96 protein-coding genes and 3 tRNA genes (2 of these 99 running past the window's edge) are annotated in these 114,305 nt (G+C 69.4%); 44 read left to right on the top strand and 55 right to left on the bottom strand.

The genetic code is table 11. The features are described from left to right. On the bottom strand, positions 1-117 hold the 5' portion of the coding sequence (locus A3862_RS03100) for an AAA family ATPase (protein WP_043760428.1). It extends 1,038 nt beyond the left edge of the window; only the first 117 of its 1,155 coding nucleotides appear in the window; it begins with the start codon at positions 115-117; the stop codon falls past the left edge of the window. A gap of 16 nt (positions 118-133) precedes the next feature. Then, on the bottom strand, positions 134-1,126 hold the full coding sequence (locus tag A3862_RS03095) for a polyphosphate kinase 2 family protein (RefSeq protein ID WP_043760430.1): 993 nt from the start codon (positions 1,124-1,126) through the stop codon (positions 134-136). Between the two features lie 96 nt (positions 1,127-1,222). Here A3862_RS03095 and A3862_RS03090 point away from each other — a divergent pair, with 96 nt between their 5' ends. From A3862_RS03090 to A3862_RS03080, 3 genes are all read left to right on the top strand, one after another. Further along, a complete protein-coding gene (locus A3862_RS03090; RefSeq protein WP_043353469.1) occupies positions 1,223-1,810 on the top strand; it encodes a histidine phosphatase family protein in 588 nt (195 codons plus the stop codon). A gap of 111 nt (positions 1,811-1,921) precedes the next feature. Further along, positions 1,922-5,989 (top strand): Pls/PosA family non-ribosomal peptide synthetase, encoded by a 4,068-nt coding sequence (locus A3862_RS03085; RefSeq protein WP_111473193.1) that lies wholly within the window; start codon positions 1,922-1,924, stop codon positions 5,987-5,989. Between the two features lie 184 nt (positions 5,990-6,173). Next, positions 6,174-7,328 (top strand): GGDEF domain-containing protein, encoded by a 1,155-nt coding sequence (locus A3862_RS03080; protein WP_043353473.1) that lies wholly within the window; start codon positions 6,174-6,176, stop codon positions 7,326-7,328. 16 nt (positions 7,329-7,344) lie between these two features. On the opposite strand, the gene A3862_RS03075 is transcribed toward A3862_RS03080, so the two are convergent. After that, a complete protein-coding gene (locus A3862_RS03075; RefSeq protein ID WP_111473192.1) occupies positions 7,345-8,820 on the bottom strand; it encodes a methyl-accepting chemotaxis protein in 1,476 nt (491 codons plus the stop codon). A gap of 380 nt (positions 8,821-9,200) precedes the next feature. On the opposite strand from A3862_RS03075, the gene A3862_RS03070 reads away from it, so the two are divergent. Continuing rightward, the gene (locus tag A3862_RS03070; RefSeq protein ID WP_043353476.1) at positions 9,201-9,407 is read left to right on the top strand and encodes a SlyX family protein; all 207 of its coding nucleotides are present in this window, start codon (positions 9,201-9,203) and stop codon (positions 9,405-9,407) included. A 44-nt stretch (positions 9,408-9,451) separates the two neighbouring features. On the opposite strand, the gene A3862_RS03065 is transcribed toward A3862_RS03070, so the two are convergent. Beyond that, positions 9,452-10,885, bottom strand: a complete 1,434-nt coding sequence (locus A3862_RS03065; protein WP_043760438.1) for an NAD-dependent succinate-semialdehyde dehydrogenase — start codon at positions 10,883-10,885, stop codon at positions 9,452-9,454. 101 nt (positions 10,886-10,986) lie between these two features. Further along, the gene (locus A3862_RS03060) at positions 10,987-11,772 is read right to left on the bottom strand and encodes a class II glutamine amidotransferase (protein WP_043353480.1); all 786 of its coding nucleotides are present in this window, start codon (positions 11,770-11,772) and stop codon (positions 10,987-10,989) included. Positions 11,773-12,093: 321 nt separating this feature from the next. Here A3862_RS03060 and A3862_RS03055 point away from each other — a divergent pair, with 321 nt between their 5' ends. After that, positions 12,094-12,486: a response regulator gene (locus A3862_RS03055; RefSeq protein WP_043760440.1), complete on the top strand. Its 393-nt coding sequence runs from the start codon at positions 12,094-12,096 to the stop codon at positions 12,484-12,486. Between the two features lie 245 nt (positions 12,487-12,731). On the opposite strand, the gene rpsU is transcribed toward A3862_RS03055, so the two are convergent. Beyond that, positions 12,732-13,067, bottom strand: coding sequence for a 30S ribosomal protein S21 (gene rpsU / locus A3862_RS03050; RefSeq protein ID WP_043381746.1), 336 nt, complete (start codon positions 13,065-13,067; stop codon positions 12,732-12,734). A 222-nt stretch (positions 13,068-13,289) separates the two neighbouring features. Here rpsU and A3862_RS03045 point away from each other — a divergent pair, with 222 nt between their 5' ends. Then, on the top strand, positions 13,290-14,336 hold the full coding sequence (locus A3862_RS03045; RefSeq protein ID WP_111473191.1) for a threonine aldolase family protein: 1,047 nt from the start codon (positions 13,290-13,292) through the stop codon (positions 14,334-14,336). 259 nt (positions 14,337-14,595) lie between these two features. Here the strand turns inward: A3862_RS03045 and A3862_RS03040 are convergent, their stop codons facing one another. Further along, positions 14,596-15,783: a DUF1501 domain-containing protein gene (locus A3862_RS03040; RefSeq protein WP_111473190.1), complete on the bottom strand. Its 1,188-nt coding sequence runs from the start codon at positions 15,781-15,783 to the stop codon at positions 14,596-14,598. Beyond that, complete coding sequence (locus tag A3862_RS03035; RefSeq protein ID WP_111473189.1) at positions 15,780-17,309, bottom strand: DUF1800 domain-containing protein; 1,530 nt, start codon at positions 17,307-17,309, stop codon at positions 15,780-15,782. Before A3862_RS03035 ends, A3862_RS03040 begins: the two co-directional genes overlap by 4 nt. Before the next feature lie 185 nt (positions 17,310-17,494). On the opposite strand from A3862_RS03035, the gene A3862_RS03030 reads away from it, so the two are divergent. Then, positions 17,495-19,108, top strand: coding sequence for a peptide chain release factor 3 (locus A3862_RS03030; protein ID WP_043381739.1), 1,614 nt, complete (start codon positions 17,495-17,497; stop codon positions 19,106-19,108). Between the two features lie 132 nt (positions 19,109-19,240). Here A3862_RS03030 and A3862_RS03025 read toward each other — a convergent pair whose 3' ends face one another. Both A3862_RS03025 and A3862_RS03020 read right to left on the bottom strand, forming a co-directional pair. Further along, positions 19,241-19,699 carry a response regulator gene (locus tag A3862_RS03025; RefSeq protein WP_043352244.1) on the bottom strand — a complete coding sequence of 153 codons (459 nt, stop codon included), beginning with the start codon at positions 19,697-19,699 and terminating at the stop codon, positions 19,241-19,243. 9 nt (positions 19,700-19,708) lie between these two features. Next, entirely contained in the window at positions 19,709-20,176 is a 468-nt protein-coding gene (locus A3862_RS03020) for a BLUF domain-containing protein (protein ID WP_111473188.1), read from the bottom strand. Positions 20,177-20,474: 298 nt separating this feature from the next. Here A3862_RS03020 and A3862_RS03015 point away from each other — a divergent pair, with 298 nt between their 5' ends. The 5 genes from A3862_RS03015 (at position 20,475) to A3862_RS02995 (ending at position 25,975) form a co-directional block, all read left to right on the top strand. Further along, the gene (locus A3862_RS03015) at positions 20,475-21,737 is read left to right on the top strand and encodes a flagellar hook protein FlgE (protein ID WP_043352240.1); all 1,263 of its coding nucleotides are present in this window, start codon (positions 20,475-20,477) and stop codon (positions 21,735-21,737) included. Positions 21,738-21,771: 34 nt separating this feature from the next. Continuing rightward, positions 21,772-23,628 (top strand): flagellar hook-associated protein FlgK, encoded by a 1,857-nt coding sequence (gene flgK, locus A3862_RS03010; RefSeq protein WP_043760449.1) that lies wholly within the window; start codon positions 21,772-21,774, stop codon positions 23,626-23,628. 2 nt (positions 23,629-23,630) lie between these two features. Continuing rightward, on the top strand, positions 23,631-25,226 hold the full coding sequence (locus A3862_RS03005; RefSeq protein WP_111473187.1) for a flagellin: 1,596 nt from the start codon (positions 23,631-23,633) through the stop codon (positions 25,224-25,226). Between the two features lie 151 nt (positions 25,227-25,377). Continuing rightward, positions 25,378-25,638, top strand: a complete 261-nt coding sequence (locus A3862_RS03000; RefSeq protein WP_043352235.1) for a hypothetical protein — start codon at positions 25,378-25,380, stop codon at positions 25,636-25,638. Between the two features lies 1 nt (position 25,639). Next, the gene (locus A3862_RS02995; protein WP_043760453.1) at positions 25,640-25,975 is read left to right on the top strand and encodes a hypothetical protein; all 336 of its coding nucleotides are present in this window, start codon (positions 25,640-25,642) and stop codon (positions 25,973-25,975) included. A gap of 8 nt (positions 25,976-25,983) precedes the next feature. On the opposite strand, the gene A3862_RS02990 is transcribed toward A3862_RS02995, so the two are convergent. Genes A3862_RS02990 through A3862_RS02980 form a run of 3 tightly spaced genes read right to left on the bottom strand, consistent with a single transcriptional unit; the run spans position 25,984 to position 27,962 of the window. Next, positions 25,984-26,457, bottom strand: a complete 474-nt coding sequence (locus A3862_RS02990) for a hypothetical protein (protein WP_043352231.1) — start codon at positions 26,455-26,457, stop codon at positions 25,984-25,986. Beyond that, complete coding sequence (locus A3862_RS02985; protein WP_043352229.1) at positions 26,444-26,800, bottom strand: rod-binding protein; 357 nt, start codon at positions 26,798-26,800, stop codon at positions 26,444-26,446. The genes A3862_RS02990 and A3862_RS02985 overlap by 14 nt, the downstream gene beginning before the upstream one ends. 25 nt (positions 26,801-26,825) lie before the next feature. Next, entirely contained in the window at positions 26,826-27,962 is a 1,137-nt protein-coding gene (locus tag A3862_RS02980) for a flagellar basal body P-ring protein FlgI (protein WP_043352227.1), read from the bottom strand. Positions 27,963-28,204: 242 nt separating this feature from the next. On the opposite strand from A3862_RS02980, the gene A3862_RS02975 reads away from it, so the two are divergent. Further along, positions 28,205-28,633, top strand: a complete 429-nt coding sequence (locus A3862_RS02975; RefSeq protein ID WP_043760456.1) for a flagellar assembly protein FliX — start codon at positions 28,205-28,207, stop codon at positions 28,631-28,633. A gap of 117 nt (positions 28,634-28,750) precedes the next feature. Here the strand turns inward: A3862_RS02975 and A3862_RS02970 are convergent, their stop codons facing one another. Next, a complete protein-coding gene (locus A3862_RS02970; RefSeq protein ID WP_043381719.1) occupies positions 28,751-30,247 on the bottom strand; it encodes an ATP-binding protein in 1,497 nt (498 codons plus the stop codon). A 155-nt stretch (positions 30,248-30,402) separates the two neighbouring features. Here A3862_RS02970 and A3862_RS02965 point away from each other — a divergent pair, with 155 nt between their 5' ends. The 4 genes from A3862_RS02965 to dksA all read left to right on the top strand — a co-directional run bounded on the left by A3862_RS02965 (position 30,403) and on the right by dksA (position 34,873). Continuing rightward, positions 30,403-31,650: an Hsp70 family protein gene (locus A3862_RS02965; RefSeq protein WP_043381716.1), complete on the top strand. Its 1,248-nt coding sequence runs from the start codon at positions 30,403-30,405 to the stop codon at positions 31,648-31,650. Positions 31,651-31,887: 237 nt separating this feature from the next. Further along, positions 31,888-33,261, top strand: coding sequence for an MBOAT family O-acyltransferase (locus tag A3862_RS02960; RefSeq protein ID WP_053608863.1), 1,374 nt, complete (start codon positions 31,888-31,890; stop codon positions 33,259-33,261). A 2-nt stretch (positions 33,262-33,263) separates the two neighbouring features. After that, positions 33,264-34,271, top strand: a complete 1,008-nt coding sequence (locus A3862_RS02955; protein WP_111473186.1) for a hypothetical protein — start codon at positions 33,264-33,266, stop codon at positions 34,269-34,271. A 182-nt stretch (positions 34,272-34,453) separates the two neighbouring features. Then, entirely contained in the window at positions 34,454-34,873 is a 420-nt protein-coding gene (gene dksA, locus A3862_RS02950) for an RNA polymerase-binding protein DksA (protein ID WP_012322444.1), read from the top strand. A gap of 48 nt (positions 34,874-34,921) precedes the next feature. On the opposite strand, the gene A3862_RS02945 is transcribed toward dksA, so the two are convergent. The 3 genes from A3862_RS02945 to A3862_RS02935 are packed head-to-tail and all read right to left on the bottom strand — an operon-like array spanning position 34,922 to position 37,894. Further along, complete coding sequence (locus A3862_RS02945) at positions 34,922-36,613, bottom strand: TadE/TadG family type IV pilus assembly protein (protein WP_236961715.1); 1,692 nt, start codon at positions 36,611-36,613, stop codon at positions 34,922-34,924. Further along, a complete protein-coding gene (locus A3862_RS02940; protein WP_043760461.1) occupies positions 36,603-37,268 on the bottom strand; it encodes a TadE/TadG family type IV pilus assembly protein in 666 nt (221 codons plus the stop codon). Before A3862_RS02940 ends, A3862_RS02945 begins: the two co-directional genes overlap by 11 nt. Next, the gene (locus A3862_RS02935; RefSeq protein ID WP_078947025.1) at positions 37,247-37,894 is read right to left on the bottom strand and encodes a TadE/TadG family type IV pilus assembly protein; all 648 of its coding nucleotides are present in this window, start codon (positions 37,892-37,894) and stop codon (positions 37,247-37,249) included. Before A3862_RS02935 ends, A3862_RS02940 begins: the two co-directional genes overlap by 22 nt. Positions 37,895-38,315: 421 nt before the next feature. Here A3862_RS02935 and A3862_RS31930 point away from each other — a divergent pair, with 421 nt between their 5' ends. Together A3862_RS31930 and A3862_RS02925 are read left to right on the top strand one after the other, a co-directional pair. After that, the gene (locus A3862_RS31930; protein ID WP_236953027.1) at positions 38,316-38,507 is read left to right on the top strand and encodes a hypothetical protein; all 192 of its coding nucleotides are present in this window, start codon (positions 38,316-38,318) and stop codon (positions 38,505-38,507) included. Continuing rightward, positions 38,504-38,974 carry a hypothetical protein gene (locus A3862_RS02925; RefSeq protein WP_043760465.1) on the top strand — a complete coding sequence of 157 codons (471 nt, stop codon included), beginning with the start codon at positions 38,504-38,506 and terminating at the stop codon, positions 38,972-38,974. The genes A3862_RS31930 and A3862_RS02925 overlap by 4 nt, the downstream gene beginning before the upstream one ends. Before the next feature lie 14 nt (positions 38,975-38,988). On the opposite strand, the gene A3862_RS02920 is transcribed toward A3862_RS02925, so the two are convergent. Beyond that, a complete protein-coding gene (locus tag A3862_RS02920) occupies positions 38,989-40,266 on the bottom strand; it encodes an NAD(P)/FAD-dependent oxidoreductase (protein WP_043760467.1) in 1,278 nt (425 codons plus the stop codon). 148 nt (positions 40,267-40,414) lie between these two features. Here A3862_RS02920 and A3862_RS02915 point away from each other — a divergent pair, with 148 nt between their 5' ends. Further along, positions 40,415-41,755, top strand: coding sequence for a glutamate--tRNA ligase (locus tag A3862_RS02915; protein ID WP_043760469.1), 1,341 nt, complete (start codon positions 40,415-40,417; stop codon positions 41,753-41,755). Position 41,756: 1 nt separating this feature from the next. Here the strand turns inward: A3862_RS02915 and A3862_RS02910 are convergent, their stop codons facing one another. From A3862_RS02910 to A3862_RS02895, 4 genes are all read right to left on the bottom strand, one after another. Beyond that, a complete protein-coding gene (locus tag A3862_RS02910) occupies positions 41,757-43,043 on the bottom strand; it encodes a hemolysin family protein (RefSeq protein ID WP_043760471.1) in 1,287 nt (428 codons plus the stop codon). Positions 43,044-43,131: 88 nt separating this feature from the next. Then, on the bottom strand, positions 43,132-43,908 hold the full coding sequence (locus A3862_RS02905) for a class I SAM-dependent methyltransferase (protein WP_043760473.1): 777 nt from the start codon (positions 43,906-43,908) through the stop codon (positions 43,132-43,134). A 211-nt stretch (positions 43,909-44,119) separates the two neighbouring features. Next, the gene (locus tag A3862_RS02900) at positions 44,120-46,237 is read right to left on the bottom strand and encodes an OmpA family protein (protein WP_043760475.1); all 2,118 of its coding nucleotides are present in this window, start codon (positions 46,235-46,237) and stop codon (positions 44,120-44,122) included. A 78-nt stretch (positions 46,238-46,315) separates the two neighbouring features. Beyond that, positions 46,316-47,368 (bottom strand): DUF2865 domain-containing protein, encoded by a 1,053-nt coding sequence (locus tag A3862_RS02895; protein ID WP_043350524.1) that lies wholly within the window; start codon positions 47,366-47,368, stop codon positions 46,316-46,318. Between the two features lie 159 nt (positions 47,369-47,527). On the opposite strand from A3862_RS02895, the gene A3862_RS02890 reads away from it, so the two are divergent. Next, positions 47,528-48,040: a CreA family protein gene (locus tag A3862_RS02890; RefSeq protein WP_043350523.1), complete on the top strand. Its 513-nt coding sequence runs from the start codon at positions 47,528-47,530 to the stop codon at positions 48,038-48,040. A gap of 37 nt (positions 48,041-48,077) precedes the next feature. Here the strand turns inward: A3862_RS02890 and A3862_RS02885 are convergent, their stop codons facing one another. Beyond that, the gene (locus tag A3862_RS02885; RefSeq protein WP_043760477.1) at positions 48,078-48,425 is read right to left on the bottom strand and encodes a hypothetical protein; all 348 of its coding nucleotides are present in this window, start codon (positions 48,423-48,425) and stop codon (positions 48,078-48,080) included. 310 nt (positions 48,426-48,735) lie between these two features. On the opposite strand from A3862_RS02885, the gene cysS reads away from it, so the two are divergent. Beyond that, the gene (cysS, locus tag A3862_RS02880) at positions 48,736-50,133 is read left to right on the top strand and encodes a cysteine--tRNA ligase (protein WP_043381819.1); all 1,398 of its coding nucleotides are present in this window, start codon (positions 48,736-48,738) and stop codon (positions 50,131-50,133) included. A 119-nt stretch (positions 50,134-50,252) separates the two neighbouring features. After that, the gene (locus A3862_RS02875) at positions 50,253-51,020 is read left to right on the top strand and encodes a trypsin-like serine protease (protein ID WP_051044778.1); all 768 of its coding nucleotides are present in this window, start codon (positions 50,253-50,255) and stop codon (positions 51,018-51,020) included. Between the two features lie 177 nt (positions 51,021-51,197). Here A3862_RS02875 and ctrA read toward each other — a convergent pair whose 3' ends face one another. Continuing rightward, positions 51,198-51,899: a response regulator transcription factor CtrA gene (gene ctrA / locus A3862_RS02870; protein WP_010683835.1), complete on the bottom strand. Its 702-nt coding sequence runs from the start codon at positions 51,897-51,899 to the stop codon at positions 51,198-51,200. 419 nt (positions 51,900-52,318) lie between these two features. On the opposite strand from ctrA, the gene fliI reads away from it, so the two are divergent. From fliI to A3862_RS02855, 3 genes are all read left to right on the top strand, one after another. Then, entirely contained in the window at positions 52,319-53,671 is a 1,353-nt protein-coding gene (gene fliI, locus A3862_RS02865; RefSeq protein ID WP_043381683.1) for a flagellar protein export ATPase FliI, read from the top strand. Between the two features lie 150 nt (positions 53,672-53,821). Further along, positions 53,822-54,229, top strand: a complete 408-nt coding sequence (fliJ, locus tag A3862_RS02860; protein WP_012322462.1) for a flagellar export protein FliJ — start codon at positions 53,822-53,824, stop codon at positions 54,227-54,229. Positions 54,230-54,372: 143 nt separating this feature from the next. Continuing rightward, positions 54,373-55,446 (top strand): lysylphosphatidylglycerol synthase domain-containing protein, encoded by a 1,074-nt coding sequence (locus tag A3862_RS02855; RefSeq protein WP_043350518.1) that lies wholly within the window; start codon positions 54,373-54,375, stop codon positions 55,444-55,446. Between the two features lie 232 nt (positions 55,447-55,678). Here A3862_RS02855 and flhA read toward each other — a convergent pair whose 3' ends face one another. After that, positions 55,679-57,826 (bottom strand): flagellar biosynthesis protein FlhA, encoded by a 2,148-nt coding sequence (flhA, locus tag A3862_RS02850; RefSeq protein WP_043350527.1) that lies wholly within the window; start codon positions 57,824-57,826, stop codon positions 55,679-55,681. A gap of 214 nt (positions 57,827-58,040) precedes the next feature. Here flhA and A3862_RS02845 point away from each other — a divergent pair, with 214 nt between their 5' ends. After that, entirely contained in the window at positions 58,041-58,622 is a 582-nt protein-coding gene (locus A3862_RS02845; protein ID WP_043381681.1) for a hypothetical protein, read from the top strand. Positions 58,623-58,670: 48 nt separating this feature from the next. On the opposite strand, the gene A3862_RS02840 is transcribed toward A3862_RS02845, so the two are convergent. Beyond that, positions 58,671-59,912, bottom strand: coding sequence for a capsule biosynthesis protein (locus A3862_RS02840; RefSeq protein ID WP_043353709.1), 1,242 nt, complete (start codon positions 59,910-59,912; stop codon positions 58,671-58,673). Between the two features lie 907 nt (positions 59,913-60,819). On the opposite strand from A3862_RS02840, the gene A3862_RS02835 reads away from it, so the two are divergent. The 3 genes from A3862_RS02835 (at position 60,820) to A3862_RS02825 (ending at position 63,855) form a co-directional block, all read left to right on the top strand. Next, a complete protein-coding gene (locus A3862_RS02835) occupies positions 60,820-61,287 on the top strand; it encodes a PAS domain-containing protein (RefSeq protein ID WP_403090579.1) in 468 nt (155 codons plus the stop codon). 55 nt (positions 61,288-61,342) lie between these two features. Beyond that, a complete protein-coding gene (gene frc / locus A3862_RS02830; RefSeq protein WP_043353710.1) occupies positions 61,343-62,593 on the top strand; it encodes a formyl-CoA transferase in 1,251 nt (416 codons plus the stop codon). An 83-nt stretch (positions 62,594-62,676) separates the two neighbouring features. Further along, positions 62,677-63,855, top strand: coding sequence for an HPP family protein (locus A3862_RS02825; RefSeq protein ID WP_043760480.1), 1,179 nt, complete (start codon positions 62,677-62,679; stop codon positions 63,853-63,855). 3 nt (positions 63,856-63,858) lie between these two features. Here A3862_RS02825 and A3862_RS02820 read toward each other — a convergent pair whose 3' ends face one another. The 7 genes from A3862_RS02820 to A3862_RS02790 form a co-directional block, all read right to left on the bottom strand. Then, complete coding sequence (locus A3862_RS02820) at positions 63,859-64,554, bottom strand: alpha/beta hydrolase (protein WP_043760482.1); 696 nt, start codon at positions 64,552-64,554, stop codon at positions 63,859-63,861. 310 nt (positions 64,555-64,864) lie between these two features. After that, positions 64,865-66,610, bottom strand: coding sequence for an oxalyl-CoA decarboxylase (gene oxc, locus A3862_RS02815; RefSeq protein WP_052083780.1), 1,746 nt, complete (start codon positions 66,608-66,610; stop codon positions 64,865-64,867). Positions 66,611-66,756: 146 nt separating this feature from the next. Continuing rightward, positions 66,757-68,043, bottom strand: a complete 1,287-nt coding sequence (gene oxlT / locus A3862_RS02810) for an oxalate/formate MFS antiporter (RefSeq protein ID WP_043760484.1) — start codon at positions 68,041-68,043, stop codon at positions 66,757-66,759. A gap of 134 nt (positions 68,044-68,177) precedes the next feature. Further along, the gene (locus tag A3862_RS02805) at positions 68,178-69,986 is read right to left on the bottom strand and encodes a hypothetical protein (protein WP_043760486.1); all 1,809 of its coding nucleotides are present in this window, start codon (positions 69,984-69,986) and stop codon (positions 68,178-68,180) included. Positions 69,987-70,229: 243 nt separating this feature from the next. Continuing rightward, on the bottom strand, positions 70,230-71,249 hold the full coding sequence (locus tag A3862_RS02800; protein WP_442919058.1) for a branched-chain amino acid aminotransferase: 1,020 nt from the start codon (positions 71,247-71,249) through the stop codon (positions 70,230-70,232). Positions 71,250-71,409: 160 nt separating this feature from the next. After that, entirely contained in the window at positions 71,410-73,170 is a 1,761-nt protein-coding gene (locus A3862_RS02795) for an ABC transporter ATP-binding protein (RefSeq protein ID WP_043760487.1), read from the bottom strand. Between the two features lie 93 nt (positions 73,171-73,263). Continuing rightward, on the bottom strand, positions 73,264-73,785 hold the full coding sequence (locus A3862_RS02790) for a Spy/CpxP family protein refolding chaperone (RefSeq protein ID WP_043761753.1): 522 nt from the start codon (positions 73,783-73,785) through the stop codon (positions 73,264-73,266). Positions 73,786-73,949: 164 nt separating this feature from the next. Between A3862_RS02790 and A3862_RS02785 the strand changes: the two genes are divergently transcribed. From A3862_RS02785 to A3862_RS31925, 4 genes are all read left to right on the top strand, one after another. Next, a complete protein-coding gene (locus A3862_RS02785) occupies positions 73,950-74,888 on the top strand; it encodes a metal ABC transporter solute-binding protein, Zn/Mn family (RefSeq protein WP_100794057.1) in 939 nt (312 codons plus the stop codon). A 326-nt stretch (positions 74,889-75,214) separates the two neighbouring features. Next, the gene (locus A3862_RS02780; RefSeq protein ID WP_043353729.1) at positions 75,215-76,963 is read left to right on the top strand and encodes a heparinase II/III family protein; all 1,749 of its coding nucleotides are present in this window, start codon (positions 75,215-75,217) and stop codon (positions 76,961-76,963) included. A 72-nt stretch (positions 76,964-77,035) separates the two neighbouring features. Beyond that, positions 77,036-78,634 (top strand): bifunctional phosphoribosylaminoimidazolecarboxamide formyltransferase/IMP cyclohydrolase, encoded by a 1,599-nt coding sequence (gene purH / locus A3862_RS02775; RefSeq protein WP_043760491.1) that lies wholly within the window; start codon positions 77,036-77,038, stop codon positions 78,632-78,634. Positions 78,635-78,841: 207 nt separating this feature from the next. Further along, on the top strand, positions 78,842-79,267 hold the full coding sequence (locus A3862_RS31925) for a hypothetical protein (protein WP_236961707.1): 426 nt from the start codon (positions 78,842-78,844) through the stop codon (positions 79,265-79,267). Positions 79,268-79,928: 661 nt separating this feature from the next. On the opposite strand, the gene A3862_RS02765 is transcribed toward A3862_RS31925, so the two are convergent. The 5 genes from A3862_RS02765 to A3862_RS02745 all read right to left on the bottom strand — a co-directional run bounded on the left by A3862_RS02765 (position 79,929) and on the right by A3862_RS02745 (position 88,801). Beyond that, positions 79,929-81,563, bottom strand: a complete 1,635-nt coding sequence (locus tag A3862_RS02765; RefSeq protein WP_052083781.1) for an MFS transporter — start codon at positions 81,561-81,563, stop codon at positions 79,929-79,931. 292 nt (positions 81,564-81,855) lie between these two features. After that, on the bottom strand, positions 81,856-83,538 hold the full coding sequence (locus tag A3862_RS02760) for a cation acetate symporter (RefSeq protein ID WP_043353743.1): 1,683 nt from the start codon (positions 83,536-83,538) through the stop codon (positions 81,856-81,858). Then, entirely contained in the window at positions 83,535-83,906 is a 372-nt protein-coding gene (locus A3862_RS02755; RefSeq protein ID WP_043353744.1) for a DUF485 domain-containing protein, read from the bottom strand. Before A3862_RS02755 ends, A3862_RS02760 begins: the two co-directional genes overlap by 4 nt. A gap of 136 nt (positions 83,907-84,042) precedes the next feature. Then, positions 84,043-85,989, bottom strand: coding sequence for an acetate--CoA ligase (gene acs, locus A3862_RS02750; protein WP_043760494.1), 1,947 nt, complete (start codon positions 85,987-85,989; stop codon positions 84,043-84,045). A 301-nt stretch (positions 85,990-86,290) separates the two neighbouring features. Continuing rightward, positions 86,291-88,801 carry a PAS domain-containing protein gene (locus tag A3862_RS02745; RefSeq protein WP_236961706.1) on the bottom strand — a complete coding sequence of 837 codons (2,511 nt, stop codon included), beginning with the start codon at positions 88,799-88,801 and terminating at the stop codon, positions 86,291-86,293. Positions 88,802-89,070: 269 nt separating this feature from the next. Between A3862_RS02745 and A3862_RS02740 the strand changes: the two genes are divergently transcribed. Together A3862_RS02740 and A3862_RS02735 are read left to right on the top strand one after the other, a co-directional pair. Continuing rightward, positions 89,071-89,559, top strand: coding sequence for a phasin (locus A3862_RS02740; RefSeq protein ID WP_043353754.1), 489 nt, complete (start codon positions 89,071-89,073; stop codon positions 89,557-89,559). A 131-nt stretch (positions 89,560-89,690) separates the two neighbouring features. Then, a complete protein-coding gene (locus A3862_RS02735) occupies positions 89,691-90,026 on the top strand; it encodes a hypothetical protein (protein ID WP_051044905.1) in 336 nt (111 codons plus the stop codon). An 83-nt stretch (positions 90,027-90,109) separates the two neighbouring features. Here A3862_RS02735 and A3862_RS02730 read toward each other — a convergent pair whose 3' ends face one another. From A3862_RS02730 to A3862_RS02710, 5 genes are all read right to left on the bottom strand, one after another. After that, positions 90,110-90,757, bottom strand: coding sequence for a L,D-transpeptidase (locus tag A3862_RS02730; protein WP_043760497.1), 648 nt, complete (start codon positions 90,755-90,757; stop codon positions 90,110-90,112). Between the two features lie 153 nt (positions 90,758-90,910). Further along, the gene (locus tag A3862_RS02725) at positions 90,911-91,729 is read right to left on the bottom strand and encodes a transglutaminase-like domain-containing protein (RefSeq protein WP_043760498.1); all 819 of its coding nucleotides are present in this window, start codon (positions 91,727-91,729) and stop codon (positions 90,911-90,913) included. A 77-nt stretch (positions 91,730-91,806) separates the two neighbouring features. Next, complete coding sequence (locus A3862_RS02720) at positions 91,807-92,736, bottom strand: transglutaminase family protein (protein ID WP_053608907.1); 930 nt, start codon at positions 92,734-92,736, stop codon at positions 91,807-91,809. 225 nt (positions 92,737-92,961) lie between these two features. Further along, positions 92,962-93,501, bottom strand: coding sequence for a response regulator (locus tag A3862_RS02715; RefSeq protein WP_043353767.1), 540 nt, complete (start codon positions 93,499-93,501; stop codon positions 92,962-92,964). Positions 93,502-93,677: 176 nt separating this feature from the next. Continuing rightward, entirely contained in the window at positions 93,678-94,844 is a 1,167-nt protein-coding gene (locus tag A3862_RS02710; RefSeq protein WP_043381650.1) for a transglycosylase SLT domain-containing protein, read from the bottom strand. A 229-nt stretch (positions 94,845-95,073) separates the two neighbouring features. Here A3862_RS02710 and alaS point away from each other — a divergent pair, with 229 nt between their 5' ends. Then, complete coding sequence (gene alaS, locus A3862_RS02705) at positions 95,074-97,752, top strand: alanine--tRNA ligase (protein WP_111473184.1); 2,679 nt, start codon at positions 95,074-95,076, stop codon at positions 97,750-97,752. Positions 97,753-98,184: 432 nt separating this feature from the next. On the opposite strand, the gene A3862_RS02695 is transcribed toward alaS, so the two are convergent. The 5 genes from A3862_RS02695 to mdeB all read right to left on the bottom strand — a co-directional run bounded on the left by A3862_RS02695 (position 98,185) and on the right by mdeB (position 105,584). Beyond that, positions 98,185-98,595 (bottom strand): DUF2147 domain-containing protein, encoded by a 411-nt coding sequence (locus A3862_RS02695; RefSeq protein WP_043353773.1) that lies wholly within the window; start codon positions 98,593-98,595, stop codon positions 98,185-98,187. A 36-nt stretch (positions 98,596-98,631) separates the two neighbouring features. After that, entirely contained in the window at positions 98,632-99,219 is a 588-nt protein-coding gene (locus tag A3862_RS02690; RefSeq protein ID WP_043381805.1) for a hypothetical protein, read from the bottom strand. A 338-nt stretch (positions 99,220-99,557) separates the two neighbouring features. Beyond that, a complete protein-coding gene (gene lpdA / locus A3862_RS02685; RefSeq protein WP_111474293.1) occupies positions 99,558-101,267 on the bottom strand; it encodes a dihydrolipoyl dehydrogenase in 1,710 nt (569 codons plus the stop codon). A gap of 11 nt (positions 101,268-101,278) precedes the next feature. Beyond that, a complete protein-coding gene (locus A3862_RS02680; protein WP_111473183.1) occupies positions 101,279-102,655 on the bottom strand; it encodes a 2-oxo acid dehydrogenase subunit E2 in 1,377 nt (458 codons plus the stop codon). 241 nt (positions 102,656-102,896) lie between these two features. Then, complete coding sequence (mdeB, locus tag A3862_RS02675; protein ID WP_043760510.1) at positions 102,897-105,584, bottom strand: alpha-ketoglutarate dehydrogenase; 2,688 nt, start codon at positions 105,582-105,584, stop codon at positions 102,897-102,899. Between the two features lie 207 nt (positions 105,585-105,791). Here mdeB and A3862_RS02670 point away from each other — a divergent pair, with 207 nt between their 5' ends. After that, the gene (locus A3862_RS02670) at positions 105,792-106,280 is read left to right on the top strand and encodes an Lrp/AsnC family transcriptional regulator (protein ID WP_043354596.1); all 489 of its coding nucleotides are present in this window, start codon (positions 105,792-105,794) and stop codon (positions 106,278-106,280) included. Positions 106,281-106,399: 119 nt separating this feature from the next. Here A3862_RS02670 and A3862_RS02665 read toward each other — a convergent pair. The 3 genes from A3862_RS02665 to A3862_RS02655 form a co-directional block, all read right to left on the bottom strand. Next, positions 106,400-106,475, bottom strand: a tRNA-Ala gene (locus A3862_RS02665). A gap of 55 nt (positions 106,476-106,530) precedes the next feature. Next, a tRNA-Ala gene (locus A3862_RS02660) sits at positions 106,531-106,606 on the bottom strand. A 152-nt stretch (positions 106,607-106,758) separates the two neighbouring features. Continuing rightward, positions 106,759-107,145 carry a TIGR02300 family protein gene (locus A3862_RS02655; protein ID WP_075381438.1) on the bottom strand — a complete coding sequence of 129 codons (387 nt, stop codon included), beginning with the start codon at positions 107,143-107,145 and terminating at the stop codon, positions 106,759-106,761. Positions 107,146-107,436: 291 nt separating this feature from the next. Between A3862_RS02655 and aroA the strand changes: the two genes are divergently transcribed. The 4 genes from aroA (at position 107,437) to A3862_RS02635 (ending at position 110,078) form a co-directional block, all read left to right on the top strand. Beyond that, a complete protein-coding gene (gene aroA / locus A3862_RS02650; protein ID WP_043381639.1) occupies positions 107,437-108,786 on the top strand; it encodes a 3-phosphoshikimate 1-carboxyvinyltransferase in 1,350 nt (449 codons plus the stop codon). A 5-nt stretch (positions 108,787-108,791) separates the two neighbouring features. Then, positions 108,792-109,430, top strand: coding sequence for a (d)CMP kinase (cmk, locus tag A3862_RS02645; protein ID WP_052083944.1), 639 nt, complete (start codon positions 108,792-108,794; stop codon positions 109,428-109,430). Positions 109,431-109,535: 105 nt separating this feature from the next. Further along, a tRNA-Lys gene (locus tag A3862_RS02640) sits at positions 109,536-109,611 on the top strand. Positions 109,612-109,796: 185 nt separating this feature from the next. After that, positions 109,797-110,078, top strand: coding sequence for a hypothetical protein (locus A3862_RS02635; RefSeq protein WP_043350305.1), 282 nt, complete (start codon positions 109,797-109,799; stop codon positions 110,076-110,078). Between the two features lie 174 nt (positions 110,079-110,252). Here the strand turns inward: A3862_RS02635 and A3862_RS02630 are convergent, their stop codons facing one another. Then, complete coding sequence (locus tag A3862_RS02630; protein WP_236961702.1) at positions 110,253-111,191, bottom strand: alginate O-acetyltransferase AlgX-related protein; 939 nt, start codon at positions 111,189-111,191, stop codon at positions 110,253-110,255. A gap of 318 nt (positions 111,192-111,509) precedes the next feature. Here A3862_RS02630 and A3862_RS02625 point away from each other — a divergent pair, with 318 nt between their 5' ends. Beyond that, positions 111,510-111,689, top strand: coding sequence for a hypothetical protein (locus A3862_RS02625; protein WP_043350277.1), 180 nt, complete (start codon positions 111,510-111,512; stop codon positions 111,687-111,689). Between the two features lie 18 nt (positions 111,690-111,707). On the opposite strand, the gene A3862_RS02620 is transcribed toward A3862_RS02625, so the two are convergent. Beyond that, the gene (locus A3862_RS02620; RefSeq protein ID WP_043350274.1) at positions 111,708-111,998 is read right to left on the bottom strand and encodes a PilZ domain-containing protein; all 291 of its coding nucleotides are present in this window, start codon (positions 111,996-111,998) and stop codon (positions 111,708-111,710) included. A gap of 448 nt (positions 111,999-112,446) precedes the next feature. On the opposite strand from A3862_RS02620, the gene A3862_RS02615 reads away from it, so the two are divergent. Then, positions 112,447-113,475 carry a hypothetical protein gene (locus A3862_RS02615; protein ID WP_043350271.1) on the top strand — a complete coding sequence of 343 codons (1,029 nt, stop codon included), beginning with the start codon at positions 112,447-112,449 and terminating at the stop codon, positions 113,473-113,475. Between the two features lie 18 nt (positions 113,476-113,493). Here the strand turns inward: A3862_RS02615 and A3862_RS02610 are convergent, their stop codons facing one another. Together A3862_RS02610 and A3862_RS02605 are read right to left on the bottom strand one after the other, a co-directional pair. Then, positions 113,494-113,835: a hypothetical protein gene (locus tag A3862_RS02610; protein WP_043350294.1), complete on the bottom strand. Its 342-nt coding sequence runs from the start codon at positions 113,833-113,835 to the stop codon at positions 113,494-113,496. A gap of 70 nt (positions 113,836-113,905) precedes the next feature. Next, positions 113,906-114,305, bottom strand: partial view of a formyltransferase family protein gene (locus A3862_RS02605; protein WP_043760517.1) — the 3' portion only. Its footprint extends 464 nt past the window's final position; the window shows 400 of its 864 coding nt (coding positions 465-864); the start codon falls outside the window, past its right edge; the stop codon is at positions 113,906-113,908.

Below are 114,305 nucleotides of genomic sequence, written 5' to 3'. Positions count from 1 at the left end.
CAGGTTGGTCTTGCCCGTGCCGTTGCCCCCGACGAAGACCGACAGCCGATCGACCGGGAAGCTGATCCGCCGCAGCGAGCGGTAGCCCGAGACCGCGATTTCCCGAACCACCAGCATCTCGGGCCTCCCCCCGTCAGTCGGGCACCGTGAGATCCGCGATGCCCTTCGAGGCCTCCGGGAATCGCGGATCCATGGCCTCCAGTGTATCGGCCACGGTCCGGGCAATCACGTAGTTGCGGAACCACTTGTGGTTGGCCGGCACCACCAGCCAGGGCGCATGGGGCGTCGAGCAGCGGCCGAGGGCGTCCGCGAAGGCCTGCTGGTAGGCGTCCCAGGACTTCCGCTCGACCAGATCGGCGGGATCGAATTTCCAGCGCTTCTCCGGATCGGCGATCCGGGCCTCCAGGCGCTTCTTCTGCTCGGCCCGGGAGATGTGCAGGAAGAACTTGATCACGGTTGTGCCGGACTCGGTGAGCAGGCGCTCGAAGTCGTTGATGCGGCCGTAGCGGCTCTGCCAGACCGCATCCGGCACGAGGCCCTTCACCCGCACCACCAGCACGTCCTCGTAGTGGCTGCGGTTGAACACCCCGATCATGCCGCGTCCCGGCACGCGGGCGTGGTAGCGCCACAAGAAGTCGTGATCGAGTTCCTCGCTTGAGGGCACCTTGAACGAGGCCACGGTGCAGCCCTGGGGGTTCACGCCCTGCAGGACCGAGCGGATCGTCCCGTCCTTGCCGCCGGTATCGATCGCCTGGAACACCAGCAGCAGGCTGCGGGCGCGTTCGGCATAGAGGCGCTCCTGGAGGGCGACGATGCGCGCCCGCTCCCCGGCCAGGGCCTCCTTCGCCCAGGCCTTATCCAGGCCGCCATCGGCGTCGGCCTCCACCGCGGAGAGGTCGAAGGCCGCGCCCGGCTCCACCGTGACGATGCCCGGGGCGGCGAGGATGGGGATCTGGCGGTGGCCGTCCAGGGCGGCCGGGATTGTCCCGGCGATCGTGTCCGCGGAACCCGCCCAGCGGGCCGTCGACGGGCGGGGCGGCCGGGGCGATCCATGCAGGTCTGCCTCACCTGTCATGTCATCGGGACGTTTGTGGCCGCGATGATGCTTGCCGTGCTTCTTGGACATGGGGCAGGACCTGTATCCGGATATTGCCGACCGACGGCGAGAACGGCCGGCGATCCAGGCCGTTCCGGATTCCTGCGCAGGACGGGGTTGAGACGGTTGGGTACGATCTACTTCATCCGGCACGGCCAGACCGCCTGGAACGCCGAGGGACGCCTCCAGGGCGGGCGCGACACGGACCTCAACGCCCAGGGCGAGGCGCAGGCGGCGGCCGTCGCGGAACGCCTCGCCGCGGCGGCGGGGGCGACGCTGGCGGAGGCCGATTTCGTCGCGAGCCCGCTCAAGCGCACCCGGCGCACCATGGAGATCCTCCGGACGGCCCTCGGCCTGCCGCCGGCGGCGTACCGGACCGATCCGCGCCTGCGCGAGATCGGTTTCGGCAGCTGGGAGGGCTCCACCTGGGCGGAGATCCGCCGCCGCGACCCGGCGGGGGCGGCCGGCCGCGACCGGGACCGCTGGCATTACCGTCCGCCCGGCCTCGGCGCCGAGAGCTACGCCGCCCTGGTCGAGCGCGTCGGCCCGATGATCGCGGCCCTGGAGCGGGATACGGTGGTCGTCGCCCATGGCGGCGTGGCACGGGCGGCCCTCGTCGCCCTCGGTCATCTCGACATCTACGCCGCGCCCCGCCTCGGAATCCGGCAGGGCGAGGTCCTGATCCTCGAGCCCGGTGGCTGGCGCTGGGCTTGATCCCGTGCGCCTGCGCAGTGCAAGGCCGCCTCGATAACGGCATGATCGGCAGGCTATAGGGCGGCGGCCAGGACAGGCGCCGGCTCGAGCGGCCGGCTAGCGGAGCAGCGGATGAGCGACGTCGCCGAAAAGACCCGGCCCGGCCCGGTGGCCGGGGAGCGCGACCGTCCCGGGGACGCGGCGATCCTGCGCGGCGACCACCGGCCCGACCTGATCCGCGACGAGGTCCTGGCCGAGATCTTCCTGCACGCCGCCGAGACCCGGCCCGACCATCCCTGCCTCGTCGACGGCGCCCGCGTGGCGGCCGGCGGCGTCCACCCGCACCTGACCTACGCGGAGGTCGCCGCCCGGGCCGGCCGGATCGCCGCCGGCCTCGCCCATCGCGGCATCGGCCCCGGCGACGTCGTCGGCCTGTGGATGGCCCGCGGCCCGGACCTCCTCGTGGCGCAGATCGGCATCACGATGTCGGGGGCGGCGTGGCTGCCCTTCGACGCCGAGGCGCCGGCCGATCGGGTCGGCGTGTGCCTCACCGATGCGAGCGCGAAGGCGCTGCTGGTCTCGCCGGCGCTGGCGGCCGCGGCGCCCGACGGGACGCCCGCCCTGACGCCCGCCGATCTCGACGCGGGGACGCCCGCCGATGCGCCCGAGCCGGACCCGCGCGCCGCCGGACTGACGCCCGAGCATCCCGCCTACCTGATCTACACCTCGGGCTCGACCGGCGTGCCCAAGGGCATCGTCATCAGCCACGCCAACATCTGCCACTTCCTCCGGTCGGGGAACGCCCTCTACGGCATGCGCGCCGACGACGTGGTGTTCCAGGGGGCCTCGGTGGCCTTCGATCTCTCGATGGAGGAGATCTGGGTCCCGTACCTCGTGGGCGCGACCCTGTTCGTGGCGAGCCCCGCCATGATGGGCGACCTGGAATCGCTGCCGGGCATCCTGGAGGCGGAGGGGATTACGGTGCTCGACACCGTGCCGACGCTGCTGGCGATGATCTCCGGCGACCTGCCGCGGGTCCGCCTCGTCCTGCTCGGCGGCGAGGCGCTGCCCGAGCCGCTGATCGCCCGCTGGGCGACGGGCGGGCGCCAGCTGTTCAACACCTACGGGCCCACGGAGGCCACCGTGGTGGCGACCGCCGCCGAGATGCGGCCCGGCGAGCCGGTGACCATCGGCGGCCCGATCCCGAACTATTCCGTCTATGTCGCCGGCGAGGACCTCGCCCTGCTCGGCCGCGACCAGCAGGGCGAGCTGCTGATCGGCGGCCCCGGCGTGGCGCGGGGCTACCTCGCCCGTCCGGAGCTGACGGCGGAGAAGTTCATCGCCAACCCCTTCGCGTCCGACGGGACCGATCCGGTGCTCTACCGCTCGGGCGACGCGGTCTCCCTCGATGCCGAGGGCCGGATCGTGTTCCACGGCCGGATCGACGATCAGGTGAAGATCCGCGGCTTCCGCGTGGAGCTGGGCGAGATCGAGTCCCGGATCCGGGCGGTGCCCGACATCAACCAGGCCGCCGTCGTGCTCCGGCAGGACGACGGCGTCGACCGCCTCGTCGCCTTCCTGATCCCGGAGCGCGGCCGCGCCATCGACGCCGCGGCCCTGCGCCGGACGCTTGCCGGGCAGATGCCGCCCTACATGGTGCCCGGCCATTTCGAGGTGGCCGAGTCGCTCCCGCGCCTGACCTCCGGCAAGGTCGATCGCAAGGCGCTGAAGATTGCCCCGCTGACGGTGGTGGCCGCCGACGGCGAGCAGGAGCCCCCCGCCAACGAGACCGAGGCAGCCCTCGTCGCGGCTGCCAAGCAGGTCTTCGGCAACCAGCCGATCGCCCTCGAGGGCGATTTCTTCGCCGATCTCGGCGGGCATTCCCTGCTCGCCGCCCGCTTCGTCTCGGCGGTGCGCGAGAACCCGCCGCTCGCCGGCATCACCCTGCCGGACGTCTATGCCCTGCGCACGATGCGGGCCATGGCGGACGCGCTGATCGCCCGCACGGGCGGGATGGGCGCCGGGGCCGCGACCCGTGACCTGAGCTTCGAACCGCCGCCGCTGCTGCGCCGGGCGCTGTGCGGCCTCGCGCAACTCGTCGCGCTGCCCTTCGTCATCGCCCTGGCCACTGCGCAATGGCTCGGCATGTTCGTGACCTACCTGCTGCTCACCGGCGGCGGTCTCAGCTTCTTCGCCGAACTCGGGGTGCTGCTCCTCGTCTACGTGGCGATCAACGGCGTGACCGCAGTGGCCGCGGTGGCCGGCAAGTGGCTGATCCTCGGCCGGACCAAGCCGGGCCGCTATCCGCTCTGGGGCGCCTATTATTACCGCTGGTGGCTCGCGCAGCGGCTGGCCCCGCTGGTCCATGTGAAGTGGCTCCAAGGTTCGCCGGCCATCGCCATCTACCTGCGTCTGATGGGCGCCCGGATCGGGCGTGACACCCTGATCTCCGACATCGAGATCGGCGCGCCCGACCTCCTGACCATCGGAGACGGCGCATCGCTCGGCGGTCGTCTTGTCATCGCCAACGCCGAGATCGTCGGCAACGAGCTTGTCATCGGCCGGGTCGAGATCGGCGCGGATGCGGCGGTGGGAACCTCCTGCGTCATCAGCCACGACACGGTGATCGGGCCGCTGGCGGAGATCGCCGACCTGACCACGATCCCCGTGGGCTCGCGGGTCGGGGCGGCCGAGCGCTGGGACGGTTCACCCGGCCGCAAGGTCGGGATGGCGGACCCCTCGGACCTGCCCGTGCCCGCCGAGGCCTCCTTCGCGCGCCGCAGCGCCTTCATGGCGGCCTATGTCGTCCTGCTCGGCGCGATCCCCGCGGTCGGCCTGCTGCCGATCTTCCCGGCCTTCTTCATCTTCGACCAGATCTCGGATTCGTTCTCCGACATCACCGACGTCGACTACCACTGGTACCTGCCGATCCTCACCTGGCCCACGGCCATGCTGATGACTGCCGGCACGGTGCTGCTGATCGCCGGCATCCGCTGGATCGTGCTGCCGCGGACGCGCTCGGGCACCTACTCGGTCCATTCCCTGTTCTACCTGCGGAAATGGTCGCTGGCGCTCGCCGTCGAGGTGACCCTGGAGACGCTCTCGTCGCTGTTCGCGACCGTCTACATGCGGGCCTGGTACCGGCTGATGGGCGCCAATATGGGCCACGGCGCCGAGATCTCGACCAACCTCGCGGGCCGCTACGATCTCGCCGAGGTCGGCGCGAAGAACTTCGTCGCCGACGAGGTGGTGTACGGCGAGGAGGAGATCCGGCGCGGCTGGATGCACCTGGAGCCGACCCGCACCGGGGCGCGGGTCTTCGTCGGCAACGATGCCGTGGTGCCGCCGGGCGCCGTCATCCCCGACGACGTGCTCATCGGCATCAAGTCGAAGCCGCCCGAGAATGCCGCCATGAGTCCCGGCGAGACGTGGTTCGGCTCCCCGCCGATCCGGCTGCCGGCCCGCCAGAAGGTCGATCTCGGCTCGACCGCCCAGACCTACGAGCCCGGCGCCTGGCCGAAGATCCGGCGCGGCGTGTTCGAGGCCTTCGCGACCTCGTTCTCGCCGATGCTCTACATCACCCTCGCGATCACGGTGATCGACTGGTACTTCTACCCGGCCATCCTGGAGCAGGACTGGTGGGGGTTGGCCTTCAGCTTCGTCGCGGCGAGCGTCGCCATCGCGCTGATCCAGTCGTCCGCCGTCATCGCGATGAAATGGCTGCTGATGGGCGTCTACAAGCCCGGCATGCAGCCGATGTGGTCGTGGTGGGCGATGCGCACCGAGGCGATCGCCGTGGCCTATTGGGGACTCGCCGGCAAGGTGCTGCTCGAGCATCTCCAGGGCACGCCCTTCCTGCCCTGGGTGCTGCGGCTGTTCGGGGTGAAGGTCGGCAAGGGGGTGTGCATGCTCACCACCGACATCACCGAGTTCGACTGCGTCACCATCGGCGACTACGCCACCATCAACCGGGTCTCGGCGCTGCAGACGCACCTGTACGAGGACCGGATCATGAAGATCGGCCGCGTCGTCGTCGGCCGGGGCGTCTCGGTGGGCGCGTTCTCGACCGTGCTGTACGATACGAAGGTCGGCGATTTCGCCCGCCTGCGTCCGCTCACCATCGTCATGAAGGGCGAGTCGATCCCCGCCAACACCGAGTGGGAGGGGGCGCCCCCGGTGCCGGTGATCCACCGCGCCTGACCGTGGCCCCGGTCAACGGATCTTGGCGGTGTACTAGCTCGTCTACGAGCGAGTGATGCCGCCAAGCTAACTTATTGTAATGTCTAGCCTGCGATATTAGTATAGATTGAGATGCCGAGCCGTTCCCCCAGCAATGCCGGGATGGGACGGCGCCATCGTTCGAGCCGAGGATCGACAGTCGTCCGTGCAACTCGATCCCGCGACTCTGCTGGTCGTCAGCGCGGCGACGACCTTTCTGGTCGGCGTGTTGTTCATGGCCTCATGGCGGCAGGCTCCCGGATCCCGGACGCTCGCCCTCTGGGGCATGGCGCACCTCGTCGGGGCGGCCGGGTCGGCCGGCCTCGCGTTGCGCAATCAGATCCCCGACCTGATCTCGGTGGGCTTGGCCAACGCGGTGGTGCTGGCTGCCTACGGCCTCATCTGGAGCGGAGTCCGTACCTTCGAGCATCGCGAGCCACGGACGGGCGTCGCGATGGCGGGTGCCCTCGGATGGTGCGTCCTGTGTCTGATCCCGGCCTTCTATGCCGCGATCGAGGCCCGCATCCTCTACGCCTCGGCCGTGGCGGCCCTCTATTGCGGCGCTGCGACCGCGGAGATCTGGCGCGGTCGCGCCGAGCAACTCGCCTCCCGGATCGCGGCCGCGACCATTCTCGGCCTGCACAGCGCCTTCTACGTCCTGCGGATCCCCGCGACCGTCATGGCGCCGCCGCAGCCGGGCCTGAGCCCGCTCGCCTCTCCCTGGGTGGCGATCCTGTGCTTCGTCACTCTGATGTTCTCCATCGCCTCGGCCTTCACCTTCATGGCGCTGGTCAAGGAGCGGGCCGAGCGCGAGCAGCGAATCGCCGCCTCCACGGACGCCCTCACCGGGGTGCGCAACCGCCGGTCCTTCACCAGGGCCGCCGAGCGGGCGATGGCCGAGTATCCCGACGTCGCCCTGCTGCTGTTCGACCTCGACCGGTTCAAGGCGGTGAACGACCGTTACGGTCATGGGGTCGGCGATGCGGTCCTGATGGGCTTCTGCGCCATGGCGACGTCGCTCTTGCCCAAGGAGGCGCTGCTGGGCCGCCTGGGCGGCGAGGAATTCGCCTGTCTGCTGCCGGACGTCTCGCCCGCCGAGGCCCTGGGTCGGGCCGAGGAACTGCGCCGGACCTTCGCGCAGCTTCACGTCCCCGAATTGCCGGGCCTCAGCGTCAGCGTCAGCATCGGGATCGCGCAGGCCCGGCCCGGGGTCGCGTTCGATGCGCTGATGCAGCGGGCCGATGCGGCGCTCTACGCCGCCAAGGAGGGTGGGCGCGACCGGGTCGCCGTGGCGGAATCGGTCGCGGTCCGCGCCGCCTGACGCGCGGCCGGGTCGCTCACGCCAGGGCGCGGGCCGCCTCGGAGACCTTCCGCACCGACGTGTCGACGACGGCCGCCGAGGCGGCGATCTCCGCCATGGCGGCGTGAACGGCCGCGACGCTCTGCGCGGCGGCCTGCATGTTCTCGGTCATGTCGCGGGTCACCGTCGCCTGTTCGGTCACGGCTGACGACATGCTCAGCGAGAGCGCACTCAGCTGTTCGATCGTCCCGCCGATCCCGTCGATCGCCGCGACCGCCCGCGCGGTCTCGGCCTGCACGGCGGCGATCTGGGTGCCGATCTCTCCGGTCGCCTTTGCGGTCTGCCCGGCGAGGGCCTTCACCTCGGCGGCCACCACGGCGAAGCCCCTGCCGGCCGCCCCGGCCCGGGCCGCCTCGATGGTGGCATTCAGCGCCAGCAGATTCGTCTGGTCGGCGATGGAACGGATCAGGCTCACCGCCGCTCCGATCCGGTCGGCGGCGCCGGTGAGGCCCACGACGATCGCAGCCGCCTCCTCGGCGCGGGAGACGACTAGGTCGACGGACGATTTCGCCTGCAGCGCGTGACGGCTCAATTCCTCGATGGAAGCGGCGAATTCCTCCGAACCGGCCGCGACCGCTTCGACATTCTGGGTGGTCTGGCTCGACGCTTCCGCTGTGTCGTCGGCCTGCCGGACGACCCGGCTCATGGACTCGCGGATCGCCGCGATATCGGCATCGATGGCGCGCTGGCTCTCGGCCCGGCGCTGCCGATCCTCGACCTGCCGGGTCACGTCGGTGGCGAACTTGGCCACCGCGCAGGGCTTGCCGTCGGTGTCGAGGATCGGGTTGTAGGCACCGAAGATCCAGACCGTGCGGCCGCCCTTTCCGATCCGCCGGAACTCGCCGGCCTGATACTCGCCGTTGCCGAGGGCGGTCCAGAACGCGGCATAATCCGCGCTCGCCGCCTCGGCCGGCGGCAGGAACATCCGGTGATGCCGCCCGCGGATTTCCTCAAGGGTGTAGCCCAGGGTGGCCAGGAAGTTCGCGTTGGCGTCCACGATCGTGCCGTCGAGGGCAAAGCTGATCGTCGCCTGCGAGCGGTCGAGGGCCGCGATCTGGCCGGCGTAGAGCGCGTTGCGGGCGCGCTCCGCGGTGATGTCAGTGGCGAGCTTGACCACCTTGATCGGCTTGCCGCGTCGATCGAGGATCGGATTGTAAGACCCCTGGATCCAGACAATCCGGCCGGACTTGGTCAGGCGGGGGAAGGCGCGGGTCTCGTGCCGGCCGGCGCGCAGCCCGTCCCAGAAGGCGGCATAGTCCGAACCCGACCGCTCGGATTCCGGCACGAACAGGCTGTGATGCCGGCCCCGAACCTCTTCGAGGGTGTAATCGACGAGCGCGAGGAAGATCGCGTTGGCATCGGTGACCATGCCGTCGAGATCGAATTCCACGCGGGCCATCGTCCGATCGATGGCCGCGAGCAGGGCGTTGTCGCGAGAACCAAATATCGCCATTTGAAAACGTCCCTGTCTGTTTTTATTTATGAATTATATTGATCTCACAGCGATTCATTTGATCGCAGGCGCGCCGTCTCATTTGTGTTAAAGCCTAGCTTAGAGTATTGCAAATCTGTTTCACATTGGTCAATCGGCTTGTCGGCGCCTTAAAGATGGCGGACCATTTGGTAATTTTATTTGTTTCGGTCGTTATTCATGTGTATTCGGATCGAGAAATGCCGCAAATGGCTCATTCGATCGGATTTCGGGCCATCGTGCGCTGAGGTACTCAGCCGGATGGCGCGGCTCGCGGTCTGCGCTAGGACGGGGCGAACGTCGACGGGCCGATCCAAGTCGGTCGAGGCGACTGTCGGCACGGCACTGACTGGAGGTCGGACATGGACGAAGACACCCGGATCGATCGCCTGGAGATCCGTTTGACCGAGCAGGACGCGACGATCGAGGATCTGAACCGCACCGTGACCGAGCAATGGCGCGTCATCGACCGGTTGGTGCGGCAACTGGACATGCTGCGGGAGCAGGTCGAGGAGGCGGCCGCCCGGGCGGCGCCGCGGGGGCTGGAGCCGCCGCCGCCCCATTACTGACAGAGGGAGCCGGCGCGCCGGGGTGCGACGCGCCGGCCCGCGCGTCAGAAGTTCGCCTGCGTGACGAACTTGGTGACCAGGTAGGCGTCGAGCGCCTCCGGGCCGCCCTCGCTGCCGTAGCCCGAATCCTTGACGCCGCCGAACGGCGTCTCCGGCAAGGCGAGGCCGTGGTGGTTGATCGAGATCATGCCGCTCTCGACCGCGTTCGACACCCGCGCCGCCCGCTCGGCGGAGCGGGTATAGGCGTAGGCCGCGAGCCCGTAGGGCAGACGGTTGGCCTCGGCGAGCGCCTCGCCGTCGTCGGAGAACCGGTTGATCATCGCCAGGGGCCCGAAGGGCTCCTCGTTCATGATCCGGGCGGTCAGCGGCACCTCGGTAAACACCGTCGGCTCGAAGAAGTTACCCTGGTTGCCGATGCGCTTGCCGCCGGCGCGCAGCGTCGCGCCGCTCGACTCGGCGTCCGCCGCCAGCGCCGTGACGGCGTCGAGGCGCCGTCCGTGGACCAGCGGTCCCATCTTGGTCTCGGGATCGAGCCCGTCGCCGACCTTCACCGACTTGGCGAAATTGGTGAAGCCCTCGACGAAGCGGTCGAAGACCGAATCGTGCACGAGGAAGCGGGTCGGCGAGACGCACACCTGGCCGGCGTTGCGGAACTTCGAGGGGGCCAGGACGGCGACCGCCTTCTCCACGTCGGCGTCGCCGAACACGATCGCGGGGGCGTGGCCGCCGAGCTCCATCGTGGCCCGCTTCATGTGCGCGCCGGCGAGCGCCGCGAGCTTCTTGCCGACCACGGTCGAGCCGGTGAACGAGATCTTCCGGATCACCGGATGCGGGATCAGGTAGGCCGAAATGGTCTCCGGGTCGCCGTAGACCAGCGAGAGCGCGTCCCCCGGGATGCCGGCATCCAGGAAGGCGCGAACCAGGGCGGCGCAGCTCGCCGGCGTGTCCTCGGGACCTTTGAGGATCACCGTGCAGCCGGTGCAGAGCGCCGCCGAGATCTTGCGGACCGCCTGGTTGATCGGGAAGTTCCAGGGGGTGAAGCAGGCCACCGGGCCGACCGGCTCGCGCACCGCCACCTGCAGCACGCCGTCGGCGCGGGCCGGGATGACGCGGCCGTAGGCGCGCTTACCCTCCTCGGCGAACCAATCGATGATGTCGGCCGCCGCCAGGGTCTCGACCCGCGACTCGGCGAGCGGCTTGCCCTGCTCCAGGGTCATGGTCCGGGCGATCTCGTCGACCCGCGCGCGCAGGAGGTCGGCGGCTTTCCGCATCACCTTGGCGCGCTCGAAGGGCGCGACGCTGCGCCAGGCCGGGAAAGCGCGGGACGCGGCCGCCAGGGCCTCGTCGAGATCCGCCGTGGTGGCGACGGCGCACAGGCCGATCGTCTCACCCGAAGCCGGGTTCAGGACTCCCAGGGTCTCCCGGTCGGCACCCGCGCGCCAGCGCCCGGCGATGTGAAGCTCGGTATCCGGATACATCGGTCGATTCCCGCTCGGCCGCACCATCGGCCGCAGGCGGACTGTGCCGATGTGGCGCGCCCGGGCAATCCCCGCGGCGGCATAGCTGGAACCGTCTGTATTCAGGCGGCGGCGCGGGCGGGCTCCGGTGCCTGGACAAGGGTCGCGGTCCCGTGGCGGGCGCGGAGGGTCGCGCCTTTCGGGACCACCTGCCATCCCTCGCGACAGCCATCGATCGGCTCCGACACCACCACGATGCCCCCCGGCCCCTCGCGGAAATACAGGCTCGGCGGCCGGCCATCGCAGGCCCAGCGGTAGGCGGTGAGCGTCTCGCCATCCGTAAGCAGCGCGGTGAAGCGCAGCGGCTCGCTGACGCTGGCGGCTTCCATCAGCTCGCGCACGGTCTTGAGCGTCCGCGCCATCGCGCCGACGGGATCCTCCTCGAGGCCGTTGGCGAGTGCCAGCAGGAAAATCGCCTCCGAATCCGTGCTGCCCCGACGGTGGTCGTAATAGGTATCCGGGATCAGCGCTTCGAGCCGCCGCTTGATCCGGTGGTAGCCGCCGATCTGACCGTTATGCATGAACAGATGCCGGCCGTAGACGAACGGGTGGCAATTCGCCCGGGCCGTGGCGGTCCCGGTCGACGCACGCACATGCGCGAAGAACGTGCGTGCCCGCACCTGTCCACACAGGTTCACCAGATTTTCGTCCGACCAGGCCGGGGAAATGTCGCGATAGACCCCCGGCTCGGGCCGCTCGGCGTACCAGCCGATGCCGAAGCCGTCGCCGTTGGTTTCGGTCTTCCCCTCGTCGGCGTGCAGGGACTGATGCACCAGCGAGTGGGTCGGCGCGCAGACGAGGTCGGAGAGGAAAACCGGCTCACCGCTATAGGCGAGGAAACGGCACATGACGGACGATGATCCTTCAGCTCAGGTCCACGTACGATCCCGCGCAACGCCCCTCGGAGGGTGGAGACGTTCCGCCGCAGGACGTTAACAGTCGGTCCACTCCGGTGAACAGTTTCTTAACCGGTCGGAAACTGCGCCATTTTCGTGCGTTCCGCATGAAATCGGTGCCGCTTGATCGCAGGGCAGGCATTCGCCGGCGCGGCGACGCGACTCTTGTGAGCCGTCTCATGAAGGGTCAGCATGGCCAAATCGGGGAATCAGAACGCCGCCCAGGAGGCGGTCGCCCGAAGCGGGGCAAGGCACCAACAGCAGGAGACTTTTATGGATTGCGCAGTGCCCGACGGATCCGCCCCCGTGGCTCTCGTCGTGGAGGACGATGCGGCCGTGCGCGATCTCGCCACCGCGGTGCTTGAAGAAACCGACCTCGGAGTCATTGCCTGCGAAAGCGCGGAGGCGGCCCTGTCCGTGCTGGAGCGCTCCGACGTGACGGTGGCGTTGCTCTTCGCCGACGTGCGGTTGCCCGGTGCGATGGACGGGGTGACCCTGGCCCAGGCGGTCAAGCGGCGCTGGCCGGACGTGCGCGTGGTCGTGACCTCCGGCGTGGGCCGGGATGCGCGGCTCCCCGACCAGGCGGTCTACATGCAGAAGCCGTGGCGGGCCCTCGACGTGCTGGTCCAGGCCGAGCACGCGACGATGGCCGCCAAGGCTGCCTGAGCCCGGCGCGCTGACGCGATCCCTTCACGTCTTCGCGCGTTCAGCGACGCGACCAGGGCTGCGTGACGTCTCCTGACGTGGCGCAGCCCCGGTTCTCGTGGCGCATGCAAGGATGGCGGCATCGCCGGAACGTGCCCGTCCGACGTCTTCGCTGGCCCGCTGTCTCGCCCGGCTGCTGCGCGCCGCAAAGAAAAAGCCCGGCCGCTCGCGCGGGCCGGGCTCTTTCACAACCGATGTGACGTCGCTCAGGCGGCGGGAGCCGGGCTGACCGGGGTCTGACCCGAGGCGTTGCCGCCCTGAGCCGGCGCAGCGGACGGCGACGGGAAGCCGGGACGACGGCTGCCGGCGGGGAAACGGGGCTTCGGCTTCGGCGCGGCGATCAGGCCCTCGCGGATAGCGGTCTTGCGAGCCTGCTTGCGGGCGCGGCGCACGGCCTCCGCCTTCTCACGGGCCTTGCGCACGGACGGCTTCTCATAAGCCTTGCGCTGCTTCATCTCGCGGAAGATGCCCTCGCGCTGCATCTTCTTCTTGAGGACGCGGAGCGCTTGATCGACGTTGTTGTCGCGAACGAGTACCTGCAACGGACTTGATCCTCTGGACCTGAAGTTCTGGGTTCACGCGGCCCGCCGCCGATCTGGAAACCGGCAACGTCCCTCGCCCGGGATGAACCCGAGGGGGACGGGAACGTCGGTTTCCGAATCGGCGTGGAGCTCACGCCTTGACGGGGCTATTACACCAAGCGCGCACCAGTTCCAACCTGCCCGCGCGATCCATCTGCGTCTGCGTCGTGCTAGGTTGCGCGGATGAGACACGACGACTCGCAGCAATTCGCCAGCGACAACTATTCCGGCATCTGCCCGGAAGCCTGGGGAGCCATGGAGGCGGCCAATCGCGGCCACGCCCCGGCCTATGGCGAGGATGCCTGGACGGCCAAGGCGGCGGACGCGTTCCGGGACCTGTTCGAGACCGAATGCGAGGTGTTCTTCGCCTTCAACGGCACCGCCGCCAACGCCTTGGCCCTGGCCGCGCTGTGCCAATCCTACCACAGCGTGATCTGCGCCGATTCGGCCCATGTGGAGACCGACGAGTGCGGCGCGCCGGAATTCTTCTCCAACGGCTCCAAGCTGCTCACCGTCCGGACCGAGGGCGGCAAGCTCACGCCGGAGGCGATCCGCGGGCTCGCCCAGAACCGCAGCGACATCCACTTTCCGCGGCCTCGGGTGGTGACGATCACGCAGCCCACCGAGACGGGACAGGTCTACAGCCTCGCCGAGCTGCGGGCGCTGTCGGCGACCGGCCGCGAACTGGGGCTCGCCCTGCACATGGATGGGTCTCGCTTCGCCAATGCCTGCGCGAGTCTGGGCTGCAGCCCGGCCGACATGACGTGGCGGTCGGGTGTCGACGTCCTGTGCTTCGGCGGGACCAAGAACGGCATGCATGCCGGCGAGGCGGTGGTGTTCTTCGACCGCAAGCTCGCCGAGGATTTCGGCTACCGGTGCAAGCAGGCCGGCCAGCTCGCGTCGAAGATGCGCTTCCTCGCCGCCCCCTGGGTCGGCATGCTGGAGAGCGGCGCGTGGCTGAGGAATGCGGCCCACGGCAATGCCTGCGCCCGGCACTTCGCCGACTCCGTCGCCGGGCTGCCGGGGGTGCGGGCGCTGTTTCCCGTGGAGGCGAACGCCGTCTTCCTGACGATGCCGGCCTCCACCATGGAGGGCCTGCGCGCCCAGGGCTGGCGGTTCTACACCTTCATCGGCGGCGGGGCGCGCTTCATGTTCGCCTGGGATGCCCGCCCCGAGCGGGTGGACGAGCTGGTCCGGGACCTGCGCACGCTGGCCGCCGCGGCGGCCTGACGGGGTGGACATGGGAGTGCGGAGCCGCCCCACCGACGGTGTTTCGCACGCTGGTGTCGGGTTTTCCTGAGGAGCATCAAGACGCTGGCGCGGCCCGCGCACGGTCGTCCTCGCGAGCGCAGCGAAGCAACCCCGTCTCGCGCGACGCCTGCCGATGTCGTGCAGCCCTGGGTCGCTTCGCTGCGCTCGCGATGACGGCGGCCCCGAATACCCAGTCTCAAGTGGGCCGGGTGCGACGCCTCAGTCTTCTGCTTGCCCCCTACAGCAGCGCGAGATCCGCCGGCTCCGCGCTCGGGAAGATCCGGCGCAAACTCGCCTGATCGAGCCCGTAGAGGCGCCGGAACAGCCCGCCGAGCAGCCCCCGGTAATCGGTGAGCACCGGATAGTCCCGGTTCTGGAACAGGTGCGCCTCGTCGGCGCGCACCTGCGGTCCGGCGATTCGCCCACCCCGGACGCCGCCGCCCAGGATCCAGTAGACGCTGCCATGGCCATGGTCGGTGCCGCGGCTGCCGTTCTCCCGGAAGGTGCGCCCGAACTCCGACAGCACGACCACCACCGTGTCGGACCAGCCGGGCCCGATCTCCTCGACGAAGCCGGACAGGCCCCGCCCCAGCTCGCCGAGCCGGTCGGCGAGGTAGCCGGTGCCGGCACCCTGGTTCACGTGCGTGTCCCAGCCGCCGACATCCACGAAGCCGAGATTGAAGTTCTCGCGCATCAGGCGGCCGATCCGCCGCGCCGACAGCTCGAAGCCCTTGGGCGAGACCGCTCCGCGGTCGGCCTGACCGGCATGGTCGGAAATCGTCTGGTAGACCGCGTCGCGCACCCGGAACCCCTCGGTCACGGCGGCGGCCAGCTTGGTGTCGCTGTACATGGCGGCGATGAGGCGCGCCTGCCGGTCGTCGATGCCGGGCTTGCCGACGCCGTTGATGGCGATGTTGGGCACCGTCTCGCCGCCCCGGAAGATCAGCGGCATCTGATCCGTGAAGGCGATCGGCCGGACCCGGGTCAGCTCCGCGGCCAGCCGGGCCATGAAGCCGGAATTGTAGTCGCGGCCGGACCCGACCGTCTGGCCCATCTCGATCGTGTCCTGGGTCTCGAAATGGCTCCGGGTCATGTCGTCGGTGCCGGCGAAGGGCACGAAGGCGGCCTGACCCTTGGCGTAGAGCGGCAGGAGCGTCTCGCGCAACGCCGGGTGCAGGCTCCAGTCGGCGTCGAGCGCCAGGGCGGCCTTCGGGTCGGCGGCGTCCGACTTGGCGATCGCGAGGTTCGGCCGCGACCGGTAGTAGAAGTCGCTGCCGGTGGGGATCACCACGTTGGCGGCATCGTAGGCGCCGCGCAGGAACACCACGAGGAGGCGCGCATCGGTCTTGGGGGCCGCCCAGACGCGGCCGGCCACCGTGGACAGGCCGAAAGCCGCGGCGGCGCGGATCAGGTCGCGACGGTTCATCGCATGAACTCCGGCGAGGCGAGGTAGAGGGTGTTCCAGTCCTGCGGCGACACCGCCTGGGCGAGCGCCGCCCGCGTCGCCGCCGACAGGGTGCCGGACAGCGTCGAGAAGTAGAGCCCGTTGGCGAGCACCGGGAAGGCCGGCTCCTCGGCCTGATCGGGCAGCGTCGGCTTGAACAGGCCGGCCGAGCCCGACCCGATCTGCCGGGCGATCTCGAACCGCGTCGCGAGCTGCCCGGGGCCGCTCCAGGCGGCGGCGTCGAGGGGGTAGCCGTCCGGCGTCGACCGGTTGAACAGGCCCTCGCCGAGGCGGTTCAGCCAGCCGAGCACCGGGCCGGCGTTGCGGATCACCCTTGTGTCGTAGGCCATGCGCAGGGCGGAGAAGACGTAGCGCACCGGGTCCTTGAAGGCGCCGCCGCGCTCGGCCGTGAAGGCCGGCTCGCGCACCAGCGCCTCCATCACCGCGGCGATGTCGCCGTCGCTGCGAGTGAAGACGGCGGCGAGCCGCGCCACCAGGGCGTCGTCGGGCAGCTGCCCGAGGAAGTAGGTGGCGAGCGCCCGGGAGACGTTGGTGGCGGTGGCGGGATGGCGGGCGATCAGATCCACCGCCTCCTCGATCTCCGGCCAGCCGCGTCCCTGGATGCGGGTCCCGAGGAAGACCTTGTCGCCGTAATCGTGCCGGTTGGGGTTGAACGCGAACAGGCCGTCCCGGCGGAAATCGGCGGCATGCTCGGGGCGAAGCTTCGGGGTCTCGGGCTTCATGTTGATGCCGACCCCGCTCAGGATCCGGGCCAGCGCCTCGACATCGCCCTGCGTGTAGCCGGAGCCGACACCCATCGTGTGCAGCTCCATGATCTCGCGGGCGTAGTTCTCGTTCGGCCGGCCGGCCGCGTTGGCGTCGTTGTCGAGGTAGCGCAGCATCGCCGGGTGGCGCAGGCTCGCCATCAGCAGGTCGCGGAAGCGCCCGAGCACGTGCGGGCGGATCGCGGTGTCGAGGTAGTCGCCCACCGCGGCGCGCAGGGTGGACTTGCCCTTATGCACGTTGAACCGGTTGAACCAGAACCACGTCAGCCGCTCGCGCAGCTGATCGGGGCTGTAGAGCGCCCGCAGCACCCAGACGGAGGCGGCGTTCCGCGCGGCCATGTTCAGCGCGGCCTGGAAGGCCTGCTGGGCGGCCTTCTTGGCGTCGGGGTCCTGGATGTCCTTGAACGCCTTGGCCTGCGCATCCAGCGCCTGGGCCCGTTCGAACAGGCTGCCCGGCGGGGTCAGCGCGTCGACCTGCGCCTGGGCGGCGGGCGGCAGGCGCGATTCGGCCGGCGGATGGAGCTGGGCCTGCAGCCACCGTGCCCGCCCCTCCGCGGTGAGCTGCGCGAAGGCAGACGGGGTGGCGCCCCAGGTCAGGGCATCGAGGAAGGCAACATTGGCCGCGGCGGCCTGCGGCGACGCGTCGGCCGCACGGGGCCCCGGGCCCGCCCAGGCCACCAACAGACCAGCAACCAGACAACAGCGTGTTGCGGCGCGCGACATCGCAGCCTCGCGGTGCGTGGATCGGTCGGGGCAGCGTGGTGTCGTGTCCCTGTACCGTGCCTGAAAGGCAGCCCCATCCTGCCGGCGTCTTTGCCAATATCGGGGCTTGCCGCTACACGATCCCGAGACCGCGCGAATGCCGCGCCGCGCACCACCACGTTCCGCCGATCCAGAGCGTTCGCTCCATGCTGATGCAGACCAAGACCGAGGCGAGGCCGGCCGATCCGGTGTCGCGGCGGCGCACCTTCGCGATCATCTCCCACCCGGACGCGGGCAAGACCACGCTCACCGAGAAGCTGCTCCTGTTCGGGGGCGCGATCCAGCTCGCCGGCGAGGTGAAGGCCAAGCGCAACCGGGTCTCGACCCGGTCCGACTGGATGGGGATCGAGAAGGAGCGCGGCATCTCGGTGGTCACCTCGGTGATGACCTTCGAGTACGGCGATTGCGTCTTCAACCTCCTCGATACGCCCGGCCACGAGGACTTCTCGGAGGACACCTACCGGACGCTCACGGCGGTCGATTCGGCCGTCATGGTGATCGATGCGGCGAAGGGGATCGAGGCGCGCACCCGCAAGCTGTTCGAGGTCTGCCGCCTCCGCGACATCCCGATCGTCACCTTCATCAACAAGCTCGACCGCGAGGCCCGGGACCCGTTCGAGCTGCTCGACGAGATCGAGAAGACGCTGGCGCTGGACGTCGCCCCGGTGACGTGGCCGATCGGCACCGGCCGCAACTTCTCGGGAACTTACGAACTCGGCGGCAACCGCGTGCGCCGGCTCGACGCCGCCGAGGATGCCGGGATGGTGGCGGTGTCCGGCCCGGACGACCCGCTGTTCGACGAGCTGCTCACCGAGGACGGCGCGGCGGACGCGTGGCGCGAGGAGGTGGAGCTGGCCGAGGGCGGCCTGAAGCCCTTCGACCTCGACGCGTTCCGCGAAGGACACCTGACGCCGGTGTTCTTCGGCTCGGCGCTGCGCAATTTCGGCGTGCGCGACCTCATCGACGGTCTCGCCAAGGTGGCCCCGCCGCCCCGCGGCCAGGACGCCGACAAGCGCCTCGTCGAGCCGACCGAGCCGCGGATGACCGGCTTCGTGTTCAAGATCCAGGCGAACATGGACCCGAACCACCGGGACCGGATCGCCTTCATGCGGGTCTGCTCGGGCAAGCTCAACCGGGGCATGAAGGCCCGGCTGGTGCGCACCGGCAAGCCGATCTCGCTCTCGGCGCCGCAATTCTTCTTCGCCCAGGACCGGGCCATCGCCGACGAGGCCTATGCCGGCGACGTGGTCGGCATCCCGAACCACGGTACCCTCCGGATCGGCGACACGCTCACCGAGGGCGAGGACCTCGTGTTCCGCGGCGTGCCGAGCTTCGCCCCCGAGATCCTGCGCCGGATCAAGCTCACCGACGCCATGAAGGCCAAGAAGCTCCGCGAGGCGCTGCAGCAGATGGGCGAGGAAGGCGTCGTCCAGGTCTTCGTGCCGCAGGACGGCAGCCAGGCGATCGTCGGCGTGGTCGGGGCGCTCCAGCTCGACGTGCTCAAGGAACGGCTCCAGGCCGAGTACGGCCTGCCGGTGGATTACGAGACCTCGCGGTTCTCGGTCTGCCGCTGGGTGTCGTCCGACTCGGAGGCGGAACTCGACAAGTTCGTCGATTCGCACGGCTCGGCCATGGCCAAGGACCTCGACGGGGCCCCGGTCTTCATGGCGACCACGGCGTTCTCGCTCCGCTACGAAGAGGAGCGCTACCCGGCGGTGCGCTTCACCGATGTGAAGGACTATCAGAAGCGGGCGGTGTGAGCCGGTCCGGAGCCCCGCTCCGACAGCGGGCGCCGCGCGTCGTCGCGCGCGGCGTAACAATCCAACGGCGCCACGCTCATCGCGGCGGCGCTGCCCGGACCGCTGTGCCGCCCCCGCGACGCCAGGGCCGCGTCAGAACTTGCCGAGCATCGGGAATTCGACGCTCAGACTCGACTCCGAGGCGATCGGCATTTCGCGTTTGCGCGGCTTGCGGTTGAGCACCTGCTTCAGCTTCGACTTCAACACCGCCATGTCGAAGGGCTTGAGGATGAAGGCGTCGGCGCCCGCCTGGTGGGCGAGGTTGATGTCCTCGAAGTCGAAGGACGATTCGGTGAGCATGAAGGGCGTGTTCATCAGCGCGTCGTCGGCCCGGATCTCGCGCAGCAGGCTGAGCCCGTCCATCGGCTCCATGTCGAGGTCGGAGATCACCAGGGCGTAGCGGCGCTGCCGCATCCGCTCCAGGGCCTCCGTCGCGCTTGTGACGCCCTCGACATCCGGGAAGCCGATGCGTGTCATCAGCATCACGATCAGCCGGAGAAGCTTCTCCTGATCGTCGACGATGAGGATCGGGGGCGTATCGCTCTCGGACATCGGCGCGGCTCAGATGAAAAGATGGTCGATGCCCTGCCGGGACATCGCGTCGGATTGGAGCGACAGGCAAAGCCCGTGGATCGCGGATGCCTTCGGCGTGCCGCGCTGGAGCATCGGCAGAAGGTTGGCCTTCGCAAACAGCGTGTCGTTGCCGGCGGTACGCTGCGCGCTCTTGAACGAGTGGACGAACTCGCGCTTGGCGATTTCGCGCCACTCGCTGATCTGGACATCCCGGTGGAGGCTGTCCGCGCTCACCCGGTCGAAGGTCTCGTGCACCGACGAGCGCTCGCCTTCGATCACCTGGCAGGCGAAATTTCCCTCGATGACCAGGAAGCTTGTGATCACCGCAAACTCGTTCTTCTTCTGGGCGGTCCGGCCGATTTCATTGATCTGCTCGGACCTCTTCGCCGGTTCAGACGAGAGGTTCAGGCGTGAGAAGTAGATGATGTGGACGAGGCTCGTCCGTTTCGCCCGCATGATCCCGAGATCCGAAATCCGTATCCGTTCGACGCTTCCGGTCAGGACGCACCGCGCGTGGCCCTGGCCCGGCCGTATCTTCGCGCGTGTGGAATAACACCGCGTAAACGCGGCCCGATCGCGTCTGACCGGGCTTGGACCCCACCCGGCAGGATCTGCCGGGACCGCCGCCGCGCCCGGCGAACCCTGCCGGGTTCGGAACGCCGCGGCTCCGAAATATCAAAGACTTAGCCCTGGCATGCCGGTTGCGGCGCATCGAGCTTGCGGGCCAGAGCGGCGCGTATTGGGATCGTTCGCCATGGATCTTTTTTCCGCCCTGCAGACCTCGGTCTCCGGTCTCCAGGCGCAGTCCTATGCCATCAGCAACATCTCCGGGAACATCGCGAACTCGCAGACGACCGGCTACAAGCGCATCGACACCAGCTTCGTCGATCTGATGGCCGAGACGACGCCGAAACGCGAGGTCGCCGGATCCGTCCTGGCCCAGTCGCAGCTGACGAACACGATTGCCGGCAACGTGGTCTCGTCCAGCGTACCGACCAACATGTCGATCAGCGGCACCGGTTTCTTCACCGTGGTGCAGAAGACCGGTGACGCGAACAATTCGCCAACCTTCAGCGGCGCGAATGTCTACACGCGTCGCGGCGACTTCTCGCAGGACAAGGACGGTTATTTGGTCAACGGCGCGGGTGGGTACCTGACCGGGACCAACCTCGATCCCACGACCGGTCAGGTCACCAGCACGGGCCCCGTCAACATCGGCAACCTGACTCTTCCGGCGCAAGAGACGAAGACGATCACGTATTCGGCCAACCTGCCGGCCACGCCCACGGTGAGCGCCTCGGCTCAGCCACCCAACAGCATCGCCGGTCCATCGATCACGGGCTACACCACGACCGGGGCACCGGTGACGATCAGCATGCGCTGGGTTCAGACGACGACGGCCGGCACCTCGCCCTCGTCGTGGGACTTGTACTACAACAGCAGCACCACCGACACGCCGTCTTGGACGCAGACCGGGCCGGCCTTCACGTTCGACTCAACCGGTAAGCTCACGAGCCCGGCCTCCACCACGCCGGTACCGCTGACCGGCGTGCAGATCGGCGACTATACCTTCTCGTCGCTCAGCCTGGATATCAGCGGCGGGCTGACCCAATACGCGGATGCCAGCGGTGCCGTGACCACCAAGGCGCTGAGCCAGAGCGGCAATAGTGCCGGCACCCTGATGAGCGTCGCCGTGGGTGAGGACGGCAAGATCAACGGCACATTCTCGAACGGTTCGGTGATTCCCGTCGCGACCGTGGGCATCTCGCAATTCGCCGATCCCGACGGGCTGAAGGCCGACGGGAAGGGGAATTATCTGCAGACGGCCGATTCCGGGCCGCCGCTCACCGGTCTCAACGGCAGCACGATCAATGGTGCCAGCATCGAGCAATCCAATACCGACATTGCCAGCGAATTTTCTAAGATGATCGTAACCCAGCAGGCGTACTCTGCGAACACGCGGGTCATGTCGACGGCGCAGACGATGATGTCTGATCTGCTGAACGTGATTCGCTGATTGAGGCCGGGGCTCGCGACGCGGAGGCCGTGATATGTCGCTGAACGCGATTTCGACCGCGACCGCGGGTCTGGCCGCCACGCAGGCGGCCATCAACATCGTCTCGCAGAACGTCGCCAATGCGGGGACTGCGGGCTACGTCAAGCGGACGGTCTCGACGGTCGCCACCGGCACCAACAATTCGGGTGTCGCCGTCGGGACGATCACCCGCAGCTTCGACGCTGCGGCCCTGAACCAGCTCCGGCTGGAGACATCGGGGGCTGCCTACACCAGCACCAAGGCCGGCATTGCCACCCAGCTCGATGCCCTCTACGGGACGCCGGGCAGTTCGACCTCCCTCGACGGTACGCTGAACACCTTCACGCAGTCGCTTCAAGAACTCGCGGCGAATCCGACCTCGGCGGCCGCCCGCACGACGGTGCTGGGCAACGCCTCCTCGCTCGCGAGCCTGATCAACAGTTCCGCCGGCACTGTTCAGAACCTGCGTACCGGCATCGAATCGCAACTGGGCAGCGATACGAGCGCCGCCAGCACGCTGCTGGCCAATATCGCGACCCTGAACGGCAAGATCCAGAACAACACCGACAGCACCACGCTGACCGCCCTTCAGGACCAGCGCGACCAGGCGATCAACAGCCTGTCCAGTTACATGGATGTCCAGACGTCCGATCAGAGGGACGGAACGGTCTCGGTGATGACCCGGTCGGGGGTCACACTGGTGGATCACGGAAACGCGGCGACGCTCAGCTTCGACGGACGCGGGATCCTCGACGCCAATTCCGCCTATTCCACCGATCCGACGCAGCGCACGGTCGGCACCATCACGGCCACGCTGCCGGGCGGCGGCAAGATCGATCTCGGCGCCCCCGGCGTGCTGCGCTCCGGGAGCTTGGCCGCCGGGATCGAACTGCGCGACCAGACCCTGCCGCAGGCGCAACGTCAGCTGGACGACCTCGCGGCCGGCCTGGCCAGCGCGCTCAGCGACAAGACCGTCACCGGCACGTCCAACGGCACGCAGACGTCCATCGACCTGACCGGCATCCAGCCGGGCAACACCCTGACCTTCCCGGTGACGGTGAACGGCACGGTGCGCAACGTCATCCTGGTCGCGTCCAACGATGACGCCACGTCAGTCCCCGCGAGCCAGACCAAGGATTCCACGGCCCTCGTCCAGACGTTCAAGATTCCGAGCAGCGGATCGGACTACGCTGGCGCGATCAACACGGCCCTCGGGAATCTCGGTCTCTCCGCCAAAGTTGCGGCTTCGGGCACCGGCGCCGCTCTGGTGATCGGGCCGGCGGCCGGGAGTTCCGACACGGTGACGTCGGCGACGGCCAACATCACCCCGATGTCGTCGGTCAGTGACCTGACCTCGGGCAACCCGTCGCTCGCCCTGTTCGTCGACGGTACGCCCAACAAGCTCTACACCGGCTCGCTCGACAATGGCTCGCAGCTCACCGGATTCGCCCAGCGCATCACGGTCAATGCCGCCCTGTCCGGAAACACGGCGGCGCTCACCCAGACGAGCGCCACCGATCCCAGCGCCTCCGGGTCACGCGCCCAGAAGCTGTTCGCGGCGCTGACCTCCACCCAGCAGACCTTCTCGTCGTCCAGTGGCATCGGCGGTGTCTCGGCGCCCTACAATGCCACCGTGATCGGCTTCGCGCAGGACATCGTCTCGACCCAGGGGGCGGCCTCCGCGAACGCGTCGGCGATCGACGACACCCAGCAGACGGCGCTCTCCACCGCCCAAAGCCGGTTCTCCGCCGGGGCGGGCGTCAATATCGACCAGGAGATGTCGAATCTGATCGCTTTGCAGACCGCCTACGGCGCCAACGCCCGGGTGCTGACGGCGGCCCGCGACATGCTCAACCAGCTGCTGCAGATCTGATCATGACGACGATCACCCCCTTCGCGGCCGGCTCGTACATCACGAATCGCAACGCCTCGCAGCTCCTGACGCTGAAGAACCAGCTCAACGACCTGTCGAACCAGCTCTCCAGCGGTCAGGTCTCGCAGACCTATGGCGGGCTCGGCTCCGGTCGCTCCACAGCGCTGGCGGCTCAGGCCACTTTGAGCGCCCTCAACGGCTATGCCAGCGGCATCACCGCGGCCCAGACCCGGACCAACCTGGCGGTGACGAGCCTGACACAGGTGGCGAGTATCGGGACGAGCACCGCGTCGACCTTGCAGAACGGCCTGCAGAGCGTGGCGGCGAACTCCGTGTCCGGCCGCGCGACGGCGCTGGCCAACCTCCAGACGGTGCTCGACACGCTCAATCAGTCGGCGGCGGGCAATTACCTGTTCGGCGGGACCAACACCGAGACCCAGCCGGTGCTCGATGCGAACACGATCCTCAACGGATCGACCGACTCGACCGGCCAAACGCTCGACGGCCTCACGGATGTCATCAACGAGCGGGTCAGCGCACAGCTGGGCACCCAGGGGAACGGCCGGCTGACGCAGAGCGCGTCGACGGCGATCCCGATCCAGGTCACGGAGGAATCGAACCCCGGGACGCGCGGCAATTTCGGCTTCACCCTCGGCAGCACCGCGACGGCCACGGGAGCTCTGACCGCCTCTGTCTCGAGCACGGTCCCGGCGACCCTGACCGTCAATCTGACGAGCGCGAGCGCTCAGCCGGCCCCCGGCGACAGCATCAGCTTCTCGCTGGTGACACCCGAGGGGACGTCCACGACCATCACGCTGACCGCAGCGACCAGCGTGGTTGCGGGCTCGAACTCCACCTTCGCGATCGGCGCCAACTCCGCCGAAACGATGAAGAACCTCTCCGACACCCTCACGAAGGCGCTGACGGGCGCGGCGAGCAGCACGCTCGCGGTGAAGGCCACAGCCGACGCGGCGACGCAGTTCTTCAGCGGGTCCGTGAACGGGGGGGCGGGCGGAAACGGCGTGATCCCCCAGCGGGTCGTCTATTCCGGAACCAACCCGGTCGGATATGCAAGCCCCGACCCGAACACGACGGTGCTCTGGTACCAGGGCGAGAACACCTACGACACGTCCAAGACGCCGCCGGAGCCGACCTCTGCGATCGACACCCAGTCGGTCCAGATCAGCGCGACCGGCACCGTCGGCACGGGAGCGCGGGCCAACACGGCCGAGATCCAGAACGTGCTGGCGGGCTTGGCGACCATGGCCTACGCCCTGCCGACCACGAACGATGCCAGCACCTACAACACCTATCAGGCCGTCGCGACCAAGGCCGGCGGATTGCTGGCTTCCGCCAGCCAGACCCCCAGCGTCCAGGACACGGTCACGCAACTGACCATCGCATCGGCGCGCCTCTCGAACGCCAGTACGACCAACAAGGCCACCCAGAACACCGTCCAGAACACCCTGGACGGAATCGAGCAGGCCTCCCCCGAGGAGGTGATCACCAAGCTGCTCGACGTGCAGAACCGGCTCCAGGCCAGCTATCAGGTCACCTCGACGCTCTCCAAGCTGTCACTGGTGAACTACATCAGCTGATCGTTCACGGGGATTGGTCCCCGACCGAGCGCGGCCGGTATCCGAAAGATCCGCGATCGGCCCGAGCGACCATAGTCCTGCCGTTTTCCGGGATTGAACCGCGGCGTGCGGACGCGCCCACGCGCCGTGATTCGATCGAGGAGAGGTCGGCATGTCGCTGCCCGGACCCATCGAACTCGTCCTTCGCCTCGGGATCGCGCCGCGGATCGGCGCGATCGGGATGGTGGAACAGGCCGTCGACGCGTATCTTGCGGGCTATGCCCATCCCGGCGAGCGCGCCATCGCCCTCGACATCCTGTTGCGCGACCTCGCCCGTCTGCGCATCCACGAGCCGGATCTCGATCCGTTCATCGGCGAGGTCGAGCAGTACATCGACCAGCTTCACCGGAATCTCGCGCGCCAGGCCGCCTGAGATGCGCGGCCGGCTCCGCATGCTGGCGGTTATGGCGGCTCTCATCGCGGCGGGCCTGTCTGGCGCCGGGACGGCCGCCGCCCTCGATCTCCGGGACCTGCCCAAGACGCCCGGACCTGTGCCGTGCCCCTCCAAGGGGCCGGGCTTCGTGCGCCTGCCGGGGAGCGGCAGCTGCATCCGCATCTCGGGCCGCGTCACGGCGGGAGCGGATCTGGGCGCGGGGCATGGCGTGGCGGCGGCGCCGGCCGTCGCCGGCCGCCTCGCGATCGACAACCGCGCGGACACGGATCTCGGCGAGGTGCGGACCTACCTTCGGATCGGCACCGGCCGCCGTTGAGGCGCGGCTCAGAGGTTGCGCGAGAGGACCAGCGGTCCGCTGCGCACGCCACGGCCGTACGGGGAGGGGGCCGGAATCTGCCGGCCGTAGCCGGACGGCAGCTGAGCCCGGCCGATCTCCTCCGCCAGGGTCTTGATCAGCCCTTCCGATACGGTCTTGGCGCTGGCGAGCACCGTCTGGTTGGCCTCCACGGCCGCGGTGAAACGGCGATGGGCCGTGCGCAGGGCCTCGACCCCGTCGGGATGGAAGCGCTTCAGCGCGACGGCGTTCGCCTTCGCGACCTCGAGGCCCTGCATGTAGGCGGCGGCCAGCGCGGCCTTCGGCTCGGCCGCGGCGACGCCCTCCTGCAGGCGGCCCTCCCGGACGAAGGCAGCCTCCTCGGCGAGCACGGCCTCCAGGGCGGCCATGTTGCCGAGCACGCCGGCCACCAGGGCCTCGGCGGTGACCCGGTCCGCGACGCGCAGCGGTTCAGCCCTTTGCATTGGTCGCTCCCTCGCTCGCCGCACCCTGCATCTTCATGATCTCACGGAAAATCGAATCGGCGATGCCGACGCCGCCGCTCTTCACGATCTGGGTCGCGTATTCCTTGGTCAGCATCGAGCGGTAGACACCGCCGCCGGTGCCGTTCTCGCCCAACGGTCCCTCGGTGCCGTCCGATTGGGTCAGCCGATCCAGGCTGTTCTCCAAGAACATCGATTCGAACTCGGTGGCGGTCTTCCAAGCCTTGGCCTTGCTGGCCGACTTGATGACCCCGTCGACGGCGCTCCCGGCGACCGAGGTCCCGATGCCGGCGGCATTGGCCGCGAGACTGGCGAGTTGCAGCATGGTTCGACCCTCCAGGTCCGGTTGATCACATCAGCTCGATGTCGGCCTGAAGCGCGCCGGCGGCCTTGATCGCCTGCAGGATCGAGATCAGATCCCGCGGGCCGACACCCAGCGCGTTGAGGCCGTCGACCAGCTCGCGCAGGCTGACACCCTCCTTGACCAGGGCGAGCTTGTTGCCGTCGCCGGTATCGACCTTCACGCCGGTGCGCGGCACCACCACGGTGCGGCCATTGGACAGCGGCGCCGGCTGGCTCACCTGCGGCTGTTCCGTGATGGTGACGGTGAGGTTGCCCTGCGCGATCGCCACCGTGGAGACGCGCACGTCCCGGCCCATGACGATGATGCCGGAGCGCTCGTCGACGACGACCCGGGCGGTCTGGTCCGGCTCGACCTTCAACTGCTCCACCTCGGTGATCAGCCGGATCATGTTGCCGTTGTAGCGGGTCGGGATCTGGATCGTGACGGTTGCCGGGTCGGTGGGCTCGGCGGTGTCGGCGCCCATGAAGTCGTTGATCGCGGCGGCGATCCGCTTCGAGGTCGTGAAGTCGGGATTGCGCAGGGAGAGCCGCAGCGCGCGTGCGTCGTTCAGCTTGAAGGCGATCTCGCGCTCGATATTGGCGCCGTTGGAGATCCTGCCGTTCGTCGGCACGCCCCGGGTGATCTTGGCGGCATCGCCCTCGGCCGAGAATCCCGCGATCGCCACCGATCCCTGCGCCAGGGCGTAGACCTCGCCGTCGGCGCCGAGGAGCGGCGTCACCAGCAGGGTGCCGCCCTGGAGGGACTTGGCGTCGCCCAGAGACGAGACCGTCACGTCGATCCGCGTGCCCTGCGCGGCGAAGGGCGGCAGGCTCGCCGTCACCATCACGGCGGCGAGGTTCTGCGTCCGCATCGTGGCGCCGCGGGTGTTGACGCCGAGGCGCTCCAGCATCGCCTGCAGCGACTGCTTGGTGAACGGGATGTTGTTGAGCGTGTCGCCGGTGCCGTTGAGGCCGACCACGATCCCGTAGCCGACGAGCTGGTTCTGGCGGACGCCCTCGATGGAGGCGAGGTCCTTGACGCGCGACAGGGCCAGCGCCGGCCCGGGCAGGGCGGCGAGCAGCAGGGCGCCCGCGACGACACCGAGCAGAAACCGGAGGGGACAGAACGCGTGACGCGGGCGCATGCCGGATTTTCGACCAAGAACGGACCTGCCGCCATCCTGCCAGGGCCGTGCCAGTCGAGCCGGTGCGGCAAGGCTTTGAAGGAATGGTATTTTTCGCTCCGGGTCCCCGGCGGCGCGTTCCGGCGCACCGGGACCGAACCTGCCGACCCGGCAGCTTCTGCCGCCTCGTTTACCCGCGCTTAACCCTAGGGGCCGAGTTTCGGGTCCTGCGCGGGGGCGCTTGGAGCAACGCGAACCGGATCATGCGTGTCGAGACTCGCCAGCCGATCCAGAGTGCCGGCGGCGTCGCGGCTCCCCGGAAGCCCGAGGGGGGCGCCGGCTTCAGCCTCGGTGCGGCCCCGGCTCCCGGGACGGGGGCCGGTGCGCCGGCAGCCGCCGCGACTTTGGCCGGGCTGGACGCGGTCCTGCTTCTCCAGTCCGAGGCCGATACACCCCAGGAGCGGCGGCGGCGCTCGGCCCAGCGCGGCCACGACCTTCTCGATGGTCTCGACCGACTGAAGGCGGCGCTTCTCGGTGGCCGCGTCGCACCGCAGGAGCTGCGCGCCATCGCCGGCCGGCTGAACGAGCGTGCGGGCCTGTCGGGAGATCCGCGGCTGGACGGCCTGATGGCCGAGATCGAGCTGCGGGCCGCGGTGGAACTCGCCAAGCTGGAGATGGCCCGGGGCGTCTGACCGGGCGTCCGCGACGGTCAGCGTGAGCAGAGGCACACCGGCCGGCGGCACCGCGCGCCGCTTCGCCCCGTCGCGGCGCACGCGATAGCTGTTGCGTCGGACGCGAGCCCGGCCCGGCTAAACCACCCGCCGCTTCGGTCCCGCCGGCAGCATCTGCGGCTCGCCCGGTCCGGTCTCGACGCCGAGATCCGGCACCGCGATGATCGGCGCACCGCGCAAGTCCTTGCGGGTGACGATGGCGCCGCGCTCCTCGAGATAGGCCAGCATCCGCCGCGCCCGGCCGCCCGAACTGGTGCCGTAGGCCTCGGCCAGCATGGTGTCGGTCGGGCAGGGGGCACCCTCGATGGCGGCCCGGGCGACCACCAGGAACAGGCCGGCGAGATCGTCCGGCAGGCTCGCCGCGATCGCCTGGGCCTGCTCCCAGCCGGAATTGTCCGCCACCGCGCCCCCGGCCTCGGCCCGCGCCACGGCGAGTCGCCGCTTGAACTCGGGCAGGCCCATCGTGTCGCCCCGCAGGCGGCGGATGCGGCAGCGGACGGTGAAGTCCTGATAGAGCGTCGCGGGCGTGCAGGCGGCGGCGTCGGCATCCGCCAGCACGGAGGCCAGAACCTCGGCGAGGGCCGCCTCGCGAGCCTCCGGGTCCATGGGCTCCTCTTCCGGCTCCTCGGCGGGCACCGGCGGCCGGTAATTGGCGAGCTGGACGAGCACGTCCGGCGCCGGGGTGGGGCGCGGCTTCGGGCGCGGGGCCAACGGCGCCACGATCTCCTCCGGGCTTGCCGTGAGGATCAGCGCGCGGGCGTCTTCCAGGGCGTCGGGCAGGGGGACGAGGACCGGCGAGGAGCTCCGGCTCACGGTCTGGGTCGGTCCGACCGCGATGGTCAGCGGGCGCCGCGACAGGGCCGGGCCGAGGGCCACGAAATGCCCGCGCGGTAGATCGCGGAACGTCTCGGCCTGCCGGCGCTCCAGGCCGAGCAGGTCGGCGGCGCGGGCCATGTCGATGTCGAGGAAGGTCCGGCCCATCAGGAAGTTCGAGGCCTCGGCCGCGACGTTCTTGGCGAGCTTGGCGAGGCGCTGCGTCGCGATGATGCCGGCGAGGCCGCGCTTGCGGCCGCGGCACATGAGGTTGGTCATCGCGCCGAGCGAGAGGCGCCGGGCCTCATCCGAGACCTCGCCGGCCGCCGCTGGGGCGAAGAGCTGCGCCTCGTCGACAGCCACCAGCATCGGGTACCAATGGTCGCGGTCGGCATCGAACAGGCCGCCCAGGAAGGCCGCAGCGGCCCGCATCTGCCCGTCGGCGTCGAGATTTTCCAACGACAGCACCACCGAGACCCGATGGGTCCGCACCCGGGCAGCGATGCGCTGCAGGGCGACGTCGTCGCCGTCCGCCTCGACCACCACGTGACCGTAGCGGTCGGCGAGGCTGGCGAAATCGCCTTCGGGGTCGATGATCGCCTGCTGCACGAGGCCGGCGCTCTGCTCCAGCAGCCGCCGCAGCAAATGCGATTTGCCGGACCCCGAATTGCCCTGGACCAGAAGCCGCGTGGCGAGCAGTTCGGTGAGGTCGAGGAGCGCGGGGCGCTCGCCGGTCAGGCCGAGATCGATGTCGGAACGCATAAGGCCTCATAGCACGGCCCGACGGATCCGGGTGCGCCGCCGTCGCGCTGTCCACGCTTCCCGCCATACCAGCCGTGCCGCCCCCGGCCTGGACCCGGACGCCGCAGCCCTGTACGGCCACCGGCCTCCCAGAACGAACCCGGATCTACGACACGATGGCGGCCTGCGGCCTCGACTTCGGCACGTCGAACACCACCCTCGGGCATAACGGCCCGGACGGACCGACGCTGCTGCCCCTGGAAGGCGCGCACCGGACGATCCCCAGCGCGATCTTCTTCGAACTCGGCCGGGAGCCCATCATCGGCCGGGCCGCGACGGCGGCCTATGTCGAGGGCCGGTCCGGCCGGATGATGCGCGGCCTGAAATCCGTCCTCGGCACCCCGCTCATGGATGAGGCCACACCGGTCGGCCGCCAGCGGCTGCGCCTGCGCGACGTCATCGCCCGCTATCTCACGGCCGTGAAGGAGCGCGCCGAGGCCGCCTGCGGCCAGAGCCTCGACAGCGTGGTCCATGGCCGCCCGGTCCACTTCGTCGACGGCGATCCGGAGGCGGACCGCCGCGCCGAAGACACGCTGCGGGACATCGCCCGCGACGTCGGCTTCCGGGAGGTCTCGTTCCAGTACGAGCCGATCGCGGCCGCCCTCGACTACGAGCGGCAGGTCCGGTCCGAGGAGATCGCGCTGGTCGCCGATATCGGCGGCGGCACGTCGGATTTCTCGATCGTGCGCCTCGCGCCGGAGCGCCGGGGGCGGCCGGACCGGGCCGGCGACATCCTGGCCAATGACGGCGTGCGGATCGGCGGCACCGATTTCGACCGTCAGCTCAGCCTCGGCACGGTGATGCCGCTCCTCGGCCTCGGAAGCCCGATGCGCCGGGGCGACCTCGCGGTGCCGAACGCCTATTACCACGACCTCGCCACGTGGTCGGCGATCAACCGTCTCTACAATCAGAAGACCCTGCGGGAGATCGACGAGGTGATCCGCGACGGCGCCCGGCCCGACCTGCTCGCGCGGCTGCGCGAGGCGGTGGAGGGGGAGCGCGGACACGCCCTGGCCGGGGCGGTGGAAGGCGCCAAGATCGCGGCCTCCGAGCAGGATGCGACGGTGCTCGATCTCGGCCTTCTGGAGCGCGGCCTCTCCGTGCCGGTGGATCGCGCGACCCTGTCGGCCCAGACCGGTGACCTCGCGCGGGCCGTGGCGGCCCGGATCGCGCGCTGCCTCGCGCAGGCGGAATTGCCGGCCGACCGGGTCGACGCCCTGTTCCTGACCGGCGGGTCCACCGGCCTGCCGCATCTGCGCGCCGCGCTCACGGCCGCGCTGCCCGCCGCCCGGGTGGTGGAGGGGGACACGTTCGGTTCGGTGGGGCTGGGCCTGACCATCGAGGCGGCCCGTCGCGGAGCGTGAGGCCGCACCCGGGTGACGTCGCCCGGCCCTCAGGCACTCGGCGTCGCCCGGATGACCTAGAGGGCCGCATCAACCGGGACGCTTGTACCTGAGACGGGGTCGCTGCGGCGCCGCGCTGCCGAATGGCCGCGATCGCGCGGCTGCGATTGACGGGCCGGCCCCGATCCCCGACAAGGCGGTCCCTTCCGCTCGGAGACAACGGCGGCCCATCCGGGGTCCTCCGCGCCGCCTCGCCCGATGCTGTTCAACTCCTTCGTCTTCCTCCTCGCTTTCCTGCCGGCCGCGCTGATCCTGCACGGGCTGGTGGCGCGCGCCGCGCCCGCGTGGCGGCTGCCGCTCCTCGTCGGCCTGTCCTTCGTGTTCTACGGCTGGTGGGATGTCCGCTTCGTGCCGCTGCTCGCCGGCTCGATCCTGGCGAACTGGTGCGTGGCCCGTCTCTATCGGCACAGGCCCGGCCGATGGCTGATCCCGGTCGCCATCGCCGCCAACCTCGCCCTCCTGGGGGTGTTCAAGTACCTCGATTTCGCAGCCGATCTCGCCAACCTGATCCCCGGCCTGGAGGCGCAGCGGCTCGGCCTCGCCCTGCCGCTCGGCATCTCGTTCTTCACCTTCCACCACATCATGTATCTCGCCGACCTGCGGGCCGGCCGGGCGCCGAGCTTCGGGCTCGTGAAATACGCCCTCTACATCGCCTTCTTCCCGCAGGTACTCGCCGGCCCGCTCGTGCGCTGGAGCGAGATCATGCACCAGTTCGACGAGGCGCCCTACGCGCGGCCCGACGCCGCCGAGCGCTTCGCCCGCGGGCTGATGCTGCTCACGGTGGGGCTGGCCAAGAAGGTGTTCCTCGGCGATCCGCTCGCGGAATACGTGAATCCGGTCTTCCAGGCCGCCGCCGCCGGCAAGGCCGTCACGGTGGTGGAGGCGTGGCAGGCGACGCTGGGCTTCACCTTCCAGATCTATTTCGACTTCTCCGGCTACACCGATATGGCGCTGGGCATCGCGCTGCTGTTCGGCCTCGTCCTGCCCCAGAATTTCGACGTGCCCTACCGCGCCACCTCCCTGCGCGACTTCTGGCGGCGGTGGCACATGACCCTGTCGCGCTTTTTGCGCGACTACCTCTACGTGCCGATGGGCGGGAACCGCCGCGGGCTGCCGCGGCAGGTCGGGGCGCTCGCCGCCACCATGACGCTGGGCGGCCTCTGGCACGGGGCGGGCCTGACCTTCCTCGCCTGGGGGGCGCTCCACGGGATCGGCCTCGGGGCCGGGGTGCTGGCGCGCCGCGCCCGGATCGCGATCCCCGCGCCCCTCGGCTGGGCGCTCACCAGCCTGTTCGTCGTGCTCACCTGGGTGCTGTTCCGGGCGACGAGCTTCGAGGCGGCCCTCGTGATCTTCAAGGGCCTGTTCGGGCTGGCGCCCAGAGGCTCGGGCTTCAAGTGGCGCACCATCGCCATCGCCGCCCTGGTCGCCACGGTCGGGCCCACCGCCTGGACTGCGGTGCACCGCCTGCCGCCGCGGCGGCTCCTCGCCTGCGGCTTCGCGCTGCTGTTCGTGCTCGTCCTGCTGAAGATCGGCGACGATGCGAACTACGAGTTCATCTACTTCCAGTTCTGAGGATGGCGCCCGCTCCCCCCACCACCGATCGGGACTGGCGTGCCTTCGTCCGCATCCTGGCCCTGTCGATGGTCGGCCTGTTCGCGGGCTATCTGGCCCTCGCGGTCGTGGTCGATCCCTACGATACCGGACGCTCGACGCTGCTGTCCCGGGGCGCCGTGCGGCCGCAGGGACCCCGCACCGCCTCGGCCATGCGCGGGCGCGATCCGGCCTATTCAGGCGTGGTGATCGGCAATTCGCATATCCAGCTGATCGAGCCGGCAGCCCTGACGCGGCTCACCGGCATTCCGTTCCTGCAGCTCTCGGTGCCGGCCACCGGTCCCTCCGAGCAGTTCGCCCTGCTCGGCTGGTATCTGAAGCACCATGCGAGTCCCGACGCGATCGTGCTCTCGGCCGACGCATTCTGGTGCGCGGACGACCCCGCCTTTCCGAGCGAGCATGGATTCCCCTACTGGCTCGTGGGCGACTGGCCCGCCTATCTGAGGGGGCTCATCCGCTTCTCGGCGGCGCAGGAGACGGTCAACCGCCTCGGCTGGCTCCTGAATCCGCACCACAAGACCGCCGCGGCCGACGGCTGGTGGGATTACGAGCGCAACTACCTGAGCCAGGGCTTCGGCATCGATCCGGCCAAGAAGGCGGCCCTGGAAAAGCCGGTCGGACCCGAGCCGGAGCCGCATCATGGCGGCCCGTTCCCGATCGCAGCGCGGCTGCGCACCGAGCTGGCCCGTATCCCGGCGGCGACGCCGGTCGTGGTGGTCTTTCCCCCGGTCTACGCGCGGGCCGAGCCGCCGCCCAGCAGCCCTCGGGCGCGGGCCGAGGCCGCCTGCCGGGCCGAAGTGCGCGCGGTGCTCGCGCAGCACGCCCTGAGCACCGTGGTCGACTGGCGCGACGGCCGGTCCGCGGCGGCGGATCCGGACCAGTTCTTCGATCAAACCCATTACAGGCTGCCGCTCGCCCGAAGCCTCACCGCTGAAATCGCCGCCGCGATCGTACGGCTGCGGACCCGATGACAGCGTAAAAGATCTGTACCGTGGCCTGTTTGCCGCACGCGGCGATGCAGTGACAGCCGGTTACAACCCCTGCATCTGTGTGCGTTGTAGCGCTGAGGCACCTCGACTATACGGCACCTCACGTTATCGCCGCACACCGGCCATCCCCTGGTGGGCGGTTTACCATCCAGCGAGGGTGACGCATGGCGAAGGTGCAGCTGGAGGACGGCTACGTCCCGTCCGACGACGAGCCCTTCATGAATGACCGGCAGCGCGAATACTTTCGGCGCAAGCTGCTGAGCTGGAAGAACGACATCCTGCGCGAAGCGCAGGATACGCTGGTGGCGCTCCAGAGCGAGAACGAGAACCATCCCGACCTCGCCGACCGCGCCTCGTCCGAGACGGACCGGGCGATCGAGCTCCGGGCGCGGGACCGGCAGCGGAAGCTCACCGGCAAGATCGACGCGGCTCTCGCCCGGATCGAGGACGGGTCCTACGGCTTCTGCGAGGAGACCGGCGAGCCGATCTCCCTGCGCCGGCTCGACGCGCGGCCGATCGCCACCCTGTCGCTCGAAGCCCAGGAGCGGCACGAGCGCCGCGAGCGGGTCTACCGCGACGACTGAGCGCGGTCCGGCTCAACGCCGGGGCGCCGCTTTTTCCGACCGGGCGGTCTACTGCGTCAGGCGCAGCGCGCCGATGCTCGCCTGGATCGTCTGGAAGGCCTTGATCAGGTCGTCCGACGTGTTGGCGAGGAAGTATTGGTCGGCCGACGAGGCGCAGTTCTTCAACAGGGTCTGACCCGCCGCGTCGATCGGGTCGGACGGAATGCTGAATCCGATCGTGTAGATCGAGATGTTCACCGCCTTGGCGTTGCTGCACGCCTCGGCCGTCAGGGCGTCGAGGGCGGAGCGGGCCGTGTTCGCGTCCGCGATGTTCTGGTATTTCGGCGGCATGCGCGGATTGGGTGTCGTGCCGTTGGCGTTCTTGAAGTAGGCGGCCGCAAAATAGAGCGATCCGGTCGGCGCGTACGGATTGGCGCTCCAGCTGTTGGTGCCGTCCGTCATCAGGATGATGACCTTGTTGATCGTCGACGCGTTCGAGCTGTTCGTGCTCGACGCGTAGGGCTGTCCGTCGGCGAAGACGCTGTTGGGCGAGAGCGTGCGCCAGCCCCACATGAACCCTTCATGGATATTGGTCGATCCCAGCGGCGCCATGTTGCTGATGAGGGTCTTCAGGGTCGATGTGTTGTTGGTCAGCCGTTGAAGCGGTTGAGTCGTGCAGCCGAAATTCGGACCGTTCGGGATGCCGAGGGGAGAGGCGGACACGGCGTCCGTCGGGTTGACGTACTTGCACGCCTGTCCGAGCGCCGTCGTGTAGGAATTGCTGTTCTGGCAGCTGCCGCCGGTGCGGTCGTCGAGGTAGCTGTTGTAGCTGTAGGCCGTCGGATTCTGGCTGCCGACTGGGAAGGGAGCGACCTGCGCACTGGCATCCCCCGGCTCGTCCGGTGCCAGGAGGGGCACGTAGTAGGAATCCTTGTTCGAGGCGGTTGGCGCGCCGTCCTGCACGTTAAGCGGGTACGACAGCGTTTCGAGGCACCCGGCCCAGCCCCAGGCGCGGTTGACGGCCTGCAGTTTGGCGAAGACGTCGAAGCGGCTCTTGAACGGCGCGGGGGGCGACTGGACAATATTGGTCCAGTGGTAGCTCGATATGCCGTTCAGATCGATCCAGGAGGCGTAGCGGTAGGCCGTCGGATCGACCGCCACGGCGCCGGCGAAGGGCACGATCGCGATCTTGGTCGCGCTGGAGAAGGCCGCGCTGGTGTAGACGTAGTCCACGAAGTTCGCCGCAGCCGACTGCACGGCCTTGAGCTTCGACTGGCCGCCGCTCGATTCCGCCATCGAACCGGTATTGTCCAGCACCAGCGCGATCTCGAAGGTCTTCGGAAGCGGGGTGGCGCATTGCGCCACGGCGCCCGGATTGATCCGCTTGGTGCCGGTGAGCGCGCCGAAGAAGGTCGTCGACAGCTTGTGCGTGGTCAGGGTGATCTTGCGGGGGTTGTTGGTGATGGCCAGAGGATCGACCACGAGGTTCGCGGTCCCCATGGCGCCGGTCATGGTCGTCACGGCGAGGGTGTTGAGGTCGGCCTGCGGCGTGGCGAGCGGCGTCTGGCAGAGGAGCAGGGCGGTGGCATCGGTCGCGGCCTGCAGCTTCGTCTCCAGCCGTGTGGCGAACCCGTAATCGATCGCCGCGCCGCCGAGCATCAGCATCGGCACGCTGAGGAACGCGAACAGCAGCGCGACGTTGCCGCCGCGATCGTGGAAGAACCGGGGTCGCCGCGGCTTGGGCGCGCTGTCAGGACGCACGATTAACCACTGTGCCATCGCAATTCGCGTGTTTGGTGTCCGGAAGGACGACCTCGGTGTACGTGTTGGCGCCGTAGGCCTTTCCGCCGCGGGTCGGCCAAGGCGCACTGCTCTTGAATGTGATCGTGCCGCTGACGCCCTTGGCGAGCTTGACCAGGGTGCTGCCGATCATCGGCGCGTAGCTGATGGTGACTTCCGCCTGGACGTAGCGCATCCCCGGCGTCAGGTAGCCGTCCGGGACGGTGAGGTCGGCCGCGGATCCGGGGCTGCGCGCGGTGGCGTTGGCGTTGGCGACGCTGGAGCAGACCAGCGGAACCGGGCTCGGGTTCTTCAGGTCGACGCCCATGGCGCTGACCACGATCGTGACCTTCGACGTATCGAACGGGCGCATCACCGCCGTGGCGGAGGCGATGATGTCGTTCATCAAGGTGGGGCTGATCGGGTTCTGCGTGTCGCCCTGCGCCGTCAGATCCGCCACGGTGCGGGCGAGCTGCGTGAGCTTGCGCCACTCGTCGATGGCGTGCGCCACCTCGGTCATGCCGGCCCAGATCGCGAGCAGGAGCGGCAGGATGACGGCGAACTCGACCATCGCGCCGCCACGCCCGTCGCGCCGCAGCCGCGCTGCCTGGCGGGCTAGGACGGAGACGACGGGCATGGGCTCCCTCCGACGATCTGGTAGGGCTCGGTCCGGAACACCGCGGTGGAGGTCAGAAGGCTCGATCCCGCTGCGGAGCCGCTGGTGAATTGCCGCGTGTTCAGACCCATCAGGTTGAAGAAGGTCGGGAACGGCACCGCCGCGGTGACGATCACGATCGTCCCCGGCGAAGCGCATTTGTAGTTGCTGCCGAAGCTGGTGTTCCACGTACCCGTCGCGGTATCGATCGGCTTGGCAGCGGTGGCATTCGCGAAGCTGCTCGCCGTCGCGACGTCGATCTTGACGTTCTGGCAATTGAAGACCGTGGCGACGGGCGTGCTGGCCGGACCGCACATCCGGGTCTTCAGGGCCGCGAGCAGGATCGCCGGATCGGTCTGACCCGCCGTGTCGAGCTGGAACTGGCCGGTGAAGATCGTCCGGACCGCGTTCTGCAGGGCGCGATCAAAGTTCTGCGTCGCCCAGATCTGGAAGGCGATCTGGATGACCGCGCCGCACAGCGCGAGAAAGGGCAGCGCCACGAGGGCGAATTCCACCGCGGCCGCGCCGCTGGCGTCACGCCCCAGGCTCTTCAGCAGACAACCTGACGTCGCTTTGCTCCGCGCGCTGAAGTGTCTTCGGGCGTTCATGAGCAAGCAGATCAGTCAGACATGGCCATACAAGTCGATGTGAGGCCAAGATTTTGCAAAACTCTTAATTCGATCGGCGAGAGCTGGTTTATCCAGGGACTACTACTTTTGGTTGTATCGATGCGGGCGATCGACGAGGCGCCGTTGACCCGATTGGCTTGCGCACCAAGTTCCCTCTGCGCAAGCCCCACCGGAGACCCGCATGAGAGGCCCACCGACCGCGCTCCTGCTCGGCGCGATGGCGCTCGCGCTCGGCGCCTGTGACGCGCCGAAGCCGGGGCCGGCAGGACCTCCCGGTGCGACGGGTGACCGGGGGCCTCCGGGGCCAGCGGGGCCTGCGGGCCTGAACGGAGCGACCGGGGCACGCGGTCCCACGGGCGAGACGGGTCCGGCCGGGCCGCCCGGTCCGCCGGGGCCGTCGATGAGCAGCCAAGTGCGCCTGGATGTGGCCTGTCGTCGTGACGAGGAATTGATCGGTGCCTATTGCCGGGGCATGGCGGTTTTGCCGTCCGTGACACAGACGGACGGTATATCCACCGTCGGCTGCCTCGACATGACCGCCAAGGCGGCCAAGGATGCCGAGCCCGTCGCGGTCTGCATGAAGAAGCCATGAGATTCGTCGTTCCCGCTCTCCTGGCCGTGCTGGTGTCCGGTACCGCCTGTGCACAGCCCTTCGTCCCGACGGAGCGCGCGGCGATCGACCTCGTGCGTGACCGGCGCACCGCCGGCTTCACCACGGTGGCGCGGACGCTGGCCTATGCCGAGCGCGTGACCGGAGGTGCCTTCCGGTTCGGCGGGTACCGGGTCGATTATCGCCCTGACGTGCCCTTCGCCCGGGTGCGGATCTGCTATCGGCTCGGGATCGACCCGCCGAATTGCGGCCTCGCGTACCGCGTCGCGGTGAATCCCCCCCATGTCGAGCCCGCCGACCGCTACAACGGCTTGGCGCGGGATCTGGAGCATGGCCCGCAGGCGTTCCTCCGGGCTTTGGCCCGGGAGGCCGATCTCCAGCGGCAGCCGGACGTCCTGCGGAAGGTCCAGGCTGCGCTCGAGCCCTACAACCCCTACGACTGGCGCTGAGAGCGGGAGCGCCGTCAGAGCAGGCGTGGCCAGCGCAGAAGCCGCTCCGGCGCGAAGGCGGCCACCGGCACCGCCGGCGTGCGGCCGGTGGCGAGATCGGCGACGATCTCGCCGGTGATCGGCCCGGTGGACAGCCCGATATGGCCGTGGCCGAAGGCGAACAGCAGGCCGGTGTGACGCGGTGCCCGGCCGATGACCGGCATCCCGTCGGGCGTCGATGGGCGGGAGCCGAGCCACGGCGCGTTGTCCAGGGGCCCGCCGAGCCGGAGCGTTCCGGCCGCTTCCCGGGATGCCGCCTCGATCTGGGTATGATCGGGTGCGGCGCGGCGGGCGTTGAGTTCCACGCCGGACAGGACCCGCACCCGGTGGTCGCCCATCGGCGACAGGATGGAGCCGGCCCCCGTGTCGAGGACTGGCCGGGTCAGCGGCGGGCTGTCCGGATGCAGGGCGTAGTGACGATGGTAGCCGCGCTCGGCCGCCACCGCGAAGCGATAGCCGAGGGTCCGGGCGATCGCTCCCGAGGCGGCGCCGGCCGCCAGGACGACCTGGCGGGCCTGCACCGTGCCGCTGTCGTGATCGATGCGCCACCCGCCCGCCTCGGGCGCCAAGCGGGCGACGTGGCTGCGCAGGCGGCGACCGCCGAGAGCGTCGAACAGGGCTTCGCAGGCCTCGATGAGACGGCCGGGCTCGCGCACCGAGCCGGTCTCGGTCAGCAGCATCCCCCGCGCGTAGGGCCGCACCAGGGCCGGCTCGAGGGCGCGCAGGGCCGCCGTATCGAGGATCTCGAAGGCGACGCCGTGGCTCGCCAGGATCTCCCGCTCCAGGGCCGCGGCCGCGAAGGCCGCCTCCGTGCGATAGGCCTTGATCCAGCCGGTCCGCTGGAGCCGGTCGCCGGTCCCCGCCCGGGCGGCCAGCCGCTCATGGGCCGGATAGGCGGCGGTCGTCAGGGGGAGCAGCGCCGCTGCCGCGCGGCGCCACCGGGATGCGCGGGCGGCCGCCAGGAAATGCGCCGTGTAGGGGATGATCCGCGGGAGATGCGCGTAGTGCAGGCGCAGGCCGCAATCGGCGTTGCGCAGGTAGGCCGGGAGCTTGCCCCAAAGGGCGGGGCTCGACATCGGCAGGATCGAGCCGCGGCTGACCACGCCGGCATTGCCGTAGGAGGTCCGGGCTCGGGCCTCGCCGGGATCGCACAGGACCACGTCGAGGCCGCGATCCTTCAGCGCGATGGCGCTGGCGAGGCCGACCATCCCGCCGCCGACCACCACGATGTCGGCCGTCCCGTCCGTCGCCATGCCGCTCATATCCCGCACCGCACCACGCGCGCCCTTCTGACGGGTTTTCCGCCTCCTGGGTAGCGGGACTCCGCAGAGCGGTGCATCGGTCCGGGGCCGTCATGAAGTCCCGCGCACATTCCCGCAGAGATCGGCTACAGAGCGGTCCATGACTCTCGTCCGCTTCGCACCGTCACCGACCGGCTACCTCCATATCGGCAACGCCCGGCCGGCCCTGCTCAACGCCCTGTACGCCCGCCGGACCGGGGGGCGCTTCCTGCTGCGGCTCGACGACACCGACGCGGAGCGCTCCACGGAAGCCTTCGCCGAGGCGATCGCCGAGGATCTCGCGTGGCTCGGCATCGTGCCCGATCTGTTCGCGAAGCAGAGCGCCCGCAAGGCGCAGCATGACGCTGCCGCCGACCGCCTCCGCGCAGCGGGCCGGCTCTATCCCTGCTACGAGACGCCGGAGGAGCTGGAGCGCCGCCGCAAACGCCAGCTCGGACGCGGCCAGCCGCCGATCTACGACCGGGCGGCTTTGCGGCTCACCGCCGAGGAGCGCGCGGCGTTCGAGGCCGAGGGCCGCCGCCCGCATTGGCGCTTCCTTCTGGAGGCGCGGACCGTCACCTGGGACGATCTCGTCCGCGGTCCGGCCCATGTCGACTGCGCGTCCCTGTCGGACCCGGTCCTGATCCGCGCCGATGCCAGCTATCTCTACACGCTGCCGTCGGTGGTGGACGACGCCGATCTCGGCGTCACCCACGTCATCCGCGGCGAGGATCACGTCACCAACACCGGCGTGCAGGTGCAGATCTTCGAGGCCCTGGGCGCTACCGTCCCGGTCTTCGGCCACCACAACCTGCTGACGACCGCCGACGGGGAAGGGCTGTCAAAACGCCTCGGCCACCTGTCGCTGCGGGGCCTGCGCGAGGCCGGCTACGAGCCCGCGGCGGTCCGCTCGCTGGCCGTGCTCACCGGCTCGGCCGAATCCGTGCGGGCTGTCCCGGATCTCGACACCCTCGCGCGTCTCGTCGACCTCGGCGAGATCTCGCGGGCGCCCGCCCGGTTCGATCCGGCGGAACTCGACGGCCTCAACGCCCGACTGATCCACGCCATGCCGTACGCGGAGGCGGCCGCGCGCCTCGCCGATCTCGGGATTCCGGCGGATCGGGCCGAAGCCTTCTGGCTGGCGGTCCGGGCCAATCTCGGCCGTGTCCCCGAGGCGGCCGATTGGTGGCGCGTCGTCGCCGGCCCGGTCGAGCCTGTCCTCACCGAGCCGGCCGTGATCTCGGCCGCTTGCGAGACCCTGCCCCCGGAGCCATACGGCCCGGACACCTGGAAAGCGTGGACGACGGAGATCCGAAGCCGGACCGGCGCGAAGGGGAGGGGCCTGTTCATGCCGCTCCGCCTCGCGCTGACCGGGCTGGAGCACGGCCCGGACCTCGCGGGTCTGCTGCCGCTGATCGGACGGGCACGCGCGGCGCGGCGTCTGTCCGGCGAGACCGCTTGAGCTACGACGCCTCGGTTTCGGCGAGACGGCTCGCGAGCAACTTGTCGACGCGCCGGCCGTCGAGATCCACGACCTCGAACCGCCAGCCGGCGATGTCGCAGGTCTCGCCCGTCTCCGGTAGGTGCTGGAGCACCGCGATGACCAGGCCGGCGACCGTCGCATAGTCGCGCGAGGGCGGGAGACGCAGGCCCAGCCGGTCGGTCAGTTCATCGACCGGCATCGAACCCGCGATCAGCCAGGACCCGTCCGGGCGGGGTACCGCGTCCGGCTCCGTATCCTCCGACAGGAACGCCCCGGCGATGGCATCGAGGATGTCGGCCGGGGTCACGAGCCCGTCGAAATGTCCATACTCGTCGTGCACCAGGGCCATGGGCACCGAGGCCCGGCGCAGCGTATCCAGGGCGTCGAGGGCATCGAGCGTGTCCGGAAGCACCGGGGCCGCGCGGACCTGCGCGCGCAGGTCGAGGGGCTCCCCCCGCGACAAGGGGCCGATCAGGTCGCGCAGCTGAAGCACGCCGATCATCGCGTCGGGGCCGCCATCGGCGACGGGCAGACGGGCATAGGGGCTGGCGAAAATGCGTGCCCGGACGGTCTCCGGATCATCGGCGAGATCGATCCAGGTCACGTCGGTGCGCGGAGTCATGACGCCGCGCACCAGACGGTCGCCGAGGCGCAGGACCCCGGAGATCATCGCCCGCTCGTCGCCCTCGATGACGCCCGCGGTCTCGGCCTCGGCCACGAGACTACGGATCTCCTCCTCGGTCACCGCGCTCGCGCTTTCTGTCTCCTGGCCGATCAGCCGGAACACCGCCCGCGTCGAAGCGTCGAGGAGCCACACGGCCGGCAGAGCCGCGCGCGAGACCACCCGCATGCCGGGCGCCACCATGCAGGCGATCCGTTCGGGGTTGCGCAAGGCGAGGTGCTTGGGGACCAGTTCGCCGATGATCACCGACAGGTAGGTGATCACGCCGATCACCAGGGTGTAGCCCAATGTGTCGGCCCAGCCCTTGCCCAAGCCCAGATCGATCAGAATCAGGGCGAGGCGGTCGCCCAGAGCCGCGCCCGAGACCACGCCGGAGAGGATGCCGATCAGCGTGATGCCGATCTGAACGGTGGACAGAAACCGCCCCGGCTCCTCGGCCAGCGCGAGGGCGGCCTTCGCGCCGGCGCGGCGCTCCTCGGCCAAGGCGCGCAGCCGGCTCTTGCGAGCCGAGACCAGGGCCAGCTCCGACAGCGAGAAGACGCCGTTGAGCGCGATCAGCAGGACGACGACGAGGAGCTCGATCAGACCGGATCATTGAGCCGGGACCCCGCTGGGCGGGGACGGCTTCCTCTGGTGGCGCGGTCCTGCAACATGGGGATGTGTCCGCGACCGTTCAACGGCCAAGCCTCGGGGTCGCCTCGATCAGTGCGGCGTCGAGCAGGAAGCTGCCATCGGCCTCGATGCCGAAATGGGCGGTGATTTCGGCGGGCGCCGTAGCCTGAAGGGCGCGGATCGCCGCGACATGGATCTCCGGCGTGCGCATCCGGGCGATCCAGCTGGCGAAGTCCATGCGCGGCCGGCTCGCCATCACGGCGCCGGGCTCGAACCCGGCCGCTTCCAAAAGGGCGCGCCATTCCGAAACCCGGTAGTCGCGCACGTGCGAGGGGTCGCGCAGCAGCTCCACGGCCTGCAGGTGCGTGTCGAGCAGCGGATCCTCCGGAGCGACGATATCGCTGACGACGAGCAGGCCGTCTGCCCGCAGCACCCGCCGCGCCTCGGCCAGCGCCGCCGGGACGTCGCGCCAGTGGTGGGCGCTGTAGCGGGTCAGCACCGCGTCGAAGATCGCGTCCGGGAAGGGCAGGGTCTCGGCGCCGCCCTGCCGGGTTTCGATCCGGTCGAGACCCCGCCGGGACGCCTCGGCGGAGACCGCTGCCAGCATGTCAGCCGAAAGATCGTAAGCCGTGACGGCGGCGCCGGCGGCGGCGGCCGTGAAGGCGACATGGCCGCCGCCGCAGCCGAGGTCGAGGACCTGGGCACCCGGCCGCGCGCGCAGCAGAACGCCGATCCGGTCGAGGTCGGCGCCCGCCGCGTGCACGGCGCTGGTCACGTAGGCGGAGGCCTGCGCGCCGAACTGGTCGACGACATGTCGGGCGTGGCTGCGCGCGCTCATGGGCGGATCTCCTGGTTCGGATCGCGCGGGGCGGGCGGTGGCACAGCCGCAGGGCGACGATCAGAGGCGACCGTACAGGCTGCCTGGGATCAGCACCACGCCGTTCCATCCGACCGAGTGGTTTCCCATCCACTCCTGCCACCTGCCTCGAGGCAGGGCAGCGCCCCGGACCGTGGAGCGCCGCGCAGGGCAAATCTGCGCGGCGACCGATTCAGCGCGGCGGCTGCGCCGACGGAGGCGGAGGCGCTGCCTGTCCCTGATCCGGACCCTGCTGCAGCAGAGGCGTGATCCGCTGGACCACGACACGGCGGTTCTCCCGGGATGGGCCCTGCGTGTTCACCTTGAGATACTGCTCGCCGTAGCCCTGGGTGGTGAGATTGCCCGGCGGCACCCGGAATTGCTCCGTGAGCACGGTCGCCACCGATTGGGCACGCCGATCCGACAGCGAGAGATTGTCGATGTCGGAGCCGACCGCGTCGGTGAAGCCCTCGATCAGGAAGACCTCCCGCGGATTGGCCTGGATCGCGCGGTTCATGGCCGCGGCGATCACCGACAGCTTGGCCGCCTGATCCGGCGTCACGGTGAACGAGCCGGTATCGAAGGTGATCGTGTTGATGTCGACCGAGCGCAGACGGGCGCGGAGGTCCGGGCTGTAGCGGATCTGATCGAGGGTGTAGCGGCGTTCGACAGGGACAACCGGCGGTGCCGTCAGCGCCTCGTAGACCTCCGCCTCGTCGGCCTGGGCGTAGTCCACGATGTAGCGGTCCCGCGGGATTCGGATATCGGGCGGCGGCAGCGCCACCACGTCCTCGTAGATCGGGCGCAGCGGACCGGAATAGCTGTTGTCGATCAGGACGACCTCCCGGCCGTCGGGGTAGCGGCTGTAGCGGCGCAGCAGCCGGCCGTCATCGTCGGTGACGGTGACGATCTGGCCGCCGCCGGACCACGCGACGTAGCTGTAGAATTCGGCGCCCCGACGCTCGAACCGGTAGCCGCGCGGGTCGAGGTCGCGGAAGCGCTCGTTCTCGTCGTGGCGGATCAGGTAGCTGTCGCGATCCCGCACGATGATGCGGCCCGGCTCCCGATAGTAGGTCCGGCCATCCTCGACGAATTCGCGGCGGTCGCTGCGGACCTGCTCGAAATCGCGCACCGTGTCGTTCTGCCGGAAGCCGCCGGGGACGTAGCCCGGCTGGCCCGGCCGGTTGAAGGCACCGGGGCCGGGATCTACCGGCCGGCCGGGGCCACCCACCGGCGGCTGTCCCGGCGGCACGCCTCCGGGGGGCGGAGCCTGTCCTGGCGCCGCGCCCTGTCCCGGCGGCACGAACGGGCGGCCCGGGACGCCCGGGGCCATGTTGGGCGGGAGCGGTCGTCCCGGCTCGGCGCCGGGCGCGCCGTTCGGCTGGGGCTGCCCGCGCCCTTCGGGTTGGCCTCCCTGAGGCTGGAACGGCCGCCCCGGGACCCCCGGAGCCGTGTTGGGCGAGCCCGGCCGGCCGGGCTCTGCGCCCGGGCCGGTATTCGGCTGCGGACGGTTCTCGGGCTGGGCATCCAGACGCTGGGACGGTCTGCCGGGCCCGTCCGGCGTCGCATTGGGCGCCTGCGGGCGCGCATCGGGGCCGCCTTGACCGGCCGGTCGCTGGCCGGGAGGCCCACGGTCGGGTGTGGCGTCGCGCTGTGCGGGACGGTTCGGGGGCGTCTCCGGGGCCGCGCGATCCCGGTCCGGTGCCTGACGCTGCTGCGGCGGTGCCGGCGGCCGCTCCGGCTTCGGCTGAGGAGCAGGACCCTGGTCCCGATCCGGCGCCTGTTGCCGCTCCGGGCCGGGCCGCCCGGGCGCTGCGCGGTCCTGAGGCCCGCGATCCGGACGATCCGGCTGCTGCTCCCGGCGCTCCTGCTGGCGCTGATCCGGCTGGCGCTGCTCCTGCTGCCGATCCTGGCGCTCCTGCTGCCGCTCCTGTGCCGGAGGGCGCGATGCCGGCGGCTCGGGACGGCGCTCGGGCCCGCGCTCCCGCTGAGGCTGCTCAGCCTGCGGTGCACGCTGGGCCGGCGGTTCCGGTCGCTCGCGCGGCGGCGGTGCGGCGCGCTCCGGCCGGGGCTCCGGTCGGGGCTCGGGGCGCTCACGTCCAGCCGGCGGACCCGGCTGCGGGCCGGGCCGCTCCTGCGGCGGCCGCTCCGGGCGCGGTCCGCCGTGTGGCGGCTCGCCGCCGCGGGGGCCGCGCTCCTCCGGTCCACCTTGTGCGAGGTGGAACCGGCCCGGCTCGGCTCCGGCGGGCTGCATGAGCGTGAGGGCCGGCAGCACCGTGCCGGTGAGGAGGATCAGGCGGAGCAGACGCATCGCGGTCCCATGTCGGTTCAGGCCGACCCGAACCCGGAACGCGGCATTTGGTTCCCCCGCGCGCGGGCGGGGGAGGTCTCAGGGCGTGAGGCGCTTGGGGACAGCGACGACGTCCGGCGCGATGATGCGCACGGCAACGTGATCGGGTTTCGCCGCCGCCGGCTCGGCCTTTCCGGGTTCCTCCGGTGTCAGGCCAGCCTTCGTGTCGACCCCGGCGCGACCGGCCACATCGGCGGCGAGTTCGGCCGCGGTCCGGTCGGCCCGTCCCACCAGGGTGAGGCGCACCTTCGGCCGGGACAGCGCCTCGGCCTGCATCGGCGTGACGAAGATGTCGCCCTTGTGCCGGACCAGCATGCTCTCGGCCTTCACCAGGGACTGGGCCCAGCTCTTGCCCTCCGGCTTGCACGAGCAGTTCGGAACGAATTCTTTGCGAAACTTGAAGGCGTTGGCGAGGCTCGCATAGGCGCGGCTGCCTTTCACCGTGGCGGCGTGCTTCAGGGCATCGTCGCCATACGGCATCGAATAGGCCTGTGCCTCGGTCCCCGGGCACAGGGCCTGGCACATCTCGTCGGCACCGCCGCGTCCCTCGGGCAGGTTCTTCAGGGGGAAGAAACCGCCGTCGCAGGTGCGCACGCAGACCGTCTGCGGGCCGCCCCGGGCATAGGCCTCGCCGGAGCCGGCATAGGTCTCGCGCGGCGGGCAGGTGGAGGCGACGAGCCCCTGGAGCTCACGCTTCCGGGCGCCGCTGTCGTCGATCACGGCGCCGCCATAGGTGGCCTTGAGGGCGCGGATCCGCTGCTCCACCGCCCCGCATTGCGGCGGTCGCGTGTCGAAGAACAAAAACTTGCCGCCCTCGCAGTTGAGGCCGCGGAAATAGGCCTCGAGCCGCCCGATCTCGTCGTTCAGGGCGCGCGTCGTGCTGGCGCCGGTCTGGAGCGAGGCCAGCTCCGCCCGGTACCGCCGGCACTGGGGCGACGGCAGTTGCGGCGCCGGCCGTGCCTCGGTCGGCGGCGGGCTGGGAGCCGCGTCCTGCGCGCGCGCGGCGGTGGCGAGGGGATAGGACAGTCCGAGGGCTATGGCCGCGCTCAGGACGAGGCGGCCGAACGTACGGACGATCGGGCGGTGAGGCATAGGCTGCATCGCGTTGATCGGGTGCGCGGCGATCCGGAGAATCCAGGCCCGCGCGCATCCGCGCTTCGGAACCGAAGCGGAGCCATTCTACGCCCCCTCGCAAGACCGCGACACCCCTCCTACATCCGGCCGGCAAGCGTGAGGGGGAATTGGCCAGTGATGTTGTTTCGGAGTCTCACCTATGTCGGGCTGTTGGCCGTGGGCTTGGCCGCAGCCGGTCCGGCCTCGGCGCAGGAGCCGGATCGCATTTTCGACAAGTCGACGGTCTGGCGGCCGCTGACCCCCAACGACAAGCTCGTGGTCTACGGCGTGGACGATCCGGCAGTCTCGGGGGTAGCCTGCTGGTACACCCAGCCCGAGAAGGGCGGGATCAAGGGCACGCTGGGCCTCGCCGAGGACGTCTCGGACATCTCGCTGGCCTGCCGCCAGACCGGGCCGATCGCCTTCAAGGGCAAGCTCAGCCAGGGTGAAGTCGTGTTCAGCGAGCGTCGGTCGCTGATCTTCAAGTCGATGCAGATCGTCCGCGGCTGCGACGCGAAGCGCAATACGCTGATCTACATGGTCTATTCGGACAAGGTCATCCAGGGCTCGCCGAAGAACTCGACCTCGGCCGTGCCGCTGGCGCCCTGGGGCACCGAACCGGCGCAGAAATGCGCCGACTTCATGAAGTGAGCGGAGCGCCCTGCCGACTGGGCCGGCCGTGGCCGGCTCAGTCCTGGCAGGTGATCCGGATCGGGCGCTCGGACGGCGCCGGGACCGGCTGGCTGATCGCGCCGGTATATTCGTCGGCGGCGGCCACGCCGTAGGAATTGGCGGCCGCGTAGCCCTGCGCCTCGCACCACGCGTTGGCGACGACTTGGCCGCAGGCGCTGCCCGGCGTGGTCAGGCATTCGCCGACGCCGTAGCCATCGCTCGACGGGATCAGGAAGGTCTTCTCGACACGGGCGGGCGCCTTCGCAGGCGTCTCGCCGTCGGTGCCGGCCAGCGCGACATGCGTCAGGCCTGCGCAGGCAAGAACGGTGACGAGGGCGAGGGAACCGGCGGCCGAGCGTCGCATGAATTGTCCTTGGGCACAGGATCTGTGGCGTGAGGATCGTGCCCCGGACGGTCCGACGGCGCGGTTAAGGAAGCCTTACGCGCAGGGCGCGCAGGCCATCTCGAATTCCTCACGCTTTTGGGTTAGCCCCATCGCGCGGGCCGCGCCGTCGCCGCGATGCAACAGGGTGCCGTGGCGGGCCTTCCGGATCCGCCACGTTTCGGCCGTTCTTCGCCGCGCGGGGCCCGCAGGTCGTTGACGGCAGGGCCGGTTTTCCGGCGCCGGCGCGGCGCCGGGATCAGGCCGCGGCGCCGGAATAGGGATGGGTTTCATGGCGCCGATGTTGCGGCTCTACAACACGCTGACCGGCGCCAAGGAAGCCTTTGCGCCGATCGATCCGCAGCATGTCCGCCTCTACGCCTGCGGCCCGACCGTCTACGACGCCGCCCATATCGGCAATGCCCGGCCGATCATCGTCTTCGACCTGCTGTTCCGGCTGCTGCGCCACCTCTACGGGCCGGGGCACGTCACCTACGCGCGCAACGTCACCGACGTGGACGACAAGATCAACGCCCGGGCGGCCGAGCGCGGCATCACCATCCGCGAACTCACCGACGGGACGCTGGCGCAGTTCCACCGGGACGTGCGCGACCTCGGCGTGCTCATGCCGGAGGACGTCAACGTGCCGGGCGAGCGGCCCCGCTTCGTCGAGCCCCGCGCCACCGATCACATCGCCGAGATGGTGACGATGATCGAGGCGCTGGTCCGGGCCGGCCACGCCTACGTGGCGGAGGACCACGTGCTGTTCGACGTCCCGTCGATGCCGGATTACGGCGGCCTGTCGAAACGGCCCCTCGACGAGATGGAGGCGGGCGCCCGGGTCGAGGTCGCCCCCTACAAGCGCTCGCCCCTCGATTTCGTCCTGTGGAAGCCCGCGAAGCCCGGCGAGCCGTCCTGGCCGTCGCCCGCGGGGATCGCGGCGGCGGGGCGGCCGGGCTGGCACATCGAGTGCTCGGCGATGTCGGCCAAGCATCTCGGCCGGACCTTCGACATCCACGCGGGCGGCATCGACCTGATCTTCCCCCACCACGAGAACGAGGTGGCGCAGTCGCGCTGCTGCTTCGGAACGCCGGTCATGGCCAACGTCTGGCTGCACAACGGCTTCCTCCAGGTGGAGGGGGAAAAGATGTCGAAGTCGCTCGGCAACTTCATCACCATCCGCGACGTGCTGAACGACTGGCCGGGCGAGGTCGTGCGCCTCACCATGCTCAAGACCCAGTACCGGCAGCCGATCGACTGGACCTTGCGCGGCCTGGAGGAATCGAGCCGCGTGCTCGACCGCTGGTACAATGCCGCCGGCGATGCGCCCGCCGCGTCCGACGTCCCCGCCGGGGTGGTCGAGGCCCTCTGCGACGACCTTAACACGCCGGCGGCGATCAACGAGCTGCACCGGCTCGCGAGCAGCGCGGAGACGCAGCCCGGCGCGTTGCGCGCCGGTGCGAACCTCCTCGGTTTCCTCGCCAGCACCCGCAGCGACCGCGAGCAGGCGCAGGTTGCGGCGTCCGGCGTGGACGTCGCGGCGGTCGAGGCGCTGATCGCCGAGCGCCGCGCCGCGCGGGCCGCGAAAGACTGGGCCGCCTCCGACCGGGCGCGCGATGCCCTCGCCGCGATGGGCGTCGCCGTGAAGGACAACAAGGACGGCACCACCGCCTGGACGGTGGCGCGCTGATTGCTGAGCCGGCCGCCGACGTCACGGATGTCACGGCGGCCGCGTCCTCGCGCCCGCTTGCGCGATGCGGCGTGCGCGGCATCTGTGGTCCGGGGGCTCGCGCCGGGGAAGAGCAGCACGTGACCATCTTCGCGACCATCGGGGCGCGCTGCGCCGCCGCCGCATCGGCCCTGGCATTCGGATTGGGGCTGTCGGGGCCGGCTTTCGCCATCGACGGCGGGGCGGCCGCGGGGCGGGATGCCCTGGCGCAGGCCACCGTCGCGATCGGCACGATCACCCAGCCCGAGGAGGCGCTGCGCCTGACCCGCTGTAGCGGTGTGCTCATCGCTCCGGATCTCGTGCTGACGGCGGCGCATTGCGTGAACGGCGATCCGCTCGGCGCGCTGGTCGTCTTCTTCCGCGGCAGCGAGCCGGCACGGCCGGTCTACGGGGCGCGGGTCGCCGCCCGCTACAGTCCCGATCCGGGGGAGATGCTGCCGAACGAGGCGTCGGGCGTCAGCCTCTCCGACCTCTCCCTCGATCTCGCGGTGCTCCGCCTGACCGAGCCGGTGCGCGACCGGCGGCCCGTGCCGCTGGCGGCGGATCCCGGACGGGTCCCGAAGAGCCTGCGGATCGCCGGCGCCGGCCTGTCCGGCCGCACCGTCGGACGCCTGCGCACCGCCACGCTGACGCCGATCGCGGCCAGCAATACCGGGCTTACCATCGCCCGGGCCAACGGCGCCCGGGTCTGCTTCGGTGATTCCGGCGGCCCTGTCGTCGCGCAGGATCGTCGCGGCACCTACATCTGGGGCGTGGCCAGTGCGGTAATCAGCCGGGCCGCGCCCTGCGGCGGCTACGTGGTGATCGCGCCGGCCGCACAGGTCTTCTCCGCGACCGGGATGCGGTGAGCGTAGCGTCCATCGCGAGCCGGAAGCTCCGGCCTGCGCCACGCCCGCCACGGTCGCGCGCGGCCCGATGTCCCTGCGCGGCGTCGGCGATGCCGTCGCGGAGGAGCCCCTTCGAAACGCGAAAACCCCGCGCGGCCTAGCCGCACGGGGTTTTTCGGAAGACATGCGCCGGGCGGATCAGACCGCCATGCGCTCCTCGCCGTCCATCGGCTCGCGCAGCACGTAGCCGCGGCCCCAGACGGTCTCGATGTAGTTCTTGCCCTGGCTGGCATTGGCGAGCTTCTTGCGCAGCTTGCAGATGAACACGTCGATGATCTTGAGCTCGGGCTCGTCCATGCCGCCGTAGAGATGGTTGAGGAACATCTCCTTGGTGAGCGTCGTGCCCTTCCGCAGCGAGAGGAGTTCCAGCATCTGGTACTCCTTGCCGGTCAGATGCACCCGGGCGCCGCCGACCTCGACGGTCTTCTGATCGAGGTTCACGATCAGGTCGCCGGTGGTGATGACCGACTGGGCGTGGCCCTTCGAGCGGCGCACGATGGCGTGGATGCGCGCCACGAGCTCGTCCTTGTGGAACGGCTTGGTGAGGTAGTCGTCGGCGCCGAAGCCCAGACCCTTCACCTTGTCCTCGATGCCGGCCATGCCGGAGAGGATCAGGATCGGCGTCTTCACCTTCGCCACGCGCAGCGAGCGCAGCACCTCGTAACCCGACATGTCGGGCAGGTTCAGATCGAGGAGGATGATGTCGTAGTCGTAGAGCTTACCGAGATCGACACCTTCTTCCCCGAGGTCGGTGGTGTAGGTGTTGAAATTCTCGGACTTGAGCATCAGCTCGATGCTCTGCGCGGTCGCGCTGTCGTCCTCGATCAAAAGTACCCGCATCGTCGGTCCCCAGCCCCGCCGGCCGCATCAGCGCGCAGACACGTCCCTATCGTTCGCCCGCCACCGGCCTGTGGACGGGCGCTCCGTCGCTCTTGACGTGGAACGCTATGGATTAATCGTTAACAAAACCTGATTCCTGCCCGCAAGCGTCTCGTTCGAAGTTCCGCGAGCTTGACAGGAGAAACAGCGTTTCCCCGGTCTCGCCCCGACCCCGATTCCGATCCGCCCGCGTCCAGGCCGCTCGCCCCCTTCGGCGTAAGTACTTCCTCCGCAACGATCCGATCCCCGCTGTTGTCCATGGGACACACCGGTACGACTTCGTCGGGCGCGGCCGAAGCCGCCACCCGGATCGAGCCGCTACGAGCCCGTGACCCGCAGTGTTAAGGAGGCCGGTAAACGAAGCGTTGAGAGCCAGGCCGATGACACAGGATCCGGCAAGATCCGTAGCTTCCCTCGCGTCGGCGCAGGCCGCCCTGGAGCGGATCGAGGTGCTGGAGACGTTCGGCCGGGTCGTGGCGATCCGCGGCCTGCTGGTCGAGGTCGCCGGGCCGGTGGCGGCGATGCGGCTCGGGGGACGGGTCGATGTCGAGGGCGCCAACGGCCACGGGCTGGTGCCCTGCGAGGTCATCGGCTTCCAGGGCGACCGGGCGCTCGCCATGCCGTTCGGCTCGCTCGAGGGCGTGCGGCGCGGCTGCCCCGCCTACGTCCGCGACGAATCGGCCGGCGCGATCCGGCCGTCCGACGCATGGCTCGGCCGGGTGATCGACGCCCTCGGGCGGCCGGTCGACGGGCTCGGCCCCCTGGCGCACGGGCCCGACGTCTATCCCCTGCGCGCGGACCCGCCGCCCGCCCACGCCCGCACGCGGGTGGGCGGGCCGCTGGATCTCGGCGTCCGGTGCATCAACACCTTCCTGACGATGTGCGCCGGCCAGCGGATGGGCATCTTCGCCGGGTCCGGCGTCGGCAAGTCGGTGCTGCTGTCGATGCTGGCCCGCTACACCGCCGCCGACGTGGCGGTGATCGGCCTCGTGGGCGAGCGCGGCCGCGAGGTCCAGGAATTTCTTCAGGACGACCTCGGAGCCGCCGGCCTCGCCCGCTCGATCGTGGTGGTGGCGACATCCGACGAGCCGGCGCTGATGCGCCGGAACGCGGCTTACATGACCCTATCGGTGGCCGAGTATTTCCGCGACCGTGGCGCCAAGGTCCTGTGCATGATCGACTCGATCACACGATTCGCCATGGCCCAGCGCGACATCGGCCTTGCCGCCGGCGAGCCGCCGACCGCCAAGGGCTATACGCCGACCGTCTTCTCGGAGCTGCCGCGCCTGCTCGAGCGGGCCGGCCCCGGCGTGGGGCAGGGGACGATCTCGGCCCTGTTCACCGTCCTGGTCGAGGGCGACGACCACAACGAGCCCGTGGCCGACGCGGTGCGCGGCATCCTCGACGGTCACATCGTCATGGAGCGCGCCATCGCGGAGCGCGGGCGCTATCCGGCGATCAACGTGTTGCGCTCGGTCTCGCGGACCATGCCGCGCTCGTGCGATCCGGCCTATCTGCCGGTGGTCCGGCGGGCGCGGCGGGTGCTGTCCACCTATGCCGATATGGAGGAGTTGATCCGCCTCGGCGCCTACCGGGCCGGCTCCTCCCAGGAGGTCGACGAGGCCGTGGCGCTCATGCCGTATCTTGAGGCTTTTCTGGGGCAGGGTAAGGAAGAAGCAACGTCCATCGGCGATGGTTACGCACGGCTCACCGAGATCATCGGCGGGGCCTAGGCACCATGCCTCGGGGCGGCGACGCTTCGGCGAACCACATGGTGCAGGTGGGGGATCCGGGCGAGGCTGCCGTGGGCAGGCTCGCACATGGGCACGGTCCGGGCGTGATCCCGGGCGCGGCCTCAAGCGTTGCGTGGAGTGAGCGTCCTAATGAAATCGCGTGACACGCTGATCCGCCTGCGCCGCTTCCAGGTCGATGAGAAGCGCCGGCGCGTGACCCAGATCGAGATGATGATGGCCGACTTCCAGCGCATGGCGGTGGAGCTCGATCGCGAGGTCGCCGTCGAGGAGGCCCGGGCCGGAATCACCGATGTCGGTCACTTCGCCTACCCGACCTATGCCCGCGCGGCGGCGACGCGCCGGGACAACATGATTCAGTCCGCCCAGGCACTCGAGGGTCAGCTCGCCGAGGCGAAGGCCGAGCTGGGCGAGGCTTTCGAGGAACTGAAGAAGGTCGAGATCCTGAACGACCGCGAGCGGACCGCCGAGCGCGCGGCCGAATCGGCTCGGGACCAAGCCGCCATGGACGGGATCGGCCTGAACCGCGCCCGGGGCTGAGCCCGGCCGACGGACCGATCGGCAGGCTCCCGCGGCACGAAACCGTCACGATCACCTGACAAGGGGGATCGCGGCGGTGACATGCCGCTTGCAGCGCGTCGCGTGCCGGCGCATCAGGGGCTCTCCCCAGGGCGTCGGTGTTCATGAAGAAGATCAGCGAGTTTATCTGGCCCATGATTGGCCTCGCGGCCGTCGTGGTATCGGGCTACTTCCTCTATCAGGAATTGAAGACCACCTCGCTCTCGGCGATCTGGGCCGCGGTGCTCGCGATCCCGCCGCACCGGATCCTGCTGGCGGCCTTCTCGACCCTGGTCGCCTATGCGGCGCTCGCCTGGTACGACCGGATCGCGCTCCTGCATCTGGGCGTGCGCCACATCTCGTGGCTGTTCGTCTCGCTCTGCTCCTTCACGACCTACGCCCTCTCGCACAATATCGGCGCCTCGGTCTTCTCCGGCGCCCTGGTCCGCTATCGCGCCTATACGGCCAAGGGCCTGTCGGCGGCGCAGGTCGCCGTGCTGGTGGCACTCTGCTCCTTCACGTTCTTCCTCGGGACGGTGCTGCTCGGCGGCTTCACGCTGGTTTACGATCCGCATCTGCTGGCCCGCCTGCAGGACAAGCTCCCGGCGATCCTGACCAATCCGAGTACGGCCGTCGCCGTCGGCATCGGGATGCTGGCTTTCGTCGCCCTCTACGTCGCCGGTTCGCTTCTGCGGCTGCCGCCGATCAGCCTGCGGAAATTCAAGCTCGAATACCCGCGCCCGGGGATCATGCTGCGCCAGCTCGCGGCGGCACCGCTGGAGCTTCTGGGGGCGGCCGGGATCATCTATTTTGCCCTGCCGGACGCGGTCAATCCGGGCTTCATCCCCGTCCTGGCGATCTTCCTGGCCTCCTTCTCGGTGGCGCTCGCCTCGCACGCGCCCGGTGGCCTCGGCGTCTTCGAGATCGTCTTCCTCACCGCCATGAACATCGCGGAGACCGACGAGGCGCGTAAGAACGCCGTCGTCGCCGCGCTGCTGGTGTTCCGCGTCTTCTATTTCTGGCTTCCGGCGCTGATCTCGGTGATCGTGGTGATCGCATTCGAACGCTCGCGTCTGGCCGCGGCGATCGGCACCCCAGCGAACGGACCGAAGGCGACCGTCGTGCCGGAACCGCCGGTCACCGCCCCTGGCCTCGACGCCCATGAGATGGAGCGGGAGCTCAAGCAGAAGGCGATCTGACTCCTCCTGTGGGATAACTTCTGCGGACGTCCGCCGTCGCGGCTCGCGTCCGTTGTGGGAAGTCAGCGCACGAAGCACTGTCGTGCGGGCCTCACCCTTCTGAGGCCGGTCTCCGCGCGGGGTGCAACGGGCTCCCGCGTTCGGCCTGAGGCGATGATCCGCCGGGCGTTCCGGAGCCCGACGCCGACATCCAGGGGCCGCGATCCGTCCGGTCGCGAGGGAGCGTCTGCGCTCAGATCGAATTCACCGTCCGCAGACGCGCCCGCGGATGGATCTCGGCCTGGCTCATCACCGGTGTCTCCCGGCGGAAGCGCTCGATGATCGAGCGGACGAACGGCCGCGTCTGCGCCGAGGTCACGAGGACCGGCATCTCGCCCTGGCGCGCCGCCATCTCGAAGCGGTCGCGCACCGCATTGACGAACTCGCTGAGCTTCGAGGGCTGCATAGCGAGGTAGCGCTCGTCGCGCTCGCCCACGATCGATTCCATGAACGCCTGCTCCCAGGCCGGCGAGAGGGTGATGATCGGCAGCATCCCGTTCTGGTCCTGGTACTGCGCGCAGATCTGCCGGCCGAGTCTGGCGCGGACGTGCTCGACCACGTCCCGGGGGTTCTTCACCCCGCCCGCCACTTCGGCGATCGCCTCCACGATCGCGCCGAGATCGCGGATCGAGACCCGTTCGGCGAGCAGGAACTGCAGCACGCGCTGGATGCCGGTGGTCGAGATCTGCGAGGGGACGATCTCCTTCAGCAGGTCGGCGTGCTCCTTGGACAGCTCGCGCAGCAGCTTCGAGACCTCGACGTGGTTGAGGAGCTCGGAGACGTGGGCCTTGATGACCTCGGTGAGATGGGTCGACACCACGGTTGCGGCATCCACCACGGTGTAGCCCTTCAACTGGGCTTGGTCGCGCAGGGCCGCGTCGATCCAGGTGGCCGGCAGGCCGAAGGTCGGCTCCAGCATGTGCTGGCCCGGCAGCTGGACCTGGCCGCCCATCGGATCCATCGCCATGAACTGACCGGGGAAGATCCGGCCGGTGCCGGCCTCGATCTCCTTCACCCGCACCACGTAGGCGTTGGCGTCGAGCTGGACGTTGTCGAGGATGCGCACCGACGGCATCACGAAGCCCAGTTCCGCCGCGAGCTGGCGGCGCAGGGCCTTGATCTGGTCGGTGAGCCGGTCCTGACCTTCGCCGTTGACGAGCGCCAGGAGCGCGTAGCCCATCTCCAGCTTGAGGTCGTCGAGCTTCAGGAGGTCGGTGACCGTCTCCTCCTTGGGGGCGGCCGCGGCCGCCACCGCGGCCGCATCCATCGGTACGCCCTGGGCGTCGAGGGGCGGGGCCAGCTTGGCGGTCTTGTTGATGCGCCACGCGGCGTAGCCGGCGCCGCCGCCGAGCAGCACGAAGGGCAGCATCGGCATGCCGGGCAGGAGTGCGATCAGCAGCATCACGGCCGCCGACATGCCCAGCGCCTTGGGGTAATGGGCGAGCTGCTTGCCGAGGGCCTTGTCGGCCGCGCCCCGCACACCGGCCTTGGAGACCAGCAGGCCCGCCGCCGTCGAGACGATCAGGGCTGGGACCTGGCTCGCGAGACCGTCGCCGATGGTCAGCAGCGTGTAGCTCTTGGCGGCGTCGCCGAAGCTCATGCCCTGCTGCGCCACCCCGATGATGATGCCGCCGACGACGTTGATGAAGGTGATCAGCAGGGCCGCCACGGCGTCGCCGCGGACGAATTTCGAGGCACCGTCCATGGCGCCGAAGAACGACGATTCCTCTTCCAGCGCCGCCCGCCGGGCCTTCGCGGCCTTCTCGTCGATGAGGCCGGCCGAGAGATCGGCGTCGATGGCCATCTGCTTTCCGGGCATCGCGTCGAGGGTGAAGCGGGCCGCGACCTCGGCGATGCGGCCCGAGCCCTTCGTGATCACCACGAAGTTCACGATGATCAGGATCGCGAACACGATGATCCCGATCACGAAGTTGCCGCCCATTACGAAATGGCCGAACGCCTCGATGACGTGACCCGCGGCGGCGGTGCCCTCGTGTCCGTGCCCGAGGATCAGGCGGGTCGAGGCGAGATTCAGGGCGAGCCGCAGCATCGTGGCGATGAGCAGCAACGTCGGGAAAACGGTAAATTCCAGCGGGTTGTCGATGGACAGGCCGGTCATCATGATCAGCACCGACATGATGATCGAGACCGCCAGGAGCAGGTCGAGCAGGACCGCCGGCAGCGGGAAGATGAGGACCGCCAGGATCCCCAGCACGCCTGTGGCGAACAGCAGGTCCGACCGCTTGGACAGCGCGTGGAGGTCGCCGCGCGTCGGCAATGTGAGCTGGCCGAGGACCGTCGTGACGCCCGCCTGTGCCGGCGCGCTCGCCGCTTCTGCCATCGATTCCATCCGTCACCGTTCCCCCCGGACGGGCCGGGGGGACTCGGCAAGATCTGCCGGGTGGATGGTTAGCGCGGCGTTAAGATGTGGCGGGCGGTGCCGGGAACCGGGGCTGCCGCAAGCGCTTGATGAGGACCCGTCCGAGCCCTTTGCGGGCTTTCCGCGATGTCGCCACGTCTCCGGGCTCCGACCCGGGTATGTCCGGGAGGATCCGATGGCCGTCCGCATCTTGACCGCCCTGTTCGACCGATACGAGGCCGCTGCAGACGCGGTGGACCGGCTGGAAGCTGCCGGCATCCCCCATGCCGAGATCAGCATTGTCGCGAACCGCCCCGACTCACCCGCTGAACCGCACGCGCCCGGTTCCGCCGTGCCCCACCCGTCGGACGCGGCGGAGTCGGCGGGCACCGGGGCGACGGTCGGGACGGTGTTGGGCGGTGGCGCGGGGCTGCTCGCCGGCCTCGGGCTGCTGGCCATCCCCGGGCTCGGACCGGTGGTCGCGGCGGGCTGGCTCGTGGCCGCCGTCACGGGCGCCGGGGTCGGCGCCGCGGCCGGAGGCCTGATCGGCGGCCTGACGGCGGCGGGTCTCAGCGCCGACGAAGCCGAGACCTATGCGGAAGGCGTGCGACGGGGCGGCACTCTGGTCACCGTTCGGGCCGACGAGTCGCGGGGCGAACGCGTCCTCGCCATTCTGGATCAAGCCGGTTCGATCGACATCGACGAGCGCGCCGAGGATTGGCGGGCACAGGGCTGGACCGGCGGTACGATCGGCCCGGCCGCCCGGTCCACCCGCTGAGGCGAGGATACGTATCTGCCCCGGGCAACTCCGCGGGGCGGGCGTGGGTCAGGTCATCATCTTACGAGCGAACATCGAGGCTCCGAACAGGATTCCGGCGCCCGCCATGATCAGGCCGATCATCAGGAGCCGCCGCGGTTCGGTCGACGATTCCGCTTTCACGGGCTCGACGATCGGGCTGAAGAACTCGATCTGCCGGGCCGAGATGATGCGGGCGCGCTCGTAGGCGGTCAGCACTTGCTGGTAATATTTCTCGGCGTTCTTCCGGTCGTTCTCCAGGATCTCGAACCGCGTCAACGCGTCGGACAGCAGCCGCTTCTGATCGGGATCCTGGCTGGCGGATTGCCGCTCGATCCGGGCGATGTTGTCGTCGATATCCTTGATCTGCTGCTTGAGATCCATGATCCGGCGCGAATCGGGACCGAGGTCGCGCTGGCCGATCGCGAGCTGGACCGCGAGGTTGATGCGGGATGCCCGCAGCTCCGCGATCATCTTGATATTGATGTCATTCGTCTTCTGAGCGTCCAGCACACCTTCGCGGTTGCGCAGGTCGCGCATGGCGAGGCGGATCTTGGTCATGCGCTCTTCGGCAAGACGGAGTTCGCGCGCGCTCTCCGCCACGGCGTCCTCGCGCGACTTGACGCTGAGGTCGTTCACCTTGCGCTCGGCCTCCTTCATGACGGCCTTGGCAATGGCAAGCGATTCGTCCGGATCGAAGGCCTCGACCGTGACGGACATGATCCCGGAGCCGCCTTCGACCTCGACGCCGACGCGCCGCTTCCAATAGCGGACGAACTTCTCGATCGGCTTTTCGGGATCGAACCGTGAAAAGTAATCGATCGAATCGCTGCTGAACCACTGGCGCAGCGGCAGCTGCCCCTCAAGGATCTCCAGCATCGGCCGGCTGAGGATGAACTCGCGCGTGATCTGTGTATCCTGCGCCACCATCTGGTTCGACGTGCCGGAAGCGGTTCCCCCGGTTTCGGAGGATGTCTTGTCGGACGAGCCGAGAGCCGGTCGGATCGCGAAGCGTGCTTCGGTGACGTAGCGATTGGACGCGATCAAGCCGTAATAGACGGCACCGGCCAAGGCCGGCAGGATGAAACAGAGCACGAACAGGACCGGGATCCAGGGGTCGTTCTTGGTCTGGACCTGATAGGATCGGATCCCCTTCTTGCGATCGGCGAAGCGCGACATGCGCGCGATCTGCCGAAGCGACTCAGTGACCGCCTGTTGACGGTCGGCAGACGTAACCGGCTGTCCCTCTGCCTTCCGGATCTCCATATTCATGGTCTGATTCCCGGCCCTCCCGGCCTAGAAGGTCGACCCGTCACCGGGATCATGACCGCGCCGCAATCCGCACGCCGATCGTCTGTCGCACGGGGAGACGGCAAAAGCATGTCGTTATGGATGCCTCGGCTTCGCCGCCGCGCGCGTCGCGGCGCGGCCTGGTCCGATGGAATCCGTGCGTGCCATCGATGACCACATCGCTGTTGGGCCGGAGGCAGTCTGCCGGATCCAGCCGCCCGGTCGTCCTCGCGGAATGCGTGGCCATGGTGGTGCCCGCGTTCTGTCGGAGTCACACGAAGCCGCGCTCAAGCCGATCTCGCTACGGAAAACCTGCGCTAAGGCGCCGGATCTATGACGCGTCGGCGGAGATCCCGTCACTTATGATCAGCTTCCGATAAAAGCCGATACGGAAATCATTCGGCGTGACGATCCATCAATCGTTGCGGTCCGAGATTAAAGTCGTAACCGAGGCGACCAGAGTGGGACGCGGCGCACTCATTCAGGAAATACTGTCGATACCCGTAGACATATCTGCTCGTCGAGACCGGAGCCCGAAATCCTGAGCGGCGATCATCGGCGTGTCGAAAGCGATCGCGTTCGGAAGGCTCAGGGCGAAATGCCGGGCTGCTCGGCCCGTGTCGAGACCGCCCGCCGGCATTCCGTCAGGGGCCGCGTCTCGCGGCATCGAGTTGAAGAAAAGTTCCACCTGTCACCGCAGGCGTTGACGGAATTCCCCATTTGGCATACCAAATACCAACGAAAGGGCTGGTCACGGTTCCTTAGCAAGACCGGACTGGAATTTTAACGCCGCTCTTTCGGGCGACGTTCAGGGAGGGTGGCCGCGGATGACGCAGCTTCGGACTTCTGCAATCCGCCTCATCCCTGGCCCGTTGGCCGGATGTCGCCGGTGACGGGCTTGGCGCAGGCGGAGCGTAACGGTTCCGATCTCGCCGACTTCGTCAGGGCTATCGGAGACGCCGTGGTGGTGTCCGATCCGGACGGCGCCATCACTGTCTGGAACGCCGCCGCCGAGCGCATCTTCGGCTTCAGCGCCGCCGAGGCGCTGGGGCGGAGTCTCGATCTGATCACCCCCGAGCGGCACCGGCGCCGCCACTGGGACGGCTATGCCAAGACCATGCGCACCGGCGTCACCCGCTACGGGGCGGAGACCCTGAGGGTGCCGGCGCTCCACAAGGACGGCCGCCAGCTCTCCATCGCCTTCACGGTGGGGATGGTGCGGGACGCCTCCGACCGGGTGACCGGGATCGTCGCCGTGATCCGCGACGAGACCGAGCGCTGGGCCGAAGAGAAGCGCCTGCGCCAACGCGTGGCCGAACTCGAAGCTTCCTCGGATCCGGCCCGCCGGGCGCCATGAGCCCGCCGGACGATCCGAAGGTCCCGATCACCAAACCGCACAGGGAGAACGCCCCATGAGCAAGCCGCTGGAAGGCATCAAGATCATCGACTTCACGCACGTCCAGGCCGGCCCGGCCTGCACGCAGCTGCTCGCCTGGTTCGGCGCCGACGTGATCAAGGTCGAGCGTCCCGGCGCCGGCGACGTGACCCGGACCCAGCTGCGCCACGTCGAGGACGCAGACGCGCTCTACTTCACGATGCTGAACTCCAACAAGCGCTCGCTCACCCTCGACACCAAGACCCAGGCCGGCAAGGAAGTCCTCGAGAAGCTCATTCAAGACTCCGACGTCATGGTCGAGAATTTCGGCCCCGGTGCCCTCGACCGGATGGGCTTCTCCTGGGCCCGCATCCAGGAGCTGAACCCGGGCATGATCCTCGCCTCGGTGAAGGGCTTCTCGGACGGCCACCACTATGAGGACCTGAAGGTCTACGAGAACGTCGCCCAGTGCGCGGGCGGTGCCGCCTCGACCACGGGCTTCTGGGACGGGCCGCCCACCGTCAGCGCAGCCGCACTGGGTGACTCCAACACCGGCATGCACCTCGCCATCGGCATCCTCACGGCGCTTCACCAGAAGAACAAGACCGGCAAGGGCCAGAAGGTCGCCGTGTCGATGCAGGACTCGGTGATCAACCTCTGCCGCGTGAAGCTGCGCGACCAGCAGCGCCTCGACGCCCTCGGCTACCTCGAGGAGTACCCGCAGTACCCCCACGGCGAGTTCTCCGACGTGGTGCCGCGGGGCGGCAACGCCGGCGGCGGCGGCCAGCCGGGCTGGGTGCTGAAGTGCAAGGGCTGGGAGACCGACCCGAACGCCTACATCTACTTCACGATCCAAGGTCATGCCTGGGCGCCGATCTGCAAGGCGCTCGGCAAGGAGGAGTGGATCACCGATCCGGGCTACAACACCGCCCGGGCGCGCCAGGACAAGATCTTCGACATCTTCAAGACGATCGAGGAGTGGCTCGCCGACAAGACCAAGTTCGAGGCGGTGGACATCCTGCGCACCTACGACATCCCCTGCGCGCCGGTGCTGTCGATGAAGGAGATCGCCGAGGACAAGTCCCTGCGCGAGAGCGGCACCGTCGTCGAGGTGGCGCACCCGAAGCTCGGCAAGTACCTGACCGTCGGGAGCCCGATCAAGTTCTCCGACATGAAGGTCGAGGTGAAGGCGTCGCCGCTGCTCGGCGAGCACACCGATGAGGTGCTCGCAGACCTCGGTTACTCGCCGGAGCAGATCCGGGCGATGCACGAGGCTCGCGCGGTCTGATAGACAGCGCCCGACCTCAGCGTTCCTGAGACAGGACGGCGCTCCCCCAGCGCCGTCCTTTTCATGTGCGAGCCCCGGATCCGATGCGCGCATTCCTGAGCCGTTTCCTGCCGGAGCTGACCCCGATCAGCAAGCGTGAGCGCCTGCGCTCCGCTGCCGGTGCCCTGGCGGGCATCCTGGCGACCGGCCTCGTCTGCCGCGCCGCCCTGGGCTCCGAGGCGCTGCCTGTCCTGATCGCCCCGATGGGCGCCTCGGCGGTGCTGCTCTTCGCCGTGCCCGCGAGCCCTCTGGCGCAGCCCTGGTCGATCCTCGGCGGCAACATCGTGGCGGCATTCGTGGGCGTCACGGCGGGGGCGTGGATCGCCGATCCGTTCGTGGCGGCATCCTGCGCCATCGGGGTTGCGATCGCCCTGATGATGGCCCTGCGCTGCCTGCACCCGCCGAGCGGAGCCGTGGCGCTGACGGCCGTTCTCGGCGGCCCGGCGATCCGCGAGCTGGGCTACGGCTTCGTGCTCTGGCCGGTCGCGGCCAATTCGCTGCTGCTGCTGACGACCGCCCTGCTGTTCAACAACCTGACGGGGCGCACCTACCCGCATCTGCGCCCGGCGGGTCCCAGAACGGCCGATCCGCCCTCCGGCGCCCGGGTGGGCTTCCGGGCCTCGGACCTCGACGCCGCGCTGGAGGATTTCGACCAGCTCCTCGACGTCGACCGCAGCGACCTGGAGCAGATCCTGCGGCGCGTGCAGATGCGGGTCTACGGCCGCCTCTCGAGTCCGATCACCTGCGCGGCGATCATGTCGCGCGACGTGATCGCGGTGGCGCCGGACGCGCCGCTGGCCGAGGCGTTGCGGCTGCTGCGCAGGCACCGGATCAAGGCGCTTCCGGTGACCGACGAGGGGGCACGCGTCCTCGGCATCGTCACGCAGACGGATCTCCTCGACAAGGCCGCCTGGGACCGGTCCGGGCCGCGCCTCGGCCTCGGCCGCCGCCTGCGGCTCACGGCCGAGCGGGGCCGCGCACCACATGGCTGCGCCGCCGACATCATGAGCGCGGTCGAGCCCGTCGGTCCCGACACACCCATCGCCGTGCTGGTGCCGCGGATGTCGGAGGCGGGGCTGCACCACCTGCCGGTGGTCGACGCCGACGGCCGTCTGGTCGGGATCGTCTCGCAGACGGACCTCATCCCGGCGCTGTTGTCCGAAGCCGACGCGCCCGAGGCACCGGTCCGCGCCCGCGCCTCGGCCCGGACCGCTCTGGCCTGACGCTCACACGCCGTCGGGCGGATCGCTCAAGAAGAAGTCCACTGCCTGAGCCACCACGGCCGGCTGATGGGCGTGCGGCCCGTCATACTCGACATAGGTGACCGGATAACCGGCCTGGCGCAGCGTCGGCACGTGGATCCGGGCGCTCCGGTCGATCGGGATCTGCTCGTCCTGCGTCCCGTGTGACAGGAAGATGCGCGGTGCGCCGACCTGCAGATGGACCGACAGGAATCCGGCCGACGAGACGATTAGGTGGCTCGCCACATCGCCGTTCGCGAGCCCCAGCGAGAGGGTGTAGCTTCCACCGTCGGAATGGCCGGCGAAGCAGAGCCGCCCCGGATCGAGCAGGAACCGGTCCGCCACGTGCGCCAGTGCCGCCGCGACCCTCTCGCGGTCCGGCCCGTGGCCGGCGATGACGATGTCCCAGGTCGGGAACAGGGATTGCGGCACGAGGAGCAGGAAGCGCGCGGCGCGAGCATGCGCCTCCAGCATCGGCAGGATGCGCTCGGCACTGCCGCCGCCGCCGTGGAACAGAACCACGAGCGGGCAGGGCCGGCGCGGATCGAGGCCCTCGGGAACCACCAGCACCGCGTCGCGCTCGGCGAAGAGGCCGAGGTCATGCCTGCCCGGCGGAAGGGGTTCGCGGCCGGGCAGTCGGTGGCGAAAGTGCAGGCGGCCGGCGAGGTCGGGATCGATCATCGCAGGAACTCGTCGGATCGGTGTTGGATTCGCGTTGTGTGGCTTGCCAGCGGCGCCAGACTCCCTCTCCCGTGCGGGAGTGGGCCGGGGTGAGGGGCGAGAACTATAAGGACGAGCACGTCATTGAGGCGCGTCCCGGTCGCGCCCTTTCCGGACGGACCTGTTCCCTCACCCTGTCCCTCTCCCGCACGGGAGAGGGGACCCGCGGCTCGGCCTCGAAGCGTGCCGCGCAGTCATGAACGGCCGGACCGCTGAGCGATCCGGCCGGCGTGCAGACATCCCGGTTGCGGGCTTCAGGGGCCCGCCGCCCTCACTTCTTCTTCTTGATGCCGCTCTGCGGGTTGAGGCTGCCGATGTTGCCGCTCTCGCTGCCGGCCGCCGGGTCGATGACGGCGTTGACCAGGGCCGGGCGGCCCGAGTTCATCGCCTCGTTGACCGCGCGGGTCAGCTCGTCCGGCGTGGTGACGTGGTAGCCGACGCCACCGAAGGCTTCCATCATCTTGTCGTAGCGGGAATCCGGCACGAACACCGTCGTGGCAGGATCGCGGCCGGTCGGATCCGTGTCGGTGCCGCGGTAGATGCCGTTGTTGTTGAACACGACGATGCAGACCGGCAGCCCGTACCGGCAGATGGTCTCGACCTCCATGCCGGAGAAGCCGAAGGCGCTGTCGCCTTCGACGCACAGGACCGGCTTGCCGGTCTCGACGGCCGCCGCGACCGCGAAGCCCATGCCGATGCCCATGATGCCCCAGGTGCCGACATCCAGGCGCTTGCGCGGCTGGTACATGTCGATGATGCCCCGGGCGAGGTCGAGGGTGTTGGCGCCCTCGTTGACCAGGATCGCGTCCGGCCGCTCCTTGACGATGGTGCGGAGCGCACCGAGCGCCGCGTGGAAGTTCATCGGCGAGGTGTTGCTCATGAGCTTCGGCGCCATCTTGGCGACGTTCGCCTCGCGCTTGGTCCTGAGCGTCTCGATCCAGTCGGAGGGAGGCTGCTGCCAGCCCTGGCCCATGCCGTCGAGCAGCGCCTGCACGCAGGACGCGATGTCGCCGACCACCGGCGCGACGATCTCGACGTTCGAATCCATCTCGCGGGGTTCGATGTCGATCTGGATGAACTTGGTCGAACCGGGCTCGCCCCAGCTCTTGCCCTTGCCGTGCGACAGCAGCCAGTTCAGCCGGGCGCCGATCAGCAGCACCACGTCCGAGTCCTTCAGCGCCGTCGAGCGCGCCGCGCCGGCCGAGAGCGGGTGGGTGTCGGGCAGGAGGCCCTTGGCCATGCTCATCGGCACGTAGGGGATGCCGCTGGTCTCCACGAGGCTGCGGATCGCCGCGTCGGCCTGGGCGTAGGCGGCGCCCTTGCCGAGCACGATCAGCGGCCGCTTGGCGGATTTCAGGACGTCGAGCGCCCGGGCGATTGCCTCGGGGGCGGGGTGCTGGGCCGGGGCCGGATCGATCACCTTGACCAGCGACTTCTGGCCGGCCTCGGCGTCCATCACTTGGGAGAACAGCTTGGCGGGCAGGTCCAGGTAGACGCCGCCCGGCCGGCCCGAGCAGGCGGCGCGGATGGCGCGGGCGACGCCGATGCCGATATCGGCCGCATGCAGAACCCGGAAAGCCGCCTTGCACAGGGGCTTGGCGATGGCGAGCTGGTCCATCTCCTCGTAGTCGCCCTGCTGCAGGTCGACGATCTCGCGCTCGGAGGAACCCGAGATCAGGATCATCGGGAAGCAGTTGGTGGTGGCGTTGGCGAGGGCGGTCAGGCCGTTCAGGAAGCCCGGGGCCGAGACCGTGAGGCAGATGCCCGGCTTCTGGGTAAGGAAGCCCGCGATCGCCGCGGCGTTGCCGGCGTGCTGCTCGTGGCGGAACGAGATCACCCGCATCCCCTCGGCCTGGGCCATGCGGCCGAGATCGGTGATCGGGATGCCCGGGACACCGTAGATCGTCTCGATGCCGTTGAGCTTGAGCGCGTCGATGACGAGGTGGAAGCCGTCGGTCAGCTCGGGCTCTGCCTCGACCTCGGGTGCGGTGTGGACGATCTTGGCGAGTGCGGTCATCACGGTTTCTCCCGGAGGATCGGTATCGGTACGGGCGGCTCTGGGCGCCGGCTGGCGGGGGATCCCCCACGCTCCCGGAGGAGGGGAGGGCGGGAGATCCGTGAAGGCTGGGCGTCGCTCGGGCGACGTCGTGGGGCGGGGGCCGCTCAGGCCGCCCGGATCGGATGGGCGCTGAGCGCCGCGGGATGCTCCTCCGCGGCGAGGTAGCGGGCCCGCATCGGGCGCAGGACGAACATCGCCATCGCCGCCGCCGTCACGTTGAGCACGATGATCAGCGTGAACACCGCCGACCAGCCGTAGGCCGCCGACAGGAGGCTGGCGAAGGGCACGAGGAACGCCGCGGTGCCCTTGGCGGTGTAGAGCAGGCCGGCATTGCTGGCGGCGTACTTGGAGCCGAACGTGTCGCCGCAGGTCGCCGGGAACAGCGAGTAGATCTCGCCGAACACCCCGAAATACACCGCGGTGGCCAGCACGAAGACCATCGGGATGTGACCGTAGGTCAGCAGCACGATCACCGCCAGCGCCGCCGTCGAGAAGGCGATGAACATCGTGTTCTCGCGGCCGATGTTGTCGGAGACGTAGCCGAAGAACGGCCGCCCGAACCCGTCGAAGATCCGGTCGAGCGAGATCGCAAGCGTCAGCGCCGCCATCTGGAGGCCGAACAGGCTCACCGGCACGCCCGCCACCTGGAAGTCGTGGGCGATCGGGGCGATCTGCGCCGCCGCCATCAGGCCGCCGGAGGCGACCATCACGAACATGGCGTACATCACCCAGAAGACCGGGGTGCGCACCGCCTCGCGGGGGCTGCGGTCGACCTTGGTCTGCGGCAGGCGGGTGCTCTTGCGCTGGACCGGCGAGTTGGTCGACGGCTTGCGCAGCAGGAAGGCGAGCGCGAGGACCACGGCGCCCTGACCGATGCCGAAATACAGGAAGGCGTCCTGGTAACCGCTCGACGCGATCATGCGGGCGATCGGTACCACCGTGATGGCGGCACCCGCGCCGAAGCCGGCCGCGGTGGCACCGGCGGCGAGGCCGCGGCGATGCGGGAACCACTTGAGCGCGTTGCCCACGCAGGTGCCGTAGACCGAGCCCGCACCGATGCCGGCGATGACGGCGCCGAGATAGAGCATCGCCAGGCTGTCGGCGTAGGCGTTGATCGTCCAGGCGAGGGCGATCATCACGCCGCCGAACGCGACCACGATCTTCGGGCCGTAGCGGTCGACGAACCACGCCTCGACCGGGACCAGCCAGGTCTCGGTGGCGACGAACAGCGTGAAGGCGAGCTGGATCGCCGCGCGTCCCCAGTGGTAGCGCTGGTCGATCGGGTCCACGAACAACGTCCAACCGTATTGGAGGTTGGCGATCATGGCCATGCAGATCACGCCGAAGGCGAGCTGCCACCATTTCGCCGACGGCGAATCCTGGCGTTCCATCCCTGAGCCTCTCTCTTGGGCGGCGCGGCCTTGCTGTGGCGGCGTCTCTCGTGCACCGACGATCATGCACATCCGTTCTAGGTATGCAATATACCAGCCTGAGACGGACGGGATGAACTGTCAGGGCGGCGATATTATTCCGTTTGCCCCGCCGGAGGAATCGGGCCCCAGGCACCGAGCGTCGGCGCGTCGGTCAGGTGCAGCGTTTCATCGAGCGTGGGAATCGCGGTCGGATCGGCCGGGAATCCGATGACCGCGCAGGCCGCCTCCCAGTCCGGACCCGCCTTCACCGCCGCCAGGGTGGCCGGATCCAGCGCGGTGATCCGTCCGCGATCGAGGCGCAGGAAGGCACGGCCGGTCTCGGCCTGAACGAAGCGGACGATCGCCATCCGGCGCAGGCATTCGCGCAGGAAGGTGGTGTTGGCGGATGCCGAAAGGTCGGCGCCGTTGAACACCGCCTCGGGACCGCGGGCGAAGATGTCGACCTTCCGAAACCGGTCGATGTCGATCAGCCCTTTCACGTCGAGGATGTTGAGGATCCCGTCGGCCCAGAACGCGATGGTGCGCGGGCGCTCGCCCAGCGGCACGCTGTTGTCGAGGAACTCGCAGACCACCTGCTTGTCGCGCGAGAGCGCCCAGTTGAAGAACAGGCGCGGCATGCCTGTATAGGCCTCGACGTTGTGCGCCAGCAGGTCCTCCACCGCCTTGTAGCGGCCGAACATCTCACCCCGCTTCCATGCCCGCTCGACGGTGTCGGCCGGGGGCGTGACCATGAACTGCATGTAGACCCGGTCGCCGAACCGGGTGAGCAATTGCCCGCCGCCGTCAGAGCCGGCCTCGGCCTGGAAGCTGTCGAACCGAAACCGGTCGATGAGCAGGTTCGAGATCCGCCGCTCGGCCGCCTTGCGGGTGACGTAGCGGTCGAGCTTCATGTCGATGATCTCGACCTCGTAGCCGGTCAGCGTCCCGGCATAGCGGGAGGCCTCGCCCAGGCTGTCGTAGTCGAGGAGGTACTTGCGCCAGACGTCGGGTGTGATCACCGCGAAGTCCGACCACGCCATGCCGAGACGTCTGGCGAGGCCGAGCTGGTAGGGACGGATCGTGCTCTTGCCGGAGGCCGAGGCCCCTTTCACGTTCATCACCACCGGGTAGTCCTGCGGCGCCAGCCGGCGATAGCCATGCGCCTCCACCACTGCGGCGATCCAGGGCTCGATCAGCTCGCCGATGCGGCGGCTGCCGTAGCCGTTCGAGACCAGCGTCCCGGCGATGGTCCGCATGAGGGATCCGTCGCGGATCAAGGTGTTCTGCCGCGCGATGAGGCCGGACACCACGCTGCGCAGGGCCTCGCAGGCGGCGATCTCCAGGCCGTCGCCGGATTCGGCGGCGCGCCGCTGCCAAGTCTCGAGATGGCGCAGGGACCGGGTCGCGAGATCCTCGCGCGGGGCCACGACCGCCGGGGGACGGCGTCCGAGGAGCCTATCGAGCCAGCGCGGCTCGGGCGGCGGCGGGGCCGGCGCCTCGTCGAGGATGGCGGCGACCTCACGATCGAGCAGCGCGTCGGCTTCGGCGCGGATCTGGGCGAGGGCTGCTTCGATCTCACTGAGGCGGGGCTCGATGCCCTCGCGCAGGATCGTGGACACGATGGCCCGGAAGTTCACGCCCAGATCGGCATAGACCGCACCGACCGGCACGGACAGGTCCGACATCACGCGGATCAGCACCTCATGGACGACTAGGCGGCGGGCCCGGAACCGGCTGAGCTGGCGGGCCGGCAGCCCGCAGAGGTCGCTCAGATCCAGGGCGTCGCGCAGCGGCGTCTCGACGTGCTCGGACCGGTAGACGGTCACCAGCGGCAGGAAGGCGGACGGCAGATCGGATCGGACGCCGGGGTTCCACGGGCCGATGATGGCCGCATCGGGAACCTGCCCCGCCGCGACGGTCACGGGCGCAACCGCCGTGGCGTGACGCGGCCTGTCCGATCGATCCCTCTTATCCTGAGGTGCTGTGCAGCAGCCTCGCAGGCGCGGTCCAGGGATCGCGCGGCCGTCCGGAGGCCTCCTGCGAGGCCTCCGTTGCGCTGCGCCATTTCACGATGCGGGGATGAGTTGGACGTGCGGGTGCCGCGCCGAGGGTGCGAGCCAAGCCTGCTCGACCCCCGTGCCATGAGTTCGAACTGGCGAGACGCCTTAAAAGATCTTCTGGAACCAGCCATGGGCGTCATTGGTGTTGCCCCGCTGGATGTCCACCAGAAGGCTCCGCAGCCGCTGGGCCACGGGCCCGGCCTTGCCGTTCCCGATTGTGAAGCTCTCCTCGCGGCCCTTCACGGTGCCGATCGGCGTGATCACCGCGGCGGTCCCGCAGGCGAAGGCCTCGGTCAGGCGGCCCTCCCGCACGTCGGTGCGCCACGCGTCGATCGTGTAGGGCTCCTCCTTCACGGTCAGGCCGGCTTCCCGCGCCAGGGTTATGACCGAGTCGCGGGTGATGCCGTGCAGGATGCTGTCCGAGAGCGGCGGCGTCACCAGCGTGCCGTCCTCGAAGACGAAGAACACGTTCATGCCGCCGAGTTCCTCGATGTAGCGGCGCTCAACCGCGTCGAGGAAGACGACCTGCTCGCAGCCCTGGGCCGCGGCCTCGGATTGCGGGGCGAGGCTCGCCGCATAGTTGCCCCCGCACTTGGCCGCGCCGGTGCCGCCCGGGGCGGCCCGCGTGTAATGCTCCGAAACCCAGACCGTGACGGTGCTGTTCGGGTCCTTGAAGTACGAGCCCACCGCCGACGCGATGGTGATGAACAGGTATTCGGAGGCCGGCCGGACGCCCAGGAACGCCTCGGTGGCGATCATGAATGGCCGGAGATAGAGGCTACCGTCGGGCGTGTCGGGGATCCAGGCGCGGTCGATCTCGACGAGCTTGCGCACCGCGTCGACGAAGGCATCCTCCGGAAACGGTGGGATCGCCAGGCGCTCGGCCGAGTGCCGGAAGCGACGCGCATTGGCGTCGGGCCGGAACAGGGCGGCGCCGCCATCGGCAGTGCGGTAGGCCTTGAGGCCCTCGAAGATCTCCTGCGCGTAGTGCAGCACCGCGGAGGCGGGATCGAGGGGAATCGCCTCGCGGGCCTGGATCCGCGCATCGTGCCAGCCGCGACCGGCCGTGTAGCGCGCCACCACCATGTGGTCGGTGAACACCTTGCCGAAGCCAGGATTCGCCATCAGCGCGGCCCGCTCCTCGGCGGTCCGCGGGGCGGGATGACTTTGGATCTCGAACGTCAGGTCGCTCACGGTCTGGTCCTTATCGACTGAGGCCCTTATGGCGCGCTCCGGCGCGCGAATCTACGGAGCCGGCGCATGACGGTGTCACCGCACATGCGCGTTATTCGGCGGTCGCGGGCTCCGACAGCTGGAGCCGGTGCAAGCGTGCATAGGCGCCGCTGGCCGCGAGCAGGGCGTCGTGCCGTCCGGTCTCGATCACGCGGCCCGATTCCATCACGGCGATCTGATCGGCGTCGCGCACCGTCGAGAGGCGATGGGCGATCACCAGGGTGGTGCGGCCCCGCATCAGCCGGGTCAGCGCCTCCTGGACCAGACGCTCCGATTCAGAATCGAGGGCCGAGGTCGCCTCGTCGAGGAGCAGGATCGGCGCGTCCTTCAGGAAGGCGCGCGCCAGCGCCACCCGCTGCCGCTCGCCGCCGGACAGTCGGCCGCCGCCGGGCCCGACACGGAAGTCGTAGCCCTCCGGGAGGGCCGCGACGAAGTCGTGGGCCGCGGCGGCGCGGGCGGCCGCCTCGATCTCCGCAGGCGACGCCCCGGGCCGGCCGAAGCCGATATTCCGCGCGATCGTGTCGTCGAACAGGACCACCTCCTGCGACACCACCGCCACCGCCGCGCGCAGGGACGCGAGGGTCACCGCGCGGACGTCCTGCCCGTCGATGGTCACGCGGCCTTCGGTCACGTCGTAGAGCCGCGGGACGAGGTTGAGCAGCGTGGATTTCCCGGAGCCTGAGCGTCCGACCAGGGCCGTGACCGAGCCCGCCGGGACCGTCAGATCGATCCCCTCCAGGGCCGGCGCATCCGGCCGGTAGCGGAACCGCACGCCGTCGAAGCGGATCGTCCCGGCGGACACGGTGAGCGGCCGCGCGTCGGGCGCCTCGCGTATCTCGGGCGCCTCGTCCATGACGTCGAAGTAGCGCCTGAGGGCGGCGGCCGCCTCCTGCAGGATGGCGTTGAGGTTCCCCAGCGCCCGGGCCGGCTGCGCGGCGAGCAGCAGCGCCGCCACGTAGCCGGTGAAGTCGCCCACCGTCTTCTCCCCCGCCAGCACCCGTTGCCCGACCAGTACGAGCACCCCCGCCACCGCGATGCCGCCCCCGATCTCCAGCAGCGGGTCGAGACGCCCGCGGGCATTGGCAGCTTTCATCTTGAGGCGGCGCACCTCGTCGAGGGCCTGCGCGGCGCGGCCCTTGAGGTAGGCCTCCATGGCGTAGGTCTTGGCGACCCGTGCCCCCTGGAGGCTTTCGGAAATGAGGCTGGCGGTGGCGCCCATCTGCTCCTGCGTCGAGGTCGAGACCCGCCTGAGCTTCTTCCCGATCCGCCCGATCGGTCCGGCCACGAACGGCACCGTGACGCCGGCCACCAGAGTCAGCACCGGATCCATCCAGATCAGCGCCGCCACGAGGCCGATCAGCATGGCGATGTCGCGCAGGAGCACCGTCGAGATGCGGGTCAGCGCTTCCTTGATGAAGGCGAAATCGGTGGTGAAGCGCTGGGTCAGCGCCGCCGGGCTCTCGCGGCCGAGCTGGGCGAGATCGGACTCGATCAGGTGCCCGTAGAGCGCCGCCTGCATGTCGGCCTCGACCCGGGTGACCACCCTGTTCGTCAGAACGGTCTGGCCATAGAGCGCGAAGCCGCGCGTGGCGGTGACGACGATCACCACCAGCGGCCCATAGGCGATGGCCGCCGCATCCTTCCGGTCGAAGGCGTCGAAGGCGGCCTTGATCAGCGCCGGGTAGAGGCCGGTCGAGGCGCCCACCAGCGCGATCAGCACCAGCACCACGGCAAGGGTGGCCCGGTGCGGGTACAGCCAGGTGCGCCAGAGGCGCGCGAGGAGGGGAGCCGTGTCGCCGCGGAGGCGCGCCATGAAACCTACCAGGTCGGATCAGCGCCGGCCTCGGGCAGGATGCGCGGCGGCAGCGGTGTGCCGCCGCCATCGCCGCGGATCAAGGCCTTTGGCTCAACGGTCGTCGCCGTCCGGACCGCGGCCGCCCTCCCGGCCGCGATGCCAGCCGCCGTGATCATGCCCGCCCATAGGCCGGGCGAGGATCGTTGCGCGCCGCTTCTGGTCCTGATCGAGGCTGGCGTAGAGCGGCTGGGACGCGTCGGCCAGCTTGCGCAGGGCCTCTCCGCGTGCCGTCGCGGCATCTGCCATCGCCCGAAGGGCCGCTGGGGCATCGTCGCTGAACTTGGGGCGGTCGCGCATCGCCTCGCGGCGCTGCTGGCGCATCTTGGCCATGTCGCGGATTGCAGCTTCCACGGGCGGCCACAGCTTCTCTTGGTCGGGGTTGAGCTTCAGGCCGGCATGCAGGGCGGCGATGCGGGCATCCGTGAAGGCCGCCCGATCCTCGGGCGTGAGCGCACTCCAGCGCCCGTGACCGCGGAAGCCGTCGGGTCCATGGTCATGCGCAAAGGCCGCGCTGGCGACACCCAGGCCGAGGGCCCCTGTTACCAGGATGCTCGCTCTCAAACGGCGGGACATGGAATCCTCCATCTTGACGCTCCGGACAGCGTCGGAACCCACGGGGCGCGACGCGTCCGACGCCGCGCATTGGGGACCGGGCATGTATCCCGCTTGTGTATGTAACAATGTTACATTAGTGGCAGGTGCGACCGAAGGCGCGGGAAGGTGGAACGGTGCGGGGCGTGGCAACAACATTCCGGATCGCGGCGCTCGCGGTCCTGTCCGTCTGGCTCGGACTTGGGGTGCCGGCGGTGGCCACCACGCAGACCGTCCCGATCCGGGCGGTTGCGAGCTTCTCGATCCTGGGCGATCTCGTCCGGCAGATCGGCGGTGCGTCCGTGACGGTGACCACCCTGGTCGGACCCGATTCCGACGTTCACGGCTTCAGCCCGTCGCCAGCCGACGCGCGCAAGCTCGCCGAGGCCGATATCGTATTCGTCAACGGCCTCGGGCTGGAGGGCTGGCTCGACCGGCTAATCCGCGCCTCCGGCACGCGCGCCCCAGTGGTGACCGTCTCGACGGGCGTGTCGCCGATCCCGGCGCAGGACGAGCATGTCCACGGGGAGGGCGGTCACGGACACGGTGAGCACGCCTTCGATCCGCATGCCTGGCAGAGCATCGCCAACGTTCGGATCTACGTGGCGAACATCCGGAACGGCCTCGTGAAGGTCGATCCGGCCCATGCCGCCGCCTATCAGGAGGCCGCGGCCGGCTACCTCGCCAAGCTCGATGCCCTGGAGCGGGACGTCCGGGCAACGATCCTCCAAATCCCGCCGGAGCGGCGGCAGATCATCACGACCCACGATGCCTTCGGCTATTTTGCGGCGGCCTACGGCCTACGCTTCATCGCGCCGCAGGGCGTCTCCACCGACAGCGAGGCGAGCCCGCGGGACGTGGCGTCGATCATCCGCCAGATTCGCCGCGAGCGCGTACCCGCGGTGTTTCTGGAGAACATCAGCGACCCGCGCCAGATGGAGCAGATCGCCCGCGAGAGCGGCGCCCGCATCGGCGGGAAGGTCTATTCCGACGCGCTCTCCGGGGCGGACGGTCCGGCAGCGACCTATCTCGACCTGATGCGGTCGAACCTGGCGGCGTTCGACGCCGCGCTCATGCCGAAGTGACCCGATCCGACCGGCGCGGGATCGATTGCGCTGCAGCCGCTCCGCCGAGGGCTGGCCCGTGTCAAGGCCGGATGCCGGCTCCGACAGGACGGGATCGAGCTTCCATCCCGACGACGTGCTCTGCGGCTGCGCCGATCCTGCCCGGATCACGAGCCGCCACGACTGGCGGTGCCGTCCTCTGTCGCCTTCACGGCGTCGGGCATGACATAGCGTAAACCGCCGGTTAAGAGGCCCCCACTAGCCTTACGAAACGGGTGCCAGCCGATCCTCGTACGCGAGGGCTCAAGGCCTGGGGGCCTTGTGAAAACGCGCAGCTCGGAGATCGCGTGGCTTGGGGGCCTGACCGCTGGCGCTTCTATCGGCTCGTCGCGCGCGAGGCTGCACGCGCGGGCCGCGCGGCCGGAGCCAGCGTCACCGCACCGCCCGACATCCTCGCCCGGATGCGGGTGACCGGACTGGTGATCGCACCGCAGGACCTGCGGACCTCGGACGCGACCTTTGCGGACGACATCTATGCCGGGCTGTTCGTCTTCGCGGGCCGGTCGCTCGCGGCGAGCGGCGGCTCACCCTTCGACTACGCGGCGCCGTCGCCGGAATGGGCTGATGAGCTCTACGGCTTCGGCTGGTTGCGCCACCTGCGCGCCGCCGACACCGCCCTCGCCCGGGCCAATGCCCGCGCCTTCGTGGCCGATTTCATCGCGGGCCGGGGCGACGCGGCGCTCGCCCGGCAGACGCCGGTGGCGGCCCGCCGGTTGATCTCGTTCCTGTGCCAGTCGCCCCTCGTGCTGGAGGGGGCCGATCACGGCTTTTACCAGAACTTCCTCAAGGCGATCGGACGCAACGCGCAGCAACTCGAGCGCGACCTGCGGCGGGGCGTGCCACCGCAATGGCGCCTGAACGCCGCCGTGGCGCTCTGTTACGCCGGCCTGTGCTGCGACGGCATTCAGCCGATCCTGCGTCGAGCGACCCGGATTCTGACGCGGGAGCTCGACCGCCAGATCCTGACCGATGGTGGCCACCGGTCCCGCGACCCGCGCTTCGCCATGGATCTGCTCCTCGACCTCCTGCCCCTGCGCCAGAGCTACCTCAGCCGCAGTGTCGAGCCGCCGATGGCGCTGCTGCGGGCCGTCGACCGGATGTTGCCGCTGCTGCGACTCCTGCGCCACCCGGACGCCTCGCTGAGCCACTTCAACGGCATGGGCGCCACGGATGCGGACCACCTCGCGACCCTGCTGGTCTACGACGGCGCGCTCGCCCGGCCGCTGATGCACGCGCCGAACTCGGGCTACGAGCGCCTGGAAGGCGGCCGGGTCGTCATCGTGGCCGATGTCGGCGCGTGCCCGCCGCTGCCCTACTCGGTGAATGCCGGTGCCGGCTGCCTCGCCTTCGAGATGTCGAGCGGCCCCCAGCGCATCGTGGTCAATTGCGGCCTGCCGGCCAGCGGGGCGGATCTGCGCCTCCTCGCCCGTTCGACGCCGGCCCACTCCACGGCCTCGGTCGCCCACAGCTCGTCGTGCCGGTTCCTCACTCGTACCGGGTGGTGGGGCGAGCGGCTCCTGGCCGATTGGCTGATTCGCCGGCGCGGGCCCGTGGTGCTGAGCGGGCCCTCGGCGGTGGCCGCCGAGCGCGCCGAGGAGGCCGACAGCGTCGTCCTCGCGGCCCGGCACAACGGCTACGCGCCCGATTTCGGTATCGTGCACGAGCGCCGCTGGCAGCTGTTCCACGCGTCGGTGCGGCTGGAGGGCCGCGACGCCTTCCTGCGCCAGGGCAAGGCGCAAAGCCGGGGGCGGCGGTTGCGCCCGCAGGATGTGGCGATCCGCTTCCATCTCCATCCCGGCATCGCCGTGCGCGGCATCCCGGACGGGCTCGAACTCGCCTCGGCGCTCGGCGAGGTCTGGGTGTTCCGCGCCGAGAACGCCGAGATCGCCATCGAGGAGAGCGTCTACTTCTCGGGCCTGACGGGGCCGCGCCGCACCGACCAGATCGTGCTGCACCTGCGCGTCTCCGAGGACGTGGAGGTCCGCTGGAGCTTCGAGCGTCAGGCGTCCGCACCGCTGCGCGGGGTGGCACCCTGAGGGAGCCGGCTGGCCGGGCTCACCGTTTCCATGCTACCGCGCCGGAAAATCTCGAACTTTCGGCACGAAGCTATGGCGCACGATCAGGTGCGGGTCTCCCGCGCGCTCCTCTCGGTCTCGGACAAGACCGGCCTCGTCGACTTTGCCCGGGCGCTCCACGCCCGCGGCATCGCGCTGGTCTCCACCGGGGGCACGCATCGTGCCCTGCAGGAGGCCGGCCTGCCTGTCACCGAGGTGGCCGATCTCACGGGCTTTCCGGAGATGATGGACGGCCGGGTCAAGACGCTGCACCCGGCGGTTCACGGTGGATTGCTCGCCATCCGCGACAACCCGGAGCATCAGGCCGCGCTCGCCGCCCATGGGATCGGCGCCATCGATCTGCTGGTGGTCAACCTGTACCCGTTCGAGGCCACCATCGCGGCCGACCGGTCGGATGCCGACTGCATCGAGAACATCGATGTCGGCGGCCCGGCCATGATCCGTGCGGCGGCCAAGAACCACGCGGATGTGGCCGTGGTCACCGACGTGTCGGATTATGCCGGCGTGCTGGCCGCACTGGAGGCGCATGACGGCGCCCTGGGCGCGGAAATGCGCCGGAGCCTGGCGCAGAAGGCCTTTGCCCGCACCGCGGCCTACGATGCCGCCATCGGCAACTGGATGGCCGGCCGCTTCGGCACGGATGCGCCGGCCCAGTTCCGCGCCTTCGGCGGCACCCTCGGTCAGGCGCTGCGCTACGGCGAGAACCCTCATCAGGCGGCCGCCTTCTACCGCGCGCCCGGCAAGGTCCGCTCGGGTGTGGCCACCGCCCGGCAGCTCCAGGGCAAGGAGCTGTCCTACAACAACTTCAACGACACGGACGCCGCCTACGAGTGCGTGGCCGAGTTCGATCCGGCCCGGACCGCCGCCGTGGCGATCATCAAGCATGCCAATCCGTGCGGTGTCGCGGAAGGCACCAGCCTGCTCGAAGCCTACGAGCGGGCTCTGAGCTGTGACCCGACCTCGGCCTTCGGCGGCATCGTCGCCCTCAACCGGACGCTCGACGCCGAGGCGGCCAGCAGGATCGTCGAGATTTTCACCGAGGTGATCATCGCCCCGGATGCCACGCCCGAGGCCGCGGCCATCGTCGCGGGCAAGAAGAACCTGCGCCTGCTTCTGGCCGGCGGACTGCCTGACCCGCGGGCCCCCGGCGAGACCGTGCGGACGCTCGCCGGCGGTCTGCTGGTCCAGAGCCGGGATGCGGTGGTCGTCGACGACATGCCACTCAAGGTCGTCACCAAGCGGGCGCCGAGCGAGGCCGAGCTGGGCGATCTCCGGTTCGCCTATCGGGTGGCCAAGCACGTGAAGTCGAACGCCATCGTGTACGCCAAGGCCGGCGCGACGGTGGGAATCGGCGCGGGTCAGATGTCCCGGGTCGATTCCTCGCGCATCGCCGCCTGGAAGGCCGCCGAGGGCGCGAAGCGCCTCGGGCTGTCCCAGAGCTTGGCGGTCGGCTCGGTGGTGGCGTCGGACGCGTTCTTCCCGTTCGCGGACGGGCTGATGGCGGCCGCCGAAGCGGGCGCGACGGCGGTGATCCAGCCCGGCGGTTCGATGCGCGATGCGGACGTCATCGCGGCCGCCGATGCGGCCGGCCTGGCCATGGTCCTCACCGGCCACCGTCATTTCCGGCATTGATCGGGCGGGGTCGGGAGGGTCACGACGTGACGCTCCCGTGCCTCCGTGCTCCAGCACCGCCGAGAGGCCTGTCCGTCGCGCGGCGCCGCCGCGCTTCCGTTAACGATCCGCACGGATTGGAGCCGGTCGCGGCGATTTTTGTTCCGGCTGCGATGTCTCTCAGCATTGCCGTGAACAAGCGTGGCCTGTGCCGAAGCTCAGCAATGGATGTCCCGTAACGCCGAATGCTCTTTTTTGAGCATTATTGCCGAACAAATACCCCCACCTTTGCGAATATGGGTGGCATCTGCGGAGCGGGTTGATATTTTCTCGGCTGCACGCCATCATTGCCCAGATGTGCGCCGGAAGCTCGTGAGAAGAACTTCCTGGAACGAATCCGGGTTGGGTGACGAGATGGTGGTCGCAGCGCTGTTGTTTCTCGTGGGAGCGCTGATCGGCCGCTCCTATTCGGTGATGATCATCGCCATGACCTCATCGGTGGTCATGTTCACTGCGATGACCATTTTCATGTCCGTTTACGGCCTCGACCTGCTGCACGTTCTGATTATGCTGGGATACCTGACGGCCCATCAGGCGGGATATCTGCTCGGCGCCTATCTCACCGACTATCCCGAGAACAATCGCGGGCTGTAACCAGCGTCACCACCACCAAACCAGCCGCCCGGCGAGGGTGTTGATCAGCGCCCACAAGCCCAGAGCCACGGCCATCCAGATAATTAGAAGTAGAAGATGCAGATTCCGATGAGGCTGACGGCGCAAATGTGGCACGACATCGTTCACGATGGAAATCCCAGGGGCCCTGGATCGTAGGGGAACCTTATACGGCCTTGTGCCGCTCAGGTTCCGCCGGGGCGATCGGCGAAAGATTAAATTTCGGACAGTTTCCGGCGGCCGGCAGGTTTGTTGGACGACCGGCATTGGCCGAGAAACGGACTGAAAGTTGCAGTCATTGACTGCTTGCAACGTGGTGGTCAGAAATCAGGACATTCCGTGTCGGCTCGCCGTTTCGACGGTGATGGTTCCGTCTGCCGTCGATACTTGAGACCTCTGTATAGGATCCGCCGCAACGCAATCCGTGACAGACCGCACGGATTGCGATTCCGCCGTCGCGTTGCGGGTTCGACACAAGCCGAGACGGCCCGGCCCGCCTTGCGGCCACGACCCGGCACGGGTCCGTGCCGGGCGGCCCTCTGCCCGGAGGCGCGCGGACATCTCTGTGGAAATGGAAACGCCCAGGCAGTGGGAACTGCCTGGGCGTCGTCGACGCGTGGTTCGTTTGGCCGGTTTGCGCCGCTCAGGTATCCGCGAAGATGTCGCGATCCTTGGTCTCCGGCACGAAGAGGATGCCGATGATCACGGTCGCGACCGCGATGACGATCGGGTACCAGAGGCCGAAATAGATGTCGCCGGTCTGGGCCACCATGGCGAAGGCGGTCGCCGGCAGCAGGCCGCCGAACCAGCCGTTGCCGATATGGTAGGGCAGCGACATCGAGGTGTACCGGATCCGGGTCGGGAACAACTCCACCAGCATGGCGGCGATCGGGCCGTAGACCATCGTGACGAAGAGCACGAGGATGAACAGCAGGCCGATCACCTGCGCGACCTGCGGCCGGAAGATGTCGAACGGATTCGACATCTTGACGATCTCAGGGTCACCCGCCTTCGGGTAGCCCGCGGCCTGGAGTGCCGCGGTCGTGGCCTTGTTGGCCTCGACGTTGCCCCCCTGCGGATAGGGGATCTCCGTATCGTTGACCCGAATGGTCGTCGGCTGTCCGGCCGCCCCGGCAGCGGTGGTGTAGCGCACCGACGACTTCGACAGGAAGTCGCGGGCGAGGTCACAGGGCGCGGTGAACACCCGGGTTCCGACCGGATTGAACAGGTTTCCGCAGGCGGCCGGATCGGCCGTCACTGTCACCTTCACGTTCTCGATCGCCGCCTCGAGCTTCGGGTTGGCCGTGGAGGTGATGCCCTTGAAGATCGGGAAGAACGTCGCCGCCGCGATGGCGCAGCCCGCCAAGATGATGACCTTGCGGCCGATCTTGTCGGACAGCCAGCCGAAGACCACGAAGAAGCCGGTGCCGAGAAGCAGCGACCACGCGATCAGCAGGTTGGCGGTATAGCCGTCGACCTTGAGAATCGATTGCAGGAAGAACAGCGCGTAGAACTGGCCCGTGTACCAGACCACACCCTGACCGGCGACGAGGCCGAACAGGGCGATGATCGCGAACTTCGCATTGCGCCACTGGCCGAAGGCCTCGGTGAGCGGTGCCTTCGAGGTCTTGCCCTCGTCCTTCATCCGCTGGAAGGCCGGAGATTCCGACAGCTGGAGGCGGATCCAGACCGAGATGCCGAGCAGCAGCACCGAGACCAGGAACGGGATGCGCCAGCCCCACTCGGCGAAGGCGGCCTCGCCGGTGAAGGTCCGGGTCGCGAGGATCACGAGGAGCGACAGGAACAGGCCCAGGGTCGCGGTCGTCTGGATCCAGCTGGTATAGAACCCGCGCCGGCCGTTGGGCGCGTGCTCGGCGACGTAGGTGGCGGCGCCGCCATACTCGCCGCCGAGGGCGAGGCCCTGGGCGAGGCGCAGGACGATCAGGATGATCGGAGCCGCGATGCCGATGGTGGCCGCGTTGGGCAGGATGCCGACGATGAAGGTCGACAGGCCCATGATCAGGATCGTGATCAGGAACGTGTATTTGCGTCCGACGAGATCACCGATGCGGCCGAAGACCAGGGCGCCGAACGGACGGACGATGAAGCCTGCCGCGAAGGCGAGCAACGCGAAGATGTCGCGCGTGGCGGGCGGATAGGCAGAAAAGAACTGCGCGCCGATGATCGCTGCCAGAGAGCCGTACAGATAGAAATCGTACCACTCGAACACAGTACCGAGCGAGGACGCGAAGATCACCCGCTTCTCGGCCGAAGTCATCGGCCTCGCGGCGTCTCCGGCCCGCGGGATCGCGGTTGCCACAGCCATAAGACACGTCCTCCCAAACGCATATGGGCGGCCCGACGATGGGATCGCCCTTTCCCGGCCCGCTCCCGGGCGGCCCTGCGCAAAGCGCAGATCACCTATGCGTTATCTCAAGGGCGTGGCGGGTCAACCGGTAAAGCGATTGTGAAGAGCCTCATCAACACAGGTGCGCACCGAGTTGTCACCGGAACGACGAAGGGCGCGGCTCGCGCCGCGCCCTCCGCCTGTCCGACGCGTCTGGTTGAGATCAGTGCGCGTGGGCGCCGGACGCCCCGATGCCGGTCTCGGAGCGCACATACTGCGCCTCGAAGGCGGCCCGCTCGCGCTGGGCCCGGCGGGACTTGTCCATGAGCGACACGACCCAGATCGTCGCGAAGGCCAACGGCATCGAGAACAAGGCCGGGTTGTCGTAGGGAAAGAGCGGGGCCGGGTTGCCCAGCGTCGTCACCCACACGGCTTTCGACAGCACCACCATGATCACCGCGGCGAGCAGGCCGACGAGGCCGCCGGCCAGCGCACCCCAGGTGGTGGTGCCGCGCCACAGGATCGACATGGCCAGCACCGGGAAGTTGCAGCTCGCCGCCACCGCGAAGGCCAGGCCCACCATGAAGGCGACGTTCTGGTTCTCGAAAACGTAGCCGAGGTAGATCGCCACGATGCCGATCACCACCGCCGAGATCTTCGACAGGTTGACCTCGTGCTTCTCGGTGGTGCGCCCGCGGGCGATCACCTGGGCGTAGAGGTCGTGGCTGATCGCCGAGGCGCCGGCGAGCGTCAGGCCCGCCACCACGGCCAGGATGGTCGCGAAGGCCACGGCGGAGATGAAGCCGAGGAAGTACGGGCCGCCCACGGCGTTGGCGAGGTTCACCGCCACCATGTTGGTGCCGCCGATCATGTCCTTCAGCTTGTCGAAGGTCCCGGCCGCGCCGAGCTTGAAGTAGACCGGATCGGACATCAGCAGGGCGATGCCGCCGAAGCCGATGATGAAGGTGAGAATGTAGAAGTAGCCGATCAGGCCGGTGGCGTAGAACACCGACTTGCGCGCGGCCTGCGCGTCCGAGACCGTGAAGAACCGCATCAGGATGTGCGGCAGGCCGGCGGTGCCGAACATCAGGCCGACGCCGAGGGAGATCGCCTCCACCGGGTTCGACACGAGTCCGCCCGGCGCCATGATGGCGTCGCCCTTCGGGTGAACCTGCACGGCGTTCGCGAACAGCATCTCGGGGTTGAAGCCGTATTTCAACAGCACTGCGCCCGCCATGAAGGTCGCGCCGCCGAGGAGCAGGCAGGCCTTGATCACCTGCACCCAGGTGGTCGCCTTCATGCCGCCGAAGGCGACGTAGACGATCATCAGGACGCCGACGATGATCACCGCGTAGAGATAGGGCAGGCCGAACAGGAGCTGGATCAGCTTCCCGGCGCCGACCATCTGGGCGATCAGGTAGAACGCCACCACCACGAGGGTGCCCACCGCCGAGATGATGCGGATCGACGTCTGGTCGAGACGGAAGCTCGCCACGTCCGCGAAGGTGAACTTGCCGAGGTTGCGCAGGCGCTCCGCGATCAGGAACAGCACGATCGGCCAGCCGACCAGGAAGCCCGTGGAATAGATCAGCCCGTCGAAGCCCGAGGTGTAGACGAGGCCGGAGATGCCGAGGAACGAGGCGGCCGACATGTAGTCGCCGGCAATCGCCAGGGAGTTGGTCCCCGCCGAGATGCCGCCGCCCGCCGCGTAGAAATCGGCGGCGGACTTCGTGCCCTTCGCGGCCTTGTAGGTGATGCCGAGCGTCAGCAGCACGAAGAACAGGAACATCAGGATGGCCGGCCAGTTCGTGACCGATTGCTGCACGGCCCCGAGATCCGGGCCGGCGGCATAGGCCGCGCTGGCGGCGATCGTGCCGAGCGTCAGGCCGAGGAGGAGCCGGTTCATCGGGCGACGCTCCGCTTGAGGGCGGCGCTCAGCGCGTCGAAACGCGTGTTGGCCCGGGCCACGTAGACGCCGGTCAGCGCGAAAGCGAACAGGATCACGAAGACGCCCGCGAACAGTCCGAGGGAGGCGGTGCCGCCAACCTTCACGGCGAGCAGCGACTTGTCGAAGGCGATGAGCCCGATGAAGCCGAAATAGACCACCAGCATCAGGATGGTCAGCGTCCAGGCGAAGCGGGTGCGCTCATGGACGAGTTGCTGGAATTCGGGTGTCCGGACAATCCGCTCGACCTGCGGATCGACCTCCGTTCCGAGTGCGCGTGTTCCCGGGGGCGCCGTGCGCCCTCGAAGGCCGAGTGTCGTGCCGCTCATGGCTTTTCCTCCCGCGAGGGCACTCTGGCCCCCCGGTTCATCGCGTTGAAGTTCGTGGTTCTTGTTGGAGACGGGCGCCGCCCCGGCACCCGTCCCGGTCCGAACCCGCGCCGCTATGGCCGCGGCGCGGATGCGATCAGGCCCGGTTCTGCCGGTTCTCGATCAGGTCGTCGACCACGGCCGGCTCGGCCAGCGTCGAGGTGTCACCGAGCGAGCTGAAATCGTCCTCGGCGATCTTGCGCAGGATCCGGCGCATGATCTTGCCCGAGCGGGTCTTCGGCAAACCCGGCGCGAACTGGATCAGGTCTGGAGAGGCGATCGGCCCGATATCCTTGCGGACCCAGGTCACCAGCTCCTTGCGCAGGGCGTCGTCGCCCTCCTCGCCGTCGTTGAGGGTCACGTAGGCGTAGATGCCCTGGCCCTTCACGTTGTGCGGGTAGCCCACGACCGCCGCCTCGGCGACCTTCGGATGGGCGACCAGCGAGGATTCGACCTCTGCGGTGCCCATGCGATGGCCGGAGACGTTGATGACGTCGTCAACGCGTCCGGTGATCCAGTAATAGCCATCCGCATCGCGCCGGGCGCCGTCGCCGGTGAAGTACTTGCCCGGATAGGTCGAGAAGTAGGTCTGCTCGAACCGCTCGTGGTCGCCGTAGACCGTGCGCATCTGGCCCGGCCAGGAATCGGCGATGCAGAGATTGCCCTCGCAGGCCCCTTCCAGAACCTTGCCCTCGGCATCGACCATCTCGGGCGTCACGCCGAAGAACGGCCGGGTTGCCGAGCCGGGCTTGAGTGCGGTGGCGCCCGGCAGCGGGGTGATCAGGATGCCGCCGGTCTCGGTCTGCCACCACGTGTCGACAATCGAACAGCGCTTGTCGCCGACGACGTTGTAGTACCATTCCCAGGCTTCCGGGTTGATCGGCTCGCCGACGGAGCCGAGCACGCGCAGCGAAGCCCGCGAAGTCTTCTTCACCGGCCCCTCGCCGCCGCCCATCAGCGAGCGGATGGCGGTGGGCGCCGTGTAGAAGATGTTGACCTTGTGCTTGTCGATCACTTCCCAGAAGCGGGACGTCGACGGATAGGTCGGGATGCCCTCGAACATCAGCGTCGTCGCGCCGTTGGCGAGCGGTCCGTACACGATGTAGCTGTGGCCGGTGACCCAGCCGACATCGGCGGTGCACCAGTACACGTCGCCCTCGCGGTAATCGAAGACGTATTCATGCGTCATCGACGCGTAGACGAGGTAGCCGCCCGTGGTGTGCACCACGCCCTTCGGCTGACCGGTCGAGCCCGAGGTATACAGGATGAAGAGCGGATGCTCGGCCTCCACCGCCACGGCGGGGCACTCGTCGGTCACCTGCTCGGCGGCCTCGTCGTAATAGACGTCCCGGCCAGCCTCCATGGCGACGCTGCCGCCTGTGCGGCGCACGACGATCACGTGGTCGACGAGATCCGCGTCGAGCCGCTTGATCGCTTCGTCGACATTGGCCTTCAGCGGCACCTTGCGGCCGCCGCGCAGGCCCTCGTCGGCGGTGATCACCAGCTTGGAGCCGCACCCCTGGATGCGCGACGCCAGCGAGTCGGGGGAGAAGCCGCCGAACACGATGGCGTGGATCGCCCCGAGCCGCGCGCAGGCGAGCATCGCGTAGGCGGCCTCCGGGATCATCGGCATGTAGAGCGTGACCCGATCGCCCTTGCCGACGCCGCGGTTACGCAGGACGTTGGCCATCCGGCAGACCTGCGCGTGCAGCTCCCGGTAAGTGATGTGCTTCGACTCGTCGGGATTGTCGCCTTCCCAGATGATCGCGGTCTGGTCGCCGCGGGTCTCCAGATGACGGTCGATGCAGTTATGGGCGACGTTGGTCTTGCCGTCTTCGAACCACTTGATCGAGACCTTGCCGGGCTCGAAGCTGGTGTTCTTCACGGTGGAGAACGGCGTCATCCAGTCGATGCGCTTGCCGTGCTCGGCCCAGAACGCATTCGGATCGGCGACGGACGCCGCATACATCTCTTGATACTTGGAATCGTCGACGTGAGCGCCCTCACGCCACGCGTCCTTCACCTCGATGACCTTGCCTTGCATGGCGTTCCATCCCTGATTGGTGCCCGATCGTATCGCGGTGGCGGCCGCGCAGCCAGGACTTCCAAAGTAATGTAGCCTACAATTTACGATGACGATATGATCGCGGTTTCGCGCGCGCTCAGATCAAGTCCCGTAAATAAATTGGGCACAATGTAACAGCTGATTGAGGCTTCGATGCTGCGCTGTCAAGCGCGGGGAGCCTGGCGAACGATCACCCGCCGTCCTCTGTTTCCGCCCCCGGACGATGGCCGGTACAGGGGCGCGCTTTCGGGGACGCGTCGGCGCGCGATCGGCCAGGGTTCTATCCGTTCGCCACCCGTCGCGTCGGCATGATGATTTCCACGAGCGTGCCGTCTTCCGGGCGTGCGGAGAGCTGGAGGCGGCCGCCGTTGGCCTCCACCAGGGCACGCGGCAGTGCCAGCCCGTCCTCGACGGATTCCTTCGGGTCTTCCACCCGCGGAGCAGGCCCGGCGCCGGTACCGCGCACCCGCAGGGCAACGGCCGCCCGTTCCGCCGAGCCGGTGGAAACGATGATCTGGCTTCCGGCGGCGGAGCGTCGGATCGCGTTCTCGATCACGAGGCTGGCCGCGCGGCTGACCGAGCGCTCGTCGGCTTCCAAATCGCCGAGATCGGTGGAGAAGCTTGTCCGCATCACGACCCGGCCTCGCGCTGCCTCGCCCTGAAGGCGGGCGACGCAACCCGCCACGACGTCGTTGAGGTCGAGGGCGCGGGGTTCGAGGCGCAGCGAACCGGCCTCGACTGCGGCAAGATCCAGAAGCTTGCCGACCCGTTCCAGGATCGTCTCGCCCGACGCTTTGATCTCCGCCAGGCAGTCCCTGTAGCGCGTGTCGCCGAGGGGCCCGAAGGGCTCCTTCAGCATCGCGTTTGCCAAATCGATCATCCCGGTGACGGGGCCGCGCACGGCGCCGTCGAGCCGGCTCAAGGCCTCTCCGCCGCCCGGCACGGTTTCCGGGCGACTGGCTGCGCCCGCCTCTCCGGGCGCCGCGCGACCGGCATGGTCGAGCGTGACCACCCGTCGTCCAAGAGGCCCCGCGACGGCGAGCGACATCGGCTTGCCGGCCAGGACAATGGAGCGCCGCTCCGGGGCCGCGCCGCGCAGGGCATCGGCGATCGTCAGGACGCTCTGACGGTCGAACAGGCTGACGAAACTGCCGCCGACGACCTCGCGCGGATCGCATCCGAACAGGCCGGCCGCGGCGTGGTTCAACGCGACGATGCGGCCGGCCCCGTCGACGGTGACGACCCCGATCTCCAGTGCGTCCAGGGCCGCCTCGGCACGGGCCGTTCGTTCCGTCTGGGCGGCGCGGGCGAGGCGCTCGGCGGTGAGCGCATCCGCGACATCGGCCTCATCGACCGGGCGCGCGATCAGGCACGTCGCGGCGGCGCCTACCCAGCTGAAGGCGCCGCTCAGCAGTTCCACCGGACGCGTATGGCCCTCGACCGTCTTCACCGTGGTCCGGCGTGCCGCGTCGCCAAGCGCGTCGCCAAGCGCATCGCCAAGCGCGTTCGAAGGCGGGAGACCCGGGAGAAGTCCGGAGAGCCCGGTGCGGGCGAGGCTCGGCAGGTCGGGATGGCCTGTCAGATCCAGAAAGCCGCGATTGGCGGCGACGATGGTGCCGTCGTGGTGGATCAGCGTCGGCAGCGGCAGACCCGCGAGAAGGTCGGCCTGCGGAGGAGCGGCCACGTCGACGGGGGGCTCGACACTGGCCCCGTCGGTTTCCGTGCTGGCCTCCTCGGAGGCCACGGGCAGATCCACTGGATTGGTCTGCGGCGCGGGGAACGGCATCACCGCGCCGCTCTCGGCCTTCGGCGCCCCTGATTCAGGATCGACCTCGTCGCCGGCATAGCGTGCGCCCAGCGCCCGGGCGATTTCCCGGAAGGCGGCATGCTCATCAGTCGAGAGCGGTGTCGCGATGAGATCCGGCGCAGGCGCGACCGGCCTTTCGACTTCGACGGGCTCGGGGAGAGGCGACGCGGGCGCCGAAACCGACGATTCCGGCGGCGGCGCCGCGGGCTCGGCGACGACCTTGATCGCGTTCGGCGCGCTCCGGATCAGGCCGAACCCGCCGAAGCCGGAGAACGCCGCATCACCCCGCCCCAGAGGGGCGCCGGAGAGATCGACCCGGAACGGCCCGGTGCCGGCATCGAGCACCGCCGATTCGCCGCGGAAGGTTCGCCGGTCGCGCAGGGCCGTCAGCACCGAGTCGGCTTCGGACAGGAGGCCTGTCGCCGCCATGTCCTGCCACCGCTGCCCCACGAGGCCCGCGAGGGCCTCCGGCCCGGTGAGGGTGGTCAGGACACCAGCGGCATCGATGCGCCATAAGAAGCGGTTGTCCCGCCCCATCGAGGATGGCGTCGCCTGCGGATGCGCCGGCGGCGCGCTTGCGCTCGCCGGGGGCGCGACGGGGCGGACCGGCCGGGCGCGGGCGGCGGTCACGGGCGTGGTCGGTACCACGAGGATGGCGGGACGACCGTCCGCCTGAGTTCCACGCGCCAGCCAGCACAGTGCCGGGGGGGCGATGCGGCGGACATCCAGGCGCAGGCGCGCGAGGCGGGGCGCGGCGTCCCCTGCGGTCGCGGCAACAATCTGACGGATCAAACCGACGAGCGCGGAGCCGGTCAGGGTGTCGGCCAAGGGCGCCGCCGCATCGGACGCGTACAGGATCTGCCCCGCCGACGGGTCGACCACGAAATGCACGGTGTCCCGAGCGCCGAGCGTGGCGGCCAGGGCCGGCACGCGCGCCCAGGCCGCGAAGGCAGTCGCCAGCCCGGGCTGGGCTGCACCGGCCATCGGTGTCACTGTCGTCTCCAAAGCCCGCGACCTCGAACCCTAACGCGATCCGTCACGTTCCATGGGCTCGCTTTGCCCGAGAAACGCCCGTGACCGTAGCCCTATTGTAAACTCCCTTGCGCCGCGACGCTGGACTCTGGGCGCAACCGTCACACGTTTACGTCATGGCAACCTTAACGCCATGGGCGTGGGTGGCATAAGGCGGCGAATCAGATATTGTGCACCGCACAAAGCGCCATCCACAGAGCAATCAAGAGAGGAGACGTAGAATGAGCAACCCCCCGAATTACGAAGTCCCGGCCGAGATGCGTGACTTTGCCGAGAAGAGCGTCGAGCAGGCCCGCAAGGCCTTCGACAGCTTCATCGGCGCGGCCCGCCGTACGGCCGATACCGTGCAGGGTTCGGCCGAAATGGCCCGATCCAACGCGCTGGACGTCTCCTCGCGCGGCTTCGAGTATGCCGAGCAGAACGTGAACGCGGCCTTCGATCTTGCCCAGAAGCTGGTTCGCGCCAAGGACGTTCAGGAGGCCATGCAGCACCAGGCTGAGTTCGTGCGCAGCCAGTTCGCCGCCATCCAGGCGCAGGCCAAGGAGTTCAGCGGTCTCGCGCAGAGCGCGATGCAGCAGGGCGCCGAGCGTGCCAAGTCGGCGATGCAGCAGGGGGCCGACGAGGCCCGCAAGGCCATGGAGCAGGGCCAGGACGCCGCCAAGCAGACGGCCCAGGACGCCCAGGACGCCGCCGAGCGCGCGACGCACTGAGGCCTGCACCGATCAACGGGGCTGCGACCCGTTCCCGGGCTCCGGGGGCGGGTCGTCTCGTTTTCGCCGGTATTGCCGCCGAGAGCCGCCGGGCGGACGCGTTGAGTCCGCGCCGAGCGAAGGAATCAGGGATGCGCCTTACTGTTTCGGGCCGATCCGGCCTGCGTGGTCCGTTCCGGCTCGCGATCGCCGCGCTGGCGCTCGCGGCCGCGTTGCCGGCCGGCGCGGCGCGGGCCCAATATTACGACGATCCGGGTTACGACGGCGAATACCGGCCTGTCCCCCGCCGGGCGCAGCGCGCCCCCGTCGGTTACAACTGCGATGCGGTCCAGCAGGGCATCACCGGACCGAAGCCGTTCTCGTGTCCTCTGCCCGGCCCGCGGCCCCTCGGCGTGCGCTGCTTCTGCGACATGCCGATCGCCTCGTTCAGCCCGCCGCAGACCGCTGTCGGGCGCGTCGTCCCGTAACGGAAAGGGCCGCGCACCCGGATGGGTGGCGCGGCCGGTCTCGTGGGGGCGGGGTCCGCGAGGGTGGTCCCGCCGGATCGAATTCAGTTCAGAACGACGACCTTGGCGCCGACCTTCACACGCTCGTAGAGGTCGGTGACGTCGTCATTGGTCATCCGGATGCAGCCCGACGACACCGCCTGACCGATCGTGTCCGGCTCGTTGGAGCCGTGGATGCGATACTCGGTGCTGCCGATATACATGGCACGGGCGCCGAGCGGGTTCTCGATGCCGCCGGCCATGTAGCGCGGCAGGTCGGGACGGCGGGCGATCATGGCCTTCGGGGGCGTCCACGACGGCCACTCGCGCTTGGCGGTGATCTTGTTGGTGCCGCTCCAGCTGAAGCCCGGGCGACCGACGCCGACGCCGTACCGGATCGCCTGACCATCGCCCAGAACGAAGTACAGGCGGCGCTCGGCGGTGGAGACCACGATGGTGCCGGGCGCGTAGTTCGCGTTGAACGCCACGACCTCACGGGGGATCGGCTGGACCTGCGCCTGCGGCGCCGCCTGCACGCCCTGACCATAGCCCGGGGCGTAAGTGCCCTGGTAACCGTACTGTCCCTGATCCGAGTAGTACTCGTCGGAGCCGTCCGTACCGAAGGGATCGTACGACGAAGCGGCGAGGGCTGGCGTTGCGGCAAGAACAGCCACGCCGAGGAGCGCGCCGAGTGCGGTGACCGAGGTCTTCATGAGTGGCCTGCCTGTGCGATAACCTTTGCCTTTACAAGCGTGAGCATAGGCAGGCAGTTCCACACATCCGCCATGAATTTGCTGTTGGGCGGAATACGCAGGGCCGCTCGACCGTACGGTGCGCCGCGGCTCGGGCCAGGGCCCGCGGCTTGCTCAGGTCACCTCGTCGGTGTGGATGTCGAACCGTGCGAGGTGGGCGTAGCCGAAATTGGTCGAGATCGCGCAATCGGTGGCGTCGCGGCCGCGGGCCATGACGATGCGACCGATCCGGGGCCGGTTGTGGCGGGCGTCGAACGTGTACCAGCGCGGTCCGTCGGGCCCGTGGAGGTAGACCTCGAACCACGCGGAGAAGTCCATCGGCGCCGGATCCTTCGGCACGCCGATGTCGCCCAGATAGCCGGTGGCATAGCGCGCCGGGATGTTCATGCACCGGCACAGGGCGATCGCCAGATGCGCGAAGTCCCGGCACACGCCCTCGCGCTGCATGAAGGCGTCATGCGCACTCCTCGTGGCATCGGCGCGTTGGTAGTCGAAGCGGATCCGCTCGTGCGTGTAGTCGACGATGGCCTGGACGCGCGCCCAGCCCTCCGGCGTGGTGCCGAACAGCGACCACGCCGTCTGCGAGAGCCTGTCGGTGTCGCAGTAGCGTGAGCCTAGCAGGAAGATCAGGACATCGTCGGGCAGATCTTGGACCGGGATCTGGCGGGCCTCCGGCACGACCGGATCGGGCAGCCCCGTATCGTCAACGATGAGGTCCGTCGAGATCGTCAGCTGTCCGGGCGGCGCGACGATCCGGTGGCAGATGTTGTCGAAGGCGTCGCGGTATTCGCGAGCCTGGAGCGGCGGATCGAAGCCGATTTCATGCGGGGTCGTCACGTCCGGCATCCGTGAAGGATGGACGCTGAGCATCAAAATCATCGGTGTTGGCTGCGACAGCGTGAACGCAATCTCGAAACCCGTCCTGATCTTCATCGCGGCCACCTTGCTCTGTCGCCTTCCGCGCGCACTCGCCGCGCATGCCTGTCCCGGATCCGGATGCTCACCCGTGCTCAACGCGCGAGGGGCGGCGGCAGCCCTTGCAGGCTGTGGGCCGTCGTCCCGTCGGCGGGCAATTCCACCACGTTGACATCGACGCGCATGCCGAGATCGTCGCTGCTGAGGCCGAAGAAGGAGCCGTGCAGCGGAACGGCCTGAGCGGGGTCGCGGGCCACCGCCACGCGGATCAGGTCGCGGTTGCCGACGATGCCGTTGGTCGGGTCGAACTCGACCCAGCCCGCGCCGGGCAGGTAGACCTGCAGCCACGCATGGGTGGAGCCGCCGCCCACGTGGCGGGCGCGGTCGTTCCGGGGATTGTAGAGATATCCGGAGACGAACCGGGCGGCCATGCCCAGCGCGCGCACGCCCTCCATCATCAGCACGGCGAAGTCCCGGCAGGATCCGAGCTTCGTGCGCAGCGTCGTCAGCGGATCCTGCACGCCCTTCTCGGCACGGGCCAGATAGGTGAAGTTCGCGCGTACGCTGCGCGTCATGGCGGCCAGCAATTCCTGCGTGGGGATGCGTCCCTGAGGCGGCAGGAAGCTTCGCGCCCAGGCATCGACCTCGTGGCGCGGGTCGGGCCATTGCCGCTCGATCGAGCGGGCGAGATCCGGCATGTCCTCGGCACCGTAGCCGAACGGATAGTGCGTCGCGTGCGGTGCGAGCGGGAACACCGGCGCGTGTTCCGGCGTGTGGTCGAGGGTGATGCCGCAATCGAAGGTCAGGACTTCGGCGCGGATGTCGAAGGTCGTGACGGCCACACAATTTCCGAACACGTCGAACAGCCAGCGCTGGGAGGCCGGTTCGGGCGTGATGTCGAGGGTCGCCGCGATCAACCGCTGATCGTAGCTGTCGCGCGGCCGGAACATGATCCGGTGCTCACCGAAGGCGACCGGCCGTCGATACCGGTAAGTCGTGCGGTGGCGGACAGACAGGATCGGCAACGTCACAGTCTCCCGGCTCGTGCCGACACGACCGGCGGTCATGCAAGGGCCGGGCCTTCCCGGTCCGCATCGTGCAGCGACGATACGGGTCCGACGGCCCGCACAGATCCGGGCTCACGACCCGTCCGGATTCCCGGCCCTGCCGTCAGGCGCGGATGACGCGTCCGGGCTCTGCCGGATGGTTCGAGAGCGACGATGAACGGGCTCGGGGGAGGCCGCCGGCTCTCAAACGACCGGAGGGGCCGGATCGGAAGTGGCGCGCTCGGCTTCGACCAGCACGTCCAGGGGGCGCCAGGGCTTGGCGATGAACACGGCCTCGGGCGGCATCTCGGGCCGCGGCAGGCCATGCCCGGAGGTGATCACCAGCCGGGCCCGCGGCCACAAGGTCGCGACCGCGCGGGCGAGCTGGAGGCCGTCCATATGGCCGGCCAGCCGGACATCGGCGAAGACCAGGGCGACGTCGCCGCCGCGTGCCTGAAGGACCGACAGCGCAGCCTCGGCGCTGTCGCAGCCGACCACGTCTAGTTCCGTCTCTTCGAGCAGGGTCTCGGCCAAGGCCCGAATCGCGGGATCGTCCTCGACGACGAGGGCGACGCGCCGCGGATCGGTCTCGGCCGCCACGGCGACCGGCCCGGCTGCGGCGACCCTGTCGTCCTCGGTCTGCCGGACGCGGCGCACCAGGGCGGCGAGGTGCTCCGGCATGCCCTCGGACACCAGATCATCGTAGAACGACGCCAGTGTCTGACCGATCTGGTCGAGAGGAATACCTGGCGACAGCGTATCATTGAGCGGCAGGGGCGCGCTCGTTCCGTGCTTTTTCAAGGACTTCCCCCGAAGTCGAACGTCGTGCCGCTCAAGGAGGCGGCGCTTGAGGAGGAAAGTCGGCAATCCGCCCCTGGTTGCGCGCGACGTTGGGAATCCCGCATTGCACCCGCCGCCCGTTACGGCGTGGCGAGGCCCAGTTCGGCGTCGGCGTAAGCCATGATCCCGGACACTTCGCGGACGTTCTGATAGCGCGTGCCGCGGGTGCTCATCATCGCCTCGAACTTCTCATGGACCTGTGCCACCGACAGGCTCATCGGCTTGCGGTGACGTCCGCGCCCGACGAAGCGCCCGGCGGCGAAGAAGATCGAGCGGTTGGCCCGGGCCGGGCCCGGGAGCAGGGCTGCCGCGGCGGCGGCCGGCTTATTCACGACGTTGGCGAGGAACTCCCCGGCATCGTCCGGCCCGAGGAAGTGGGCGAGGTAGACCTCGCCGAGGGTCAGCTCGCGGCCGATGCGCAGGGCGATGCGGGCGGCGTCGCGCTTCAGCATCTCGCCGGCCATCAGGGCCGACAGGTACGGGTCGCGGCGCAGCTCCAGCACACGGGCGCGTTCCGCCTGATCGGCGATCACCGGCCGGTCGTTGGCGTCGGACGTGATCGACGCGGCCTCCTTCTCCAGCCCGTATTTGGGCCCGAAGTCGCGGACCACACCGAGCCAGGTCCGCTCAATGAACTGGAAGAGGCCCGTCGCCGAGGAAGTCTTGGCCTGAACGGCCGTGACGAAGCTCGACTCCTTGTCGGCAACTGCCATCAGCAGCACCGGATCGGTCTGAACGGCCTGGGCCGCCCGCACGATCGTCTGCACCAAGTGGCGCCGGATCTTCATCGGGCCGAATTCGAGAATGTCGTTGGGGTCGCCCGCGGCGCTCTCGGAGAGAAGGAAGTCGTACGACACGCGGTCGACCGTGTTGGAGCCGAGATCGGTGTCGAGATCGTGCACGGGGGCGAAACTGGAGGCGGCGCGGAGCGGCGTCTGGTCGAGCTCGGTATTGAGGGCGACTGTGTGGATGCGCGGGCGCGGCATCGGGAGTTCGGTAGCGGCTTCCGCCGTGGACACGGCCGGCGACAGGCCGACCTTGGCGAGATCCACGCCCGATCCGATCAGCGCGGCGCTGAGGCCGCCGGCGATCATCGACACGGTGAGCAGCGAGCGGAACAGCGCTGGGCGGCTGCCATGGGCACGGCCCAGCATGGGCTGTGCGGCGATCACGTCGGCGCGGTTCGAGCCGAAATGGCTCTGCTTGCCGGTGATGGTCCTCGGCGATCCGACCGTGCGGCCCTGCATCGTTATCCCGACTCTCCACACGCCGTTGTGGCGCTACGGACTCACCATCGCTTGACAGATGTGGCGACAACACGGCCGTGCTTGTGGCCGAGTTGCGGCGTCCCGGGGAGATTTCGGGGCAGGCCGCCCGTGACTCGCGCGGCATCCCTCCTTAAGAGGGCGCCATGCGGGCGCCGGGCGGATGACGCGCGGCCGCCCTTTCCCGTCCGTCCTGCCAGAGTCAGCCCCGATGAGCGGCGTCAACGAGATCCGGTCGACCTTCCTCGACTACTTCGCCAAGGCGGGACACGAGGTCGTGCCCTCCTCGAGCCTCGTGCCGAAGAACGATCCGACGCTCATGTTCACGAACGCCGGCATGGTGCAGTTCAAGAACGTCTTCACAGGGATGGAGAAGCGCGCCTACGACCGGGCGACGACGGCGCAGAAATGCGTGCGGGCCGGCGGCAAGCACAACGACCTCGACAATGTCGGGTACACGGCACGTCACCACACCTTCTTCGAGATGCTCGGCAACTTCTCGTTTGGCGACTACTTCAAGGACCGGGCGATCGAGCTGGCCTGGACCCTGATCACGAAGGAATTCGGCCTCAAGTCCGACAGGCTCCTCGTCACCGTCTACGCCGACGACGACGAGGCCGCCGGCCTGTGGAAGAAGATCGCCGGCTTCCCGGACGAGAAGATCATCCGGATCGGGACCTCCGACAATTTCTGGCAGATGGGCGATACCGGCCCCTGCGGTCCTTGCTCGGAGATCTTCATCGACCAGGGGCCGGCGCTGCAGGGCGGGCCGCCCGGCTCTCCGGACGAGGACGGCGACCGGTTCCTGGAGTTCTGGAACCTCGTGTTCATGCAGTACGAGCAGCTGGAGCCGGGCGTCCGCAACCCGCTGCCGCGGCCGTCGATCGACACCGGCATGGGCCTGGAGCGCATGGCGGCGATCCTCCAGGGCGTCCACTCGAACTACGACACCGACCTGTTCCGCGCCCTCATCGACGCCGTGGCCCACGCCGTGTCGCGGGCGCCGGAGCCGGCGACGCTCGCATCCTACCGGGTGATCGCCGACCACCTGCGGGCGGCCTCCTTCCTGGTGGCCGACGGCGTGCTGCCCAGTAACGAAGGGCGAGGCTACGTGCTGCGGCGGATCATGCGCCGCGCCATGCGCCACGCCGAGATCCTGGGCGCCCGCGAGCCCACCATGTTCCGCCTCGTCCCGACGCTGGTGCGCGAGATGGGCCAGGCCTATCCGGAGTTGATGCGGGCCGAGAGCCTGATCGCCGAGACCCTGAAGCTGGAGGAGACCCGCTTCCGCCGCACCCTCGAGCGGGGTCTGTCGATCCTCGACGCCGAGAGCCGCGACCTCAAGCAGGGCGACAAGCTCTCCGGCGAGACCGCGTTCACCCTTTACGATACCTACGGCTTCCCCCTCGACCTGACGCAGGACGCCCTGAAAGCCCGTGGCATCGGCGTCGATACCGACGCCTTCTCGGCGGCGATGCAGCGTCAGAAGCAGGCGGCCCGCGAGGCCTGGAAGGGCTCGGGCGAGGCGGCCACCGAGACGGTGTGGTTCGGCCTGCGCGAGCGCGTCGGTGCCACCGAGTTCCTGGGCTATGAGACCGAGACGGCCGAGGGCATCGTCACGGCGCTGCTGCGCGACGGCGCCGAGGTGCAGAGCCTCGACGCTGGCCAGACCGGCCTCGTCCTCGTCAACCAGACGCCGTTCTACGGGGAATCGGGCGGCCAGGTCGGCGATACCGGCCTGATCCTGGCGCCGGGCGTGCGGGCGCGGGTGACCGACACCCAGAAGAAGCTCGGCGACCTGTTCGTCCACCATGTGACCGTGGAGGAGGGAAGCTTGGGCCTCGACCAGCCGGTAGAGCTCAAGGTCGACCATGTCCGCCGCAAGGCGATCCGGGCCAACCACTCGGCGACCCATCTGCTGCATGAGGCTCTGCGGCAGGTGCTGGGCGATCACGTCGCGCAGAAGGGCTCGCTCGTGAGCCCCGATCGTCTGCGTTTCGACATCAGCCACCCGAAGCCCATCGAGGCGGATGAACTCGCCCGGGTGGAGGACATCGCCAACGCCGTGCTGCTGCAGAACGCGCCTGTCGTGACCAAGCTGATGGCCGTGGACGACGCCATCGCGTCGGGCGCCAGGGCGCTGTTCGGCGAGAAGTACGGCGACGAGGTGCGGGTGGTCTCGATGGGGCTGCCCATCGACGAGGAGGCCGCGCAGGGCCGGCCGAAGACCTTCTCGGTCGAACTATGCGGCGGCACCCACGCCGGGCGCACCGGCGACATCGGAGCGATCACCATCGTGGGCGAGAGCGCGGTGGGGGCCGGCGTGCGCCGGATCGAGGCTCTCACGGCCGACGCGGCGCGTCATCATCGGGCCGAGGAGGCCCGGACCCTGGCGGCGCTGGCCGGCATTCTCAAGGCTCCGGTCTCCGAGGCGCCCGATCGTCTGACGTCATTGATGGAGGATCGGCGGCGCCTGGAGCGTGAACTGGCCGAGACCCGCCGGAAGCTCGCCATGGGCGGCGAGGGTGGTCCGGGCTCGGGCGCTCAGCAAACTGAGATCGGCGGCGTGGCCTTCCGCCGCTCGGTGGTGGAAGGGCTCGACATGCGCGACCTCAAGCCGATCGTCGATGAGGAGAAGAAGCGTCTGGGCTCCGGCATCGTGGCGGTGGTCGGCGTCGCGCCGGACGGCAAGGCGGGTCTGGTCGTTGGCGTCACCGACGACCTGACCGGTCGCTACGATGCCGTCGGGCTCGTGCGGGCTGGAGCGGGCGCGCTCGGCGGCAAGGGAGGCGGAGGCCGGCGCGACATGGCGCAGGCCGGCGGGCCGAACGGAGCCGGAGCCGAGGCCGCCCTTGACGCCATCGCGCAGGCTCTCACCGAAGCGGCCTGAGACGCGCCCGCAAGGAACCGCGCCGTCTCCGGTGCGGCCGTGGAGGCGAGCGGCGGGATGGTCGGGGTCCCGCCCTCGGCGGCTTACGTGTTTCCGCCGACGCCGCCGCCCTGCGGTGTCGCCCGCGACGGGGGATTGGCGTTGCCCGCTGCGGCCAGATCGGTCGCCATCCTGTCGCCCAGACGATTGGTCGGGCAGTAGGTCCCGGTCGCGGCGTTACCGGTAGCGTCGCTCTGCTTACTCACAACGCCCGAGGCGCGGGCGCGACTGTGCCTGGACTGGGTCCGGCGCGAGGGCGGGCAGGCCAACGAGGCGGGCGAGGAGGGGCTGGGTCACGAAGCCCCCGTTTCGGTTTCTGACCCACGCGACCTCAGCGGCGCAGACCCGATCCTGCATCGTTGCAGCGCCGGCGCCGGCCTGCGGGGGCCTCGGTTATTTGACGCGCGTCCAGGTCTGCTGCTTGCAGAATACGCTCATCACGCAACCGGAGACTTCGAGCGTATCCGGGCCCGTGAGCTTCAGCGAACCGGAATAGGTCTTGCCGTCGTTCGGATTGTAGAGGGAACCCGAGTAACCGCCGCCTTGGGGCTGACGCGCGTCGAGGATCTGAACGCCCACGACGCTGCGACCGCGCAAGGCCGGATCCGGGTTCTTCGCGTCGAGTCCCTTCCCCGGTGCGCTGACGATCGTCCCGCAGAAGCCGCTCCCGCAGGGCGTGATGCGGACGCGGGAACTGCCGGTCTCCGTGAGCCAGAAGCCAGCCGGGTCGGCCGCCAGAACCGGACCGCACGCCGTGCCCATCGCGAGCAGTGTCAGAATCGAGCGACGAAGCCTCGAACCCATCCCTGGTCCTCTCCTGTCCAGAATGCGGATGGGTACTTAGCGCGATGCTCGGGGCAGCGCACTGCCCAGATAAGTCTCGACCACCTCGCAGAACGGCTCGCCGGCGGCAGTCGAGAGCACGGCATCGATCTCGAAGAGCGGATCGTCGGGGCCCGGATCCGTGCGCTGGTCCGGCGCGCGAACCGCGACGGTGTCGCGAACCGGGGCGAGGGGACGCACGACCCGGCCGAAGGGCGTCCGCGTGCTGTCCAGCGTCGCGTTCATCTCCGGCGTGAGGCGTGCGGGCACATACCAATTGTCCGCTTCCGACAGGACGCGGTCGCCGCAGGCGAGGCGGACCCGGCGATAGCGCACGGGCTCGTCCGGCCCGATCGCCAGCCGCGCCCGCTGCACCGCCGTCAGAGGCTTGTCCGCCACCGGTATCCGCTCGGCGACGAGGTGAGGATCCCCCGCAAGCTTGTGGTCGGCACACCAGCTTTCGAGGGCGAAGGTCGCGCTGTGAGCCGCGAGAATGCGGCTCCGCAGCGAGGCGATGAGCGCCTGCGGGCTTTCAGCCGGCGCCGGCGCGGCGGCAGGACCGGACACGGACGCCCCATCGCGCGCAGAGCTTGGTGACCCGGTCATCGGGACAAGCGCCGCCAGAGCCACGCGCAGCGCCCACCGGCGAAATGCGGGCTGCCGGGTTCGACGGCCGTCGCGCGTCGATCGATCCCGTGCCAAGTATGGCGAAATACAAAGGGCATGGCGGAAAGACTTTCCGGTGTGCCACAGCATCTCGAGCCATGTCCTCCCAGTCGAAATACCAGGTCTTCGCCGATCGCCGCAGCGTCGAGGCCCGGCAGAACGTGCTGACCGGGCTGTTTCCTGGCCGAGTCGGCGACGCGGGCCAAGATCTATACAAGACGCGTCCATCCGTCGAGCTGCCCGCCGCCTGGCGGACCCGTCCCCTGGCGAAGATGATCCTACCGGCGCCCGACCGGCGGCAGGTCGGTGCAGAGCCCGAGGCCGGCTTCGGCCGCGAGGCCGATCGTCTCGCCGAGGGTCGGATGGGGATGGATGGTCCGGGCGATGTCGGTGGCATCGGCGCCCATCTCGATTCCCAGCGCGACCTCGCCGATCATGTCGCCCGCGCTCGGGCCGACGATGGCGCCGCCGACAACGCGCTTGGTCTGCGCATCGAACAGCAGCTTCGTCAGACCGTAATCGGCGCCGTTGGCGATGGCCCGGCCCGAGGCCGCCCAGGGGAAGCGGGCGACCTCCACGGCCCGCCCCGAGGCCTTGGCCGCCGTTTCCGTCAGGCCCACCCAGGCGATCTCGGGATCGGTGTAGGCCACCGAGGGGATCACGGCGGCATCGAAGCCGGCCTTGTGGCCGGCGGCCACCTCGGCGGCCACGTGCCCCTGGTGGACGGCCTTGTGGGCGAGCATTGGCTGCCCGACGAGATCACCGATGGCGAGAATATGCGGCACGTTGGTCCGCATCTGCGCGTCCACGGGCACGAAGCCGCCATCCAGCACCACGCCGGCGGCGTCGAGGCCCAGGTTCGCGCCGTTCGGACGACGCCCCGCGGCCTGGAGCACGAGGTCGTAGGTCTGCGGCTCGGCCTCGCCAGCGATCGATACGGCGATGCCCTCCGGTGTCGCCTCTGCCGCCATCACCTCCGTACTCGTGCGGATTCGGTCGAAGCGGTGCGCGTTCCGCTTCGTCCAGACCGCCACGAGATCCCGGTCGACGCCCTCCAGCAGGTTCGGCAGGCGTTCGACCACGTCGACCCGGGCGCCCAGTGCGCTGTAGACGGTCGCCATCTCCAGGCCGATGATGCCACCGCCGATCACCAGCAACCGGCGCGGCACAAAGGGCAGCTCCAGCGCCCCCGTGGAATCCACGATGCGGGGATCGTCCGGCAGCATCGCCAGGGCCACCGGCGACGAGCCCGCGGCCACGATGGCGCTGGCGAAGGTGACGTCGCGCGTGTCGCCACCATGCAGCGCCACCGAGACCGCGCTCGGGCCCGTGAAGCGTGCGGTCCCGCGGATCACCTCGACCTTGCGCTGGCGCGCCATCTGGGCGAGCCCGTCCGTGAGGCGCCGGACGGTGCCGGCCTTGAAGCTCCGGAGCTTTTCCAGGTCGACCGTCGGTGCGCCGAAGCTGATCCCGTGCGCGGCCAGCCGGACGGCCTCCTCGGTCACCGCAGCCACGTGGAGCAGCGCCTTCGAGGGAATGCAGCCCACGTTGAGGCAGACGCCGCCGAGGGTCGCGTCACGCTCCACCAGGATCACCCGCTGCCCGAGATCGGCGGCCCGGAAGGCGGCCGAGTAGCCGCCCGGTCCGCCGCCGATCACCAGGAGGTCGCAGCCCGCCTCCGCCTGCGGCTTCGGTGGCGGCGCGGCGGTGGCCGGCGCAGGTGCCGGCTCGGTGCGCACCTCGGGTGCCTCCACCGCGAGGCGGGCGACGAGGGTGCCGGCCGAGACCGTGTCGCCGAGGCCGACCAGCATCTCCACGAGGCGGCCCGCCGTCGGGGAGGGGATGTCCAGGGTCGCCTTGTCGGATTCGACCACCAGCAGGGTCTGGTCCCTGGCGACCGGCTGGCCGGGCGCCACCGGGATCTCGATGACGGGCACGTCGGCGTAATCCCCGAGATCGGGGACGCGGATGTCGAGGGTCTCGGGCATGGCGGCGGCGGTCACAGGAGGGCGCGGCGGAGGTCCGAGAGGACCGACGCCACATGGCCGAGGAAGCGGGCGGCGGCGACGCCGTCCACGACGCGGTGGTCCCAGGAGAGGCTCAAGGGGAGGATCAGGCGCGGCTGGAAGGCTTTGCCGTCCCACACCGCCTCGGTGCGCGAGCGCGCCGCGCCCAGGATCGCGACCTCGGGGGCGTTGATGATCGGCGTGAAGCCGTCGCCGCCGATGCCGCCGAGCGACGAGACCGAGAAGCAGCCGCCCTGCATGTCCGAGCCCGGGAGGGTTCCTGCCCGGGCCTTCTCGGCCATCGCGGCCATCTCGGTGGCAATCTCGATCAGGCCCTTGCGGTCGCAGTCGCGCACCACCGGCACCATCAGGCCCTTCGGCGTGTCCACCGCGAAGCCGACATGGACGTAGTCCTTCAGGACCAGCTCGCCGCCCGCCAGGGAGGAATTGAAGCGCGGGTAGGCGCGCAGCGCCGAGGCCGCCGCCTTGATCAGGAAGGCCACCATGGTGACCTTCGCGGGCGGCGTGCGGGTCTCCGTGTTCAGGCCGACCCGGAACGACTCGATCTCGGTGACGTCGGCCCGGTCGAAATTGGTCACGTGCGGGATCGTGAGCCAGTTGCGGCTGAGATTGGCCCCCGAGAGACTCTGGATGCGCGACAGCGGTTCGCCCCGGACCGGGCCGTATTTGGCGAAGTCCACGTCCGGCCAGGGCGGCAGGCCGGCGCCGATGCCGGACGCGGCGGCGGGCGCCGGGACCGACGCGCCGAGCGCCGCCTTGACGAAGGCGTGTACGTCCTCGCGCAGGATCCGCCCTTTGGGCCCGGTGGCGGCGACGCGGTCCAGCTCCACACCGAGCTCGCGGGCGAGCTGGCGGACGGACGGGCTGGCATGCACCGCGCCGCGGGTCGCCTGGATCGGATCGGCCTGTATCGGCTTCGGCGAGGCGCGACCGGCTCCCTCTCCCGTGCGGGAGAGGGTTGGGGTGAGGGGTGCGCCGTCTCCGGACAACCCTGATCCCTCATCCTGTCCCGCTTCCGAACGGGAAAGGGGACCCGCGCTCCGCTCGGGGGACGACGCGGCCGCGGCAGCGGGGGGGGCGTCCGGCACCGGTGCGGCCCCGCTGCCCTCCGCGGGCTCCACCGTCAGGATCGGGGTTCCTTCCGACACCTTCGACCCCACGGAGACCAGCAACTCGCGGACGATGCCGGCGACCGGGGAGGGAACCTCCATGGTGGCCTTGTCGGACTCGATGCTGAGGATCAGGTCGTCCACCGCGAGGCGGTCGCCGGGCTTCACCAGAAGCTCGATGACCGGCACGTCCCGATAGTCGCCGATATCCGGAAGGGCGATCTGCAGCGCGGCGCTCATGCGGGTGGAATTCCGGTTGCTGGAAGGCTGTTACGGCCTGTCCGCGTGCGGGCAGGGGAAGAGAGGCGCGATGTCGTCGACGCGCCGGATCTCCCAGCCACGCCCTCATCCTGAGGCGCCGGAGCGCAGCGGAGGCCTCGAAGGAGGGCTCCAGGGATCGCACGGCCGGCTGGAGAGTTCCTTCGAGGCGCGCTGCGCGCGCACCTCAGGATGAGGTCGCGGGTGGGTTCGCCGGTTGGCCTCAGATCGTCCAGGGCGCGGGCGCGTCCGCCGCGATGCCGTAGCGGCGGATCGCGTCCGCCACCGTGGCGCGCGGCACCGTCCCGGCTTCCGCCAGGGCGTGCAGCGCCGCGATGACCACGTGCTGCCGGTCGACCTCGAAGAACCGGCGGAGCGCGTTGCGGGTGTCGCTCCTCCCGAACCCGTCTGTGCCGAGGGCGACGAAGCGCGCGCCGACATAGGAGGCGATCAGCTGCGGGTAGGCCCGGACGTAGTCGCTCGCCGCGACGATGGGCGCCGTGCCCGGCAGCAGCGCCGCCACGTGGCTGACCGGCGCCTCGGCTTCCGGGTTGAGCATCGCCTGCCGCTCGGCCTCGCGGGCGTCGCGGGCCAGCTCGCTGAAGCTCGTCACGCTGAACACCTCGGCGGCGACGCCGAAATCCTGCGCGAGCAGCTCAGCCGCCGCGATCACCTCCGGGAGGATCGCCCCGGAGCCGAGGAGCCGCACGAAGGCGGCGCCCGTCCCTTGCCCGGCCTCCGGCCCCGACAGCCGGTACATGCCCTTCAGGATCCCGGCCTCCGCCCCCTGCGGCATGGAGGGCTGGGCGTAGTTCTCGTTCATCGCGGTGAGGTAGTAGAAGGCGTCCTCGCCCTCCTCCATCATCGCCCGGGCGCCCCGGTCGACGATCACCGCCATTTCGTACGCGAAGGCCGGATCGTAGGCCCGACAGTTCGGGATTGCGGCCGCCTGCATGTGGCTCGACCCGTCTTGGTGCTGAAGGCCCTCGCCGCCCAGCGTGGTCCGGCCCGCCGTGGCGCCGATCAGGAAGCCGCGGGCCCGTTGGTCGGCCGCCGCCCAGATCAGGTCGCCGACCCGCTGGAAGCCGAACATCGAGTAGTAGATGTAGAACGGCAGCATCGACAGGCCGTGGACGCTGTAGGCCGTGGCCGCCGCCGTCCAGGACGAGATCGCCCCGGCCTCGGTGATGCCTTCCTCCAGGAGCTGCCCGTCCCGGGCCTCGCGGTAGTAGAGCATCGAGCCGGCATCCTCCGGCTCGTAGAGCTGGCCCTGCGGCGCGTAGATCCCGACCTGCCGGAACAGGTTGGCCATGCCGAAGGTCCGGGCCTCGTCGGCGACGATCGGGACGATGCGCGGCCCGAGATCCTTGTGCTTCAGGAGGTTGCCGAATAGGCGCACCACCGCCGTGGTGGTCGACATCTCCTTGCCGCCCGCTTCGAGCGCGAAGCCCGCGTAGGTCGAGAGGGCCGGCACCGAGACGGTCGGCGCCGTGCGGCGGCGGGCCGGCAACACGCCGCCGAGCGTCTCGCGGCGCTCGCGCAGGTAGCGCATCTCGGCGCCGTCCTCGGCCGGCTTGTAGAAGGCCAAACCCTCCACCTGGGCATCCGACAGCGGCAGGGCGAACCGGTCGCGGAAGGCGCGCAGCGCGTCCACGTCGAGCTTCTTGGCCTGGTGGGCGGTCATGCGCGACTCGCCCGCGCCGCCCATGCCGTAGCCCTTCTTGGTCTTGGCCAGGATCACCGTCGGCCGGCCCTTGGTGGCCTTGGCGGCGGCGAAGGCCGCGTAGAGCTTGCGGAAGTCGTGGCCGCCGCGCTTCAGCCGGTCGACATCGGCGTCCGACATGTGGGCGACGAGCTCGCGGACCTCCGGATCCTCGCCGAAGAAGTGGGCGAGGTTGTAGGCGCCGTCCTTGGCGCCCAGCGTCTGGTACTTGCCGTCCACCGTGTCGGCGAAGCGCCGCAGCAGGGCGTGGTTGGTGTCGCGGGCGAAGATCCCGTCCCACTCCGAACCCCACAGCACCTTGATGACGTTCCAGCCCGCGCCCCGGAACAGGCTCTCCAGCTCCTGGATGATCTGGCCGTTGCCGCGCACCGGTCCGTCGAGCCGCTGCAGGTTGCAGTTGATGACGAAGGTCAGGTTGTCGAGGTTCTCGCGCGCCGCCAGTGCGAGGCCGCCGATCGATTCGGGCTCGTCCATCTCGCCGTCGCCGAACACGCCCCAGACGTGGCGGCCGGACGTGTCGGCGAGGCCCCGGTCGGCGAGGTAGCGCATGAAACGCGCCTGATAGACCGCGTGGATCGGCCCGATGCCCATCGAGCCGGTGGGAACCTGCCAGAAATCCGGCATCAGCCAGGGATGCGGATAGGAGCACAGACCGTCGCCGGCGATCTCCTGGCGGTAGTGCTTCAGCTGCTCCTCGGAGAGTCGCCCCTCGAGGAAGGCCCGGGCGTAGACGCCGGGGGCCGAGTGCGGCTGGAAATAGACGAGGTCGCCGTCCGTCCCGCCCTTGAAGAAGTGGTTGAAGCCGACCTCGAACAGCTCCGCCGCCGAGGCGTAGCTGGCCACGTGGCCGCCGAGCTCGCCGTAGGCCATGTTGGCGCGCACCACCATGGCGAGCGCGTTCCAGCGCATGATCGAGGTCAGGCGCTCCTCGATGTCGAGATCGCCGGGGTAGCGCGGCTGCTTCTCCAGCGGAACCGTGTTCCGGTAGGGCGAGTAGGGCAGGGCCTCGTCGAGGATGCCGATCTCCTTCGAGCGCCGCTCCAGGCGGTCGAGGATGAACCGCGCCCGGGCCGCGCCCTCGGTGCGGAAGACGGATTCCAGCGCGGCGAGCCAGTCCTGGGTCTCGGCCGGGTCGTGATCGACCTCGGCGGACCGCGCGATCGTGGCTTTCGGCGGTATGGCGTTCATCAACGCGGCCTCCCTTATTCCCCCGATCATACGAGTATCGGGACGGCGGGACATGCCGAAGATTTGCTTCCATCGCGCCGTGTCAGGATTGATATTCCGCGATTTGGGCGATAGGCGGCAAAATATGCCTCTGTCGCGAGGCCAGAGCGCCTCGCGCGTCGTCGTCGGAGGCTGCGCTTCGCAGCGGCCAGATTGGAGACCGAACCGATGCCCGCACGACCGGCCCCCCTCGACGCCGCGAGCCTGCGCATTCTCGAATGTCTGCAGCAGGACAGCGAGATCAGCATCGCGGATCTCGCCGAGCGGGTGGGCCTGTCGACGTCGCCGTGCTGGCGCCGCGTCAACGACCTGAAGGAGGCGGGGGTGATCCGCGGCTGCGTGGCGGTGGTCGACCCGCTGAGCCTCGGGCTCGCGGTCAACGTGTTCGTCCACGTGTCGCTCGAGAAACAGACCCAGGCCGCGCTCCAGGCCTTCGACGAGGCGGTGCGCAACCGCCCCGAGGTGATGGAGTGCTATCTGATGAGCGGCGAGGCCGACTACATGCTGCGGGTCGTGGTCGAGGATCTCGGCCAGTACCAGAAGCTCGTCCTGGACCACCTCACGCGGATCCCCGGGGTGGCCAACATCCGATCGAGCTTCGCCCTGGGGCAGGTCAAGTACGCGACCGCGCTGCCGCTCGGGCACCTGACCCGCTGACCGGACGCGGCCGCCCACGGTGCATCAGTGGCAGCGGGGTCCGCTCGCGACGGCGAAATCTGGAAAGTCTCGTTCTCGGGTACGCAGGCCGCGATGGGCCGCGTCGCGCGCGAGATAAATGGTGGAGCCTAACGGGATCGAACCGATGACCTCTTCCATGCCATGGAAGCGCTCTCCCAGCTGAGCTAAGGCCCCATAATTTTTACTGCATTTCGCGTCCCGTGGAGGGCCGCGTCACGCGAGAGTGGGATGGTGGAGCCTAACGGGATCGAACCGATGACCTCTTCCATGCCATGGAAGCGCTCTCCCAGCTGAGCTAAGGCCCCACTTTTAGCATCCGCCGCGGGTTGGGTCCCGCGGGGTCTCGCCGGTCTAAATCGCGTCCGGCGAGGCCGGTTCTATAGGCGGCTCGCACCGCGGACTCAACCCCCTTTTTCGCTGCTGCCGGGGGTTTTTGATCGGGGAGGCGACGACCGCCTCAGCCCTCTTCGTCGTTCTCGATATCGCCGTCGATCAGGTCGGAGACATCGTCGTCGCCGGCGTCCTCTTCCTCCAGGAAGGTGTCGTCGTCGGCGGTATCCCCGTCCTCGACCGAATCGTCCTCGGGCGTCGGATCCGCATCGTCCTCGGCGGCTTCGACCTCGTCGAGGGAAACCAGCTCCGGACCCTTCTCGTCCGTCTCGTCCTCATCGTCGTTGCTGGCCGCGCTCCGCGACAGCGCCGGAGGCGCTGCACGGCTCGAGGTGGCCACCGCCTGATAGACCGCGCCGCATTTCGGGCAGACGGCGGGATCTCGGGCGAGGTCGTAGAACTTCGCGCCGCAGCTCATGCACTGGCGCTTCAAGCCAAGTTCCGGTCGGGCCACGGGCGGACACCTCGTCGTCAGTTCTGTCTCGGGGGAGGGGCCCCGTTAGTCGCGGTGGCGGCCCCTGTCAATCGAGCCCGTGCAGGGCGTTCCGGGCCGCGTCCTACGGAGGATCGGCGGGAGGATCGGCAGGAGGATCGTCCGGAGGATCGACGAAGACATCGGATTGATGACGCCGGCCGGTACCCGTGTTAACCGCCCGGCGATTTCACCGTCCGATTGCAGCGCCGCGGCCGAGCCGCGCGACGCGCCGGATCCAGGCCCACTCGTCAGAGCCCGAACGGACGTCCCGTGTCGCACGATTCGACTCCACAGCCCCTCACCGCCGCGCCGGGCACCCCGCTGCGCGGACGCCTTCGGCCGCCCGGCGACAAGTCGATCTCGCATCGGGCGATGATCCTCGGCTTGCTCAGCCAGGGCGAGACGCGGGTCGAAGGGCTGCTGGAGGGCGATGACGTCCTGCGGACCGCCGCCGCCGCGAAGGCGCTCGGCGCGGGCGTCGAGCGGCTCGGGGCCGGACGCTGGCGGGTCCGGGGCGTCGGCATCGGGGGCCTCGGCGATCCCGCCGACGTCCTCGATTTCGGCAATGCCGGCACCGGCTCCCGCCTCATGATGGGCGTGGTCGGTGGGCAGCCGGTGACCGCGACCTTCGACGGCGACGCCTCCCTGCGTTCGCGGCCCATGCGCCGCATCCTCGACCCGCTCACCCGGATGGGCACCCAGGTCCTGGCCGAAGCCGAGGGCGGCCGCGTGCCCCTGACCCTGCGGGGCCCCAAGGAGGCGATCCCGATCACCTACGAGACCCCGGCGGCCTCGGCGCAGATCAAGTCGGCGGTGCTGCTCGCCGGCCTCAACGCGCCCGGCGTCACCACCGTGATCGAGGCGGCCGCGACCCGCGACCACACCGAGCGGATGCTGCGCCTGTTCGGCGCCACGGTCGTCGTCGAGCCGCACGGTCCCGGCGGCCACGGCCGCAAGGTTGCGCTGACCGGCCAGCCGACCCTGCGCGGCACCGATGTCGTGGTGCCGGCCGACCCGTCTTCGGCGGCCTTCCCCCTGGTGGCGGCGCTGATCGTCCCCGGCTCCGACGTGGTCATCGAAGGCGTGATGATGAACCCGCTGCGCATCGGGCTGATCACGACGCTCCTGGAGATGGGCGCGCAGATCGAGCGCGTGGCGGAGCGGGAGGAGGGCGGCGAGACCGTGGCCGACCTGCGCGTGCGCGCGAGCCGCCTGACCGGCGTCGACGTCCCGGCCGAGCGGGCGCCCGCGATGATCGACGAGTACCCGGTGCTGGCGGTGGCGGCGAGCTTCGCCGAGGGCCGGACCCGGATGAACGGCCTGCACGAGCTGCGGGTCAAGGAATCGGACCGCCTCGCCGCCGTGGCGGCGGGGCTGGCCGCCAACGGCGTCCGCCACGCGGTGGAGGGTGACGACCTCGTGGTGGAGGGCGACGGCGCCGCCGCGCCGGGCGGCGGAACGGTCGCGACGCATCTCGACCACCGCATCGCCATGGCGTTCCTCGTCATGGGGCTCGCCGCACGGAACCCGGTCACGGTGGATGACGGCGCGATGATCGCCACGAGCTTCCCGAGCTTCCTTCCGACCATGCAGGCCCTCGGCGGCCGGATCGAGGCGTGACCGGCATGCCGCTCGTCATCGCGATCGACGGACCGGCCGCATCCGGCAAGGGCACGCTCGCCAAGCGTCTGGCCGATCATTACGGCCTGCCGCATCTCGACACCGGGCTCCTCTACAGGGCCGTGGCTATGGCCCTGCTCGATGCAGGCCTGTCGCTGGAGGATTCCGCGGCCGCGGCGCGGGCGGCCCAGGCCCTCGACGCCGGCAAGCTCGACGACCCGCGGCTGCGCGACCGGGCCATGGGCGAGGCGGCCTCGCGCGTCTCGTCCGTGCCGGAAGTCCGGGCCGGCCTGCTCGCCTGGCAGCGCCGCTTTGCCGCCGATCCGCAGGGGGCGGTGCTCGACGGGCGCGACATCGGCACGGTGGTCTGCCCCGGGGCCTCGGTGAAGCTGTTCATCACGGCGTCCTCGGAGGAGCGCGCCCGCCGCCGCCACCGGGAACTGGTCGGCCGCGGTGAGTCGGCGACCTTCGCGACGATCCTCGCCGACATCGAGGCCCGCGACGCCCGGGATGCATCCCGCAGCGCCGCACCCCTGCGCATGGCCGACGATGCGATCCGGCTCGACACCACGGAGCTCGACGCGGATGCGGCCTTCGCCGAGGCCCGGGGCATCGTGGAGCAGAGCCGCGGCGACGCGGATTGAGGGCGGATTGAGGATTGTCCACGTCCCTTATGTTGACCCCCCGGGCCCGCTCACCTATTGCGGACGCGCCGTCCCCGACGGGCCACCGCGATCGGCCCGGGACGCGAGCGCGTAGCTCAGCTGGTAGAGCAACGGACTTTTAATCTGTAGGTCCTGGGTTCGAGTCCCAGCGCGCTCACCACACCCTCGGTGATCCCCATCGGACGCGGCTGGCCGGTAACGGCGAACCGCCCGCGGTCGTTGATGGGGACTTCCTTTCAGATTGGCGGTGCGTTGCCGATTGCGCCGGCGCTCGCAGAACCTGCGGTGGAACCTCTTTGCGGCGTATTGGGTTGGGGCCCCAACGTAACCGTGAAGGATTCATCGATGCGAAAGCTCGCACTCATCTCCGCCCTGAGCCTCTCCATCGGAGCTCTCGGCGCCACCAGCGCGGACGCGCAGGGCTATGGCTACGGGCGGCATCACGGCTACGGATACGGCCACGGATATCATCGCGGATACGGCCCGCGCCGGGATTACGGCTACCGTCGTCATCGCGGGATCTCGACCGGGGCTGCAGTCGGTCTTGGCATCGCCGGTGCGGCCGCCGGAGCCGTTGCGGCGGGCGCTTTGAGCCGGGGTCCGGGTTACTACGGCTCCGGCTACTGAGCCGAGCCACGAATTTTCACGCAGAGCCCCGTCGCCCCCGCGACGGGGCTCTCGCCGTTTTTCACCGCCGCATCGATGAACCGGCCGTGCGCGCCGAGTCGATGATGCGAGACCTCGGGGTTGGCGCCATCGTCAGGGGCGGCCGAAACCGACGAGGACGTCCGCATGATCGTCTCAGCGCAGCCAGCGCCGGATCTGTTCGCGGAGGGTCGGGCGGACGGCACGGCGCGCTCGGGCCGCTGCGAAGCGATCGATGTGGATCCTGTCGTTGGGGACCTGACGCAGGAAACGCTCCGCGATCTCGAAGATCACGACATCCGGCCGAACCGCCTCGACATAGCGCCAGTCGATATTCGCCGACCAGATCGCGTGCACCTCGTGGAAGGTCTCGGCCAGCATGGCGGTGAGACGCGCCCCCGGGCTGTAGATGTAGGAATCGCCGAACAGGATCACGCGCCGCGGATCAGGGGCCGTTTTGTTCTGCAGCACGACCCGCGACCCGACGAACAGACCGCGCGGTCGCACGGCGCGTCCGGACTCGCGAACCTCGACCAGCGCGTTCGCGTCGATCCGTTCGGCACGGCGCGGGAAATCGTAAGCCACATACGCTTCGTCGACCGGAGGGACGAGCTTCTCGCCGAGATCGAAGGTGAAGGTCTCGCGGGTGCTGGTGCCGGCAAAGACATGGTCCGCCACCGGTGCGTTCAGGGCTTCGCAGAGGGCGCGATAGGCGATGAGATAGCCGCGATAGGTCCAGTGCGTGTCCGTCCGCAGGTAGACCGGCTCGCCGTCCCGCGCGGCCACGAGTGGCGTCTGCAGATCCGCCATCGGAGCTCCGCTGTCGACGGCGACCGATCGGGCGAGGCGGACGCCCGGTGGGTCGTCGAGCCCCGGAAAGGGGCGGCCGAGCAGGTCGGGATAGATCGCCAGCTTGTCGGGGACGACGGTATGCACGTGGCGGATTCCGAGGGCGTCCAGGCGGCGTGCCCGTTGCCCGATCAGCCGGGTCCAGCGTCTGAGGATCCGTCGCGAGGTCGCGGTGTCGCCGTAGAAGGCCTCTACCTCGCCGGCGCGCCCGACCCAGTACAACCAGCCCTCATGTCCCACAGCCACGCCGCTGCCGCTCGCCTTCACAGGTCGAAGTCCCCCCGCTGCCTGCGACAATCCTCAACGATGCCGCTTGCTTCCGCCTCGACGGATCTGCGCGGGATTGCAACCCCCTGACCCTGAGGGCACGCGCTCGGCACGGGTCTACGGTGGAGATGCCGGCGCGGCGCCGCCCTGCGGTCGTGTCCGGAGTGCAGGGACCCGTAGGCGCCCGGGTGGTGATTTTCGCGATCGGCGGACCTGCGGTGAAACTTTACGCCTCCGCGGCGGGTACTGCCGGGCAGGCGCACGCTTCCGTGCGGCGTTCCGCAAAGGGGCCGGGTCATGTCCGCGCTTGTCACGTTCATCGGTTGCGGCTTGGTTCTCTTCGGTTTCGCAGCCGAGAAGTTCGCCGAGCATCGCTGGCTCGCCGCGAGCCGGCCGGCACCGCTCGACGCCCTGGCTATCCTGGCGCTGACGCTCCCGGCATTCGGACTGATGCTCATGGCGACCTTGGCGACTTGAGCCGGGACGGCGCGTGCCTCAATCGGAATCCGGACTGAACGCCACGCCGACCGTCTGCTCCGTCCGCCAGATCAGGCGAACCGCGTGCCGCGTTTCTGAACTCGTCAACACCAGATAGAACGCGTTCTCGAGCAGCGCCGCCTGCTGGCCGAGGAACTCCAACATCGCGCCGCGATCGGAGATGTTTCTGACCTGACACGGATAACGCGCGCCGTCCCGTTGCTGAGCAAAGGCCAGCAGGGCGGTGGGCTTCCGCTCGGTCGCCCGTCGCTCCGCCAGGGCGCTGTAAGGGCGTGCGGTGCGGGACACGGCCGAGGTTCCTGCCTGGATCCGTTGATGGGCGCGATATCAGTAAAAATGCGCGGTATTTACTAATAGATGATTGATGGTCCCCGATCGTCCGGCAGAAGGACAAGACGTGGCGCGTCTATCGGCGGGAGTTCGCATAATCACCGCGGGCCCTTTCCGGGCGATGGCGGTCCCTTGCCGACCTTGATGAACCTGCCGACCAGGAGGCCCAGCGGGATCGATATCAGGAGCCAAATTCGCAGGAAACGAAGGGCTTTCATGGGTCCGAACCGGTGGCGAAATCCGGCCTGCATCAGATCACATCGGGATCCAGGCACCGAATCCGCAACCTGCCCGGTTGATCGGGGCTAATGTCGCCGCGACGCTCGGCAGAGCCTATCTCGCACCGAGGGGCGGCCGCCCGTCCGGTTCCGGGCGCGGCCGTGCCGTACGGATATCGGAGACGATCATGCGCATCCGCCCTGGCTTGGTCCTGCTGGCCAGCATCGCGGCCGGTCTGCCGCTTTCCGGCGCCGCCGAGGCACCCGGACGGCCGCCGTCAGCCGCGCCTGTCCCCGATCAGCCTTGGCTGCCGACCCTTTCCCGGAGCGTCCAGGGAACCGGCGTGCCGGGGCTGGACGGCGGCCACGTCTTCCTCTGGAACCGGCCGCAGGCCTTTGATCCGGTCTCGACCCTGCGGGTCGACCGGCACGTGCCCGAAGGGTCGGGTGAGGCCACTCACACCTACAAGGCGATCTGGGCGCTCGGCTCCACCGGCCCGCACAATGCCGGCTACGAATGGACGATCACGGGCGAACTGCACAATCGCGCCCTCGCCAGCACCGGGGCACAGAACGTCGCCGTCAATGGCACGATCTTCAAGGAACCGAACGGGGTGGGGCCGGTGGGGCCGTCCTGGGCCGGCAACTTCAATTGCGTCGACATGACCGACGAGGCCGACCCCGTGGCCTCGTGCATCGGCGCCGAGATCGACGTCTCGGCGCAATCGCCGACGACGGATCGGAACCGCCAGCGGGTCGGTCTGCAGATCTCCACCGGCGGCGTGCCGGGGGCCCATACCGGCTACGGCATCCTCATGGGCAATCTCACCGGATCCATCACCGACCGGGCGATCTCGTTCCAGGGGGAGGGGACCTACGGCATCGGGATCGACGCTGCCGCGGCGCGGTTTACCGGCGTGCCGATGCTGCTCGCGGCCGGACAGGCGATCGGGCTCGACGGCAACCGCGACGGCGGCTTCTCCCGCAGCCTCGGCTTCGACGGTCGCGATCTGGTCTATGGCACGGGAGCCGGACCGGTCCTGCGCGTGAGCGACACCGGGCAGATCGAGGCCGCCTCTTTCCGCGAGACGCTGCCGCGGCCGCCCGAGAGCAGCCGCGCACCCTGCATCCCGGGGGACCACGCCTGGGACGAGGCCTACGAGTACCGCTGTGTCGCGCCCGATCGCTGGAAGCGCGCGGCGCTCAGCGACTGGTGAGCCGCGCGCCGCGGGGCGTCAGCGATCGAGGATTCGCACCACCGCACGGGTCTCGGGGTCGACGACCACGATCTTGTCGCCCGGCGCCACGAAGTAGCCGAAGCGCCGCAGGCGCGGATTCGGGGCCTCGGTGAAGGGGGCCAGACGCACGTCGGGCGGCACGATGCTGCCGGGACGCAGCGGGATCGATCCGACGATCGGCCCGGGCCCCACCGGTCGGCGCACGATGTAGTCGCGCACCACCACATCGTCGTCGGGGCCGAACTCGTCGGGAGTCACGATCACCGCCTGCGCGAAGGCGGAGCCGGTGAACAGCGCGGCAAACCCGAGGGCTGCGGCGAGGCTGGCGCGTGTCGACATGTCGGACTCCGTAATGTCCTGGGCCGCCGGAAACATCAGGGTTCGCGCTTCGGTTCCCGGTCGGCGTCGGTCAGCGGCCGACCTGCCCAACTTCCGCGAGGGGCACCGGTGACCAGCGGGTCAGCTGAACGTAGCCGTCGAGGGCCGCGACCACGACGTGGCGGCGGTGGCGGTGCACCACCGTCCCGGGCGTGTGCGCGTGGCGTTCCGGCCAGCCCTGGGCCTCCGCCACGAACACCCGGGCATCTCCCAGCCGCGCAATCGTCTCGACCGTGCCGAAGGCCCGCACCCGGCGCAGGACCGTCGCGACATCCTGCCGGAAATCGAGCGTCCGGTCGAAATCGGTGGCACGGGGCCAGTAGGAGCCGTCGCCCTGCGGCTCGGATCTCCGCCATCGTGCGGGCAGTTCACGGCCGAGCGGGTCCGCGGCGAGACGGCGGGCCGCCATCTGGCACTTGGCCAGCAGGGTC

Origin of the sequence: Methylobacterium sp. XJLW, from assembly GCF_003254375.1 — a bacterium.
In the GTDB taxonomy this organism is placed as follows: domain Bacteria; phylum Pseudomonadota; class Alphaproteobacteria; order Rhizobiales; family Beijerinckiaceae; genus Methylobacterium; species Methylobacterium fujisawaense.
The sequence above is the reverse complement of the archived record's forward strand: the minus strand, read 5'-3'. Positions and strand labels throughout refer to the sequence as shown.

Excerpts from the sequence above, each read along its gene's own strand:
- A3862_RS03095 (WP_043760430.1), bottom strand. The coding sequence starts at position 1,126 with ATGTCCAAGAAGCACGGCAAGCATCATCGCGGCCACAAACGTCCCGAT.
- A3862_RS03085 (WP_111473193.1), top strand. The coding sequence starts at position 1,922 with ATGAGCGACGTCGCCGAAAAGACCCGGCCCGGCCCGGTGGCCGGGGAG.
- A3862_RS03075 (WP_111473192.1), bottom strand. The coding sequence starts at position 8,820 with ATGGCGATATTTGGTTCTCGCGACAACGCCCTGCTCGCGGCCATCGAT.
- A3862_RS03070 (WP_043353476.1), top strand. The coding sequence starts at position 9,201 with ATGGACGAAGACACCCGGATCGATCGCCTGGAGATCCGTTTGACCGAG.
- A3862_RS03065 (WP_043760438.1), bottom strand. The coding sequence starts at position 10,885 with ATGTATCCGGATACCGAGCTTCACATCGCCGGGCGCTGGCGCGCGGGT.
- A3862_RS03060 (WP_043353480.1), bottom strand. The coding sequence starts at position 11,772 with ATGTGCCGTTTCCTCGCCTATAGCGGTGAGCCGGTTTTCCTCTCCGAC.
- A3862_RS03055 (WP_043760440.1), top strand. The coding sequence starts at position 12,094 with ATGGATTGCGCAGTGCCCGACGGATCCGCCCCCGTGGCTCTCGTCGTG.
- A3862_RS03045 (WP_111473191.1), top strand. The coding sequence starts at position 13,290 with ATGAGACACGACGACTCGCAGCAATTCGCCAGCGACAACTATTCCGGC.
- A3862_RS03040 (WP_111473190.1), bottom strand. The coding sequence starts at position 15,783 with ATGAACCGTCGCGACCTGATCCGCGCCGCCGCGGCTTTCGGCCTGTCC.
- A3862_RS03035 (WP_111473189.1), bottom strand. The coding sequence starts at position 17,309 with ATGTCGCGCGCCGCAACACGCTGTTGTCTGGTTGCTGGTCTGTTGGTG.
- A3862_RS03030 (WP_043381739.1), top strand. The coding sequence starts at position 17,495 with ATGCTGATGCAGACCAAGACCGAGGCGAGGCCGGCCGATCCGGTGTCG.
- A3862_RS03025 (WP_043352244.1), bottom strand. The coding sequence starts at position 19,699 with ATGTCCGAGAGCGATACGCCCCCGATCCTCATCGTCGACGATCAGGAG.
- A3862_RS03020 (WP_111473188.1), bottom strand. The coding sequence starts at position 20,176 with ATGCGGGCGAAACGGACGAGCCTCGTCCACATCATCTACTTCTCACGC.
- A3862_RS03015 (WP_043352240.1), top strand. The coding sequence starts at position 20,475 with ATGGATCTTTTTTCCGCCCTGCAGACCTCGGTCTCCGGTCTCCAGGCG.
- flgK (WP_043760449.1), top strand. The coding sequence starts at position 21,772 with ATGTCGCTGAACGCGATTTCGACCGCGACCGCGGGTCTGGCCGCCACG.
- A3862_RS03005 (WP_111473187.1), top strand. The coding sequence starts at position 23,631 with ATGACGACGATCACCCCCTTCGCGGCCGGCTCGTACATCACGAATCGC.
- A3862_RS03000 (WP_043352235.1), top strand. The coding sequence starts at position 25,378 with ATGTCGCTGCCCGGACCCATCGAACTCGTCCTTCGCCTCGGGATCGCG.
- A3862_RS02995 (WP_043760453.1), top strand. The coding sequence starts at position 25,640 with ATGCGCGGCCGGCTCCGCATGCTGGCGGTTATGGCGGCTCTCATCGCG.
- A3862_RS02990 (WP_043352231.1), bottom strand. The coding sequence starts at position 26,457 with ATGCAAAGGGCTGAACCGCTGCGCGTCGCGGACCGGGTCACCGCCGAG.
- A3862_RS02985 (WP_043352229.1), bottom strand. The coding sequence starts at position 26,800 with ATGCTGCAACTCGCCAGTCTCGCGGCCAATGCCGCCGGCATCGGGACC.
- A3862_RS02980 (WP_043352227.1), bottom strand. The coding sequence starts at position 27,962 with ATGCGCCCGCGTCACGCGTTCTGTCCCCTCCGGTTTCTGCTCGGTGTC.
- A3862_RS02975 (WP_043760456.1), top strand. The coding sequence starts at position 28,205 with ATGCGTGTCGAGACTCGCCAGCCGATCCAGAGTGCCGGCGGCGTCGCG.
- A3862_RS02970 (WP_043381719.1), bottom strand. The coding sequence starts at position 30,247 with ATGCGTTCCGACATCGATCTCGGCCTGACCGGCGAGCGCCCCGCGCTC.
- A3862_RS02965 (WP_043381716.1), top strand. The coding sequence starts at position 30,403 with ATGGCGGCCTGCGGCCTCGACTTCGGCACGTCGAACACCACCCTCGGG.
- A3862_RS02960 (WP_053608863.1), top strand. The coding sequence starts at position 31,888 with ATGCTGTTCAACTCCTTCGTCTTCCTCCTCGCTTTCCTGCCGGCCGCG.
- A3862_RS02955 (WP_111473186.1), top strand. The coding sequence starts at position 33,264 with ATGGCGCCCGCTCCCCCCACCACCGATCGGGACTGGCGTGCCTTCGTC.
- dksA (WP_012322444.1), top strand. The coding sequence starts at position 34,454 with ATGGCGAAGGTGCAGCTGGAGGACGGCTACGTCCCGTCCGACGACGAG.
- A3862_RS02940 (WP_043760461.1), bottom strand. The coding sequence starts at position 37,268 with ATGCCCGTCGTCTCCGTCCTAGCCCGCCAGGCAGCGCGGCTGCGGCGC.
- A3862_RS02935 (WP_078947025.1), bottom strand. The coding sequence starts at position 37,894 with ATGAACGCCCGAAGACACTTCAGCGCGCGGAGCAAAGCGACGTCAGGT.
- A3862_RS31930 (WP_236953027.1), top strand. The coding sequence starts at position 38,316 with ATGAGCAGCCAAGTGCGCCTGGATGTGGCCTGTCGTCGTGACGAGGAA.
- A3862_RS02925 (WP_043760465.1), top strand. The coding sequence starts at position 38,504 with ATGAGATTCGTCGTTCCCGCTCTCCTGGCCGTGCTGGTGTCCGGTACC.
- A3862_RS02920 (WP_043760467.1), bottom strand. The coding sequence starts at position 40,266 with ATGGCGACGGACGGGACGGCCGACATCGTGGTGGTCGGCGGCGGGATG.
- A3862_RS02915 (WP_043760469.1), top strand. The coding sequence starts at position 40,415 with ATGACTCTCGTCCGCTTCGCACCGTCACCGACCGGCTACCTCCATATC.
- A3862_RS02905 (WP_043760473.1), bottom strand. The coding sequence starts at position 43,908 with ATGAGCGCGCGCAGCCACGCCCGACATGTCGTCGACCAGTTCGGCGCG.
- A3862_RS02900 (WP_043760475.1), bottom strand. The coding sequence starts at position 46,237 with ATGCGTCTGCTCCGCCTGATCCTCCTCACCGGCACGGTGCTGCCGGCC.
- A3862_RS02895 (WP_043350524.1), bottom strand. The coding sequence starts at position 47,368 with ATGCCTCACCGCCCGATCGTCCGTACGTTCGGCCGCCTCGTCCTGAGC.
- A3862_RS02890 (WP_043350523.1), top strand. The coding sequence starts at position 47,528 with ATGTTGTTTCGGAGTCTCACCTATGTCGGGCTGTTGGCCGTGGGCTTG.
- A3862_RS02885 (WP_043760477.1), bottom strand. The coding sequence starts at position 48,425 with ATGCGACGCTCGGCCGCCGGTTCCCTCGCCCTCGTCACCGTTCTTGCC.
- cysS (WP_043381819.1), top strand. The coding sequence starts at position 48,736 with ATGGCGCCGATGTTGCGGCTCTACAACACGCTGACCGGCGCCAAGGAA.
- ctrA (WP_010683835.1), bottom strand. The coding sequence starts at position 51,899 with ATGCGGGTACTTTTGATCGAGGACGACAGCGCGACCGCGCAGAGCATC.
- fliI (WP_043381683.1), top strand. The coding sequence starts at position 52,319 with ATGACACAGGATCCGGCAAGATCCGTAGCTTCCCTCGCGTCGGCGCAG.
- fliJ (WP_012322462.1), top strand. The coding sequence starts at position 53,822 with ATGAAATCGCGTGACACGCTGATCCGCCTGCGCCGCTTCCAGGTCGAT.
- A3862_RS02855 (WP_043350518.1), top strand. The coding sequence starts at position 54,373 with ATGAAGAAGATCAGCGAGTTTATCTGGCCCATGATTGGCCTCGCGGCC.
- flhA (WP_043350527.1), bottom strand. The coding sequence starts at position 57,826 with ATGGCAGAAGCGGCGAGCGCGCCGGCACAGGCGGGCGTCACGACGGTC.
- A3862_RS02845 (WP_043381681.1), top strand. The coding sequence starts at position 58,041 with ATGGCCGTCCGCATCTTGACCGCCCTGTTCGACCGATACGAGGCCGCT.
- A3862_RS02840 (WP_043353709.1), bottom strand. The coding sequence starts at position 59,912 with ATGAATATGGAGATCCGGAAGGCAGAGGGACAGCCGGTTACGTCTGCC.
- frc (WP_043353710.1), top strand. The coding sequence starts at position 61,343 with ATGAGCAAGCCGCTGGAAGGCATCAAGATCATCGACTTCACGCACGTC.
- A3862_RS02825 (WP_043760480.1), top strand. The coding sequence starts at position 62,677 with ATGCGCGCATTCCTGAGCCGTTTCCTGCCGGAGCTGACCCCGATCAGC.
- A3862_RS02820 (WP_043760482.1), bottom strand. The coding sequence starts at position 64,554 with ATGATCGATCCCGACCTCGCCGGCCGCCTGCACTTTCGCCACCGACTG.
- oxc (WP_052083780.1), bottom strand. The coding sequence starts at position 66,610 with ATGACCGCACTCGCCAAGATCGTCCACACCGCACCCGAGGTCGAGGCA.
- oxlT (WP_043760484.1), bottom strand. The coding sequence starts at position 68,043 with ATGGAACGCCAGGATTCGCCGTCGGCGAAATGGTGGCAGCTCGCCTTC.
- A3862_RS02800 (WP_442919058.1), bottom strand. The coding sequence starts at position 71,249 with ATGGCGAATCCTGGCTTCGGCAAGGTGTTCACCGACCACATGGTGGTG.
- A3862_RS02795 (WP_043760487.1), bottom strand. The coding sequence starts at position 73,170 with ATGGCGCGCCTCCGCGGCGACACGGCTCCCCTCCTCGCGCGCCTCTGG.
- A3862_RS02790 (WP_043761753.1), bottom strand. The coding sequence starts at position 73,785 with ATGTCCCGCCGTTTGAGAGCGAGCATCCTGGTAACAGGGGCCCTCGGC.
- purH (WP_043760491.1), top strand. The coding sequence starts at position 77,036 with ATGGCGCACGATCAGGTGCGGGTCTCCCGCGCGCTCCTCTCGGTCTCG.
- A3862_RS31925 (WP_236961707.1), top strand. The coding sequence starts at position 78,842 with ATGTCCCGTAACGCCGAATGCTCTTTTTTGAGCATTATTGCCGAACAA.
- A3862_RS02765 (WP_052083781.1), bottom strand. The coding sequence starts at position 81,563 with ATGACTTCGGCCGAGAAGCGGGTGATCTTCGCGTCCTCGCTCGGTACT.
- A3862_RS02760 (WP_043353743.1), bottom strand. The coding sequence starts at position 83,538 with ATGAACCGGCTCCTCCTCGGCCTGACGCTCGGCACGATCGCCGCCAGC.
- A3862_RS02755 (WP_043353744.1), bottom strand. The coding sequence starts at position 83,906 with ATGAGCGGCACGACACTCGGCCTTCGAGGGCGCACGGCGCCCCCGGGA.
- acs (WP_043760494.1), bottom strand. The coding sequence starts at position 85,989 with ATGCAAGGCAAGGTCATCGAGGTGAAGGACGCGTGGCGTGAGGGCGCT.
- A3862_RS02745 (WP_236961706.1), bottom strand. The coding sequence starts at position 88,801 with ATGGCCGGTGCAGCCCAGCCCGGGCTGGCGACTGCCTTCGCGGCCTGG.
- A3862_RS02740 (WP_043353754.1), top strand. The coding sequence starts at position 89,071 with ATGAGCAACCCCCCGAATTACGAAGTCCCGGCCGAGATGCGTGACTTT.
- A3862_RS02735 (WP_051044905.1), top strand. The coding sequence starts at position 89,691 with ATGCGCCTTACTGTTTCGGGCCGATCCGGCCTGCGTGGTCCGTTCCGG.
- A3862_RS02730 (WP_043760497.1), bottom strand. The coding sequence starts at position 90,757 with ATGAAGACCTCGGTCACCGCACTCGGCGCGCTCCTCGGCGTGGCTGTT.
- A3862_RS02725 (WP_043760498.1), bottom strand. The coding sequence starts at position 91,729 with ATGAAGATCAGGACGGGTTTCGAGATTGCGTTCACGCTGTCGCAGCCA.
- A3862_RS02710 (WP_043381650.1), bottom strand. The coding sequence starts at position 94,844 with ATGCAGGGCCGCACGGTCGGATCGCCGAGGACCATCACCGGCAAGCAG.
- alaS (WP_111473184.1), top strand. The coding sequence starts at position 95,074 with ATGAGCGGCGTCAACGAGATCCGGTCGACCTTCCTCGACTACTTCGCC.
- A3862_RS02695 (WP_043353773.1), bottom strand. The coding sequence starts at position 98,595 with ATGGGTTCGAGGCTTCGTCGCTCGATTCTGACACTGCTCGCGATGGGC.
- A3862_RS02690 (WP_043381805.1), bottom strand. The coding sequence starts at position 99,219 with ATGACCGGGTCACCAAGCTCTGCGCGCGATGGGGCGTCCGTGTCCGGT.
- lpdA (WP_111474293.1), bottom strand. The coding sequence starts at position 101,267 with ATGCCCGAGACCCTCGACATCCGCGTCCCCGATCTCGGGGATTACGCC.
- A3862_RS02680 (WP_111473183.1), bottom strand. The coding sequence starts at position 102,655 with ATGAGCGCCGCGCTGCAGATCGCCCTTCCGGATATCGGCGACTATCGG.
- mdeB (WP_043760510.1), bottom strand. The coding sequence starts at position 105,584 with ATGAACGCCATACCGCCGAAAGCCACGATCGCGCGGTCCGCCGAGGTC.
- A3862_RS02670 (WP_043354596.1), top strand. The coding sequence starts at position 105,792 with ATGCCCGCACGACCGGCCCCCCTCGACGCCGCGAGCCTGCGCATTCTC.
- cmk (WP_052083944.1), top strand. The coding sequence starts at position 108,792 with ATGCCGCTCGTCATCGCGATCGACGGACCGGCCGCATCCGGCAAGGGC.
- A3862_RS02635 (WP_043350305.1), top strand. The coding sequence starts at position 109,797 with ATGCGAAAGCTCGCACTCATCTCCGCCCTGAGCCTCTCCATCGGAGCT.
- A3862_RS02625 (WP_043350277.1), top strand. The coding sequence starts at position 111,510 with ATGTCCGCGCTTGTCACGTTCATCGGTTGCGGCTTGGTTCTCTTCGGT.
- A3862_RS02615 (WP_043350271.1), top strand. The coding sequence starts at position 112,447 with ATGCGCATCCGCCCTGGCTTGGTCCTGCTGGCCAGCATCGCGGCCGGT.
- A3862_RS02610 (WP_043350294.1), bottom strand. The coding sequence starts at position 113,835 with ATGTCGACACGCGCCAGCCTCGCCGCAGCCCTCGGGTTTGCCGCGCTG.